87 protein-coding genes and 2 pseudogenes are annotated in these 90,443 nt (G+C 60.3%); 33 read left to right on the top strand and 56 right to left on the bottom strand.

Going from position 1 to position 90,443, the window contains the following annotated elements; all coding sequences use genetic code 11:
• Nucleotides 1–224: pseudogene (locus GSM73_RS27400) on the bottom strand (copper resistance protein CopB); the annotation flags it as partial.
• Between the two features lie 10 nt (nt 225–234).
• Nucleotides 235–1,968: a copper resistance system multicopper oxidase gene (locus GSM73_RS16395; protein WP_160893242.1), complete on the bottom strand. Its 1,734-nt coding sequence runs from the start codon at nt 1,966–1,968 to the stop codon at nt 235–237.
• Nucleotides 1,969–2,361: 393 nt separating this feature from the next.
• On the opposite strand from GSM73_RS16395, the gene nadA reads away from it, so the two are divergent.
• Complete coding sequence (gene nadA / locus GSM73_RS16390; protein WP_047227049.1) at nt 2,362–3,420, top strand: quinolinate synthase NadA; 1,059 nt, start codon at nt 2,362–2,364, stop codon at nt 3,418–3,420.
• Between the two features lie 49 nt (nt 3,421–3,469).
• Here nadA and GSM73_RS16385 read toward each other — a convergent pair whose 3' ends face one another.
• From GSM73_RS16385 to GSM73_RS16350, 8 genes are all read right to left on the bottom strand, one after another.
• On the bottom strand, nt 3,470–3,958 hold the full coding sequence (locus GSM73_RS16385; RefSeq protein WP_160893240.1) for an RDD family protein: 489 nt from the start codon (nt 3,956–3,958) through the stop codon (nt 3,470–3,472).
• 93 nt (nt 3,959–4,051) lie between these two features.
• Complete coding sequence (locus tag GSM73_RS16380; RefSeq protein ID WP_047227048.1) at nt 4,052–4,264, bottom strand: cold-shock protein; 213 nt, start codon at nt 4,262–4,264, stop codon at nt 4,052–4,054.
• Nucleotides 4,265–4,658: 394 nt separating this feature from the next.
• Entirely contained in the window at nt 4,659–5,783 is a 1,125-nt protein-coding gene (gene gcvT / locus GSM73_RS16375; protein ID WP_160893238.1) for a glycine cleavage system aminomethyltransferase GcvT, read from the bottom strand.
• 39 nt (nt 5,784–5,822) lie between these two features.
• Nucleotides 5,823–7,199: an L-serine ammonia-lyase gene (locus GSM73_RS16370; protein ID WP_047227046.1), complete on the bottom strand. Its 1,377-nt coding sequence runs from the start codon at nt 7,197–7,199 to the stop codon at nt 5,823–5,825.
• Between the two features lie 186 nt (nt 7,200–7,385).
• Nucleotides 7,386–10,235: an aminomethyl-transferring glycine dehydrogenase gene (gene gcvP / locus GSM73_RS16365; protein ID WP_160893236.1), complete on the bottom strand. Its 2,850-nt coding sequence runs from the start codon at nt 10,233–10,235 to the stop codon at nt 7,386–7,388.
• Between the two features lie 10 nt (nt 10,236–10,245).
• Complete coding sequence (gene gcvH, locus GSM73_RS16360; RefSeq protein ID WP_047227044.1) at nt 10,246–10,629, bottom strand: glycine cleavage system protein GcvH; 384 nt, start codon at nt 10,627–10,629, stop codon at nt 10,246–10,248.
• Between the two features lie 338 nt (nt 10,630–10,967).
• Nucleotides 10,968–12,476 (bottom strand): sigma-54-dependent transcriptional regulator, encoded by a 1,509-nt coding sequence (locus GSM73_RS16355; RefSeq protein WP_047227043.1) that lies wholly within the window; start codon nt 12,474–12,476, stop codon nt 10,968–10,970.
• A 220-nt stretch (nt 12,477–12,696) separates the two neighbouring features.
• Nucleotides 12,697–13,602, bottom strand: a complete 906-nt coding sequence (locus GSM73_RS16350; RefSeq protein ID WP_107321983.1) for a LysR family transcriptional regulator — start codon at nt 13,600–13,602, stop codon at nt 12,697–12,699.
• A 112-nt stretch (nt 13,603–13,714) separates the two neighbouring features.
• Here GSM73_RS16350 and GSM73_RS16345 point away from each other — a divergent pair, with 112 nt between their 5' ends.
• A complete protein-coding gene (locus GSM73_RS16345) occupies nt 13,715–14,593 on the top strand; it encodes an MBL fold metallo-hydrolase (protein ID WP_047227041.1) in 879 nt (292 codons plus the stop codon).
• 197 nt (nt 14,594–14,790) lie between these two features.
• A complete protein-coding gene (locus tag GSM73_RS16340; RefSeq protein ID WP_047227040.1) occupies nt 14,791–15,405 on the top strand; it encodes an NAD(P)-dependent oxidoreductase in 615 nt (204 codons plus the stop codon).
• A gap of 31 nt (nt 15,406–15,436) precedes the next feature.
• Here the strand turns inward: GSM73_RS16340 and GSM73_RS16335 are convergent, their stop codons facing one another.
• From GSM73_RS16335 to GSM73_RS16285, 11 genes are all read right to left on the bottom strand, one after another.
• On the bottom strand, nt 15,437–15,766 hold the full coding sequence (locus GSM73_RS16335; protein ID WP_173407518.1) for a GlpM family protein: 330 nt from the start codon (nt 15,764–15,766) through the stop codon (nt 15,437–15,439).
• A gap of 26 nt (nt 15,767–15,792) precedes the next feature.
• Entirely contained in the window at nt 15,793–17,121 is a 1,329-nt protein-coding gene (locus tag GSM73_RS16330; protein WP_047227038.1) for a sigma-54 dependent transcriptional regulator, read from the bottom strand.
• On the bottom strand, nt 17,118–19,019 hold the full coding sequence (locus GSM73_RS16325; RefSeq protein ID WP_047227037.1) for a sensor histidine kinase: 1,902 nt from the start codon (nt 19,017–19,019) through the stop codon (nt 17,118–17,120). The genes GSM73_RS16330 and GSM73_RS16325 overlap by 4 nt, the downstream gene beginning before the upstream one ends.
• Before the next feature lie 160 nt (nt 19,020–19,179).
• Nucleotides 19,180–19,914 carry an amino acid ABC transporter ATP-binding protein gene (locus tag GSM73_RS16320; protein ID WP_047227036.1) on the bottom strand — a complete coding sequence of 245 codons (735 nt, stop codon included), beginning with the start codon at nt 19,912–19,914 and terminating at the stop codon, nt 19,180–19,182.
• Complete coding sequence (locus GSM73_RS16315) at nt 19,911–20,582, bottom strand: amino acid ABC transporter permease (RefSeq protein WP_047227035.1); 672 nt, start codon at nt 20,580–20,582, stop codon at nt 19,911–19,913. The genes GSM73_RS16320 and GSM73_RS16315 overlap by 4 nt, the downstream gene beginning before the upstream one ends.
• Nucleotides 20,582–21,328: an amino acid ABC transporter permease gene (locus tag GSM73_RS16310; RefSeq protein ID WP_047227034.1), complete on the bottom strand. Its 747-nt coding sequence runs from the start codon at nt 21,326–21,328 to the stop codon at nt 20,582–20,584. The genes GSM73_RS16315 and GSM73_RS16310 overlap by 1 nt, the downstream gene beginning before the upstream one ends.
• Nucleotides 21,329–21,521: 193 nt before the next feature.
• A complete protein-coding gene (locus GSM73_RS16305; RefSeq protein ID WP_047227033.1) occupies nt 21,522–22,436 on the bottom strand; it encodes a glutamate/aspartate ABC transporter substrate-binding protein in 915 nt (304 codons plus the stop codon).
• 446 nt (nt 22,437–22,882) lie between these two features.
• Complete coding sequence (gene glpD / locus GSM73_RS16300; RefSeq protein WP_047227031.1) at nt 22,883–24,421, bottom strand: glycerol-3-phosphate dehydrogenase; 1,539 nt, start codon at nt 24,419–24,421, stop codon at nt 22,883–22,885.
• Nucleotides 24,422–24,750: 329 nt separating this feature from the next.
• The gene (locus GSM73_RS16295) at nt 24,751–25,506 is read right to left on the bottom strand and encodes a DeoR/GlpR family transcriptional regulator (RefSeq protein ID WP_047227030.1); all 756 of its coding nucleotides are present in this window, start codon (nt 25,504–25,506) and stop codon (nt 24,751–24,753) included.
• Nucleotides 25,507–25,602: 96 nt separating this feature from the next.
• Complete coding sequence (glpK, locus tag GSM73_RS16290; RefSeq protein ID WP_047227029.1) at nt 25,603–27,108, bottom strand: glycerol kinase GlpK; 1,506 nt, start codon at nt 27,106–27,108, stop codon at nt 25,603–25,605.
• A 75-nt stretch (nt 27,109–27,183) separates the two neighbouring features.
• Nucleotides 27,184–28,035 (bottom strand): MIP/aquaporin family protein, encoded by an 852-nt coding sequence (locus tag GSM73_RS16285; RefSeq protein ID WP_047227028.1) that lies wholly within the window; start codon nt 28,033–28,035, stop codon nt 27,184–27,186.
• 320 nt (nt 28,036–28,355) lie between these two features.
• Here GSM73_RS16285 and ybaK point away from each other — a divergent pair, with 320 nt between their 5' ends.
• Complete coding sequence (ybaK, locus tag GSM73_RS16280; protein WP_076383708.1) at nt 28,356–28,826, top strand: Cys-tRNA(Pro) deacylase; 471 nt, start codon at nt 28,356–28,358, stop codon at nt 28,824–28,826.
• Nucleotides 28,827–28,997: 171 nt separating this feature from the next.
• Nucleotides 28,998–29,807: a PhzF family phenazine biosynthesis protein gene (locus GSM73_RS16275; protein WP_047227026.1), complete on the top strand. Its 810-nt coding sequence runs from the start codon at nt 28,998–29,000 to the stop codon at nt 29,805–29,807.
• Between the two features lie 105 nt (nt 29,808–29,912).
• Here the strand turns inward: GSM73_RS16275 and GSM73_RS16270 are convergent, their stop codons facing one another.
• Together GSM73_RS16270 and argF are read right to left on the bottom strand one after the other, a co-directional pair.
• On the bottom strand, nt 29,913–31,022 hold the full coding sequence (locus GSM73_RS16270) for an ABC transporter ATP-binding protein (RefSeq protein ID WP_160893234.1): 1,110 nt from the start codon (nt 31,020–31,022) through the stop codon (nt 29,913–29,915).
• Nucleotides 31,019–31,939, bottom strand: coding sequence for an ornithine carbamoyltransferase (argF, locus tag GSM73_RS16265; RefSeq protein WP_047227024.1), 921 nt, complete (start codon nt 31,937–31,939; stop codon nt 31,019–31,021). The genes GSM73_RS16270 and argF overlap by 4 nt, the downstream gene beginning before the upstream one ends.
• A gap of 366 nt (nt 31,940–32,305) precedes the next feature.
• On the opposite strand from argF, the gene GSM73_RS16260 reads away from it, so the two are divergent.
• The 3 genes from GSM73_RS16260 (at nt 32,306) to grxD (ending at nt 35,274) form a co-directional block, all read left to right on the top strand.
• Nucleotides 32,306–32,593: a hypothetical protein gene (locus GSM73_RS16260; RefSeq protein WP_047227023.1), complete on the top strand. Its 288-nt coding sequence runs from the start codon at nt 32,306–32,308 to the stop codon at nt 32,591–32,593.
• 131 nt (nt 32,594–32,724) lie between these two features.
• Nucleotides 32,725–34,833 (top strand): molybdopterin oxidoreductase family protein, encoded by a 2,109-nt coding sequence (locus GSM73_RS16255; protein WP_076383710.1) that lies wholly within the window; start codon nt 32,725–32,727, stop codon nt 34,831–34,833.
• 99 nt (nt 34,834–34,932) lie between these two features.
• Nucleotides 34,933–35,274: a Grx4 family monothiol glutaredoxin gene (grxD, locus tag GSM73_RS16250; protein WP_047227021.1), complete on the top strand. Its 342-nt coding sequence runs from the start codon at nt 34,933–34,935 to the stop codon at nt 35,272–35,274.
• Nucleotides 35,275–35,470: 196 nt separating this feature from the next.
• Here the strand turns inward: grxD and bfr are convergent, their stop codons facing one another.
• Nucleotides 35,471–35,944, bottom strand: coding sequence for a bacterioferritin (gene bfr, locus GSM73_RS16245; protein WP_047227020.1), 474 nt, complete (start codon nt 35,942–35,944; stop codon nt 35,471–35,473).
• 199 nt (nt 35,945–36,143) lie between these two features.
• On the bottom strand, nt 36,144–36,362 hold the full coding sequence (locus GSM73_RS16240; RefSeq protein ID WP_047227019.1) for a bacterioferritin-associated ferredoxin: 219 nt from the start codon (nt 36,360–36,362) through the stop codon (nt 36,144–36,146).
• A 303-nt stretch (nt 36,363–36,665) separates the two neighbouring features.
• Here GSM73_RS16240 and GSM73_RS16235 point away from each other — a divergent pair, with 303 nt between their 5' ends.
• The gene (locus tag GSM73_RS16235; protein WP_003204949.1) at nt 36,666–37,268 is read left to right on the top strand and encodes a peroxiredoxin; all 603 of its coding nucleotides are present in this window, start codon (nt 36,666–36,668) and stop codon (nt 37,266–37,268) included.
• A gap of 202 nt (nt 37,269–37,470) precedes the next feature.
• On the opposite strand, the gene rnt is transcribed toward GSM73_RS16235, so the two are convergent.
• A complete protein-coding gene (gene rnt, locus GSM73_RS16230; RefSeq protein ID WP_047227017.1) occupies nt 37,471–38,148 on the bottom strand; it encodes a ribonuclease T in 678 nt (225 codons plus the stop codon).
• Nucleotides 38,145–39,191 carry a dihydroorotase gene (gene pyrC / locus GSM73_RS16225; RefSeq protein WP_047227016.1) on the bottom strand — a complete coding sequence of 349 codons (1,047 nt, stop codon included), beginning with the start codon at nt 39,189–39,191 and terminating at the stop codon, nt 38,145–38,147. The genes rnt and pyrC overlap by 4 nt, the downstream gene beginning before the upstream one ends.
• A gap of 191 nt (nt 39,192–39,382) precedes the next feature.
• On the opposite strand from pyrC, the gene GSM73_RS16220 reads away from it, so the two are divergent.
• Both GSM73_RS16220 and GSM73_RS16215 read left to right on the top strand, forming a co-directional pair.
• Nucleotides 39,383–40,345 carry an OmpA family protein gene (locus GSM73_RS16220; protein WP_160893232.1) on the top strand — a complete coding sequence of 321 codons (963 nt, stop codon included), beginning with the start codon at nt 39,383–39,385 and terminating at the stop codon, nt 40,343–40,345.
• 127 nt (nt 40,346–40,472) lie between these two features.
• Nucleotides 40,473–41,690, top strand: a complete 1,218-nt coding sequence (locus GSM73_RS16215) for an argininosuccinate synthase (protein ID WP_024779511.1) — start codon at nt 40,473–40,475, stop codon at nt 41,688–41,690.
• A gap of 244 nt (nt 41,691–41,934) precedes the next feature.
• Here the strand turns inward: GSM73_RS16215 and GSM73_RS16210 are convergent.
• Nucleotides 41,935–42,192: pseudogene (locus GSM73_RS16210) on the bottom strand (hypothetical protein); the annotation flags it as partial.
• A 469-nt stretch (nt 42,193–42,661) separates the two neighbouring features.
• Here GSM73_RS16210 and GSM73_RS16205 point away from each other — a divergent pair.
• Nucleotides 42,662–43,288 carry a response regulator transcription factor gene (locus GSM73_RS16205; protein WP_047227014.1) on the top strand — a complete coding sequence of 209 codons (627 nt, stop codon included), beginning with the start codon at nt 42,662–42,664 and terminating at the stop codon, nt 43,286–43,288.
• A 56-nt stretch (nt 43,289–43,344) separates the two neighbouring features.
• Here the strand turns inward: GSM73_RS16205 and GSM73_RS16200 are convergent, their stop codons facing one another.
• The 8 genes from GSM73_RS16200 to metG all read right to left on the bottom strand — a co-directional run bounded on the left by GSM73_RS16200 (nt 43,345) and on the right by metG (nt 50,129).
• Complete coding sequence (locus GSM73_RS16200) at nt 43,345–43,527, bottom strand: PA3496 family putative envelope integrity protein (protein ID WP_047227013.1); 183 nt, start codon at nt 43,525–43,527, stop codon at nt 43,345–43,347.
• Nucleotides 43,528–43,634: 107 nt separating this feature from the next.
• Complete coding sequence (nth, locus tag GSM73_RS16195; protein ID WP_047227012.1) at nt 43,635–44,273, bottom strand: endonuclease III; 639 nt, start codon at nt 44,271–44,273, stop codon at nt 43,635–43,637.
• Nucleotides 44,270–44,803, bottom strand: coding sequence for an Rnf-Nqr domain containing protein (locus tag GSM73_RS16190; protein WP_047227011.1), 534 nt, complete (start codon nt 44,801–44,803; stop codon nt 44,270–44,272). Before GSM73_RS16190 ends, nth begins: the two co-directional genes overlap by 4 nt.
• Entirely contained in the window at nt 44,796–45,407 is a 612-nt protein-coding gene (locus GSM73_RS16185; RefSeq protein WP_160893230.1) for an RnfABCDGE type electron transport complex subunit G, read from the bottom strand. Before GSM73_RS16185 ends, GSM73_RS16190 begins: the two co-directional genes overlap by 8 nt.
• On the bottom strand, nt 45,404–46,390 hold the full coding sequence (locus GSM73_RS16180; protein ID WP_160893228.1) for an RnfABCDGE type electron transport complex subunit D: 987 nt from the start codon (nt 46,388–46,390) through the stop codon (nt 45,404–45,406). The genes GSM73_RS16185 and GSM73_RS16180 overlap by 4 nt, the downstream gene beginning before the upstream one ends.
• Complete coding sequence (gene rsxB, locus GSM73_RS16175; RefSeq protein ID WP_160893226.1) at nt 46,377–47,384, bottom strand: electron transport complex subunit RsxB; 1,008 nt, start codon at nt 47,382–47,384, stop codon at nt 46,377–46,379. Before rsxB ends, GSM73_RS16180 begins: the two co-directional genes overlap by 14 nt.
• Nucleotides 47,381–47,953 carry an Rnf-Nqr domain containing protein gene (locus GSM73_RS16170; protein WP_160893224.1) on the bottom strand — a complete coding sequence of 191 codons (573 nt, stop codon included), beginning with the start codon at nt 47,951–47,953 and terminating at the stop codon, nt 47,381–47,383. The genes rsxB and GSM73_RS16170 overlap by 4 nt, the downstream gene beginning before the upstream one ends.
• A gap of 130 nt (nt 47,954–48,083) precedes the next feature.
• The gene (metG, locus tag GSM73_RS16165; protein WP_047227006.1) at nt 48,084–50,129 is read right to left on the bottom strand and encodes a methionine--tRNA ligase; all 2,046 of its coding nucleotides are present in this window, start codon (nt 50,127–50,129) and stop codon (nt 48,084–48,086) included.
• Between the two features lie 329 nt (nt 50,130–50,458).
• Between metG and apbC the strand changes: the two genes are divergently transcribed.
• Complete coding sequence (gene apbC, locus GSM73_RS16160) at nt 50,459–51,553, top strand: iron-sulfur cluster carrier protein ApbC (RefSeq protein WP_107321989.1); 1,095 nt, start codon at nt 50,459–50,461, stop codon at nt 51,551–51,553.
• A 128-nt stretch (nt 51,554–51,681) separates the two neighbouring features.
• Here apbC and GSM73_RS16155 read toward each other — a convergent pair whose 3' ends face one another.
• Nucleotides 51,682–52,440, bottom strand: a complete 759-nt coding sequence (locus GSM73_RS16155; RefSeq protein ID WP_047227004.1) for an SDR family oxidoreductase — start codon at nt 52,438–52,440, stop codon at nt 51,682–51,684.
• A 163-nt stretch (nt 52,441–52,603) separates the two neighbouring features.
• On the opposite strand from GSM73_RS16155, the gene GSM73_RS16150 reads away from it, so the two are divergent.
• From GSM73_RS16150 to groL, 4 genes are all read left to right on the top strand, one after another.
• Nucleotides 52,604–53,335 carry a HugZ family protein gene (locus GSM73_RS16150; protein ID WP_076383714.1) on the top strand — a complete coding sequence of 244 codons (732 nt, stop codon included), beginning with the start codon at nt 52,604–52,606 and terminating at the stop codon, nt 53,333–53,335.
• Nucleotides 53,336–53,401: 66 nt separating this feature from the next.
• Nucleotides 53,402–53,878, top strand: a complete 477-nt coding sequence (locus GSM73_RS16145) for an FxsA family protein (RefSeq protein ID WP_047227002.1) — start codon at nt 53,402–53,404, stop codon at nt 53,876–53,878.
• Between the two features lie 244 nt (nt 53,879–54,122).
• Entirely contained in the window at nt 54,123–54,416 is a 294-nt protein-coding gene (locus GSM73_RS16140) for a co-chaperone GroES (RefSeq protein ID WP_047227001.1), read from the top strand.
• A gap of 50 nt (nt 54,417–54,466) precedes the next feature.
• On the top strand, nt 54,467–56,110 hold the full coding sequence (gene groL, locus GSM73_RS16135; protein WP_047227000.1) for a chaperonin GroEL: 1,644 nt from the start codon (nt 54,467–54,469) through the stop codon (nt 56,108–56,110).
• A 201-nt stretch (nt 56,111–56,311) separates the two neighbouring features.
• On the opposite strand, the gene GSM73_RS16130 is transcribed toward groL, so the two are convergent.
• Nucleotides 56,312–57,052: a phosphatase PAP2 family protein gene (locus GSM73_RS16130; RefSeq protein ID WP_160893222.1), complete on the bottom strand. Its 741-nt coding sequence runs from the start codon at nt 57,050–57,052 to the stop codon at nt 56,312–56,314.
• A 239-nt stretch (nt 57,053–57,291) separates the two neighbouring features.
• Between GSM73_RS16130 and colR the strand changes: the two genes are divergently transcribed.
• From colR to GSM73_RS16105, 5 genes are all read left to right on the top strand, one after another.
• Entirely contained in the window at nt 57,292–57,975 is a 684-nt protein-coding gene (colR, locus tag GSM73_RS16125) for a two-component system response regulator ColR (protein WP_047226998.1), read from the top strand.
• Nucleotides 57,965–59,242 (top strand): HAMP domain-containing sensor histidine kinase, encoded by a 1,278-nt coding sequence (locus GSM73_RS16120; RefSeq protein WP_047226997.1) that lies wholly within the window; start codon nt 57,965–57,967, stop codon nt 59,240–59,242. Before colR ends, GSM73_RS16120 begins: the two co-directional genes overlap by 11 nt.
• 141 nt (nt 59,243–59,383) lie before the next feature.
• Nucleotides 59,384–60,052, top strand: a complete 669-nt coding sequence (locus GSM73_RS16115; protein WP_076383716.1) for a class I SAM-dependent methyltransferase — start codon at nt 59,384–59,386, stop codon at nt 60,050–60,052.
• Between the two features lie 4 nt (nt 60,053–60,056).
• Nucleotides 60,057–60,761, top strand: a complete 705-nt coding sequence (locus GSM73_RS16110) for a lipopolysaccharide kinase InaA family protein (protein WP_047226995.1) — start codon at nt 60,057–60,059, stop codon at nt 60,759–60,761.
• 2 nt (nt 60,762–60,763) lie between these two features.
• A complete protein-coding gene (locus GSM73_RS16105; RefSeq protein ID WP_076383717.1) occupies nt 60,764–60,991 on the top strand; it encodes a hypothetical protein in 228 nt (75 codons plus the stop codon).
• A 95-nt stretch (nt 60,992–61,086) separates the two neighbouring features.
• Here GSM73_RS16105 and GSM73_RS16100 read toward each other — a convergent pair whose 3' ends face one another.
• From GSM73_RS16100 to GSM73_RS16080, 5 genes are all read right to left on the bottom strand, one after another.
• On the bottom strand, nt 61,087–64,113 hold the full coding sequence (locus GSM73_RS16100; RefSeq protein ID WP_160893220.1) for a multidrug efflux RND transporter permease subunit: 3,027 nt from the start codon (nt 64,111–64,113) through the stop codon (nt 61,087–61,089).
• Between the two features lie 13 nt (nt 64,114–64,126).
• Entirely contained in the window at nt 64,127–65,275 is a 1,149-nt protein-coding gene (locus tag GSM73_RS16095; RefSeq protein ID WP_160893219.1) for an efflux RND transporter periplasmic adaptor subunit, read from the bottom strand.
• A gap of 133 nt (nt 65,276–65,408) precedes the next feature.
• Complete coding sequence (locus GSM73_RS16090) at nt 65,409–66,506, bottom strand: DUF1513 domain-containing protein (RefSeq protein WP_160893217.1); 1,098 nt, start codon at nt 66,504–66,506, stop codon at nt 65,409–65,411.
• A gap of 2 nt (nt 66,507–66,508) precedes the next feature.
• Complete coding sequence (locus GSM73_RS16085) at nt 66,509–67,573, bottom strand: imelysin family protein (RefSeq protein WP_047226990.1); 1,065 nt, start codon at nt 67,571–67,573, stop codon at nt 66,509–66,511.
• A gap of 29 nt (nt 67,574–67,602) precedes the next feature.
• Nucleotides 67,603–69,030 (bottom strand): di-heme oxidoredictase family protein, encoded by a 1,428-nt coding sequence (locus GSM73_RS16080; RefSeq protein WP_047226989.1) that lies wholly within the window; start codon nt 69,028–69,030, stop codon nt 67,603–67,605.
• Nucleotides 69,031–69,307: 277 nt separating this feature from the next.
• On the opposite strand from GSM73_RS16080, the gene GSM73_RS16075 reads away from it, so the two are divergent.
• A complete protein-coding gene (locus tag GSM73_RS16075; protein ID WP_160893215.1) occupies nt 69,308–70,912 on the top strand; it encodes a hypothetical protein in 1,605 nt (534 codons plus the stop codon).
• A 267-nt stretch (nt 70,913–71,179) separates the two neighbouring features.
• Here the strand turns inward: GSM73_RS16075 and GSM73_RS16070 are convergent, their stop codons facing one another.
• The 6 genes from GSM73_RS16070 to GSM73_RS16045 form a co-directional block, all read right to left on the bottom strand.
• Complete coding sequence (locus tag GSM73_RS16070) at nt 71,180–72,520, bottom strand: HAMP domain-containing sensor histidine kinase (RefSeq protein ID WP_047226987.1); 1,341 nt, start codon at nt 72,518–72,520, stop codon at nt 71,180–71,182.
• Between the two features lie 66 nt (nt 72,521–72,586).
• The gene (locus GSM73_RS16065) at nt 72,587–73,033 is read right to left on the bottom strand and encodes a Spy/CpxP family protein refolding chaperone (protein ID WP_047226986.1); all 447 of its coding nucleotides are present in this window, start codon (nt 73,031–73,033) and stop codon (nt 72,587–72,589) included.
• A 252-nt stretch (nt 73,034–73,285) separates the two neighbouring features.
• Complete coding sequence (locus GSM73_RS16060; RefSeq protein ID WP_047226985.1) at nt 73,286–73,963, bottom strand: response regulator transcription factor; 678 nt, start codon at nt 73,961–73,963, stop codon at nt 73,286–73,288.
• Between the two features lie 7 nt (nt 73,964–73,970).
• Nucleotides 73,971–74,381, bottom strand: coding sequence for a translation initiation factor 2 (locus GSM73_RS16055; RefSeq protein WP_047226984.1), 411 nt, complete (start codon nt 74,379–74,381; stop codon nt 73,971–73,973).
• 107 nt (nt 74,382–74,488) lie between these two features.
• The gene (locus tag GSM73_RS16050; protein ID WP_107321994.1) at nt 74,489–74,788 is read right to left on the bottom strand and encodes a YciI family protein; all 300 of its coding nucleotides are present in this window, start codon (nt 74,786–74,788) and stop codon (nt 74,489–74,491) included.
• Between the two features lies 1 nt (nt 74,789).
• Nucleotides 74,790–75,386, bottom strand: coding sequence for a septation protein A (locus GSM73_RS16045; protein WP_047227122.1), 597 nt, complete (start codon nt 75,384–75,386; stop codon nt 74,790–74,792).
• An 87-nt stretch (nt 75,387–75,473) separates the two neighbouring features.
• Between GSM73_RS16045 and GSM73_RS16040 the strand changes: the two genes are divergently transcribed.
• From GSM73_RS16040 to rluB, 6 genes are all read left to right on the top strand, one after another.
• Complete coding sequence (locus GSM73_RS16040) at nt 75,474–76,337, top strand: PHP domain-containing protein (protein WP_047226982.1); 864 nt, start codon at nt 75,474–75,476, stop codon at nt 76,335–76,337.
• Nucleotides 76,338–76,350: 13 nt separating this feature from the next.
• Nucleotides 76,351–76,980: an L-threonylcarbamoyladenylate synthase gene (locus GSM73_RS16035; protein WP_160893213.1), complete on the top strand. Its 630-nt coding sequence runs from the start codon at nt 76,351–76,353 to the stop codon at nt 76,978–76,980.
• 132 nt (nt 76,981–77,112) lie between these two features.
• Nucleotides 77,113–77,811 carry a ScpA family protein gene (locus GSM73_RS16030; RefSeq protein WP_160893268.1) on the top strand — a complete coding sequence of 233 codons (699 nt, stop codon included), beginning with the start codon at nt 77,113–77,115 and terminating at the stop codon, nt 77,809–77,811.
• Nucleotides 77,812–77,822: 11 nt separating this feature from the next.
• On the top strand, nt 77,823–78,782 hold the full coding sequence (gene scpB / locus GSM73_RS16025) for an SMC-Scp complex subunit ScpB (RefSeq protein ID WP_076383724.1): 960 nt from the start codon (nt 77,823–77,825) through the stop codon (nt 78,780–78,782).
• A gap of 135 nt (nt 78,783–78,917) precedes the next feature.
• The gene (locus GSM73_RS16020; protein WP_047226978.1) at nt 78,918–79,109 is read left to right on the top strand and encodes a DUF1289 domain-containing protein; all 192 of its coding nucleotides are present in this window, start codon (nt 78,918–78,920) and stop codon (nt 79,107–79,109) included.
• A gap of 142 nt (nt 79,110–79,251) precedes the next feature.
• Nucleotides 79,252–80,487, top strand: coding sequence for a 23S rRNA pseudouridine(2605) synthase RluB (gene rluB / locus GSM73_RS16015; RefSeq protein ID WP_160893211.1), 1,236 nt, complete (start codon nt 79,252–79,254; stop codon nt 80,485–80,487).
• A gap of 220 nt (nt 80,488–80,707) precedes the next feature.
• Here rluB and GSM73_RS16010 read toward each other — a convergent pair whose 3' ends face one another.
• Both GSM73_RS16010 and GSM73_RS26445 read right to left on the bottom strand, forming a co-directional pair.
• Nucleotides 80,708–81,673, bottom strand: a complete 966-nt coding sequence (locus GSM73_RS16010; RefSeq protein WP_076383726.1) for a leucyl aminopeptidase — start codon at nt 81,671–81,673, stop codon at nt 80,708–80,710.
• 90 nt (nt 81,674–81,763) lie between these two features.
• A complete protein-coding gene (locus tag GSM73_RS26445) occupies nt 81,764–81,901 on the bottom strand; it encodes a hypothetical protein (protein ID WP_003178782.1) in 138 nt (45 codons plus the stop codon).
• 648 nt (nt 81,902–82,549) lie between these two features.
• On the opposite strand from GSM73_RS26445, the gene GSM73_RS16005 reads away from it, so the two are divergent.
• Together GSM73_RS16005 and arfB are read left to right on the top strand one after the other, a co-directional pair.
• Entirely contained in the window at nt 82,550–83,971 is a 1,422-nt protein-coding gene (locus GSM73_RS16005; protein WP_047226975.1) for an amino acid permease, read from the top strand.
• A gap of 222 nt (nt 83,972–84,193) precedes the next feature.
• Nucleotides 84,194–84,607 carry an alternative ribosome rescue aminoacyl-tRNA hydrolase ArfB gene (gene arfB, locus GSM73_RS16000; RefSeq protein ID WP_047226974.1) on the top strand — a complete coding sequence of 138 codons (414 nt, stop codon included), beginning with the start codon at nt 84,194–84,196 and terminating at the stop codon, nt 84,605–84,607.
• Here the strand turns inward: arfB and GSM73_RS15995 are convergent.
• From GSM73_RS15995 to GSM73_RS26440, 3 genes are all read right to left on the bottom strand, one after another.
• Entirely contained in the window at nt 84,604–85,803 is a 1,200-nt protein-coding gene (locus GSM73_RS15995; RefSeq protein WP_139049336.1) for an MFS transporter, read from the bottom strand. The genes arfB and GSM73_RS15995 overlap by 4 nt on opposite strands.
• An 83-nt stretch (nt 85,804–85,886) precedes the next feature.
• Nucleotides 85,887–86,132 (bottom strand): hypothetical protein, encoded by a 246-nt coding sequence (locus GSM73_RS15990; RefSeq protein ID WP_160893209.1) that lies wholly within the window; start codon nt 86,130–86,132, stop codon nt 85,887–85,889.
• Between the two features lie 37 nt (nt 86,133–86,169).
• The gene (locus GSM73_RS26440; protein ID WP_171061326.1) at nt 86,170–86,313 is read right to left on the bottom strand and encodes a hypothetical protein; all 144 of its coding nucleotides are present in this window, start codon (nt 86,311–86,313) and stop codon (nt 86,170–86,172) included.
• Nucleotides 86,314–86,627: 314 nt separating this feature from the next.
• On the opposite strand from GSM73_RS26440, the gene GSM73_RS15985 reads away from it, so the two are divergent.
• The gene (locus GSM73_RS15985) at nt 86,628–88,253 is read left to right on the top strand and encodes a methyl-accepting chemotaxis protein (protein WP_160893207.1); all 1,626 of its coding nucleotides are present in this window, start codon (nt 86,628–86,630) and stop codon (nt 88,251–88,253) included.
• Nucleotides 88,254–88,338: 85 nt separating this feature from the next.
• Here the strand turns inward: GSM73_RS15985 and GSM73_RS15980 are convergent, their stop codons facing one another.
• Together GSM73_RS15980 and GSM73_RS15975 are read right to left on the bottom strand one after the other, a co-directional pair.
• Nucleotides 88,339–88,644, bottom strand: coding sequence for a PepSY domain-containing protein (locus tag GSM73_RS15980; protein WP_047226970.1), 306 nt, complete (start codon nt 88,642–88,644; stop codon nt 88,339–88,341).
• A gap of 81 nt (nt 88,645–88,725) precedes the next feature.
• Entirely contained in the window at nt 88,726–89,853 is a 1,128-nt protein-coding gene (locus GSM73_RS15975) for a glycerophosphodiester phosphodiesterase (RefSeq protein ID WP_047226969.1), read from the bottom strand.
• Nucleotides 89,854–90,097: 244 nt separating this feature from the next.
• Between GSM73_RS15975 and GSM73_RS15970 the strand changes: the two genes are divergently transcribed.
• The gene (locus tag GSM73_RS15970; RefSeq protein WP_160893205.1) at nt 90,098–90,424 is read left to right on the top strand and encodes a DUF2025 family protein; all 327 of its coding nucleotides are present in this window, start codon (nt 90,098–90,100) and stop codon (nt 90,422–90,424) included.
• Nucleotides 90,425–90,443 lie beyond the last annotated feature (19 nt).

Below are 90,443 nucleotides of genomic sequence, written 5' to 3'. Positions count from 1 at the left end.
GCGTCGGTCAGCTCGGGAATCGGCGTGCGGCTGCTGGTGGGGGCCGATTGCATCGGTTCCATACCCTGCATCGAGTCCATGCCTTGCATCTGGCTATGGTCCATCCCCTGCATCTGGCTGTGATCCATGCCTTGCATGGCATCGCTCGCGGCCCAGGCCGAGCCAGTGGCGCCCAGAGTGAGGCTGGCAAAAAGTGCCAGGGGGTAGTGAAAAATAGTGGTCATGGTCGGCTCCTCATTCCTGCACCCGAACTTCACGGAACATCCCCATCTCCATGTGGAACAGCAAGTGGCAGTGATATGCCCAGCGTCCGAGGGCGTCGGCGGTGACCCGGTAACTGCGTTTGGAGCCCGGCGGCACATCGATGGTGTGTTTACGCACCATGAACTGGCCATTCTCGTCCTCCAGATCGCTCCACATACCGTGCAGGTGGATGGGGTGAGTCATCATGGTGTCGTTGATCAGCACGATGCGCAGGCGCTCGCCGTACTTGAGCAGCAGCGGTGCGGCATCGGAGAACTTCACGCCGTTGAACGACCAGCTGAATTTCTCCATGTGGCCGGTCAGGTGCAGTTCGAGGGTGCGGCCCGGTTCACGCCCGTCGGGGTCGGGGAACGTGCTGCGCAGGTCCGAGTAGGTGAGGACCTTGCGACCGTTGTTGCGCAGGCCCATGCCCGGGTCGTCGAGCTTGGGGCTGACGCTCATGGCCTGCATGTCCACCAGCGGATTGTCTTTTTCGGAGTCTGGATGGGACAGCCCGTCGTCCATGCCTTGCATGGAACCGTGGTCCTTCCCCGCCATCTGGCTGTGATCCATGCCCGCCATGCCCTGCATCGATCCGTGATCCATACCACCCATGCCCATGTCGTCCATGGTGACCAGTGGCCGTGGATCCAGCGGCGGCACCGTTGCCGAAAGACCGGAACGGGTCGCCAGGGTGCCGCAGGCGTAGCCGGTGCGATCCATCGATTGGGCAAACAGCGTATAGGCTTCTTCGCTTGGCTCGACGATAACGTCATAAGTTTCGGCCACGGCGATGCGCAGCTCATCGACGCTCACCGGTTTGACGTACTGTCCATCGGACGCCACCACGGTCATTTTCAGGCCGGGGATGCGCACGTCGAAATAGGTCATGGACGAGCCATTGATCAAGCGCAGGCGAAGGCGTTCGCCGGGTTTGAACAGACCGGTCCAGTTCATGTCCGGCGTCTGGCCGTTCATGAGGTAGGTGTAGGTGGCGCCACTGATGTCGGCCAGGTCGGTGGGGTTCATCTTCATTTCGGCCCACATCTTGCGATCGGCCACGGTGGCGGCCCAGCCGTTCTTGCCGACATCGTCAATGAAATCACCGACGGTGCGTTTGTTGTAGTTGTAGTAGTCCGATTGCTTCTTGAGCTTGCGGATGACATCGGCGGGGTCTTCGTCGGTCCAGTCGGTGAGCATCACCACGTAGTCGCGCTCGTACTGGAAGGGCTCGGGCTCCTTGGCGTCGATCACCAGTGGGCCGTAGACCCCGGACTGTTCCTGGAAGCCGGAATGACTGTGGTACCAGTAAGTACCGTTTTGCCGGACCTTGAATTGATAGACGTACATGCCATCGGGCTCGATGCCCTTGAAGCTCAACCCCGGCACGCCGTCCATGTTGGCCGGCAGCAGAATGCCGTGCCAGTGGATGGAGGTTGGATCTTTCAAACGGTTGCGCACCCGCAGGGTCACGGTGTCACCCTCACGCCAGCGCAGCAGCGGGCCGGGGATGCCGCCGTTGATGGTCTGGGCGATGCGCGGATTGCCGGTGAAGTTGACCGGGCTTTCGCCGATGAACAGGTCGAACTCGGTGCCCGTCAGTACATTGGGTTGGCCGGGGCTGGTGACCGCCCAGACGGGCGCGCGCCACAAGCCCAGGCCAGCCAGGATGCCGCCGGCAGTCAGGCCTTTTACGAAGGTTCGCCGGGAAGTATTTGATTGCATGCCGTTTGAAGTCCGTCAGTCGATTTGCAGCGAGCACAGGGGCGTCCGTGTGCAGGGTTGAAAGAAAGATGACACAGGCGGGAACGCGAAGTGATTACATTTCAGTCAGGTTGACGCGGCTGTGAGAGCAAGGCTTGCTCGCGATGAAGGCCATGCGGTTTTTCAGAAGCCGAGGCGCCAGCTTCGCGGGCAAGCCTTGCTCCCACAGATAGAGCGCTGGCCACAGGGCACAGGTCAGAATGATCTTTTGCAACGGCGGGTTATTCTGTAGCCTTGCCGGCTTCACGCTATACCGTGCCTGATTGATACCCACTTTCCCGGCGGTACCCGAGTGGTCCGGAGCCGGGTGTATACTCGACTTTCGCGCAAAACGCGCCTGCAGGTCTTGCGAACATGACGCAAATTTCCGAACGCCTTCTGGTTCAGGCCCATCTCGACGCCAAACAGCCCAAGCCGCTGACCGCCGAGCAAGAGGCCTGGTACCGCGCCGCCATCGCCGCCGAGCTCAAGGCTCAGGATGCGGTGCTGGTCGCGCACTTCTACTGCGACCCGATCATCCAGGCCCTGGCCGAAGAGACCGGGGGCTGTGTGTCCGATTCCCTGGAAATGGCCCGCTTCGGCAACGCCCATCCGGCCAAGACCGTGGTGGTGGCCGGGGTCAAGTTCATGGGCGAGACCGCCAAGATCCTCAACCCCGAAAAACGCGTATTGATGCCGACCCTGGAAGCCACGTGCTCCCTGGACCTGGGTTGCCCGGTGGAGGAGTTCTCGGCGTTCTGCGACCAGCATCCGGAACGCACCGTGGTGGTGTACGCCAACACGTCGGCAGCGGTCAAAGCCCGGGCCGACTGGGTGGTGACATCCAGTTGCGCACTGGAAATCGTCGAGAGCCTGATGGACAACGGCGAGACGATCATCTGGGGCCCCGACAAGCACCTGGGCACTTATATCCAGCGCAAGACCGGCGCCGACATGCTGCTCTGGGACGGCGCCTGCATCGTTCACGAAGAGTTCAAGTCCAAGCAGTTGGAGGACATGAAGGCGCTGTACCCGGACGCCGCAATCCTGGTGCACCCTGAGTCGCCAACCTCGGTGATTGAACTGGCCGACGCGGTGGGCTCCACCAGCCAGTTGATCGCCGCAGCCCAAAGCCTGCCAAACAAAACACTGATCGTCGCCACTGACCGTGGCATCTTCTACAAGATGCAGCAGTTGTGCCCCGACAAGGTCTTCATCGAAGCCCCCACCGCCGGCAACGGCGCGGCATGCCGCAGTTGCGCGCACTGCCCGTGGATGGCGATGAATACCCTGGAGCGCACGCTCAAGAGCCTGCAGGAAGGCACCAACGAGATATTCGTCGACCCGGCGCTGATCCCCCAGGCCATTCGCCCGCTCAAGCGCATGCTGGACTTCACCCAGGCGGCGCGGATGAAGCTGGCGGGCAATGCCTGAAGGTAGCTCCAAGTTGCAAGCTGCAAGTCCAAAGCTTGCAGCTTGCGACCTATTTCTTTTTCTTGGGAATTCGCACCAGCTGCGTATCCGAGTAGATGTCATGCCAGGTGCGCTTGCGCTTGTCGAACAGCGACCAGATGAAGCCCAGTCCCACCAGCAGCAATGAGGCGATCGACACGACAAATCGCAACAGGGCCTGCCACAGGCTGATCGCCGTGCCATCGGTGTTCTGCACGCGAATGCACCACACCTGCATGCCCAGGGTCTGGCCGTTGTGGGTCCAGAACTTGGCGAAGAAGCCGAACAGCACGAAAAGCAGCACGGTGGACAGTAGCGGGTCGCCGTCCAGTGCGCCGGCGTCGGTGAGGGCGCGCATTTTTTCTTCGCCGATGATCGCCATCTGAATCATCTTGTAGACGCCGCCAGTGACGATCAGCAGGGCTGTGCACAGCAAAAAGTCATAGAACATCGCGGCCAGGCGACGGCCCAGGGTGGCGGGAGGGAACTCGCCTTGGGGGATGAGCAGGTGTTTGGGCATGACGGCCTCGGACGAAAAAGAGGCCATTTTACGGATTTACGCCCATAAAAAAGCCCCTGATATCAATCAGGGGCTTTTTTGTTTCTCGAAAGCTTAGCCTTCGGCTTGAACCTCGTCAGCCTGCATGCCTTTCTGGCCTTGCACAGCAACGAAAGTGACTTTCTGGCCTTCTTTCAGGCTCTTGAAGCCGCTGCCCTGAATGGCGCGGAAATGCACGAACAGATCCGGACCGCTGTCAGGAGTGATAAAACCAAAACCTTTCTCGTCGTTGAACCACTTGACGATACCGTTCTGACGCTCAGCCATTTTCTTATTTCCTTTGATGCTAAATTAATGACAGCCTCTTCCACATGAAAGAGTACTGGGGCTGGGTTGCAGGAAAGTAAGAGACGTCGAGCGGGATGTAGCGAACTTCATAAGCTACTGCCCAGGTCACGGTTCCAAGCGACCCATGCAAACACAGTGATCAAACTCTACGCCAACTATGAACAAAAAAACAACCCCCTCTGAAGGCCCCGTATTTGCTCAGCATTCTCGTATTTACAGGGGCTGCGGGCTGGGGCTTATTCGATAGGCTAGTTCAATTGTTTTCAACGTTATAGGTGCAATTTCAATATCGAGTAGATGCACCTTTTTATGGCGGTTGCGTTACACATTAGTGCACGTATAACGCAACCGCGTTACGTATAGAAACAGTCAATCAACCGCGGTAGTAGCGTTGTGGAACAAATGGCATTTTGCTTACAAGCAAAGGCACTTTTTTCCCACGCACGATGGCCCAGACTGGCGTATCCAGTGCGACATAGGCGCTGTCCAGGTAACCCATCGCCAACGGAGCGCCCAGGGTCGGGCCGAAACCGCCGCTGCACACCGTACCGATAATCTCGCCCGCTTCGTCGACGATCTCTGCACCTTCGCGCACGGGTGTGCGTTCTTGGGGCAGCAGGCCGACGCGTTTGCGCTTCACGCCGCCCTGTTGCTGGGCGAACACGGTTTCAGCGCCCGGGAAACCACCGGCCCTGACGCCATCGGCGCGGCGGACTTTGGAGATCGCCCACAGCAGGCTGGCTTCGATCGGGGTCGTTTCGGTGTTCATGTCGTGGCCATAAAGGCACAGGCCGGCTTCGAGGCGCAGGGAGTCGCGAGCGCCCAGACCGATGGCGGCCACTTCCGGCTCTGCCAGTAGGGCGCGGGCCAGCTTTTCGGCCTCGGCGGCGGGCACCGAGATCTCGAAACCGTCTTCACCGGTGTAACCCGAACGGCTGACAAAGCAGTCCATACCCAGCAGCGTGACGCGCTGGAACTGCATGAAGGTCATCTTCGCCACGTCTGGCGCCAGTCGTGCAAGCACGGTGACGGCGGCCGGGCCTTGCAGGGCGAGCAGGGCGCGAGCTTCGAACAGTGGCTCGATGCTGCACTGGTCGCCGATATGGGCGCGCAGGTGGGCCAGGTCCTGCTCCTTGCAGGCCGCGTTGACCACCAGGAACAGCTCGTCGTTGCCCAGGTTGGCGACCATCAGATCGTCGAGGATGCCGCCGTTTTCGTTGGTGAACATGGCATAGCGCTGCATGCCCACCGGCAGGTCGATGATGTCCACCGGCACCAGGGTTTCCAAGGCTTTGGCGGCGTTTGCGCCGCTCAGGCGGATCTGGCCCATGTGGGACACGTCGAACAGCCCGGCCTGATCGCGGGTGTGCTGATGTTCTTTCATCACGCCCAATGGGTATTGCACCGGCATGTCATAGCCGGCGAATGGCACCATGCGGGCGCCGAGTTCGAGGTGCAGGGCGTGCAACGGGGTCTTCAGCAATGGTTCGGTGGACATATCAGCTCCTGGGAAAAATGTAGAAGTGAGGCAAGCGCATCAGCATTCGATGATGTTGACCGCCAGACCGCCGCGGGCGGTCTCCTTGTATTTGCTTTTCATGTCGGCGCCGGTCTGGCGCATGGTGCGGATGACTTTGTCGAGGGAAACGAAGTGATGCCCGTCGCCGCGCATGGCCATGCGCACCGCATTGATGGCTTTCACCGAGCCCATGGCGTTGCGCTCGATGCACGGCACTTGCACCAGGCCGCCGATGGGGTCGCAGGTCAGGCCGAGGTTGTGTTCCATGCCGATCTCGGCGGCGTTTTCCACTTGCTGCACGCTGCCGCCGAGCACTTCGCACAGGGCGCCGGCGGCCATGGAACAGGCCACGCCGACTTCACCCTGGCAACCGACTTCGGCGCCGGAGATGGAGGCGTTTTCCTTGTACAGGATGCCGATGGCGGCGGCGGTCAGCAGGAACCGCACGACGCCGTCTTCATTGGCCCCAGGGATGAAGCGCATGTAGTAATGCAGCACGGCCGGGATGATTCCCGCCGCACCGTTGGTCGGCGCGGTGACGACGCGGCCGCCGTAGGCGTTTTCTTCGTTGACGGCCAGGGCATACAGGTTGACCCAGTCCAGCACCGACAGCGGGTCGCGCAGGGCAGCTTCCGGGTTCTTGCACAACTGACGGTGCAGCGCCGCCGCCCGGCGCTTGACCTTCAGCCCGCCCGGCAGAATGCCTTCGTTGCGGCAGCCGGCCGCCACGCAATCCTGCATCACCTGCCAGATCTTCAGCAGGCCGGCGCGGGTTTCGGCTTCGGGGCGCCAGGCACTTTCGTTGGTCAGCATCACCTGGCTGATGGACAAGCCATAGGTGGTGCAGTGGCTCAACAAGTCCTTGGCGCTTTTGAACGGGAAGGTCAGGGGGGTGGCATCTTCGACGATACGGTCGGCGCCGGCAGCGCTTTCGTCGACGACAAAACCACCGCCTACCGAGTAATACTCGCGGCTGCGCACCTGCAGGCCCGCCGCATCGAAGGCGCGGAAGATCATGCCGTTGGGATGAAAAGGCAGCGGCTTGCGAATCATCGCCAGGTGCAGTTTTTCGTTGAATTCAATGCAGTGTTCACCCAGCAGGTTCAGGCGCCCGTTGCTGCGAATCTCTCGCAAGCGGGCGTCGACCGTTTCAGTGTCCACGGTATCCGGGTGTTCGCCTTCCAGACCCAGCAGCACGGCCTTGTCACTGCCGTGGCCTTTGCCGGTGGCGCCGAGTGAGCCGTAGAGCTCGACCTTGACGCTGGCGGTGGTGTTGAGCAGGTCATCACGACGCAGCCCTTCGACGAAACGGGCAGCGGCACGCATCGGGCCGACCGTGTGGGAACTGGAGGGGCCGATGCCGATTTTGAACAGGTCGAACACGCTTAACGACATGGTGTTTCTCCGGTTTCTTTTTATGAGGATCGACGGTTTAAGGTCTGGCATAGATCCTTGTGGGAGCGAGCCTGCTCGCGATAGCGGAGTGTCAGGCAACATCTCTATTGGCTGTTACGCCGCTATCGCGAGCAGGCTCGCTCCCACAGAGGATGCGGAGGGCTGGTAGATCGCCCTCCGCTCAGGTCAAGCGTAGCTTTCGATCGACGGGCAGGCGCAGACCAGGTTGCGGTCGCCGAACACGTTGTCGACCCGGCCCACCGGCGGCCAGTATTTGCCGTCGATCAACGACGCCACCGGGTACACCGCTTGTTCGCGGCTATAGGGGTGGGTCCACTCGCCGACGATTTCCGCGGCGGTGTGGGGGGCGTTTTTCAGTGGGTTGTCGTCTTTGTCCAGGCTGCCGTTTTCCACCGCGCGGATTTCTTCGCGGATGCAGATCATGGCGTCGCAGAAGCGGTCCAGTTCTTCCTTGGATTCGCTTTCGGTCGGCTCGATCATCAGCGTACCGGCCACTGGGAACGACATGGTCGGGGCGTGGAAGCCGAAGTCGATCAGGCGCTTGGCTACGTCATCGACGCTGATGCCGCTGCTGTCCTTGAGCGGGCGCAGGTCGAGGATGCATTCGTGGGCCACCAGGCCGTTGCTGCCGGAGTAGAGCACTGGGTAGTGTTCTTCCAGACGGCGGGCAATGTAGTTGGCGTTGAGGATTGCCAACTGCGAGGCACGCTTGAGGCCCGCACCGCCCATCATGCGGATGTACATCCAGGTGATCGGCAGGATGCTTGCGCTGCCAAATGGCGCCGCGCACACCGCGCCTTCCTTGCGCGCCATGTTGGCGTGGCCCGGCAGGAACGGTGCCAGGTGGGACTTGACGCCGATCGGGCCGACACCCGGGCCGCCACCGCCGTGAGGAATGCAAAAGGTCTTGTGCAGGTTCAGGTGCGACACGTCGCCACCGAACTTGCCCGGGGCGCAGAGGCCGACCATGGCGTTCATGTTGGCGCCGTCGATGTACACCTGGCCGCCGTTGTCATGAATGATCCCGCAGATTTCGCGGATGCCTTCCTCGAACACACCGTGGGTGGACGGGTAGGTTATCATCAGCGCCGCGAGGTGTTCGCGGTGCTCGGTGGCCTTGGCCCGCAGGTCTTCGATGTCGACGTTGCCGCGAGCATCGCAGGCGGTCACGACCACACGCATGCCGGCCATGTTGGCGGTGGCCGGGTTGGTGCCGTGGGCCGACGATGGGATCAGGCAGATATCGCGACGGTCTTCGCCACGGCTCTGGTGATAGGCGCGGATCGCCAGCAGACCGGCGTATTCACCCTGGGAACCGGCGTTTGGTTGCAACGACACCGCGTCGTAACCGGTAGCAGCGCAGAGCATGGCTTCCAGTTCGTCGGTCAGTTGCTGGTAGCCGGCGCTCTGTTCGGCGGGGGCGAATGGGTGCAGGGCGCCGAACTCGGCCCAGGTCACCGGGATCATTTCGCTGGCGGCGTTGAGTTTCATGGTGCAGGAACCCAGCGGGATCATGGTGCGATCCAGGGCCAAGTCCTTGTCGGCGAGCTTACGCAGGTAGCGCATCAGCTCGGTTTCGGAGTGATAGCGGTTGAACACCGGGTGGCTGAGGACCGCCGACTGGCGCACCAGCTCGGCCGGGATACGGCTTTGCACGGTGGCGGCCAGGGCGGCGAACTCCGGCAGGGCCTTGCCGTCGGCCAACAGGCTCCACAGCGTTTCGACGTCCGCCTGGCAGGTGGTTTCGTCCAGGGACAAGCCCAGGCGTTCAGCGTCCACCACGCGCAGGTTGATGCGCTGGGCACGCGCCTTGTCGTGCAGGGCAGCGGTTTGCGCGCCGGTGTGCAGGGTCAGGGTGTCGAAAAAGCTGTCCTGCTCGACAGCCAGACCCAAGGCGCCCAAGCCCTTGGCGAGGATCGCGGTGAGGTGATGAATGCGGTTGGCGATCTGAGTCAGGCCTTTAGGGCCGTGATACACGGCGTACATGCTGGCGATGTTGGCCAGCAAGACCTGGGCGGTGCAGATGTTACTCGTGGCTTTCTCGCGACGGATGTGTTGTTCGCGGGTCTGCATCGCCAGGCGCAAGGCCGGCTTGCCGAAACGGTCCACGGAAACACCCACAAGGCGGCCAGGCATATCGCGCTTGAAGGCATCCTTGGTAGAGAAATACGCCGCGTGTGGGCCGCCAAAGCCCAACGGCACGCCGAAGCGCTGGGCGCTGCCGATGGCCACGTCGGCGCCGAACTCACCCGGTGCCGTCAGCAGGGTCAGGGCCAGCAGGTCTGCGGCGACAGCGACCAGGGCGTTGGCGGCATGGAAGCGTTCGGTCAGTTCACGGTAATCGAACAGGTCACCGTTGCTGGCTGGGTATTGCAACAGCGCGCCGAAGAAACTGCCGACATCGGTCAGTTCGCGTTCGTCGCCCACGACCACGTCGATGCCCAAGGGCTCGGCACGGGTGCGCAGCACATCGAGGGTTTGCGGGTGGCAATGGCGGGAAGCGAAGAAGGCATTGCTGCCCTTGTTCTTGCTCAGGCGCTTGCAGAAGGTCATGGCCTCGGCCGCGGCGGTGGCTTCGTCCAGCAAGGATGCGTTGGCGATCGGCAGGCCGGTCAGGTCGCTGATCAAGGTCTGGAAGTTCAGCAGTGCCTCGAGACGGCCCTGGGAAATTTCCGGCTGGTAAGGGGTGTAGGCGGTGTACCAGGCCGGGTTTTCCAGCAGGTTGCGCAGGATCGGCGCTGGCGTGTGGCAGTTGTAGTAGCCCTGGCCGATGTAGGTCTTGAACAGTTGGTTCTTGCCGGCGATGGCCTTGATCGAGGCCAGTGCATCGGCTTCGCTCTGGCCGTCGCCCATGTCCAGCACGCTGGTGCCCTTGATGCTTTCCGGAATGACGCTGGCGCTCAACGCTTCCAGGGAGTCGTAGCCCAGGCGCTCGAGCATGGCTTGCTCGTCGCTGGCTCGCGGGCCGATGTGGCGGGCGATGAATTCGTTGGCGGTGCCGAGATTAACGGTCATGTTGCGCTCCTCAGGCTTCGGCGTTGGCTTTGATCAGGCGGTCATAGGCGTCCTGATTCAGCAGTTGGTCAACTTGGGTGGCGTCGGCGGGCTTGAATCGGAAAAACCAGCCTTCGCCCAGCGGATCTTCGTTGACCAGTTCCGGATTGCTTTCCAGGGCCGGGTTCACTTCCAGCACTTCTCCGTCCAGCGGCATGTACACACCGCTGGCGGCTTTCACCGATTCCACGGTAGAGGCTTCGTCACCCTTGGCGTAGCTTTGCAGTTCCGGTAACTGAACATAGACCACATCGCCCAAGGCGTTCTGGGCAAACGCGGTAATACCGACGGTAACGCTGCCGTCGGCTTCAGTGCGCAGCCATTCGTGATCTTCAGTGAAACGCAACTCGCTCATGGAAACTCCTGGGGCCAGATTCGTCTGGTGGACGCGAAGAAAGGCGCGGGGCTTGGCCCGGCCGAATGGTTATATCCTTAGCAAGAATGCGGCCAATGCTGATAAATACTTATATATCAATGGCTTACTCGGTTCTGTCGAGCGCCGGCTGTATTGAGCTGTAGCGAAAACGCTACAGCTATACGCCTGGAAAAAATCGTTGTGGGATCAAAGCCTTGCGCGGCGCAGCTTAGCGCCAGGTGTATCGATATCGTTCCGCTGTAGCGCTTTCAGTACAGGTGGAGGTCGTTTTTGAGCCAGGTTCCAGGTACGCCGCAGGTCCCAATGTGGGAGCGTGCTTACGGCTTGCCGGAAATCCCGTATTTACGCAACCGATGGGCAATCGCTGTATGGGAGGTTTGCAGGCGGCTGGCGAGCTGGCGGGTCGAGGGGTAGTTGACGTAGAGGCTTTCGAGCAGATGTTTTTCGAAGGCTTCCACCGCTTGCTCAAGGCTTTCGACTTCCACGTCACCCTGGCGCGCCACAGACGTGCCGGCAATGTCCAGGTCGCCAATGTCCACCAGGCTGCTTTCACAGATGGCCGCGGCGCGGAAGATCACGTTCTGCAATTGCCGCACATTGCCCGGCCAGCGGTTGCCCAGCAGCGCCGGGTAGGTGCCGGGGGCCAAGCGGCAGACCGGGCGCTGGATTTGCGCACAGGCCTGCTGCATGAAGTAGCGCGCCAGCAGCAAGATGTCCTGGCCGCGTTCACGCAGCGGCGGCACTTCGACGTTGAGCACGTTCAGGCGATAGAACAGGTCTTCGCGGAACGAACCTTCGCTGACCATTTTTTCCAGGTTGCGGTGGGTCGCGCTGAGGATTCGCACGTTGACCTTGATTTCCCGGTCGCCGCCGACCCGACGGAAGCTGCCATCGTTCAAGAACCGCAGCAGCTTGGCTTGCAGGTAGGGCGACATCTCGCCGATTTCATCGAGAAATACCGTGCCCTGGTTCGCCAGTTCCATCAGCCCCGGCTTGCCACCCCGTTGCGCGCCGGTGAAGGCGCCGGGGGCGTAGCCGAACAGTTCACTTTCGGCCAGATTCTCCGGCAGCGCCGCACAGTTCAGGGCCAGGAACGGCGCGCCGTGGCGGGCACTGATGGCATGGCAGGCCCGGGCCACCAGCTCTTTGCCCGTGCCGGTTTCGCCCTGGATCAGCAACGGTGCATCCAACGCCGCTACCCGCTGGGCCCGGGCCTTGAGGGTGCGGATCGCCGGGGATTCGCCCAGCAACGCGTCAAACCCTTCGGCGTGGTCGTGGTGCAGCGCCGATAGGCGTTCGCCGATGCGGTTTGGCTGATAGAGGGTCAGCAACGCACCGGCGTTTGTAATGGGCGTGGCGTCCAGCAGTAAGGTCTGGCCGTTGAGGGTGATTTCCCGAAGCGGCAGGCGGAAACCATTCTCCAGCAGAGCGACCAACAGGGCTTCGTCACCGAACAGCTCGGCAACGCTTTCCCCGGCCGGTTCACGCCCGTACAGGGCGATCAACGCCGGGTTGGCCAGCAATACGTGGCCGGCGCTGTCGAGGGCCAGTACCGGGTCGGTCATGGCCGCGAGCAGGGCGTCGAGCTGCAAATGCCGACGCTGGCCGGGCAGGATGTCCACCACGGTGACCGCCTGCACGCCCCGCACGCTGAACAGCGCCTCGCGTAATTCGTCCAGCACCTGCGGGCTGAGGGTCGGGGCATCGATGTAGACGTTGGGCGGCACCATCTCCACCGCATCCAGATTGAGATTGCGCCCACCGAGCAGCGCCAGGACTTCCTGGGTAATGCCGACGCGGTCGATGAAACTGACGTGGATACGCATGGGGCGGTTCTGGGTTCTGGAATACGGAGGGTGGCAAGTATGCCTTGGGGCGGGCTATTGGTGAAATCCTGGTGCAGGGTCAAGGATATACACCGATCTCTATTGTGGGAGCGAGCCTGCTCGCGATAGCGCAGGGTCAGTCCACATCTCCATTGGCTGTTGCACCGCTATCGCGAGCAGGCTCGCTCCCACAGGAGGTTGGCGGTGGGGCGGCTATCGTTTACAACCCAATATCCCACTCCGGCCTCTCGGGAAACTTCAGCACCAAAAAATCCAGCAGGCTGCGCAGCGCCGACGGCATGTGTTTGCGTGAGGCATACACCGCGTACATGTTCATCCGGCGGGGTTCGGCGTGGGGCAACAGGCGGATCAGTTCGCCGTTCTTGATGTGCGTGCCGGCCTGGTAGCTGGGCAGCATCGCCACGCCCGCACCGGCTATCGTGGCCTGCAGCAATGTGCTGGCCTCGTTGGCGCTGATGTTGCCCTGCACCGGCACCGAGACCTGCTCGCCGTCCTGCTCGAAATGCCACAGGCTCTTGCCGACGTAGGAGTGGGTCAGGCAGTTGTGCCGGCTCAAATCCTCGACCCGTTGGGGCGTTGGGTGTTCACGCAGGTAGCCGGGCGAGGCGCAGATCACCGAGCGACAGACTGTGAGGCGCCGGGCAATCAGGTTCGGGTCCAGGTCGTTGCTCATGCGGATCGCCAGGTCGATGCGCTCGTCCACCAGGTTCACGGTGCGGTCGAGCATTTGCAGGTCGACGCTGACCCCTGGGTAGCGCACGACGAACTCGGTCATGGCTGCCGCCAATTGGGCCTGGCCGAACGAGGTGCTGGCGCTGATGCGCAGCATACCCCGTGGCGCATCGTCCGACGTACTGACGGCGGCCTGCATGTCGCCGGACAGATCCAGCATCTGCCGACAGCGCGGCAGGATCTCCAAACCCGCGGCCGTCAGGCTCAATTTGCGAGTGGTGCGGTGCATCAGTCGGGCACCAACCCAGTCTTCCAGTTCCGCCAGATACCGTGACACCACCGGTCGTGACAGGTCCAGATGTTCGGCTGCTGCCGACTGACTGCCCAGTTCCACCACGGCGACGAACACTTGCATTGCTTGTAGACGATCCATGATTTGCCCGATTTCAGAAACAAACTATGTCCAAGCATCGCATTTTTTGAAACGAGTCAGGTCCCTAAGCTGCGCTCATTCCCAATCGGGCTTATGCACAACGGAGCACAACATGACCGGATCCACCTTATTCAAGCGTCTGCTGCTGACCAGCGCTTCGATGATTTTTGCGGCCAACACCTGGGCAGCCGACCTTGCCCTGGAGGTCTACAACCCTGGCGCGACGGCCGTTTTCCCGGTGACCTCGGTATTGGTCAGTGGGGAAAAAGAAGTGGTGTTGGTGGACGCCCAGTTCGGCAAGTCCCAGGCCGAACAGGTGGTGCAGAAAATCCGCGCCAGCGGCAAGCAATTGACCACGATCTACATCAGCCACGGCGATCCCGACTACTATTTTGGTCTGGAGACCCTGACCGCCGCGTTCCCGGATGCCAAGGTGCTGGCCTCTGCGCCGACCGTCGAACACATCAAGCACACCATGGACGGCAAGTTGAAATATTGGGGGCCGATCCTCAAGGCGGATGCGCCGAGCAAAGCGATCGTACCCCAGGTACTCAAGGGCGACAGCCTGACCCTGGAGGGCAAGCGCTTGCAGATCATCGGTCTTGATGGCCCGCAACCGGACCGCAGCTTCGTGTGGATCCCGTCGATCAAGGCGGTGGTCGGCGGCGTCGTGGTGGCCGAGAACATTCACGTCTGGATGGCCGACACGCAGACGCCGCAGTCCCACAAGGATTGGCTGGCGACGCTGGAGGGCATTGAAAAACTGCAACCGAACACTGTGATTCCCGGCCATTACCTGGGTGATAGTGCCCGGTCCCTGGCTCCGGTGAAATTTACCGCCGAGTACATCAAGGCCTTCGACGAAGAAACCGCCAAAGCCAAGGACTCCGCCGCCCTGATCGCCGCCATGAAGCAGCGCTACCCCGATCTGGGGGAAGACAGCTCCCTGGAGCTCAGTGCCAAGGTGGCCAAGGGTGAGATGAAGTGGTGAATACCGATCTTTGATCAGAGCACCGTTGTGGCGAGGGGATTTATCCCCGCTGGGTTGCGCAGCAACCCCAAAACAGGCGAAGCGCTCCGTCTGATAAACCTCAATGTCAGCTATAGGGCTGCTACGCAGCCCAGCGGGGATAAATCCCCTCGCCACAAGAGCCTGTATTTCAACATCGCTAACCAATGGAGAACATCATGAGCAAAATCGCAATCATCGGCGCCACCGGTCGGGCCGGCAGCCAGTTGTTGGAAGAAGCCCTGCGTCGTGGCCACAGCGTGACGGCCATTGCCCGTAACACGGCCAAGATCGGTAAGAGGGCCGGTGTGGTCAGCCAGCAGTTGGATGTATTGGACAGCGAGGCCTTAATCGCAGCGGTAGCCGGTCATGATGTGGTGATCTGCGCCGCCCATTTCGCCACCGTGCCGGCCGACAAGGTCATCGCCCCAATCAAGGCTGCCGGGGTCAAGCGCTTGCTGGTGGTGGGCGGGGCCGGTTCGTTGCTGCTGCCGGACAATAGCCGTGTGATCGACAGCGAAGGCTTCCCTGAGGAATACCTCGCCGAAGCCAGCGCCGGAGCATTATTCCTGGACGTGCTGCTCAAGGAACAGGACCTGGACTGGACCTTCCTCTCGCCCTCGGCGGAGTTCGTCGAGACCGAGCGCACCGGTCAGTTCCGTATCGGCAAGGATCACCTGCTGTTCGACGCCGCCGGGCGCAGTTGGATCAGCTTTGCCGATTACGCCATTGCAATGATCGATGAAGTGGAGACGCCGCAGTTTTCGCGGCAGCGCTTTACCGTCGGTTATTGAACCACTGGTTTGGACAGGCGCTCCTGCGGGGTCAGCTGTGGAGTCTCATCCACACGCTGACCAGCACCGTCGCCGCCATCAGCCAAGCCACCGCCGCCACGGCCAGAGAAGCCTCCAGACGCATCCGGTCGACCATCACATACAGCGTCGCCAGGTAGACGAAGTAGGGGATGATCGACCACATGCCAAACACGATGGTGGTTTTCAGATCGTCCACCGAGCGGCCCTTGCCAACAATGTAGTGGGCGATCAGGGCGAAGGTGGGAAACAGTGGCACCAGTCCGGCGATGTAATAGTTCTTGGTCTTGGCGAGCATCGCCAGGATGACCACCACGGCGGCACCGAGCGCTGCTTTGAAAATCAGGTCCACAGGTTTACTGCCCCAGGTTAATGGCTCAGGCCATATTTTTTGACTTTGTCGAACAGCGTGGTCTTGGCCATGCCCAGTTCGAGACTGGCCTGGGTCAGATTGCCACCGCTGCGTTGCAGGGCGTCCACCAGCAGGTTGCGTTCGAAGGCTTCCACCGCTTCGGCGAAGGCCAGGCCCTGGCTGGCGCCGCTGGCCCCCGACTTCTTGAAGGCCGGCAGGCCGAGTGCATAGCGCTCGGCGACGTTACGCAGTTCCCGCACGTTGCCCGGCCAGTCATGGCTCATCAGGTTGGACAGCGTCTGGTTGTCCAGCTCCGGCACCGTGCGGTCGAAGCGCAGGGACGACTGCTGCAGAAAATGCTCGAACAGTTGCAGAATGTCTTCGCGGCGCTCGCGCAGGGGCGGCAGTTCCAGGGTCACCACGTTGAGACGGTAATACAGGTCGCTGCGAAACTGTCCGGCCCGGCCCAGTTCGTCCAGGTCGGACTTGGTGGCGGCGATGACCCGGCAATCCACGGCCACACTCTGGTTCGAACCCAGCCGCTCGAGGGTGCGTTCCTGCAACACCCGCAGCAACTTGATCTGCAAGGGCAGGGGCATGCTTTCCACTTCATCGAGAAACAGCGTGCCGCCGTCGGCGTGCTCGATCTTGCCGATCCGTCGTTTGCCGGCGCCGGTAAAAGCGTTGGCTTCGTGGCCGAAAATCTCGCTTTCGAACAGGTTCTCCGGCAGGCCGCCGCAGTTGAGCGCGACGAATTGTTTGCTGTGACGTCGGCTGAAGTCGTGCAGGCAGCGCGCGACCAGTTCCTTGCCGGTGCCGGTTTCACCTTCGATCAGCACGTTGGCCGAGGTGTCGGCTACGTTGGCGATCAGTTCTCGCAGGTGCTGCATGGCCGGTGAACGGCCGATGATCCGGCCTTCCAGGGAGTCGCGTTCGGCCAGTTGCCGGCGCAGCGATGAAACCTCCCGGGCCAGGCTGCGTTGCTCCAGGGCGCGACGGGCGACGTCCACCAGGCGTTCGGGGGAGAAGGGTTTCTCCATGAAGTCATAGGCGCCTTTTTGCATGGCGCCAACGGCCATGGAGATGTCGCCGTGGCCGGTGATCAGCACCACCGGCAGGCTGCGGTCCCGGGCCTTGAGGCGGGTCAGCAGCTCCAGGCCATCGATGCCCGGCAGGCGAATGTCGCTGATGACGATGCCGGCAAAGTCATCGCCGACCCGCTCCAGAGCCTCTTCGGCGCTGCCCACGCCGATGCAGGGAATGTCTTCCAGGGACAGGGCCTGCTGGCAACCCAGCAGGACATGGGGGTCGTCTTCGACGATCAGTACGCTCAGGTCGTTATTCATGGCTGCTCGGCAGGTAAAGGGCTTACCAACGGTAAACTGAGGGCAAACGTGGTTCCACCTTCGGCCGGGTGTTCGACCTCCAGATGCCCGCCCGCGGCGGCGGCCAGGCTCGCCGAAAGGGTCAGGCCCAGGCCCAGGCCCTGTTCGCCGGGTTTGGTGGTGAAGAAGGGTTCGAACAAATGCTTGCGCGCCTCGGGATCGATGCCATGGCCGTTGTCCCGCACCCGCAGGCGATATTTGCCATCCGAGGCAGTGCCTTCAAGCCACAGCCGCGGCTCGGGTTGGCTCTGCATGGCGTCCAGGGCGTTGCCGATCAGGTTCACCAGGATTTGTTCAAGACGCGTCTGGTCGATCTGTACCTGCACGTCGTCGTAACCGGCATGCACCTGGATCTTCAGGCTTTCGAGGCGGCCGCCCAGCAGTTGCAGCGCGGCTTCGACCGCCTTGCCGAGGCTGGCCCGGCCCTGATCGTCCCCGCGCCGGGCGAAGGAGCGCAGGCTGGCGGTGATCCGGCCCATGCGGTCGATCAGGTCGTTGATGGTCTTGAGGTTGGCGCTGGCGATATCCAACTGGCCCCGCTCAAGAAAGCGTACGGTGTTGCCGGACAGGGTACGCAGCGCGGCCAGCGGCTGGTTGAGTTCATGGGCGATGCTGGTGGACATCTGGCCAATGGCGGCGAGTTTGCCAGCCTGCACCAGTTCGTCCTGGGCCCGGCGCAACGTCTCTTCGGCCTGCCGCCGTTCGCGGATCTGGCCCTTGAGCCGTTCATTGCTGGCCCGCAGGTCGGTGGTGCGTTCGGTAATCCGACGTTCGAGCTGGTTGTTGGCTTCCTGCAAGGCCTCCCGGGCAGCGAGGCGAGTGGCGATGACCTTGCGCCGCTCGTTCCAGGCGATCAGCAGGAAAGCCACCAGGGCGAAGGCCACGGCCACCAGGATGCCCTGGTTGATTGCCTGGCGACGCAGGTCTTCAAGTGGCGTCAGCAGGGTGAAATTCCAGGGTGTGTCGCTCAGGGGGCGGGTCTGTGACAGATAGCTGATGGGCCGCTCGTCGGACACCAGTTCGGCGTTGGCCGGGAAGGTCAGTTTTTCCATGCCTTCGGCCAGGCGTTCCCGAGCCAGGGGAACCAGCTCGTTCAGTGGGAACCAGTAATACTGCAGGCTGCGGGCCAGGCGCTCTTTGGTTTCGTCGCTCAGCGGTCGCACGGACTTGAGCCGCCGCGCCGGATCGCTGGACAAAATGATGATGCCATTCTCGTCGCTGACGAAGGCTTCCAAGCGCGCGCGCTGCCAGCGCTCTTCCATGGCTTCCAGGCGCACTTTGACCACCGCCACGCCGATGATCTTGCCCTGCTGTTCCAGACCATGGGCCAGGTAATAACCAGGCTCGCCGCTGGTGCTACCGATGCCATAGAAGCGCCCGGGCTGACCGCGTACGGCGTTCTGGAAATAGGCGCGAAAGGACAGGTCTTCACCCAGGTAACTGTCGACGTCGCGCCAGTTGCTGGTCGCCATGACCCGGCCTGTGGTGTCCATCACATAAATGGCCCGACTGCGGCTGCGCCGGTTCAGGCCTTCGAGGTATTCGTTGACGGTCTTGCGATGCTCGGGCGTGGGGTCGTCGAGCAGTTGCGATACGCTGGATTCAAGCTCCAGCAGGCTGGGCAGGTAAGTGTATTTGCTGATCTCGCTCTCGACCGCACGGGCGTGCAGCTCCAACTGGCGCTCGCCGTTCTCGCCCAGGCTGCGAATGCCGTAGTGCTCACTGATCCAGAAGCCGAGGTAACCCAGGCCGATCATCAGGGCAATGATCAGCGGCGGCAGGAACAGATGGCGAATCAGACGAGGCTTCACGGCGAGTGATGGCGGCGCGGCGCGATAGAGAGTGGGGTCGCATTTCATCACAGAAGCCTTGGGTCAACCACAACACAAATCGACAAACCAACACTGCTCCCTTGTGGGAGCGAGCTTGCTCGCGATGACTGCTGATCAGTCGAGAATAAGGTGACTGGCAGTCCGCTATCGCGAGCAAGCTCGCTCCCACAGTGGGGAGCGGTGTTGTTTAGTGCTGCAGGATTTTCTCAAGGAAATGCTGCGCACGTTCGGAGCGGGCGCTGATGTCGCCGAAGAACTCTTCCTTCTCGCAGTCTTCGATGATCTGGCCCTGGTCCATGAAGATCACCCGGTTCGCCACTTTGCGGGCGAAGCCCATTTCGTGGGTCACGCACATCATGGTCATGCCTTCGTGGGCCAGTTGCACCATCACGTCGAGCACTTCGTTGACCATTTCCGGGTCAAGGGCCGAGGTCGGTTCGTCGAACAGCATCACGATCGGGTCCATCGCCAGGGCACGGGCAATCGCCACGCGCTGCTGTTGGCCGCCGGAGAGCTGGCCCGGGTGCTTGTGGGCATGGGCCGACAGACCGACCCGCTCAAGCAGTTGCAGGCCTTTCTGGGTGGCTTCTTCCTTGCTGCGGCCCAGCACCTTGATCTGGGCGATGGTCAGGTTTTCGGTGATGGTCAGGTGCGGGAACAGCTCGAAGTGCTGGAACACCATGCCAACGCGCGAGCGCAGTTTCGGCAGGTTGGTCTTCGGGTCGGCGATGGACGTACCGTCGACCACGATGTCGCCTTTCTGGAACGGCTCCAGGGCGTTCACGCATTTGATCAGCGTGGACTTGCCCGAACCCGAGGGCCCGCACACCACCACAACTTCACCCTTGCTGACCTCGGTGCTGCAATTGGTCAGTACCTGGAAGTCCCCATACCACTTGTTGATGTTCTTGATAGAGATCATACGGCGAACCTTTTTTGCAGACGCTTGACCAGCAGCGAGGCGGCAAAGCTGATTGTGAAGTACACGAGACCTGCGATGATCAGGAACTCATGGGAGCGGCCGATGATGTCGCCATTGGCCCGCGAAGCATTGAGGAAATCCACCAGACCGACGGTGTAGACCAGCGAGGTGTCCTGAAACAGGATGATGCTTTGTTGCAACAACAGCGGGGTCATCTTGCGAAACGCCTGGGGCAGGATGATCAGGCGCATGGTCTGGCCATAATTCATGCCCAGCGCCTGGGCGGCGCCCATCTGACCCTTGGGGATCGACTGCACGCCGGCCCGCACGATTTCGCAGAAGTAGGCCGCCTCGAACATCATGAACGCCACGACGCAGGAGCCAAACGCACCGATAGGGGTGTCTTCGCCGGTGATCCAGCGCAGTACGAACGGCACCGCCAGGTAGAACCAGGTGATGACCAGCAGCAGCGGGATCGAGCGGAAATAGTTGACGTAGGCCCCGGCAATGCTGGAGATCAGCTTGTTGTGGGACAGGCGCATCAGCGCCAGGATGGTTCCCAGGATGATCCCGCCGACGACGCCCAGGGCCATCAGCTTGAGCGTCATCACCATGCCGTTCCACAAACCGGGAATGGCCGGGATGATGCCAGTGAAGTCGAGTTCCATTATTTACCCCCCACGGAAATCAGGCCGGGCACCGCGACTTTCTTCTCGACCATGCGCATGAGCAGCATCAGGCTCATGTTCAGGGTGAAGTAGATCAGTGTCGCCAGGGTGAAGGCTTCGAACAGGTTGGCGGAGAACTCGGCGGTCTGTTTGGTCTGTGCAAGCAATTCCATCAGACCGATCAGCGAGGCCACGGAGGAGTTCTTGAAGACGTTCAAGAATTCCGAGGTAAGCGGCGGAATGATGATCCGGTAGGCCTGGGGCAGCAGGACGTTCCAGTAGATTTGCGGCAGCTTGAAGCCCATGGCCCGTGCGGCGGATTCCTGGCCGCGCGGCAGCGCCTGAATACCAGTACGAACTTGTTCGCAGACCCGCGCGGCGGTAAACAGGCCCAGGCACACCACGACGCTCAGGTAGGCCGAGGTCGTGGGGTTCAGGTCCTGCTTGTACCACTCCTGCAGGTCCGCAGGCAGCAAGTCGGGCACCAGGAAGTACCAGATGAACAGCTGAACCAGCAGCGGTACGTTACGAAAGAGCTCCACGTAGCCGGTGGCGATACCCGACACCAGCCGGTTCGGCACGGTGCGCATCACGCCCAGAACCGAACCCAGCAGTAGGGCGATGATCCAGGCCGCGACGGCGATGGCGATGGTCCAGCCCAGGCCGGCCACGTACCAGTCGAGATAAATCTCGCTGCCGATGCCGGTGGACTTGAAGAACACGCCCCAGTCCCAGTTGTAATTCATTAGGGTCTCCCCTCAGATCGATCGATATGCAAATACCCGCCTGGGGAAGCTCCATTCCCACCTGACCCTTGAAGGGCAGGCACACACGATCGGCTCGACAGCCACCGGTTCGAGTGTTTCCAGATATGCCAGCAGGGAGTGACCATCCCCTGAAAGCGCAAAAGCACTTCCAGGGGACAAGGTTAGTCAGGAATCAGGATTTCTTTTCGTCGGCCGCTTTGTCGGTCGGTTCGGCGATCAGTTTCTTGAGCTCTTCGCTCATCGGGAAGTTCAGGTTCAGGCCTTTTGGCGGAATTGGCTGCATGAACCATTTTTCGTAGATCTTGTTGATTTCGCCAGAGGCGTAGGTGGCCTTGATGGCGTCATCGACGGCTTTTTTGAACGGCTCGTCGCCCTTGCGCATCATGCAACCGTAGATTTCGAAGGACTGCGGGGTACCGGTCACGGCCCAGTCGCCTGGTTTCTTGGCCTTGGCCATTTCACCGGCCAGCAAGGCGTCGTCCATCATGAAGGCAACGGCACGGCCGCCTTCGAGCATGTTGAACGATTCGCCGTGGTCCTTGGCCGAGATCACGTTCATGCCCATTTGCTTGTCGGCGTTCATGGACTTGAGGATGCGCTCGGACGTGGTGCCGGCGGTGGTTACGACGTTTTTGCCCTTGAGGTCGTCGAAGTCCTTGTACTTGGAGTCCTTCTTGGACAGCAGCTTGGTGCCGATCTCGAAGATGCCAACGGAGAAATCAACCTGCTGCTGACGTTCGACGTTGTTGGTGGTGGAACCGCATTCCAGGTCGACGGTGCCGTTTTGCACCAGTGGGATACGGGTTTGCGAGGTCACCAGGTTGTACTTGACCTGCAGGTTCGGCACGTCCAGTTCTTTTTTCAGGGCTTCGACGACTTTCAGCTGAATGTCGTGGGAATAGCCGACCGGTTTGCCGGAGGCGTCCGCGATATAGGAAAACGGAATGGAAGCGTCGCGATGCCCGAGCGTGATGACGCCGGACTCTTTGATCTTTTTCAGCGTACCGGTCAGTTCGGCAGCGAAAACCGGGGTGCTGATCAGAGCGGCAGCAATGGCTGCGCCCAGGAGATGGGGAACGATGCGCATCGATATTTCCTCGACATTGTTTTTCTTATTCAGCCGGTTCGTCGGCCCTGAGTGCTTCGAAGTACCTGGCAGCTCCTGTTGTGTTGGCATGCAGGCATTCGTCTCGAAGGAGTGTAGAGCATGAGTCGTGCCAGACCAGTTGACTCACATTAACTGTTTGTTTTTAAACGTAATTAATCTTTTTTCTGATTTTTTCCACAGGCTGTTTATCCGGTTGGCCGAATTGACTGGTGAGTCTTGTTCGGAAAACCGAATGCATTCCGGCCTCTCCATGTCTTGTGAGAGCGAGCCTGCTCGCGATAGCGGTCTGCCTGGCGAGACTTATGTTGAAGTTGATGGCCTCATCGCGAGCAGGCTCGCTCCCACAGAGGGCGGCGGTGTATGCCAGATAGCAAAAAGCCCCTGAATCGCCAGATTCAGGGGCTTTCGTATAAGCGGCTAACCGATCAGGCCGCTTCGATCTTGCGACGGTTGTGCTCCACCTTGTCCAGGTATTGCTGCAGCTTCTGCTGTTCGGCCGCGGTGGTGAACAAGCCAAGTTTGCTGCGGCGCCACAGGATATCGTGGGCATCGATGGCCCATTCATCGCTGCACAGGTAGTCGACTTCCCGGGTGTAGAGGCCCGCGCCGATGTATTCGCCCATGTCACCGAGGTTGTGCACGCCTTCAAGCATGCGCCAGGTGCGGCTGCCATAGGTGGTGGCCCAGCGACGGGCAAGCTCGGTCGGCACCCAGTCGAATTTGTCACGAATCGCCGAGCACAGCGCTTGCGGGGTGGTCATGTTTTCGCCGCCGGGGAGGGTAGCCACGGCAGTCCAGCTGGGGCGCATCTGGGTAAAATACGGGGCCAACTGCGCCATGGCCGATTCGGCCAGTTTGCGGTAGGTGGTCAGCTTGCCGCCGAACACCGACAGCAGCGGGGCTTCGTCCGCACTGCCCGACAGCGCCAGTGTGTAGTCCCGGGTGACGGCCGATGGGTTGTCGGATTCATCGTTGCACAACGGCCGAACACCGGAATAGCTGTGCAGGATATCGTCGCGGCTGATCTGCTTCTTGAAGTGCGCGTTGACCACTTTGAGCAAATAATCGGTTTCGCCCTCGGTGATCGCCACTTTGGCCGGGTCGCCGGTGTATTCGCGGTCGGTCGTGCCGATCAAGGTGAACTGGTTCAGATACGGAATGGTGAAGACGATGCGCTGGTCTTCGTTCTGAAGAATGTGCGCGTGCTCGCCTTCGTAGAGTTTCGGCACGATCAGGTGGCTGCCCTGGATCAGACGAATGCCGTAAGGCGACTCCAGCTTCAGGTCGTCGCGAATGAACTTGGCAACCCAAGGACCGGCCGCGTTGACCAGCGCCTTGGCGCGGATCGAAAACAGGCTGCCGTCGGCGCGTTCCAGATGCAAATGCCACAAACCTTTACTGCGACGGGCGTTCACGCAACGTGTGCGAGTGTGGACATGGGCGCCTTTTTCCCGGGCGGCCATGGCGTTGAGCACCACCAGGCGCGCATCGTCGACCCAGCAGTCGGAGTATTCAAAGCCTTTGGTGATCTCGCTTTTCAGCGCGCTGTCGGCGCCGAATCTCAGGCTTTTGGAACCGGCAAGTTGTTCGCGCTTGCCCAGGTGATCGTAGAGGAACAGGCCGGCGCGAATCATCCAGGCGGGGCGCAAGTGCGGGCGGTGGGGCAAGACGAAGCGCATCTGCTTGACGATGTGCGGAGCCTTGGTCAACAGCACTTCGCGCTCGGCCAGCGCTTCGCGCACCAGACGGAATTCGTAATGTTCGAGGTAGCGCAGGCCGCCATGGATCAGTTTGCTGCTGGCCGAGGAGGTGTGGCTGGCCAGGTCGTCCTTTTCGCAAAGGAACACCGAGAGGCCGCGACCCGCTGCGTCTGCGGCAATCCCCACGCCGTTGATCCCGCCGCCAATGACGGCGACATCGTAAACCTCAGCGAGAGGGGGCGTAGGCAAGGTAGAAGTGGGCATCGGCTGGCCTCGGGCTTTTTTTCGAAATATTTGAATTCGAACATTAATGTTCATTTGCGAAAATACTAGCCCATAAACTCGGCAACAGCCAGCAGACTTCGATTGAAAATACTGATCAAAGGAAGCTGAAAGGAAAATTTTCGAACATGAAGAGGGTCGCTGATGTGGTCGGAGATGCTTTTGTGGCGAGGGGATTTATCCCCGCTGGGCTCACAGCAGCCCTAAAACCAGGCGACTCGGTATATGAGGCAAATTGAGTTGACTGTATTGGGGCTGCTGCGCAGCCCAAGCGGGGATAAATCCCCTCGCCACAGGGTTTCGGGGGGAGCTCAGACCACTTCCAACCGAATCTTGTGCTGGCTCAGCAATTGCGCCAGGGCCGGCACGGGTTGCTGATCGGTCACCAGGCAATCGATCAGGCTGATCGGTCCCAGCCTGACCATGGCGTTGCGCCCGAATTTGCTGGAGTCCGCCGCCAGCAGCACCTGCCGGGCGTTGGCGATGATCGCCTGGGAGACCCGCACTTCCTGGTAGTCAAAATCCAGCAGGCTGCCGTCTTCATCGATCCCGCTGATGCCCACCAGGGCGAAGTCGACCTTGAACTGGTTGATGAAGTCGACGCTGGCCTGGCCTACCACGCCTCCGTCGCGTCTGACATTTCCACCTGCGATCAGGACTTCGAAGTCGTCCTTGGCGCTGAGGATCGAAGCTACGTGCAGATTGTTGGTGATGACCTTCAGGTGGTTGTGATTGAGCAGCGCCCGGGCGATGGATTCGGTGGTGGTGCCGATGTTGATGAACAGCGAGGCATGGTCAGGGATCTGGGCGGCAATGGCTTCGGCGATGCGTTGCTTCTCGTCGCGCATCTGATCGGCGCGCATGGCGTAGGCGGTGTTTTCAACGCTCGAATCATAGGCCGCGCCGCCGTGGTAGCGACGCAGCAGGTTCAGTTCCGCCAATTGATTGATGTCGCGGCGGATGGTCTGCGGGGTGACAACGAATAGCTGCGCCATTTCCTCGATGCTGACGTAGCCGCGTTCGCGGACCAGTTCGAGGATTTGCTGCTGACGGGGAGGCAGATTCATGGGGCTTCCTTTGGGCTGCCATACAAAATTTGCCCATGATGCCGCAGGAATCCCCTCCCGACCAGTTTCACGACCCTCGTCGTACCCAGCTTCGGCTTATTCAGCGTCTTCGTGAGGTTCCCAGTCGCGGGTGCGGCTGACCGCTTTCTGCCAGCCGGCGTAGAGTTTTTCCTTGGCCTGCTCGTCCAGTTGCGGTTCGAATTCGCGCTCGATCACGGCCTTGCCGCGCAGTTCTTCCAGGCTGCCCCAGAAACCACACGCCAGGCCGGCCAGATACGCGGCGCCCAAAGCCGTGGTTTCCCGCATTTTAGGGCGTTCGACCCGGGTGCCGAGAATGTCCGCCTGGAACTGCATCAGGAAGTTGTTCGCTACCGCGCCGCCGTCCACGCGCAGGGCCTTGAGGCGTTCGCCCGAATCCTGCTGCATGGCGTCGAGTACGTCGCGGGTCTGGTAGGCAATCGACTCCAGCGCTGCACGAATGATGTGGTCGACCCGCACGCCGCGGGTCAGGCCGAACAGCGCGCCACGGGCATAGGGGTCCCAGTAGGGGGCGCCCAGGCCGGTGAAGGCCGGCACCAGGTACACGCCGTTGCTGTCCTTGACCTTGTTGGCGAAGTATTCGGTGTCGAGAGCGTCATTGATGATTTTCAACTCATCGCGCAGCCACTGCACGGTGGAGCCGCCGTTGAATACCGCGCCTTCCAGAGCATAGGCCACTTCGCCGCGGGGACCGCAGGCGATGGTGGTGAGCATGCCATGATTGGATTTGACGGCTTTGTCGCCGGTGTTCATCAACAGGAAGCAGCCGGTGCCATAGGTGTTTTTCGCCTGGCCTGGCTCCACGCACATCTGGCCGAACAGGGCGGCCTGCTGGTCGCCGGCGATGCCACCGATGGCGATGCCGCTCTTGGTGCGGCCATAGACTTCCGAGGACGACTTCACTTGCGGCAACATTTCGCGAGGGATGTCGAGAATTTCGAGCATCTTCGCGTCCCACTCCAGCGAGTGAATATTGAAGAGCATGGTGCGCGAGGCGTTGGTGTAGTCGGTGACGTGGACTTTGCCGCCGGTAAATTTCCAGATCAGCCAGCTGTCCACGGTGCCAAACAGCAGTTCGCCGTTACGTGCGCGTTCGCGGCTGCCTTCGACGTTGTCCAGGATCCACTTCAGCTTGGTGCCGGAGAAATACGGGTCGGTGACCAGACCGGTGGTTTCGCTGATGTACGGTTCGTGGCCGTCACGCTTGAGTTGCTGGCAGATCTCGGTGCTACGTCGGCACTGCCAGACAATGGCGTTATAGATCGGCCGGCCGGTGGTCTTGTCCCAGACCACGGTGGTTTCGCGCTGGTTGGTGATGCCGATCGCGGCGACCTGGTCATGATGCAGGCCAGCCTGGGCCAGGGCTTCGACCATCACCGCGCTCTGGGTGGCGAAGATTTCCATCGGGTCGTGTTCGACCCAGCCGGCCTGGGGGTAATGCTGGGCGAATTCGCGCTGGGCGGTGCAGACCACATTGGCGTCGCGGTCGAAAATGATCGCCCGCGAGCTGGTCGTACCCTGGTCGAGGGCAATGATGTAGTTCTTGTTCTGAATGTCGGTCATGTCGATTGCCTTGGGACGTGAATAAGGGGTGAGGCCTGGCGCACGCTTGAGCGGGCAGAGTGTGCGCCGATTGTTTCAGGATGTTCTGGGTTTGCCGTCAATGGCCGGTTTTGCATCCTTTGTAACAGCCACGGCGCTGGGCAGATGGCGGGCAATCAACCCGCGATAGGCCGCAGCGCCCAGGCATGCACCCACGATCGGTGCAAAAATCGGAACCAGGAAGTACGGGATGTCGCGTCCACCCGTGAGGGAAATTTCACCCCACCCGGTGAAGAAAGTCATCAGTTTAGGGCCGAAGTCTCGCGCCGGATTCATCGCGAAGCCCGTCAGCGGCCCCATCGAACTGCCAATCACCGCGATCAGCAGGCCGATCAGCAGTGGCGCCAGCGGGCCGCGGGGCAGGCCATTGTTGTCATCGGTCAGGGACATGATCACGCCCATCAGAATGGCGGTGATGATCACCTCCACCAGAAAGGCCTGGCCAGTGGACAGCGCCGGGTGTGGATAAGTGGAAAACACCGAGGCCAGTTCAAGGCTGGCTTCTGAGCCACGAATCATTTGCCGGGACTGTTCGAAATCGAAGAATAGATTGCTGTACAGCGTGTAGACCAGCAGCGCGCCACAAAAGGCGCCGGCCACCTGGCAAATAATGTAGAAGGGTAACTTACGCTTTTCAAAGTCGGTGAAAATACACAGCGCGATGCTGACGGCGGGGTTCAGGTGTGCGCCGGAAACGCCGGCGCTGAGGTAGATCGCCATGCTGACACCGACACCCCAGATGATACTGATTTCCCACAGACCGAAACTCGCACCCGCGACCTTGAGCGCTGCAACGCAGCCAGTGCCGAAGAAAATCAGCAGGGCAGTCCCCAGGAATTCGGCCAGGCATTGGCTGGAAAGGGGTGGCTGTTGTAAAGCAATTGTCATTCAAACCTCGGTTTTTGTTGTTGTCTGGCGCGTCCGGTAAAGCCCGATCGCGCGTTCAGCGCCGAGGTAGGATCCTCATCCTGAACTCGGGGTGTTGGTTGAGACCTGAATTTCTGTTTTCAGTTTCGAAAAAATATAGACAAGAAACGCTGGTGTCAAAGGTCGAAAGTGAACCATTGGTCACATTTAAACTATTCGTGGTGTGAATGACTGTTTCGCTCACGCTAAGTCACTGGGGTTGGCAGCCCAGTTCCAGCGCCTTTTGGCCGACGATGACTTAGAATCCGGCCACGCTTATTCGAATTTCCTCAGGAGCGATCATGACCCCGGCATTGGATCTGCTTAAAAAGGTGCGCGCCGAGCATCGCATTCACAGTTATGAACACGATCCCAAGGCAGCCTCCTATGGTTTGGAAGCGGCAGAAAAGCTTGGACTGGATCCGGCGCAGGTCTTCAAGACGTTGTTGGCAGCCAGCGAAAAACACGAGTTGTTGGTGGCGGTGGTGCCCGTGGTCGGCAGCCTGGATTTGAAAGCCCTGGCCCATGCCGCCGGCGTAAAGAAAGTCGAGATGGCCGACCCCGCGGCCGCCCAGCGTTCGACCGGTTATCTGCTCGGTGGTATCAGTCCATTGGGGCAGAAAAAACGTCTTCGCACTTTTATCGACAGTTCTGCCCAGCCGTTCGCCAGCATCTTTGTCAGTGCCGGAAGGCGCGGGCTGGAGGTAGAGCTGGCGCCTGCGGTACTGGCCGAGCATACCGGGGCGGCGTTTGCGGATATCGGGCGTGCTTGAAACCGGCGCAGGGCGTGAGCAAGTACCGTTGTCATAATGGTGTCGGGCTTAGGCTTGGGTGGCTGCCGGGGCCTTCGTCCTGGGCTGTAGGGTGAAAATTCGTCGGATCTGTCACTGGAAAAGCAGTAGCTGGGCACTCATGCTCATGCATCAATAACAAGGAGAAGTGCCATGCAGCTTGCGTTTCATCAAGTCGATGCGTTCAGTGATCGGCCGTTTGGCGGCAATCCGGCGATGGTCTATCGGCTCGACGCCTGGCTGGCCGATGACTTGATGCAAAGGATCGCCGCCGAACATAACCTGGCTGAAACGGCCTTTCTGGTGCGTGAAGGCCAGCATTGGCATATCCGCTGGTTCACGCCCACCACTGAGGTACCGTTGTGCGGGCATGCCACCTTGGCCAGCGCCCATGTGCTGTTCGAGGTCTATCACGAAACCGTCGAGCGACTGGACTTCATCTGTCGATCCGGGGCGTTGAGCGTCACTCGCGAAGGTGATCGGCTATGGCTGGATTTTCCAGCCATCGTCCCCAGCGAGTTGGGTGCATCCCTGGTGGTCCAGGCTGCCCTGGGCGTGGAAGCGGTGGACGTGTTGAGCTCCAACGAACTGTTCGTCGTGCTGGAGTCGGAGCAGGCGGTGCTCGATTGCAAGCCGGACATGGCGGCCCTGGCGAAGCTGCCGTGGCCGGGCGCAATCGTGACTGCGCCGGGAAGCCGGCATGATTTTGTCTCGCGTTATTTCGCCCCGGCGATTGGCATCAATGAAGATCCGGTCACGGGCTCGACCCATTGCAGCCTGATTCCTTACTGGTCTCGGCGCTTGGGCAAGCTGGGGCTGACGGCTTATCAGTGCTCGGCCAGGGGCGGCGAACTGTTCTGCCGACTTGAGGGAGAGCGGGTGAAGATTGGCGGGAATGCGACGTTGGTGGCCAGTGGGACGTTGATGTTGGGGGGAGCCGGTAACCTCATCTCAAATCTCTGAGGTCAAAATGTGGGAGCGAGCCTGCTCGCGATAGCGTTGGTTCAGCTTGCATCGATGCTGAATATGCCTACGCCATCGCGAGCAGGCTCGCTCCCACAATTGCTTCTAGCTGGCAGTACTGTAGCGCCGCACACCGCTTTCCACGGGGGGTATATGGGCCGCCGTGCTCCCTGACGCCTGGAACAGCACCAAGTGTTCAGCCGCTACGCGGATGCCGACGTTGTCCCCCACCAGATGGTCGGCATGGCTCGGGAAAATGGATTCCAGCTGCGCTCCGGTCGGCAATTGCAGGCGATACAGGGTTGAAGCCCCCAGGAACGCCTTGCCGACAATCCTGCCTGTGAGCGGACTGTCCGGTGCGTAGACGATATCGTCCGGGCGCAGCAGCACATCCACCGCACCACCGATGGGCCAGGTGTAGGCCCGATTGCCGCGCAGGATACCCAGCTCGGTTTGCACCGATTCCGGGCTGTCGAGCTGGCCGCGAATGAAGTAACCCTGGCCAATGAAGCTGGCGACAAATGGCGTCAGCGGTTCATGGTACAGATTGTAGGGCGTATCCCACTGTTCCAGCCGACCCTCCTTGAATACCCCGACATGGTCGCTCACCGCGAAGGCTTCTTCCTGATCGTGGGTTACCAGAATCGCGCTGGTGCCGCGGACCTTGAGAATGTCCCGCACTTCATGGCTGAGCTTGCGTCTGAGCTCACCATCGAGATTGGAGAACGGTTCGTCGAGCAGCAGCAATTGCGGTTCCGGCGCCAGGGCGCGAGCCAGGGCCACACGTTGTTGCTGACCCCCGGACAGTTCATGGGGAAAGCGCTTGCCCAAGCTCTTCAGGTTGACCAGCTCCAGCAGTTCCTCGACCACGCGGTCCTTGTCCGGATGCTTGCGAATGCCAAACGCAATGTTCTCCGCCACGCTCAGGTGAGGGAACAGCGCATAGTCCTGAAATACCATGCCGATGCGGCGTTTTTCCGGGGCGAGGGTGAAACCGGCGCGGGAGATGGTTTCCCCCGCCAGCTGGATCTCACCTTCCTGTACCGGTTCGAAACCGGCGATGGCTCGCAGCGTCGTGGTCTTGCCACACCCGGACGAGCCGAGCAGGCAACCGATATCCCCGGCATTGAGGTGCAGGTTGAGGTTCTGGACGACGCGCTGGTTTTGATAACCGCAAGTCAGGTTCTGCAGGTTCAGTAGCAGGGTATGGCTCATGCGTGGTGGTACGCCGGCTCGACCAGAAACTCGAGCAAGGCCTTTTGTGCGTGAAGGCGATTTTCTGCCTGATCCCATGCCACGGAGCGTGGATCGTCCAGCAGGTCGACGCTGATCTCCTCGCCGCGATGGGCCGGCAGGCAGTGCATGAACAGCACGTCAGCGTCCGCCAGGTCGAGCAGGGCGCGGTTGACCTGAAGTGGCGCGAACAGTTTCAGACGCTTGGCGGTTTCTTCTTCCTGGCCCATGGAGGTCCAGACATCAGTGCTCACCAGATGCGCGCCGGCCACGGCCTGTTTCGGATCACGGACGATGGTCACCCGGCTCCCGGCCTTGGCCACCAGTTCGGCACTGGGGTCGTAGCCTTCCGGGCAGGCGATGCGCAGCTGGAAGTCGAACTGGATCGCGGCTTCTATATAGCTGTTGCACATGTTGTTGCCATCGCCGACCCAGGCCACGGTCTTGCCCTGGATCGAGCCGCGGTGTTCGAGGAACGTCTGCATGTCGGCCAGCAACTGGCAGGGGTGCAAGTCATCGGACAGACCATTGATCACCGGTACGCGCGAGTGCGCCGCAAACTCAGTCAGCGTGCTGTGGGCGAAGGTACGGATCATCACCGCATCAAGCATGCTCGACATGACGATGGCGCAGTCGCCGATCGGTTCGCCACGGCCCAGCTGGGTGTCGCGGGGCGACAGGAAGATTGCCTGGCCGCCGAGCTGGATCATGCCGGCTTCGAAAGAAATACGGGTGCGGGTCGATGACTTCTCGAAGATCATCCCCAGCACACGGTTTTTCAGGGGCTCGAACAGTACGCCGCGATTACGCAGGTCCTTGAGCTCCACGCCTCGACGGATCACGCCGAGCAACTCGTCGGGCGTGAAATCCATCAGGGAGAGAAAGTGCCTTGCGCTCATGATTGACTACCTTTTGTCACTGATCGCAGATGCTCAAAGCCTTGTTTCATGAAAAAACGGGCGAGACCTGCGGCAAAAGCCGCACGGGGCGACGAAATAGGGGAAGGCGCGATCTTATAAGGAAATGTCGCGTCTTACCAATAGGGCTACAGTTTTAGGGGATTTCAGCGAGGTCATAGCAGGTTGGCGAAGACATGTATGAAGCCGGTTCCTGACAGCAGCCACCCATTTGTACACCGGCCTTGCGCAGCTTGGCAATCAAACCGGGGCGTTATTGAATGATTTGGCCGGCCTGTTCCTGGGCGTGAATATTTCCTAATGCCAGGGCCTGGGTTATAAATGAACCTCAGACGCAGGAGCCCCGAAATGGATTCGAAAGAGCAACAACTGATGGAACTACTGGGGCTGACAGCGCGCTCCCTGACTCACCTGACCGCCTCGGTGACGTCCATGTCATTCGAGTTGCTGCGCAGCGATGACGAGGTGACCAAGGCAGCAGGCCGACGCATGATCGATCGCATGGCCACCATCAGCAGCGGGCTCGACGAGCATTGGCGATTGATCGGAGAGTTGACGGGCGTGCCCATTGCTCACGAGCAAGTGGAAACCATCGAGGAAATCCAGTTGCTGGCGCCGCCTTCCGAGCAGCCTTGAGCTCACTGCATCGACGGGCCTGATGCACGGCAATTCACAGGACGAACGTCGCTGGCGCAGGGGGGGATCACGCGCCATAGTTTTGTTCCCGCGGCCGAAAGCGCCCGTTACGAATAAAATAGAGGCTGGCCATGACCAAGACTCTCCACCACCGTGCGTGCCATCTGTGCGAAGCCATCTGTGGCTTGACCCTTGAAACCACCGAGACCGAAGGCCAGGGCCTGGCGATCACCTCGATCAAGGGCGATCCACTGGACAGCTTCAGTCGCGGCCACATCTGCCCCAAGGCGGTAGCGCTGCAGGATATTCAGAACGATCCGGATCGCCTGCGCCAGCCCATGCGGCGGGTCGGTAGCGAGTGGCAGCCTATTGCCTGGGACGATGCCTTCGCGCTGGTGGCCGAACGTCTGGCGGGCATCCAGGAACGCCACGGTCAGAACGCGGTAGCGGTCTACCAGGGCAATCCCAGTGTGCATAACTATGGGCTGATGACCCACAGCAACTATTTTTTGGGCCTGCTGAAGACGCGCAGCCGATTTTCGGCGACTTCGGTGGACCAACTGCCTCACCACCTGACCAGTCACCTGATGTACGGTCACGGCCTGTTGTTGCCGATACCGGACATCGATCACACCGACTTCATGTTGATCCTGGGCGGCAACCCGCTGGCCTCCAATGGCAGCATCATGACCGTGCCGGACGTGGAAAAACGCCTCAAGGCGATCCAGGCCCGTGGCGGTAAAGTGGTGGTGGTCGATCCGCGTCGCAGCGAAACGGCGGCTATTGCCGACCAGCATGTGTTCGTGCGCCCGGGTGGCGATGCCGCTTTGCTGTCTGGTGTGCTCAATACCCTGTTCAGCGAGGGCTTGACCCGTGACAGTCACCTGCCGGTGGATGGCCTGGAAGACGTGCGCCAGGCCGTCGCGACCTTCACGGCTGAAGCGATGAGCCCGCTCTGTGCTGTGCCGGCTACGCAGATTCGGCAGTTGGCCCGGGACTTCGCTGCCGCGCCTTCAGCGGTCTGTTATGGGCGGATGGGCGTCTCGACCCAGGCGTTCGGCACGCTGTGCCACTGGCTGATTCAGCTGATCAACCTGGTGACCGGCAATCTTGACCGGGTCGGTGGGGCCCTGTGTACCGAGCCTGCGGTGGACCTGGTTGCGACCACCTCGGGAGGGCATTTCAATCGCTGGCAAAGCCGGGTGTCCGGGCGTCCCGAGTACGCGGGCGAGTTGCCGGTTTCGGCTCTGGCCGAGGAAATGCTCACCGAGGGCGAAGGCCAGATTCGTGCGCTGGTCACCGTGGCGGGCAACCCGGTGCTGTCCACTCCCAACGGACGGCAACTGGAGCAGGCGCTGGACGGGTTGGAGTTCATGGTCAGCGTCGATCTGTACATCAACGAAACCACGCGCTACGCCGACCTGATCCTGCCATCCACCTCGGCCCTGGAAAACGACCATTACGACACCACGTTCAACCTGTTCGCGGTGCGCAACGTGACCCGTTTCAACCGAGCGATCCTGCCCAAGCCCGAAGGGGCGCTGCACGACTGGGAAATTTTCGTCGGTCTGGCCAAGGCTTTCGCTGCCCGAACCGGCAAGGAACTCAAACCGACCATGCCGCCGGCGCAAATGATCGATTTCGGCCTTCGTGCCGGCGCCTATGGCGACGCCTCGCCGCATAAGCTGTCCCTGGCGACCTTGTTCGACCATCCCCATGGCATCGACCTGGGCGCCCTCAAGCCCAACCTGGCGCCACGCTTGAAAACCGAAAACCAGCGAGTGCAGGCTGCACCGGCGGTCATTCTTGCCGACCTCACGCGCTTTGCCGGGTTGCAGGCACCACAGGCGGATGAGTTGCTGATGATTGGCCGACGTCATGTGCGCAGCAATAACTCCTGGATGCACAATTTCCACCGCCTGGTGAAGGGCAAGCCGCGTCATCAATTGCTGATGCACCCGGAGGATCTGAGCAGTCGCGGGTTGAGCGACGGGCAGCGGGTGAAAGTCAGTTCGCGGGTGGGTATGCTTGAAGTCGAGGTGCAGGGTAGCCTGGACATGATGAAAGGCGTGGTCAGCCTGCCCCACGGTTGGGGCCATGCCCGGCCGGGCGTGCAGATGACCATTGCCAGCGCCCAGCCCGGTTCGAGCGCCAATGACCTGACCGATGACTGTCAGCTGGATGAGTTGTCTGGCAATGCAGCGCTCAATGGGGTTCCGGTGAAGGTGGTGGCTGCGTGAATTTGTCTCTCGGGGAGACCGAGCAGCGTGCTCGGCTTTCCGTTACAATGCGCCACCGTGTCGACAACTGAAGTCGCAAAGTTTAAGCCGAGGTGCTCCGTGGATATCATCGAAACGATTAAAGACCAGATTGCCAACAACACCATCCTGCTTTACATGAAAGGCTCGCCGAATGCGCCACAGTGCGGCTTCTCGGCCAAGGCTGCTCAGGCTGTGATGGCGTGTGGCGAGAAGTTTGCCTACGTGGACATCCTGCAGAACCCGGAAATCCGCGCCAACCTGCCCAAGTACGCCAACTGGCCAACTTTCCCGCAACTGTGGGTGGCCGGTGAGCTGATCGGCGGTAGCGATATCATGACCGAGATGGCGGCCGACGGCTCTTTGCAGGCCACGATCAAGGCTGCTGCCGAAAAAGCGGCTGCGAACAAGACAGAAGCCTGATTCACGGACAAACAATGTGGGAGCGAGCCTGCTCGCGATGAGGGCGTGTCAGTCAACGTGTTGTGACTGATAGACCGCTATCGCGAGCAGGCTCGCTCCCACAAAGGTTTTGCGCTGTGGCCTGGAAATCCAGGCAATAAAAAGCCCCGCCTCTGGAAAGAGGGCGGGGCTTTTTATTGGCTTGCTTTTGGGGAAGTTACTCTTCGCCCATCTGCGATTGCAGGTAGTTCTCAAGACCCACTTTGTCGATCAGGCCCAGTTGGGTTTCCAGCCAGTCGATGTGTTCTTCCTCGGACTCGAGGATGTCTTCAAGCAGTTCGCGGCTGCCGAAGTCGCCAACGCTCTCGCAATGGGCGATGGCGACTTTCAGGTCGGCGTGGCCGGCACGCTCGATCGTCAGATCGCACTTGAGCATTTCCTGAGTGTGTTCGCCGATGTGCAGCTTGCCCAGGTCCTGGACGTTCGGTAGACCTTCGAGGAACAGGATGCGCTTGATCAGCTTGTCCGCGTGTTTCATCTCGTCGATGGACTCGTGGTACTCGTGCTTGCCCAGCTTGTTCAGGCCCCAATCCTCATACATGCGCGCATGCAGGAAGTATTGGTTGATCGCGACCAGCTCATTGGCGAGGATCTTGTTGAGATGCTGGATGACTGTAACGTCGCCTTTCATGGTGAGGGCCTGCCCTGTAATAGCTGTGTATAGGGCTGAGTTTGAGCCGCACACTGACGAGTGTCAAACCTAAGTTATTGAATAATAAATGAAAATTAATCGGAATAAGAATGTTTGTGTTCCGCGTCTAGAGGCTAAGCGCTTGATTTAAAGGCATAAAAAAACCGGACATTGAGCCCGGTTCTTCAAGAAGCTGGATTTAAGCGGCAGTAAATTCTACCGGATAGGGAATCGAGGCCTGGGCCGTTTGCATTTTGGCAAGGGTTTCGCGAACCACTTCCTTGGCCAGGCACGCACATTTGCCGCATTGGCTGGCTACGCCGGTGGCCTGGCGGACTTCGCGGTAGCTGCAGCAGCCTTCATAGATCGCTTCGCGGATTTGTCCGTCGGTGACGCCAGTGCAGAGGCAAACATACATAAGTAAGAACCGTCGCTGGTTGTGACTCAATTGAGACGGATCTTAATGTTAACGAGAATGATTGTCAAAGTGGTTTCTGAAACCCTTGGGCCAGAGCTGACGAACGGTTTTTTATCCAGGGCCAATGAGGGGGCATGCCAAGGGAAAGGATTTTTGGACTCGCCGAAAAACCGTTGAAGACAGTCCAAATTCGCGGTGTATGATGATCGGCCCTTGCAAGCGGGTTCGTGTCACAGGGCTGTCGCCTGAGGGTGGCAGGCTGGCCCGGACCTTGTTTTCACGTTATTCACCAGGAGATATCCAATGAGCGTACTCGTAGGCAAACAAGCCCCTGACTTCACCGTCCCGGCCGTGCTCGGCAACGGCGAAATCGTCGACAGCTTCACCCTGTCCTCGGCCATCAAAGGCAAATACGGCCTGGTGTTCTTCTACCCGCTGGACTTCACCTTCGTCTGCCCATCCGAGCTGATCGCGCTGGATCACCGCATGGACGACTTCAAGGCCCGCAACGTTGAAGTGGTTGCCGTTTCGATCGACTCGCACTTCACCCACAACGCCTGGCGCAACACCCCGATCAACAATGGCGGCATCGGCCAGGTGAAATACACCATGGCTGCCGACATGAAGCACGAAATCGCCAAGGCCTATGACGTTGAGTCCGAAGGCGGCGTGGCCTTCCGTGGCGCGTTCCTGATCGACGACAAGGGCGTTGTCCGTTCGCAGATCATCAACGACCTGCCACTGGGCCGTAACATGGAAGAGCTGATCCGTCTGGTCGACGCGCTGCAATTCCACGAAGAGCACGGCGAAGTGTGCCCAGCCAACTGGAAAAAAGGCGACAAGGGCATGACCGCATCCCCTGAAGGCGTTGCCGCCTACCTGGGCGAGCACAGCGACAAGCTGTAAGCGCAACAGGCACAAAAAAACCGGCCCTCGATGGGCCGGTTTTTTTATGGGGAAGGATTTATCCCAATTGTTGAAAAACACCAGAAACAGCTGTGGGAGCAAAGCTTGCTCGCGATACAGGCGCCTCGGTATCTCTGGGACACCGTGTCGTTTTCATCGCGGGCAAGCCTTGCTCCCACCGTCCTGATGCTTACTCAGCACATCAGTCGTCGAAATCCTGCCAGCCACCCATTTCTTTCCAGCGATTGACGATGCCACAGAACAGCTCGGCGGTCTTCTCGGTGTCGTAGCGGGCCGAGTGGGCTTCACGGCCATCAAAGTCGATGTCGGCCGCCTGGCAGGCCTTGGCCAACACGGTCTGGCCGTACGCCAGGCCGGCAAGCGTCGCGGTGTCGAAGCTGGAAAACGGATGGAACGGGTTGCGCTTCATATCCAGGCGCGCCACCGCCGCATTGAGAAAGCCCAGGTCGAAGCTGCTGTTGTGGCCGACCAGGATCGCCCGTTTGCAGCCGTTGGCCTTCAAAGCCTTGCGCACGCCTCGGAAAATGTCCGTCAGGGCCGTCTCTTCACTCACCGCCATGCGCAATGGGTGATCAAGCTTGATCCCGGTGAACTCCAGGGCTGCCGCCTCGATGTTGGCGCCTTCGAACGGTTCGACGCGGAAGAAATAGGTGTGATCAGGGAACACAAAACCTTTTTCGTCCATGCCAATGGTGGTCGCAGCGATTTCCAGCAGCGCATCGGTGGCGGAGTTGAAACCGCCGGTTTCTACGTCGACCACGACCGGCAGGTAGCCCCGGAAGCGGGCTGCCATGGGGTGACGGGCAGCGCCCGAACCACCGTTGCCGTCCAGCTCGTCGTCGAAATGATCTTCACTCACACACTTTCCTCCAGCAGGCGCCAGCGCAGTTTTTCACCGGCGCGCAGCGGGATAACAGTCAGCTCGCCAAAAGGCAGGCTGGCGGGGGCGGTCCACTCGTCGCGAACCAGGGTAATACGATCGGTGTTCACCGGCAGGCCATAGAAGCGCGGGCCGTGGAGGCTGGCGAAGCCTTCGAGTTTGTCCAGCGCATTGCGCTGCTCGAACGCCTCGGCATACATCTCGATGGCGGCATAGGCGGTGTAGCAGCCAGCGCAACCGCAGGCCGCTTCCTTGGCGTGCCGGGCATGGGGCGCCGAGTCCGTGCCGAGGAAGAACTTGGCGCTGCCGCTGGTGGCAGCGTCGAGCAAGGCTTCTTGATGGGTGTTGCGCTTGAGGATCGGCAGGCAATAGAAGTGCGGCCGGATCCCGCCCACCAGCATATGGTTGCGGTTGTACAGCAGGTGATGCGCGGTAATGGTCGCGCCAACGTTCGCCGGGGCTTCGTTGACGAACTGCACGGCATCACCGGTGGTGATGTGTTCGAACACCACCTTGAGCGTCGGGAAGCGCTCCACGACACGACGCATGTGCTCATCGATGAAGATTTTTTCGCGGTCGAACACGTCGACGTCGCCACGAGTGACTTCACCGTGGATCAGCAACGGCATCCCGACTTCGGCCATGGCCTCCAGCGCCGGGAAAATCTTGTCGATGCTGGTGACGCCGGAGTCCGAGTTGGTGGTGGCGCCGGCGGGGTACAGCTTGGCGGCATGGACGAAGCCGCTGGCCTTGGCCTCGCGTATTTCTTCGGGCTGCGTACGGTCGGTGAGGTAAAGCACCATCAGCGGTTCGAAACGGCTGCCGGCCGGGCGTGCGGCCAGGATTCGCTGGCGATAGCCGTCGGCCTCGATGGCGTTGCGCACTGGCGGAACCAGGTTCGGCATGATGATTGCGCGCCCGAAGGTGCGCGCGACATCGGCGACGGTATGGGTCAACACAGCACCATCGCGAAGATGAATATGCCAGTCGTCGGGACGCAGCAGGGTCAGGCGGTCGGACATTGGGGGGCTTCCAGGCGGGTCAAACTCTGGGGAATGCTACCGGAAAAGACCGATTCAGGCACCCGCTATCAAGTTCTGGCGCAAGTTACCGATAGCTCCTACAGGTGTGCCACGAATCCGTAAGGCGCCCCGGACAGGCGTCATACTCTCAACGTGTGTCGATCTTTGTATAAAAGCCATTGGAGCCGCCCGTGCGCCAGCGTTATTTAGCCTTGCTCAGTGTGTTTGCCAGCCTTCCCGCCATGGCGCTCACTTTCCAGACCCGTCTGGAGAGCATTGAGTGGACGGTCGAAGGCGACAAGTTCGAGTGCCGGCTGAGTCAGCCGGTCACCGATTTCGGCAGCGGCGAATTCGTGCGCCGGGCCGGCGAGCAGGCGATCTTCCGGCTCAAGTCCCATAACCCGATGCTCGGTGGTGGTTCGGCCATCCTGCTGGCGGCCGCCGCGCCTTGGCAGCCGGGACGGGGCGACATCAACCTGGGCTCGGTCAGGCTCGGCAGCGGCGATGTGCTGTTCAACAGCTCTCAGGTCCAGGCGGGCCGCTTGATCAGCGGGCTGATGGAAGGGCGCAGCCCGGTGGTACGGCGTAACACTGGGGACGGGCGGGTTTCGGAAGTCCGGCTGCTGCCCGTGCGCTTCAACAAGGCCTTCAGTGATTACCAGGGCTGCGTGGCAAAACTGTTGCCGAAGAATTTCGAGCAGGTGAAGCAATCCCAGATCGGCTTTCCCGGCGAAGACGTTGAGCTCGATGCCCGGGCCAAGGCTCAGTTGCAGGTGATGATCGACTTCATCAAAGCCGACCCGACCGTCAACCATGTCGAACTCGACGGTCACTCCGACAATAGCGGCAATCGATTGACCAATCGTGAGCTGTCTCGTCGCCGTGCCCTGGCGGTCCAGGACTTCTTCAAGGCCAACGGCTTTCAAGAGTCGCAGATCACCGTGCGGTTCCACGGCGAACGTTACCCCCTGGTGCCCAACACCAGTGCCGCCAATCGCGCCAAGAACCGTCGTGTGGCCGTGCGCCTGGAGCGTGTGGCGGTGCCTGAAGCGCCGGCACCGCGGGCTACACCCGCCGCGCCCCCTGCCAAGGCTCCGACGCCGACCGCGACACCGGCCCAGCCCACTGCAGCCACCGCCGCGCGGACATCCTGACCCGTGAGGATCGTCGCGCGTTCGACATAATCTGTCGCTTCGTCGTCATAAGCTGTCGCGCCCCTGTAAATTATCCGCGCTGGACGTTAAACTTCCCGGCTTTCCGTACAACCCGTGGAGTGATGGCATGGCGGACGTAAACAAGGTCGTTCTGGCGTATTCCGGCGGCCTGGACACTTCGGTGATCCTCAAGTGGCTGCAGGACACTTATAACTGTGAAGTGGTGACCTTCACCGCTGACCTGGGGCAGGGCGAAGAAGTCGAGCCTGCACGCGCCAAGGCTCAGGCCATGGGCGTCAAAGAGATCTACATCGATGACCTGCGCGAAGAGTTCGTCCGTGACTTCGTGTTCCCGATGTTCCGCGCCAACACTGTTTACGAAGGCGAGTACCTGCTGGGTACCTCCATCGCCCGTCCGTTGATCGCCAAGCGCCTGATCGAAATCGCCAACGAAACCGGTGCCGACGCCATTTCCCACGGTGCCACCGGCAAGGGCAACGATCAGGTGCGTTTCGAACTCGGTGCCTATGCCCTCAAGCCCGGCGTGAAAGTCATCGCGCCGTGGCGCGAGTGGGACTTGCTGTCCCGTGAAAAGCTGATGGACTACGCCGAGAAGCACGCCATCCCGATCGAACGCCACGGCAAGAAGAAATCCCCGTACTCGATGGATGCCAACCTGCTGCACATCTCCTATGAAGGCGGCGTGCTGGAAGACACCTGGACCGAGCACGAAGAAGACATGTGGCGCTGGACCGTCTCCCCGGAGAAGGCTCCTGACACCCCGCAATACCTGGAGCTGACCTATCGCAACGGCGATATCGTCGCGCTGGACGGCGTGGAAATGAGCCCGGCCACCGTGCTGGCGACCCTGAACCGTATCGGTGGCGAACACGGCATCGGTCGTCTGGACATCGTCGAGAACCGTTATGTCGGCATGAAGTCCCGCGGCTGCTACGAGACCCCGGGCGGCACCATCATGCTGCGTGCTCACCGCGCGATCGAGTCGATCACCCTGGACCGCGAAGTGGCTCACCTCAAAGACGAGTTGATGCCCAAGTACGCCAGCCTGATCTACACCGGTTACTGGTGGAGTCCGGAGCGTCTGATGCTGCAACAGATGATCGATGCCTCCCAGGTCAACGTGAATGGCGTCGTGCGCCTGAAACTGTACAAGGGCAATGTCATCGTCACTGGGCGCAAGTCTGACGACTCCCTGTTCGATGCCAACATCGCGACTTTCGAAGAGGACGGCGGCGCTTACAACCAGGCCGACGCTGCTGGCTTCATCAAGCTCAACGCCCTGCGCATGCGCATCGCGGCGAACAAGGGTCGCAAGCTGTTCTGATCCTGGCTCCATGAAAACGGCCTGCCATGTGCAGGCCGTTTTTTTTGGGGGACCCTTTCCCCTGTGCTGCTCATTCGTTGTGGCGCTGTTTTGCGCGTTTGGATCGATTTGCCTCGGCCAGGCCTTCCGGTGCCCGGGGGATAACCAAAATGAACAGTCGTCGCTGTTTTTTCTGTGGATGAACAGTGATCAGCCATCCTTTGCCCTTGGGCGCCCGGCGGGAAAACCGTGCGCGCCGACAGCTTGAATCATCCATGATTTTCATGAAGTGTTTGCTCTTGCGAAAATCCGAGGGCGAATATAACGAGCGATAGTTAAAGTTCAGGGTGATAAAAAAAAGAAATAATAGATAGAACGGAAAGCTGATCAGAAACCAAAGGTAGTATTCACGGTCCTGATCGTCGAGGAAAGGCAGGGAGATGGCTGCCGAAGTCTCGGATAAAGTTGCGAATATAGCGATTAGCGTCATGGGGTTGGTGATGATTTTCGAAGGTTTGTTCATGGTGGATGCTCATAACATATTCAGGCTCGGTGATTGCATTAGGAAGGTGTGAGTAATTGATGAGTTCGCGGTGAAGGTATTGATCGTGGTGTCTCCTCATAAATGGGATTGAATAAATTTCGCTTATTCCTTATGTGAATTCAATTTTATTTAAATAAAACCATTGTGGTTGTGTTGGTAAATAATTCAGTTACTTTTTATGAGTCGAGTGTTTTTTCGCTATTTGGGGACGGGGGGGATGCAGAAAAAAGCGCTTGTTTAGAGGGGCGCGGATCCCCTGATGCATCCATTTGCCTCTGTAAACAAATTTATGGCGCATTATTTCCAAGGGGATTTGTAGGATTTTTCTGTATCGCTTGTAGGTTGCGTCTCTCGGTGCGAGCGGTCAGGGGGGGCGGCATGCCAAGGTAGAATTGACTAGGCTATTGTGCGTGCTCTAAAAATTCGAACAGCGAAGTTGGATTTGCCCATGAATAAAGTGCTGATCGTGGATGATCATCCCGTCATTCGTCTTGCTGTACGTTTGCTAATGGAGCGTCATGGATATGAAGTTATTGCCGAAACCGATAATGGCGTCGATGCGTTGCAACTTTCCCGTGAACTTATGCCTGATATCGTTATTCTGGATATCGGCATTCCGAAACTGGATGGACTGGAGGTCATCGCACGCCTGACCGCCAACCCTTCACCTTTGAAAGTTCTGGTGCTGACTTCCCAGGCACCTGGGCATTTTTCGATGCGCTGCATGCAGACGGGGGCAGCCGGTTATGTGTGCAAGCAGCAGGACCTCACCGAGTTACTCAGTGCAATCAAGGCGGTGCTGTCGGGGTACAGTTATTTCCCCAATCAGGCCCTGCATACGGTGCGTTCGAGTCTGGGTAACGCAAGCGAGTCCGATATGGTCGATCGACTGTCCGGGCGAGAGATGATGGTCTTGCAGCAACTGGCTCGCGGAAAGACCAACAAGGAAATTGCCGATGGGATGTTCTTGAGCAACAAGACCGTCAGTACATACAAGACACGCTTGTTGTTGAAGCTCAATGCCCGCTCGCTGGTTGATCTGATCGAACTGGCGCAGCGTAACGGGTTAGTGTGAGTTTTTCCGGCCGCGCGTACTCAGTAAAAAGCCTCCATTCGGGAGGCTTTTACGTGTCAGAGGTCAAAGTCGTAATCGGCCAGTTGTTTCTGCAAGCGGCGCTCTTCCAGCAGATTATCAATCGTGCGACGTTTGCTCAGATTGGTTTTCGCTGTTTCGACGACCACAGGTTCCACATCGTCGGCCTCAACGGCGATGAAATCGTCTTCTACATCCAGTTGTTCTTTGTCAGCACTCATGGGATCGACTCCAGGCTTAAACTGCCATTGGCGCTCCTTATATCGATAAACCACGGGCGGGTAAAAAAGATTTTTTCAATCGACAAATCAATAAAAGCAATAGCGCCTCAATCGTCGGAGGTCTTGTGCTTGTATTCGCATAAGTCCTCGATCCGGCAGCTGCCACAGCGGGGCTTGCGCGCCAGGCAGACGTAACGTCCGTGAAGGATGAGCCAGTGATGGGAATCGAGTAGAAATTCCTTGGGTACGAATTTCATCAGCTTTTTCTCCACCTCCACCACGTTTTTGCCCGGCGCCAGCCCGGTGCGGTTGCTGACGCGGAAAATGTGAGTGTCGACGGCCATGGTCAGTTGGCGAAATGCGGTGTTGAGCACCACATTGGCGGTTTTGCGACCGACCCCTGGAAGCGCTTCCAGCGCTTCGCGAGTCTGTGGGACTTCGCCGTTGTGGCGCTCGATCAGCAGGCGGCATGTCTCGATCACGTTTTTTGCCTTGCTGTTGAACAGGCCGATGGTCTTGATGTACTCGGACAGCCCTTCGACGCCCAACGCGTGGATCGCCTGCGGCGTGTTGGCCACCGGGAACAGCTTGGCCGTGGCCTTGTTGACGCCGACGTCGGTGGATTGGGCCGACAGAATCACCGCGATCAACAGTTCGAACGGCGAGCTGTAGGCCAGTTCGGTCTTCGGTTCCGGGTTGTCTTCGTGCAAGCGACGGAATATTTCCAGGCGTTTTGCTGCGTTCATGGGCGCGGCGTTTCCTCGATCGTTGAAGGGGGGCTGGCGCCCGTCCAGGCCTGGTGCGCTGCCAGCAACAGACCGAGCAGAATAAACCCGCCAGGGGCGAGCAAGGCCAGTGATATTGCGTTGCCAATCAGCTCGCGCAGGGCGCCCAAGCCGATCATCAGCAGGCCGAACACGCCTGCCAGCCTGAGATGTTCGGGCAGGCGTGAGCCGACGAAGATGTCGTCATGCTCCAGCGCCACACAGCTCAAAGCGATCCAGCCAATGTAAAGGCTCAGCGGCTGATACATTTCCAGCATCCAGGCCTGCGCCACCAGGCCTGCGCAAGCCGTCAGGGTGGCGGCCAGCACAATGGAGGCGAGCAGTCGCTGAGGCGCTGTCAGGTGGGACCGTACCAGCCCCATGGCCAAGCCATGGCCGGCACTGATCAGTACCCAGGCCAGCCATAAGCCCAGCGCGTTTGCCAGCGAATCGCTGGCGCCGACCAAGGGCACGAGCAGCAGGCCGCGGGTCAGGAGCAATGGCTTATTCATCAATGATCACTCCGGTCAGTTGAGCCTGATGCTCGTCGAAGTAACGCAGTGCATCGTGAACAGCCTGCAGGACTGATCGGGACGTGACGGTCGCGCCGGCCAGTTGATCGAACTGCCCCTGATCCTTTTTCAACGCCCAGCCGCTGTCGGTGGGAGCCTGGAGCGACTTACCGTTGAAGGATTGCAGCCAGGGATTTGGCCAGTCAGCGATGGCCGCGCCCAGGCCGGGCGTTTCCGACTGGCGCAGGGTTTTCACGCCCAGCAACCGCCCTTGCGGGTCGATAGCGACCAGCAATTGGATGCTGCCTTCATAGCCCAGTACCTGACTGCGTAACAACACTGCGCTGGGCAGGCCGGCGCGAGTCGCCAGGTATCCGCCCAGCAGCGTGCTATGGGCCAAGGTCACGGGGGCCGTTACGACAGGTTGTGCCAATGGCTGATTGTCGTATCGGTCGGTCGGCAGCACGTCGAGCAAGGTTCGGTTCGCAAGGTCTTGTTGCTGACCCTTGATGCGCCCTGCGGTGCTGAGCTGAGTCAGGTAAGTGGCCCCAATGCCGAGACCGATCAGCAAAGCCAGGATGGCAACGCCACGGTAGTTTTTCATAGGGGCTGCGACCTGTGTCGCGCCTCGGCGAAGCGCTCCAGTGCGGGCACGCCGAGGTTCATCAGCAGCACCGCAAACGCCACGCCGTCCGGGTAACCACCCCAAGTCCGGATCAGGTAAGTCAGCAGTCCCACGCCTGCGCCAAACAGCAGGCGAGCGAGGGGCGCTTTGGCGCCCGAGACCGGTTCGGTCACGATAAAAAACGCACCGAGCAGCGTCGCGCCCGTGAGCAGATGAAACAACGGCGAGCCATTGGAGTCGGAGCCCGATCCGTTCCAGCACAACAAGCTGATGATGAACAGGCCGGCGAGCATGCCCACCGGCGCGTGCCAGCTGAACACTCGTTGGTGCAGCAGGAACAGTCCTCCGGCCAGAAACGCCAGGTTGACCCACTCGACGCCGCGCCCACCCCAGCGTCCGAACGCCGGGTTGGCGGCGAACAGCTCATCGATGGTCAGGCTTTTGTTGATTCGCAGGCTGTCCAGGGCCGTTGCTGCTGCCCACCCATCAGGCCCAGGGTGAACCGCGAACACCTGTTGCAGGCCGTCGGACAGGCTCATGCCGTGGAGCGCCGGCCATTGATTGAGTTGCTGGGGAAACGCGATCAACACCAGGGCGTAGCCGAGCATTGCCGGGTTGAACGGGTTATTGCCGACACCGCCCCACAGGTGCTTGCCGAACAGCAAGGCGCAAGCCGTGGCTGTGACGGTCAGCCACCAGGGGCAATACGCTGGCAAGGCCAGCGCCAACAGCGTGGCGCTCACCAGCGCGCTGCCATCGTTGAGTGCCGGTTTGAGCGGCCGGCGCCGTAAGCGCAGCGCCAGTGCTTCGACGGCCAGTGCGCTAAGGCCCGCCAGCAACAGGTTGAACACCACGCCCCAGCCATAAAACCACGTCAACGCCAGAATGCCGGGCAGTGTCGCCAGTAGCACCCGCAGCATCGCCTGCTGCAGCCGTTCGTCCATCGGCTCAGGGAGCAACATGAGCATCCACCTGGCGTTCGGCGTCTTTCACCGCTTGCTCCAGGGGCTCTATTTGTTCATCCGACGCCCCTGCGGCCCTGGCCTTGCTGAGTTCGGCGCGACGCATCGCCAATTGGATCTTGGCCCGCTTAAGCTCGGCACTTTGAGTGGGGGCGGGAGTTGAGACAGCGGGCTGTAGCGTCCCTTCCAATTGCGTCAAGGCTTGTTGCGCCGCTTCGAACTGGCGCTGTAGCACGATCAATTGCGACTGTTGTTCGAAGGTCGGCGGGTGGCCGAATGCTTTCAAGGATTTGTTCAACTGCGCCCGGCTCATGGTCAGGTCGACCTTGGCTTTTTTCAAGGCCGCATCGGCGTTGGCGGCTTTTTGCGCCCGTACCCGCTCCAGTGCCGCTTGCACGGGGTCGACGGACTGGGTTTGGGGCTGTGAGGCGCGCTGTGTACGGGCCAGACGCTCGGCGAGACGCTGCTCCTCTTCGCGGCGCAGACGTGCGTTGCGCTGTTCGAAGCGCCGCCGGGCATGGTCGCGCTTGGCGGTGCGCGCTTGCTGCTCTTCGACGCTGAAGGCCAAGCCACCGACCACCGGCACCACGGTTGCCGTGGGCAATGGGTGCATTTCGATGCAGTCGACCGGGCAGGGCGCCACGCATAGATCGCAGCCTGTGCATTCGTCGACCAGGACGGTGTGCATCAACTTCGCCGCACCGACAATCGCGTCTACCGGGCAGGCCTGGATGCACTTGGTACAGCCGATGCATTCGGCTTCGCGAATAAAGGCGATCTGCGCCGGGGCTGAACCACGGCTGGTATCGAGCTCAAGCACGGGCACTTTCATCAGCTCGGCCAGGGCGGCGATGGTTTCACGGCCACCGGGCGGACATTTGTTGATCGGTTCGCCCTGGGCGATGCCTTCGGCGTAGGGCTTGCACCCGGGGTGGCCGCACTTGCCGCATTGGGTCTGCGGCAGCAGGGCGTCGATACGTTGAATCAGACTCATGCTTTGACCAGCCCGCGCAATCCAAGAAATGCCACCGCCATGAGCCCTGCGCCGATCAACAGGATCGGCAGGCCACGAAAGGGCCTGGGGATATCGTTATCGAAGGTGCGCTGACGCAAATCATCGAACAGGCTCAACACCAGCCAGAAACCCAGGCCGGCGCCCAGGCTCGCGGCGACGGTGAGGCCCAGGCCGTGGTCATTCCGGCTGTTGAGCAGCGTGATGCCCAGTATGCCGGCATTGCCCAGCAGCAGTGGCCACAAACCATCGAACGGCAGCGTCGGCAGCCAGCGCCCCAGCCAGTGGAGCAACGGTGCAATCAGCAACACACTCAAGGACAGCCATGCCAACAGGCGCAGCGAGGTCAGATTGGCCGGAACCAGCAGCCAGCGATCGATCAGATAACCCAAGGTGCCGACCATCAGCATCAGGCATGTCGTCGCCAGGCCCAGGGCGTGGACTTGCCTTCTTCCATTGGCCGCCAGCAGCGGATTGACGCCCAGCGGCCAATGCAACACAAGGTTGTTGATCAGGGCGGCGCTGAACAGTGTAAGAACGATTTCGGTCATGGGCGTGCTGGAACGAGAACCTGTCGTTAGAGGTTAGGCATTATCCGGCACACCGTCAGGGTGGGCCAGATATGAAAATCCCACAGTCGCCTGCCGGGCGACTGTGGGATCGGTACCGCGCGTGGTCGCGTTATTTGATCCGCTGACCCGGCTTGGCGCCGCTATCGGGGCTCAGCAGGTAGATTTCTTCACCGCCGGGACCTGCCGCCATCACCATGCCTTCGGAGATGCCGAAACGCATTTTGCGCGGCTTGAGGTTGGCGATCATCATCGTCAGCCGGCCTTCGAGCTTGGCCGGGTCTGGATAGGCGCTCTTGATGCCGGAGAATACGTTGCGCTGCTCATCACCGATGTCCAGCGTCAGGCGCAGTAGCTTGTCGGCGCCTTCCACGGCTTCAGCCTTGACGATCAGGGCTACGCGCAGATCGATGGCGGCAAAGGCGTCGAAATCGATCTCCGGCGACAACGGGTCCTTGGTCAGCTCGCCATTGCCGGCCGGGGCACCGGTGTCGGTCTGGCTGGCGGCCAGGTCTTCTTTCGAGGCGTCGGTCATGGCTTGCACCTTGGTGGCGTCGATGCGAGTCATCAGCGGCTTGAACTCGTTCAGTTGATGGTTGCTCAGCAGCGTCTGGTGATCGTCCCAGGTCAGCGGTGCGACGTTCAGGAAAGCTTCGGCATCGGCGGCCAGCAACGGCAGCACCGGCTTGAGGAAGATCACCAGTTGGCGGAACAGATTGATACCCAGGGCGCAGATCGCCTGGACTTCGTCCTGCTTGCCTTCCTGTTTGTTCAGTGACCACGGCGCCTTGTCGGCGATCCAGGCATTGGCGCGGTCGGCCAGGGCCATGATCTCGCGCATCGCCCGGGCAAAGTCACGGGCCTCGTAGGCTTCGGCGATGCTCGGGGCCGCCGCCAGAAAGGCCTCGGTCAGCTCCGGCGCGGCGTTACCGGCTACCAGTACACCGGCGTTGCCTTTGTGGATGAAGCCGGCGCAACGGCTGGCGATGTTGACTACCTTGCCCACCAGGTCGGAGTTGACCTTCTGCACGAAGTCTTCAAGGTTCAGGTCCAGGTCGTCCACGCCACGGCCGAGCTTGGCCGCGTAGTAGTAGCGCAGGTATTCCGGCGACAGATGGTCCAGGTAGGTCCGGGCCTTGATGAAGGTACCGCGGGACTTGGACATTTTCTGGCCGTTGACGGTCAGGTAGCCGTGGACGTTGATACCGGTCGGTTTACGGAAACCGGCCCCTTCGAGCATGGCGGGCCAGAACAGCGCGTGGAAGTTCACGATGTCCTTGCCGATGAAGTGATACACCTCGGCCGTGGAGTCCTTGCCCCAGAACGCGTCGAAGTCCAGCTCCGGCGTGCGGTCGCAAAGGTTCTTGAAGCTCGCCATGTAGCCGATGGGCGCGTCCAGCCATACGTAGAAATACTTGCCGGGCTCGCCGGGGATTTCGAAGCCGAAGTACGGCGCATCGCGGGAAATGTCCCACTCTTGCAGGCCGGAGTCGAGCCATTCGGCGAGCTTATTGGCCACCGCGTCGTGCAACGTGCCGCTGCGGGTCCAGGTTTGCAGCATCTCTTGGAAGTCCGGCAGCTTGAAGAAGAAGTGCTGGGAGTCCTTGAGCACTGGCGTCGCCCCGGAAATCGCCGATTTCGGGTCCTTCAGGTCGGTCGGTGCGTAGGTGGCGCCGCATTTTTCGCAGTTATCGCCGTACTGGTCCTCGGTGCCACATTTCGGGCAAGTGCCTTTGATGAAGCGGTCGGCCAGGAACATTTTCTTTTCCGGGTCGAAATACTGGGTGATCGAACGGGTCGCGATGTGCCCGGCGTCACGCAGCTTCAGGTAGATCTGGCTCGACAGCTCACGGTTTTCTTCGGCGTGAGTGGAGTGGAAGTTGTCGAAGTCCACCAGGAAATCGGCAAAGTCGGCGCTGTGTTCGGCCTGGACGTTGGCGATCAGTTGCTCCGGGGTGATGCCTTCCTTTTCCGCGCGCAGCATGATGGCCGAACCGTGGGCGTCGTCGGCGCAGACATAGATGCACTGGTTGCCGCGATGTTTCTGGAAGCGCGTCCACATATCGGTCTGGATGTATTCCAGCATATGGCCGAGGTGAATCGAACCATTGGCATAGGGCAGGGCGCTGGTGACGAGGATCTTGCGTGGCTCGGACATGGGGCTCGGCTACTTGATGAAACGGAGGTCGGCCACTATAAAGCGCTGGGAAATATATTTCACCCCACTGGCCTGTTTCCGGATGCATTGCTGGGGGCGGTATGGACACAACCTGTGGCGAGGGGATTTATCCCCGCTGGACTGCGCAGCAGTCCAAAATAGAGCACTCTGACACACTGTAGCCGCAGGTTTTAGGGCCGCTGCGCGCCCCAACGGGGATAAATCCCCTCGCCACAAAGGTGTTCGCGCGACAGTAATCAAGTCGCCACGCGGCAGCGTGGGGCGTAGGATAGCGGCCTGTTTTTCAAGTCTTGCTATCGGAGTTGCCCATGAGCGCCGTCAATCGCGCAGCGGTGGAAGCCGTTCTTCGCCAGTACACCGACCCTTACCTGAATCAGGACCCGGTCAGCGCCGGATGCGTGCGCACCATCGACATCCAGGGCGATCGCGTCAGCGTCCAGCTGGAAATCGGCTACGCCGCCGATCTGTTCAAGAGCGGGTGGGCGCAAATGCTGCAAATGGCGATCGAGTCCATGGACGGTGTAGCCAGCGCCAAAGTCGACGTCACCAGCGTGATCGCTGCTCACAAGGCCCAGGCGCAGGTGCCGGGGCTGGCGAACGTCAAGAACGTGATCGCCGTGGCCTCGGGCAAGGGCGGCGTGGGTAAGTCCACCACCGCCGCCAACCTGGCCCTGGCCCTGGCCCGTGAAGGCGCGAAGGTCGGGATTCTCGACGCGGACATATACGGCCCGAGTCAGGGCATCATGTTCGGCGTTGCCGAGGGCACCCGGCCGCAGGTCAAGGACCAGAAATGGTTCGTTCCGATCCAGTCCCATGGCGTGGAAGTCATGTCCATGGCCTTCCTGACCGATGACAACACGCCGATGGTCTGGCGCGGGCCGATGGTTTCCGGCGCCTTGCTGCAACTGGTGACGCAGACCGCCTGGGGCGATCTGGATTACCTGGTGATCGACATGCCGCCAGGCACCGGGGATATCCAACTGACCCTGGCGCAGAAAGTCCCGGTGGCCGGTGCGGTGATCGTCACCACGCCGCAGGATCTGGCCCTGCTGGACGCCCGCAAGGGTGTGGAGATGTTCCGCAAAGTGAACATCCCGGTACTGGGTGTGGTGGAAAACATGGCCGTGCACATCTGCTCGAACTGCGGACATGCCGAGCATCTGTTCGGTGAAGGCGGCGGAGAAAAACTGGCGAGCCAGTACGGCGTCGAACTGCTGGCCTCGCTGCCGCTGTCGATGCTGATTCGCGAGCAGGCTGACGGCGGCAAACCCACGGTCATTGCCGAGCCGGACAGCCAGATCGCCATGGTCTATCAGGAACTGGCTCGCCACGTCGGCGCGCGGATCGTGCTGCAAGAGGCTGCGTCACCGGCGATGCCGAACATCACCATGAGCGACGATTGAATAAGCCGTAACACAATCCATTGTGGGAGCGAGCCTGCTCGCGATAGCGGTGTATCAGTCACATCAAAGTTGACTGACCCGGCGCCATCGCGAGCAGGCTCGCTCCCACAGTGGTTGTGTGTCGGTTTTTAGATCCGCAACCCGCCATCCATCTCCAGGATCCGGCCGGTGTAATAGTCGTTCTCGAAGATGTACGCCGCCGAATGGGCGATCTCCTCGGGTTTGCCCATGCGCTTGAGCGGGATGCCAGAGGTCATTTTTTCCAGGGCTTCGGGTTTCATGCCCAGGGTCATTTCGGTTTCGATGAAGCCCGGCGCGATGCCGGCGACACGGATGCCGTAGCGTGCCAGCTCTTTGGCCCAGGTCACGGTGGCGGCCGCCACGCCGGCCTTGGCCGCCGAATAGTTGGTCTGGCCGACGTTGCCGGCGCGCGAGATCGACGAAATGTTGATGATCGCGCCGCTGTTCTTCAGCTCGACCATTTTCGCTGCCACTTCGCGGGTACACAGGAAGACACCCGTGAGGTTGACGTCAATCACCGCCTGCCACTGGGCCAGGCTCATTTTGCTCATTTCGCCGTCCTTGACCTTGAGCAGCAAGCCGTCGCGCAGGATCCCGGCGTTGTTGATCAAACCGTGAATCGCGCCGAAGTCCTCGGCGACCCGGGCGACCATGTCGCTCACTTGCTCCTCATTGGCGACGTTGCACAGATAAGCCCGGGCCTCGACACCCTTGGCCACGCAGGCGGCAACCGCCTGGTCGAGTTTTTCCTGATTGAGGTCCACCAGGGCGAGCTTGGCGCCTTTGCCGGCGAAATACTCGGCCATGGAGCGGCCCAGACCCTGGCAACCGCCGGTGATAATGATTACTTTGTCGGTGAGTTGCATTGGCATGTCCAGATTGCAGAGCGGTTGGAGGATGTCCTTTTACTGGCCTCTCGATCTGCGACGGCGTAGCCCGGTTGCACACGAGAACTGCCTAAAGGCGCGCTGGTACTTTGCTCCAGTCGCCTGACCGTTTCCAGACGGATTTGATCAAAGGAGTCATAAATTGAGCGTTGAAGCTGCCAAGCATGCACGAGAATTGCTGCTCAAGGAATACCGTGGAGTGCTCTCCACCCATTCCAAATCCATGCCCGGTTTCCCGTTCGGCTCCGTGGTGCCCTATTGCCTGGACGACCAAGGCCGTCCACTGATCCTGATCAGCCGTATCGCCCAACACACCCACAACCTGCAAAAAGACCCCAAGTGTTCAATGCTCGTAGGTGAGCGGGGGGCCGAGGATGTGCAGGCCGTAGGGCGCCTGACTTATCTGGCCGAGGCGCGCAAGCTGGAAGACAACCTCGCCATCGACGCCGCCGCTGAGCGTTACTACCGTTATTTCCCGGAGTCGCAGAACTACCACAAGGCCCATGACTTCGATTTCTGGGTGCTCAACCCGGTGCGTCATCGTTACATCGGTGGCTTTGGGGCCATTCACTGGATCGACCAGATCACCCTGGCCAACCCCTTCGCCGGCAAGGCCGAAGCCAGCATGATCGACCACATGAATGCCGACCATGCCAAGGCCATCGCGCATTACGTCGAGCTGGCCGGTCTGCCCGCCACCGAACCTGCGCAACTGGCCGGTATCGACAGCGAAGGCATGCACTTGCGGATCGGTCAGGCCCTTTACTGGCTGGCATTTCCAGCGCCTTGCAATACGCCGACACAAGTGCGCGAAGCCTTGGTTTATCTGGCTCACGCCGAGCAATGGCCAAAAAATGCTGAGGCTGACGCTTGAATTCACGAAAGGGCGACGTCATTTAGGGTTTGATAGCAAGGCATTCTTGCGTTGAGGAACCTTTTGATGCGCCCTTTTTTGTTGCTCTTTCTGCTGTTCCCGGTGTTGGAGCTGTTCGTATTCGTCAAGGTCAGCGGGGCGATCGGGTTTTTCCCGGCGCTGCTGCTGGTCATTCTCGGCTCGATGCTCGGCGTGTTCGTGCTGCGCATCGCCGGCCTCGCCACGGCTCTGCGTGCCCGTGAAAGCCTGAACCGTGGCGAGCTGCCTGCCCAGACCATGCTCGAAGGCCTGATGCTGGCCTTGGGTGGCGGTCTGTTGATCCTGCCTGGCTTCATCAGCGATGTGCTGGGCCTGGTCATGCTGCTGCCGTTCACCCGTCGGTTGCTGGCCAATAAAATGCGCCAGCGTGCCGAAGAACAGGCGATTCGCCAGCGAGCCTTCGCCGACGACCTTCAGCCCCGTGGCGGGCCGCCTCCACGAGAACCTGTGGGCCGCGAACCGGATGTGATCGAAGGCGAGTTCGAGCACCGCGATACCAAGTAAAACCAGCGACACGGCACCTTCGGGTGCCGTGTTCGTTTTCGGCTTCGTGAAGTAAAAAATTTTCTACCCGACCCTTGAAATCGGCTTGTACGCCCTTATGTATGGGTCACCGCAAGGTTTCCGGTGGCGACACTGGACAGACTTCCGCGGTTCGCTTGACGAACCGCATCCGGCTCCGCCGGCTTTTGTTAAACCCGCCGGGACTACACCGGCCGATGAAAACCAAAATTAGGAGAGATCGACAATGAAGCTTCGTCCTCTGCATGACCGCGTCGTCATCCGTCGCAGCGAAGAAGAGAAGAAAACCGCTGGCGGTATCGTCCTGCCAGGTTCGGCTGCTGAAAAAGCCAACCACGGTGAAGTTCTCGCTGTAGGCCCAGGCAAGGCTCTGGAAAACGGTGAAGTACGTGCGCTGGCCGTGAAAGTGGGTGACAAGGTTGTGTTCGGCCCTTACTCCGGCAGCAACACAGTGAAAGTCGACGGCGAAGACCTGCTGGTGATGAGCGAGAACGAAATCCTCGCTGTCCTGGAAGACTGATTCCCCCGCTCATTTTCCCGTTACTACAAAGTATTTAAGGAATATCGATCATGGCTGCTAAAGAAGTTAAATTCGGCGATTCCGCCCGCAAGAAGATGCTCGCCGGTGTCAACGTCCTGGCTGACGCAGTAAAAGCGACCCTGGGCCCTAAAGGCCGTAACGTGATCATCGAGAAGAGCTTCGGCGCTCCGACCATCACCAAGGACGGCGTTTCCGTAGCCAAGGAAATCGAGCTCAAAGACCGCTTTGAAAACATGGGCGCGCAACTGGTCAAAGACGTTGCCTCCCGTGCCAACGATGATGCTGGTGACGGCACCACCACCGCGACCGTACTGGCTCAATCGATCGTCAACGAAGGCCTCAAGGCTGTCGCTGCCGGCATGAACCCGATGGACCTCAAGCGCGGCATCGACAAGGCGACCATCGCCATCGTCAAAGAGCTTAAAGCCCTGTCCAAGCCATGCGCTGACACCAAGGCTATCGCTCAGGTCGGCACCATCTCGGCCAACTCCGACAACTCCATCGGCGACATCATTGCCGAAGCCATGGAAAAAGTCGGTAAAGAAGGCGTGATCACCGTTGAAGAAGGCTCGGGCCTGGAAAACGAACTGTCGGTTGTTGAAGGCATGCAGTTCGACCGTGGCTACCTGTCGCCGTACTTCGTCAACAAGCCGGACACCATGGTTGCCGAGCTTGAGAGCCCGCTGATCCTGCTGGTCGACAAGAAAATCTCCAACATCCGCGAAATGCTGCCAGTGCTGGAAGCCGTTGCCAAAGCCGGCCGCCCACTGCTGATCGTGGCTGAAGACGTTGAAGGCGAAGCCCTGGCGACTCTGGTTGTGAACAACATGCGCGGTATCGTTAAAGTCGCTGCCGTCAAGGCACCTGGCTTCGGCGACCGTCGCAAGGCCATGCTGCAGGACATCGCCGTACTGACCGGCGGTACCGTTATCTCCGAAGAGATCGGCCTGAGCCTGGAAAGCACCACCCTGGAGCACCTGGGTAACGCCAAGCGCGTGATCCTGTCCAAGGAAAACACCACCGTGATCGACGGTGCTGGCGTCGAGGCTGATATCCAGGCTCGCGTTACTCAGATCCGCGCACAAGTGGCCGACACTTCGTCCGACTACGACCGTGAAAAACTGCAAGAGCGTCTGGCCAAGCTGTCGGGCGGCGTTGCAGTGATCAAGGTTGGCGCCGGTTCCGAAGTTGAAATGAAAGAGAAGAAAGCCCGCGTTGAAGACGCCCTGCACGCAACCCGCGCAGCCGTCGAAGAAGGCGTGGTACCTGGCGGCGGCGTGGCACTGGTTCGTGCCCTGCAAGCCATCAGCGAGCTCAAAGGCGATAACGATGACCAGAACGTGGGCATCCAGTTGCTGCGTCGCGCTGTTGAAGCACCGCTGCGCCAGATCGTTGCCAACTCCGGTGACGAGCCAAGCGTTGTGGTCGACAAGGTCAAGCAGGGTTCGGGTAACTACGGTTACAACGCTGCGACCGGCGAATACGGCGACATGATCGAAATGGGTATCCTGGACCCAGCCAAAGTGACTCGTTCGGCTCTGCAAGCGGCTTCGTCGATTGCCAGCCTGATGATCACCACCGAGGCGATGATCGCTGAAATCAAGGAAGACGCTCCAGCTGGCGGCGGTATGCCAGACATGGGCGGCATGGGTGGCATGGGCGGCATGATGTAAGCCAGCCTTACCCCTGTACTGAAAAACCCCGTCTGCGAAAGCAGGCGGGGTTTTTTAATGCCTCGGGTTTACCCCGCTCATTGAATTTGCACCAATCCCTGTGGGAGCGAGCCTGCTCGCGATAGCGGTGTAACAGTCACCCTCAATGTTGCTGATCCGACGCTATCGCGAGCAGGCTCGCTCCCACATTCAGATTGGTGTTCAAGCATTGACGGGTTGGGTTGTCGCCGCTCGCTTCGCTGTAGAGGCCGGCCGGTACAGCACGTAGTAATAACACCCCAGGCAAATCAGCCAACAGAACACCGCTGTCCACGCATTGTGGGAAAAGAAATGCGCCCCTTGCATCATGCGGCTCACGGAGAACAGCGTTCCCAGGGAGGCAGCGAATATGAAGACCAGGCGGGCCAGGCGAGGGCGGCGGTCGCGCAGTACGAAGAACAACGCGAACAGCGTAAACCCGGTGGCAGCGTGACCACCGGGCCAGCATCGGCCGGGTTTGTCAGTTGCCGGGCGCGGGCTCAGCAGTTCGCTGTAGGTTTGCTTGCCTCCGAACTCCTTCAGGCTCCAGGGGCATTGCACTGCCGTTACGGCTTTCATCGGCGTGACGAATGAAGTAGCCAGCGCCAGGGAGAGCACCAGGCAGCCCAGTTCGCGTTTGAACGGTTTGAGTCGGGTGAGGAAGAACGTGCAGATGAACCCGAGAATCGACAGCACAGAAAACGCGATGACCACCTGTTTGGCCCGGTCATGCAGAATGTCTTCCAGAAAAAAACTATGCCGACCGATGAACCCGTCGACTGGGTCGTAGAACAGCCTGGCCAGATCCATGTCCAGCGTGGTCAGTTCCAACAGCACCAGGATCACCGCGATTGCAGCGGGCAGGCCCAGGGCGACCCGGAAATTCAGCGGCCTGGAAACGGGACGGGTGGTGGTGGAAACCATGGCAGTACCTTTGGTGGAGTGTTCTTGAGCAGCGCGTTGCGCGCAGTCTGGTCCGGGCACCGTGGGCGAGGCGTGAATGCCGGGTGAAAAACTCGTCAATGTCCAGGCAATCCACGCGCGACCCTTGCGGGGAGTGGGCTTGCTCGCTACGACCGCCGATACAACCCTAGCCGTGATTCACACTTGGCCTTAAGCTGCGCGGGCCACGATGACCGTCCACGTGCGCAGAGGAGATGCCCATGCGAATTCTGTTGGTTGAAGACAACCGTGACATCCTGGCCAATCTGGCCGATTACCTGGGGCTCAAAGGCTATACCGTCGATTGTGCCCAGGATGGTTTGTCGGGGTTACACCTGGCCGCGACCGAGCACTATGACCTGATCGTGCTCGACATCATGCTGCCGGGCATCGACGGCTACACCTTGTGCAAGCGCCTGCGCGAGGACGCCCGACGTGATACACCGGTGATCATGCTCACCGCCCGGGATCAACTGGACGATCGCCTGCAAGGGTTCAAGTCCGGCGCCGATGATTACCTGGTCAAACCTTTTGCCTTGTCGGAGCTGGCGGCGCGGATCGAAGCGGTCATGCGTCGGGCCCAGGGCGGCGGGCGGCGCGCTTTGCAGGTCGGTGACCTGAGTTACGACCTCGATACCCTGGAAGTCACCCGCGAAGGCAAACTGCTGAAGCTCAACCCTGTAGGCCTGAAGCTGCTGGCGGTCTTGATGCAGAAAAGCCCCCACGTGCTGCGCCGGGAAATCCTCGAAGAAGCCTTGTGGGGCGATGATTGCCCGGACAGCGACAGTCTGCGCAGCCATGTTCACCAATTACGTCAGGTGATCGACAAACCGTTCGACAAACCGCTGTTGCACACCGTGCATGGCGTGGGTTATCGCCTGGCCGAGGGCCGAGATGGAGTTTAAGCAGAGCCTTGCCCAACGGATCATCATCGCCTTTGCGCTGATGAGCGCGTTGGTCGCCGGTGCATTCGCCATGGGCATCGTGGCGACGGTTCACTTGGTGGAAGAAAGGCTGATTTCCGCCGGGCTTGGGGGGGACCTGCAACGCCTGCTGCTGATGGACAGCGTTTCGGACTGGAGTCATCGTCCGGAACCCGACCAGTTGTTCTATTTCAGTGGCGGCCCGGGTGACTTCGATTTGCCCAAGGATCTGCGTCACCTGGATCGCGGTTTCCACGAGGTCTTTCGCGCGCAATTGTCGTATCACGCCATGGTCGAGATTGTTGACGGTCGACACTACGTGCTACTGCAGGACCAGAGCGATTTCGAAGAGCGCGAACGGGTGCTGTTCGCCGTGGTGCTGGTGGGCTTCGTGCTCAGCCTGGCGCTGGCGGTGTTCCTGGGTTGGGTCCTGGCTCGCCGGGTGATGGCGCCGGTCGTGCGTCTGGCCCGGCAAGTGCGCCATCGCGACCAGCTCCTCGGGCTGGCCCCGCCGCTGGCCCCTGACTATGCCGCCGATGAAGTGGGTGAGCTGGCCGTGGCGTTCGACGCTACGCTGGGGCGACTGCGCCAGGCCCTGACGCGTGAGCGGTTGTTCACCAGCGACGTAAGCCATGAGTTACGCACGCCGTTGATGGTCCTGGCCAGCTCCTGTGAGCTGTTGCTGGAGAACCCGGCCCTGGATCAGCGCGGTCGCAAACAGGTCGAGCGGATCAGTCGGGCCAGTGAAGAAATGCGCGAGCTGGTGCAAACCTTCCTGATGCTCGCCAGGACCCAGCGCGAAGACAGCGGCATGTCGCCCCGGTTGACGCTAGGGCAGGTGGCCGAGGACCTCGTTGGGCTGTGGCGTGCGCCGATCGAAGCCAAGGGCCTGACCCTGATCTTCGAGCCGGGGCAAACCGCCGACACCCCGTATAACGCCACGTTCCTGACCGCCGTCATGGGTAACTTGCTGCGCAACGCCTTGCACTACACCGATCAGGGCTTCATTCGCCTCACGCTGTCCGCGACCGGCTTCGTGGTCGAGGACAGTGGCGTGGGCATTCCCGAAGAAAAACGCGAGGCGATGTTCGAACCGTTCGTGCGAGGTAACGAAAAGCGCGGCGAAGGGCTTGGGTTGGGGCTTTCATTGGTCCAGCGGATTTGCGAGAACCAGGGCTGGACCGTGAGCCTCAGCACCATGGAGCCCAATGGCTGTCATTTTGAGGTTGAATTGCATCCTCGTAGCTGAGCGCTCTGCTCAAGATTGCCTGTTGGAAATATCCTGAAAACCCTCGAGTGCCTGCATGATGAAGTTTTCACAAAGGGATGACTTGGCGTGCACATGTCCATCCCTAACGTGGGAGCCATTACCTCATGGAGGCTCTCGCCAATGTCCAACCCTATCAAGCTCGACTTTTCCGAAAAATATGACGAACAGCACGCTCATCAATACCTGAATAAACATCAGGCTGGCCTGAGTCGGCGTCTTTCCCACCGCCGTGATGAACAACTGGCACGCATGGCTTTGGCGTTGGCAGGTGATCCTGGCCTGGTGCTGGACTTGCCGTGTGGTGCCGGGCGTTTATGGTCTGTTCTGGCCGAAAAACCGAACCGGGTGATCATCGGTGCGGACAATTCCGAAGCCATGCTCAAGACTGCGTTGAACGCTCAACCCGCCGATGTCGTAAAACGGGTACAACCCTTGCACGCTTCTGCGTTCGACATTGCCTTGCCTGATAACGCCGTCGACAGCATTTTTTGCATGCGCCTGCTCCACCACATCGGTGAACCTGCGCATCGACTGGCGATTCTGCGGGAATTCGAACGTGTCACTCGTGATAGCGTGATCGTTTCATTGTGGGTCGATGGAAATTTCAAGGCCTGGAGACGTAAGCGTCTGGAGCACACGCGTGGGCAGAAAGGCTACCAGAATCGATTTGTGTTACCGGCCGCTACAGTCGAGGGTGAATTTCGGCAGGCTGGTTTCCGCATTCAGGAACGACTGGACTTCCTGCCGCTCTATGCCATGTGGCGAGTTTATGTATTACGCAAGAGGTAACAGCATGGTTGTGGCAGTAGAGACAACAGCGGTCCCCCGCTGCGGCTTCGAACACTTCTGGAATCAGCAGGGTGAATGGGTGGAACAACCCAATGTGCGTCGTGGTGGTGAAAGCGGAGTGCAGCGGATCAACAACGGCGGCGATCTGCTCTATGCCAAGCGTCAGACAGGGCATATTTACCGTAGCTTGTTGCATCCGTTCGGCCGCCCAACCGTGTTACGTGAGCAAGATGCCCTGCTGGCATTGAGCCGACTCGACGTCAGCGTTCCAAAAGTCATCTTCTGTGGCGCACAGCGGGACCCGATTCACAAGTGGCGTGCGCTGCTGGTGACTCATGCGCTGGACGGTTTCGTGGAGTTGGATCACTGGTATGCCACAGGCGGGCGCGAGCGTCATGGCGAAGCGGGACATGACCGAATTCTCCAGGCATTGGCAGAGAACCTGGCTCGCATGCATAAGGGGCGTTGGCAGCATGGCTGCCTCTATACCAAGCATGTATTTGTGCGCGTGACCGGAGAGGGCGAGTCCGCTCGAGCCGAAGTGGCCCTGCTGGATTTGGAAAAGTCCCGTCAACGCCTGACTTCCCGGACCGCAGCGTCCCATGACATGAAGCAACTGCGACGCCATTCGTCGTTCAGCGATTCAGAATGGGAAAAACTCGTCTACTTTTACAAGGCGGCGTTTGGCAGCGCTATCAAAGGTTTATAGCGATGAAATTAGAAATTGCTAGAGGTTTGTTTCTCGTAGGAGCCCTGGCAGTTACCTCTATGGCGGTGGCGGTATGGGAGCAGCCCCGTTCGCAGATCCTCAGTGCTTCCCACCCGGACGCGCACTGCCCTTTGCCACGTGTGGCCAAGGCCAGCGAGGCGATCCGGCCGGACGACGATCTGTTGCTGTTCATGTTCAGTCTTTCCCAAGGCATGAGGCCCCAGAGTTGATGGACAGGAAGCCAAAATAAAGGCCTCGCGTATGCGAGGCCTTTATTTTTTGGATCGCAGCCTTCGACAGCACCTACAGGGCCAGTGGTCGCACGTTAGGGTTTGTCCGGCTTGGCCAGCAACGTATACACGCAGGGCAATACGAACAGTGTGAACAGCGTGCCAATCGACATCCCGGTGGCGATCACCAAGCCGATGTCGAAGCGGCTCACCGCCCCGGCCCCGGTAGCGAGGATCAATGGCACCATGCCAAATACCGTCGCCGCGGTGGTCATCAGTACGGGACGCAAGCGAATCGATGCGGCTTGCTCCACGGCCTCCCGTGGGGTTAGCCCCTGTTCCCTGCGCAGCTGGTTGGTGAACTCAACGATCAGGATCCCGTGCTTGCTGATCAGGCCGATCAGCGTCACCAGTCCTACCTGGGTGTAAATGTTCATGCTCGACCAGCCGAGGAACAGCGGAATCAAGGCGCCGCAAATCGACAGCGGTACCGTCACCAGAATCACCAGCGGGTCCCGGAAGCTTTCGAACTGGGCGGCCAACACCAGGAAGATGATCGCCAGCGCCAGGGCAAAGGTGACCCACAGCGCGCTACCTTCCTGGACGAACTGTCGCGACGCCCCTGCGTAGTCGAAAGCGAACCCTACCGGAGCCTCTTCTTGGGCAATCTGGCGGACCGTCTCGATGGCCTCGCCCATACTCACGATGGGAAAACCCGAAATCGTCACCGCGTTGAGTTGCTGGAACTGATTCAACTGCCGTGGTCGCGCCCGATCGCTGACTTTGATCAGCGTCGACAGCGGCAGCAATTCACCCTGGGTATTTTTTACGTAGTAGTTGTTCAACCAGTCCGGATTGTCCCGGAACGGTCGTTCGACCTGGGCGATGACCTTGTAGCTGCGCCCTTCGATGGTAAAACGGTTGATCTCGGCTTCACCCAGCAGGGTGGCGAGTGTGCCGCCCAGGTCTTGCATCGAGACGCCCATCTGGGCGGCCTTGGCACGATCGATGTCCACGACGACTTCGGGTTTGTCGAAAGCCAGGTCAACGTCCATGAAAGCGAACTTGCCGGATTCCAGTGCGCGCTTTTTGACCCGCTCGGCGATCTGCAACAGCGTTGCGTAGTCCTTGGGCGAGTTGATGACGAACGCAAATGGCAAGCCTTCGCCGGTGCCAGGCAGGGAGGGCAGGTTGAAACCGAATATTTGCAGGCCGGGGATGTTCTCCAGCTTGGCCTGGACTTCAGGCAGGATTTCCATCTGGGTGCGGCTGCGTTCGTTCCAGGGTTTGAGCAGGAAGCCGCCGATGCCCGATTGCACGCCGTTGTATCCGTTGATCTGGAACGAGGAGTAGTACTCCGGGAACTCCTTGAAGATGGTGATGAAATGATCGGTGTAGGTGTTCAGGTAGTCGAGGTTGGTCGGCTGCGGGGCACTAGCCATCATGAAGATGATGCCCTGGTCTTCATCGGGGGCCAGCTCGGACTTGGTGAACATGATCAGCACCGGAATCAGCAGCAGCACGATCACCGCGAACACCAGCACCACAGGCCGGGTATTGAGCATGCCATGAAGCATGCGCTGGTAGCGGTTTTTAAGACGTTCGAAAACCACGTCCAGTCTATGCGCCAGTCCCGAGGGGTTCTCTTCGTGACGCAACAGCAAGGCGCACATCATGGGCGAGAGGGTCAGTGCGACGATCCCGGAAATGACCACCGCGCCGGCGAGCGTCAGCGCGAACTCCTTGAACAGCGCCCCCGTGAGCCCCTCCAACAGACCGATCGGCGCGTACACCGCCGCCAGCGTGATGGTCATCGAGATCACCGGCATAGCGATCTCCCGGGCACCTTCAATTGCAGCGTCGAATGGGCTTTTGCCTTCCTCGATGTGCCGGTGGATGTTTTCCACCACCACGATCGCGTCGTCCACCACCAGACCAATTGCCAGCACCATGGCGAGCAGGGTCAGCAGATTCATCGAGTAGCCCATCAACTGCATGAAGAACATCACGCCAATCATCGACAGCGGGATGGTCACCACCGGGATGGCCACCGAACGCAGGGCGCCCAAGAACAGGAACACCACGACGATGACAATCAGCACCGCCTCGAAGAGGGTTTTGACCACCTCGTCGATGGAAGCCTGGATGAACAGGGTGGCGTCGTAGGCGATCTCGGCCTTGAGGTTGGCCGGCAGTTGGGCCTCCAGATCCGGCATGATCCTGCGCACTTCCTTGATCACGTCCAGCGGGTTCGCGCCGGGGGTGGCCTTGATGCCGATGTACACCGAGGGCGTGCCACCGAAAGAGCTGATGGTGTCGTAGTTCTCGGCGCCCATCTCCACCCGGGCCACATCGCGCAACAGCACGCGGCTGTCGCCATCGGTCTTGAGCGGAATCGCCGCGAAGGCCTCGGCGGACTTGAGTTCGGTGTTGGCGTTGATACTGGTGACCACGTATTCGCCTTTCACCTCACCGGCGGCCGAGAGGAAGTTGTACTGGCGCACGGCATCGGTCACGTCGGCGGCGGTGAGGCCGAAACCGGCAAGCTTGACCGGATCCAGCCACAGGCGCATGGCGAAGACCTGGTTGCCGAGGATCTCCGCTTCGGCCATGCCCGGCAATGTCGCCAGCTTGGGCTGGACCACCCGTGACAGGTAGTCGGTGATCTGCGGGTTGTTCAGTTCCTTACTGAAAAAACTGATGTACATCAGTGCCGAGGCATCGGCGGCCTCGCGGCTGAGCACCGGGTCTTCAGCATCTTGGGGTAGCTGGTTTTTGACTTCGTTGGCCTTGGCCAGCAGCTCGGTAAAAAGTCGGTCGCTGTTGGAGCCGATGCGGGCGTAGACCGATATCACCGAGAAATTCTGACGGCTGACCGAGGTCATGTAGTCGATGCCCTCGGCGCTGGCCAGACTCTGTTGCATCGGCTGGGTGATATAGCCCTGGATGGTCTCGGCGTTGGCCCCGGGGTAGGCGGTGGTCACCGTGATCAGGGCGTTCTCCATCTGCGGGTACTGGCGCAGGGGCAGCTTGCTCCAGGCCTGGAAACCCAGCAGCACGATCAACAGGCTGACCACGGTGGCGAGCACCGGACGGCGGATGAACGGATCAGTAAAAGCCATGAGGGTTCCTTGATCAGTCCGCAGGGGGCGGGCTGTTCTGTTCGGTCAGGGTCTTGTCGTCGCTGATGGCGATGGGCGTGCCGTTATCCAGTTTGATCTGGCCGGCGATCACGACCTGTTCGCCGCTCTGCACACCTTTGGAAACCAGCACGAGCCCGTCGCGTCGCTCACCGGTTTCGACGAATCGCCGTTCGGCGATGAGGATCGGCTGGCCCTTGTCATCTTTCTCGACGGTGCCGTCGTCGGCTTTCTTCTGCGTCACGACGTACATGGAGTTGCCGTAGAGGGTGTAGGTCACGGCGCTTTCCGGCACGACGATGGCGTTGGCCTTGTCCGGCAAGATCACCTGCAGGCTGGCGAACATGCCGGGCAACAGCTTGCCGTCGGGGTTGCCCAGGGTAGCGCGTACCAGCACGTTGCGAGTGCTGTCTTCGATCTTGGGGTTGATCGCGCTGATGGCGCCGACGAAGGTCTGGCCGGGATAGGCCGAGACACTGACGTTGACTGCCTGGCCGACCGTGAGCTTGGGTACCGCTTGCTCGGGGAGGTAGAAATCCACATACAGGCTGCTCAGGTCCTGCAGGGTGGCGATCACCGTGCCGCTGGCCAGATAGTCGCCGACGTCCACCTGGCGAATGCCGATGGTGCCGCTGAACGGCGCAACGATGTGTTTCTTGGCCAGCGAAGCCTTGAGCTGGTTGACTGTGGCCTGGTTCTTTTTCAACTGCGCCGCGAGCCGGTCGAATTCGCCCTTGGAGATCGCCTGGCTGCCCACCAGTTGCCGACCCCGGCCAAAATCCAGTTGCGACAGGTTAAGGTCGGCCACGGCGGTTTCCAGCAGCGCGCTTTCGACGTCACTGTCCAGTTGCACCAGTGGCTGGCCGGCCTTGACCTTTTGCCCCGACTGGAACTGCACCTTCTGCACCGTCCCGGCAATTTCCAGGCTCAGGTCTACGCCTTGCAGTGCGGTGAGGCTGCCGACGGTGGGCAGGCGGGTTTGCCAAGGCTGCTCGACAGCCGTGGCCACGGCGACGCTGACCGGCGGTTTGGGGGCAGAAAACATCTGGATCTGCTGGTAAACGGAGAAACCCTTGTAGCCGGCCAGTAGCAATACCACCAGCAGGACAACACCCAACATGATCAGCATGCGGCGTCGCAGCATGTTCCACTTCCTTGGAAATAAGCCGAGAGAAAATACAGACAGGCGGGCACATTACTCCGAGTACGCGACCGATTCAAAACGATGTTCATCGGTAATGTGTAAGGATTTTTCCTGAAGGCCCGCCGCCCGCTTGTCAGATCAAATGCAAATGGTTGTCCCAGAGCCCTGCGGGCAGATCCAGTGGTTTTGCAACCAGTTGTGCCTGCCGGCAATCGTAAAAGCGGCAACGGCCCTGACCCGATGTCACGACGAAACCGTCGGCCACCGCACCCACTCCGGCGCAGTCTGGCAGAGGCGCGTCCAGGCGTACTTCGCCGCTGTCCAGGTCCCAGATAAAAAAGCGGTTGCCACGGGGCGCTGTCAGGGCCACCAGGCGCAGGTCGCTGTGTACGGCAACGCTGGCGGTGTAATGACCCATGGCCTGCAATTGATGCTCGGCCACCGGGAATGCCTGGAACGGCTGGCCCGGACGCTTGATTGCCAGCAGCTCGGAGGATACGTGGGCATCGCCCATGAATTGCTGGCCGCAAACGATGGTGCCGTCGCTGGCGATACCCATGTGGCGCACGCTGTTCATCGATTGGGCGAGGGTTTCCTTGCTCAGCAGTGTGCCATCGCGCTGCATCAGTACCAGGCTCGGCTCCATGGCATTGAGGTTCATCTCGACGCGGCTTTCGGCCTCGGTGCGGATGCCGCCGTTGGCGACCACCAGCGTTTCGCCGTCGGGCATCCACGACACTTGATGAGGGCCGATGCCGTGAGTCGACAGTTCGCCGCTGTGCACCAACCGTTCGCCTTCAAAACGGTACACGCCTAGCAGGCCGCGGCCTGGATCGGTCGTGTCGTTCTCGGTGGCGTACAGCCATTCGCCGCTTTTATGAATCACCGCGTGCCCATAGAAATGCCGGTTCGGCAACGAGGTGAGGGTCTGCAGCAGCGAACCGTCGCGCAGGTCGATCAGGTAGCTTTCGGTGCCTGGGCGACGAGCGACGAACAGCGCAATCGGTTTTGTCGGATGGTCAATGATGTCGTGGCAGCGCTGCTTGACCTGGGTGGCGAACACCCGGCTGCCGTCCAGTCGATAGCCCACGGCGTAGTGCTTGCCGTCGCTATCGTCCCGTGCCGAAAGCAGGAGCGGATGCTTGTCCTGTTGCTTGAACAGCGTCCAGCCGCCCAGGGTAACGGCGCCGAGCAGCAGGCTGCCCAGTGCCAGAGCCTGACGTCGAAACATGATCAGTCACCGTCGTTGGCATTGAAGCCCAATTGAATGCCCAGCGCCTTGGCCAATTCGCCTTCGTGCAGGCGATGGACAACGTTGAGGCTGTCGTACAGTTCGTTGAGTTGCTGGCGTCCGGCGTCGTCAGCGAGCATTTCGACCAGCGAGCGCTGGCTGTCGGCGAACAGTTTCAACGAGGTGTCGTAGGCCGCGTCGATCTTGTCGGCCAAGGGTTTCTGCTCGCTTGGCAACAGGCTGCGCAGGCCCTTGTTGTCCACGCCGACCCAGACGGTCCTGGCCGCGCTCAGACTGGCTTGCAGGCCTTGCAGCGACGACTGGCTGCGCCAGGCATCGGCCTGGAACGGTTGTGGTACGCCCTTGCTCTGGCGGCCCATCGGCGTGCCAAGTTTCTTCTTCAAGGTGTCCAGGGCAGTGACCTGGACCCGCAGCAAATCGGCGATCGCTTCGTGGGAATCAGCGTAGCGCTCGTTCGGAAACTTGCTCATCTGGGCGAGCATGCCGTCGTTGGTATTCCAGCGCGACAGGATATCTTCGGCCAATTGCTTCTGACGTTCGCCAATGGCGATCAGCAGCGGGCAGTACTTGGCTTTTTGCGCGCTGTCGGCCATGTCGATCCTGGCGTCGAACAGCAGGTACTCATAGGCGGAGAGGCCTTGGACCACAACGCTGGACTTGGCCAGACCGGCAACGTCGATCTGCGGCTGGTTATTGACCAGTTGCTCGACCTGACGGCCCACCAGGTTTTTCTTGTCCGGCCAGAACTGCACCTGCCAGGCGCGATTGCCCTCGGCCAACGGGCCGATCAGCAGTGGTTGCAACTCGGCCCAGGCTTTTTGTGCCTTGAGAAAGTCGGCGCGGGCGGTCTCCAGGTTTTCCTTGCCCTGGCAGAAGGCCAGGGCGCTGGTTGCCAGTTGCCGGTCAGCCTCGACCCAGCGGCTGTAGGTGGGCAGGATCACTTGCTTGGCGATGGCCGCTGAGGTGACCGCTTGCGGATCCTGGGGCGAGCATGCGCCGAGGACGATGGCGGCGAGGCTGGTAAACAACAGCTTGGGACGGAACATGTCGGGCTCCCGTTTTTCGGAGAATGCGATTAAAGGGAATTCAGGAACGCCAGCAACGCAGCGCGTTGCTCGGCATTGAACGCTAGAACTTGTCGCTGCGCCGCTTGCGCTTCGCCGCCATGCCATAGCACGGCTTCGAGCAGGTTGCGCGCGCGACCGTCGTGCAAGAACTGGGTGTGACCACCGACGGCTTCGGTCAGACCGATGCCCCACAGCGGTGGGGTCCGCCAGTCGCGGCCGCTGGCCTTGAATTCGCTGCGGTTGTCGGCCAGGCCTTCGCCCATGTCGTGCAACAGCAGATCGGTGTAGGGGCGAATGACCTGATTCGCCAGTTCCGGTTCGGCAGCGTTGGCGGACGTGGTGTACTTCGGGGTGTGGCACGACTGGCAGCCGGCCTGGAAAAACAGATTCTTGCCGGCCAGCACCTGAGGCGAGTTCACATCGCGACGGGCCGGTACGGCGAGGTTGCGGCTGTAGAACAGCACCAGGCGCAGAATGTTGTCGCTGACTTCCGGCTCGCCATCGGCGCCGTTGCCGTTCGGGGCGCGCTTGCAGTCGACCTGGGCCTGGGTGCAATCGTCGAAGGGGCGCAGGCTTGTCGTCAGGCCCATGTCACCGGAGAAGGCGTGGACGTTCTGCTGATTGAGGTTCGGCTGGCCGGCCTTCCAGCCGAAACGCCCCAATACGGTCTTGTGCTGGACATCGTCCCAGACCTGGTTCGGCCGGCCGACGATACCGTTGTTCTCCCGTGCCTGGGCTTGGGCATTGGCCAGGATAGCTTCATCGGGAATGGCTTCGAGCAGCCCCAGGCCGATCATCGGCGGTGCGACGCGGGCCGAAAAGCGTGTGTCGGGGTGCATCGGGCCATAGCCCAGTTGGGTGATCTGCAGTTGCGGCTTGCGCAGTTCTACGACGGTGCCGTCGTCGAAGCGCACCGGGACTGGCGTGTAATCGACCCGCACCTTGCCTTCGGGGACAACGCCGGGCACGGACATGTCCTGCAATTGCCCGCCATAGGTCGGCTCCGGCACCACCCCCAGTTGTTCAATGACCTTGGCGTAGGCCGGGGCATCGGGAATCGACAGGCGCACCAGCATCGACACCGCGCTGGCCGCGTCCGGTGCCGGCGGATGGCCGCGACCGTCCTTGACGTGACAGTTCTGGCAGGCGTTGGTATTGAACAATGGCCCCAGACCGTCCCGTGCGGTGGTGGTCGAGGGCGCGATCACCCAGGGGCTGCGGAAAAAACTGTTGCCCACGGCGAAGTCCACGCGTCGCGAAGGTGGCAGGTTGGCCGAGGGCAGGGAAAAGGCGTTCTGATCACTCTTGCGTACCGTCGCAGCGCCACCGGACCGGGCTTCGCCGGGTTCGGCCTGGGTAAAACGCGGGGCGTCATCGCAGGCACTCAGGCCCAGGGCCATGAACAGAGCGCATAAGCGAAGAGGCAACGACGGCATCGGACTTCCTGGAAGAGGAGTGAAACGAGGGCGCAAAGTCTAACAGGGCGGGGCGGTTTGAATAAGAGGGATTATCGTTTGGTTTTTGAGCATCACTTTATCCAGATTACCTGGCTGCTTTTCTAAGGCTTGGCTCCAGCGTCCAGTCGTTTTCTCCCGCCGTTCGTCGGCAATCTGCTCTGACCTGTCAATCCTGACAGTAGCCGATCTTCCTTGGCTGGAGTTTGATGGCCCAACGCCGAAAAGCCACGCTACCCTCACTCGCCAGGAAAACATGATGGATACCGAATCGTCTGTCTTGAACCATCCGTTCGAACTATTCCCTGTTTACATCCCGGGATGGAAGACGCCGGTGCTTCCGGAAGGCCTTGCGCACGGCGGCATCCCACAAAGCATTTATGACGGTCGGCCCGAGGGATTGCAATGCGTGATCTATGCATGGACCGAGCTCAAGAGCGGCTCCTGGACAATGGCGGTCCTTGATCGAGTTGACTTGTATGTCAATGGCGAGCTCTCGGGGGCAGGCTTTACCGTCCAGCCGGGAGAGGAAAGTAAGGAGTACTTTCTCTTGGACCTTCCCCAGGGAAAACTGAGAGAAGGGGTCAACAGGCTGCATTACACAATAACCCGTCTCAGCGAAAATCCCGGTATTTCCAATGATTTGAATGTGCTGTACCACTTGCGGGCCCCCGGTGAGCCGGCGCCTCAGGGCCTGGATCTGGTGATCCCGCCGGATGTGCTCGGTGATGGGGTCAGCGCCGAGCGGGCGGCGCAGGGTGTGGCGTTTGGTTTTACCTATTCCTATCCGCGAGATTACGACAGCATCAGATTTTTAGTGGGCAATGTGACCGTTCCTGTTGACGGATTTGATGCCGCCAGACCGGTGACGCATACCCTGTTTACCGACACATTCAGACAGGCAGGGGACAACCCCAATACAGCGCTCCAGTTCACGGTGACTGACCAGTTGGGCAACTCCAACCGGTCGTTGATCAAGTACTTGGATATCCATTTGGACCGCGTGCTGATTGCTCCTACTCTTATCCATGTAAAAAATTCCGCCGGTGAGGAGATTCCCGACAAAGGCGAAACAACCAGCACCACCTTGGTGCTGTCGGGTGAGGCAAGCCATGGCAAGGAGATCGAGGTCTACGATGGCAGCGGTGCTGGTGCCGTCCCCAAGGGCACAGCAACTGCCGATGCGACAACCGGCCTATGGACCAAAGAAATTACCGTCGACGTCGGCGCTCGCCGCCTGTATGCAAAGTCGCTCTACCACCCTACGAACGTCTATTCGAACGTACGTATCCTGACTGTGATACCTGAACCCCTAAGCATCGATACCAGCGACGCGATTCTCGACCAGTTAATGTTTAGAGCCGATAAGTTTCCTGAACGTCCGCCAGTAGGGGCGTTCGTAGAGCGGATACCGTCGGGAGGTGTGCCTCCCTATATCTATACTTCCAGCGACCCAGAGGTGGCAGAGCTTTTTTCATCATCGCAACCACGGGTTGTATCGAAGCACTCAGGGACCGCTACGATAACCGTCCGAGATCAAATGGGTGCAAGCGTGTCTTACCAAGTCATTACTTCCAAGGTTTGGTTGCTGTTTGACTTAGGTAAAGACAATGAGTGGCAGACGTATTGGAATTGCTGGGGGGCTGCGTGGAACGCCGGGGGGACGATCCCTGACCTGGTGACTTGGGGAGCGCTTCGAACCATCCATGACGGCGACCCAGGTTTGGGGGACTTGCGTGCATGGTCTGCAGACCAGGGGCCCGGTGAAAGGACTGTGTATACAATCAACCCCACAACAGGAGTCCGAGAGCTACTGTCCCAGGATAGCGACTATGCAAGGGGATGGATGATCAAAGAGGTATGACCTTCCCTTGGCATTGATGCGACGAGACTGGCGACGCTGTTCATTTCAGGTCTGGGGCCTGTGGCAAGGGAGCTTGCTCCCGCTGGGCTGCGTAGCAGCCCTAATAAAGCAGTGAGCTCAATCCTCCTGGCCGAGTTGGCTGGTTTTGGGGGCCGCTTCGCAGCCCAACGGGGATAAATCCCCTCGCCACAGAGCCAAGTTCACTGCGCGACAGCGCAGCGTCGAAGACGCGGCGGGCACTCTCTTGCCACAAGTTACTGTTTGATTTTAGGGTTGCACCACGGCCCCCGGTACCAATGGCAGTTCCAGCGTCGCGATAAATCCGCCATCGGAATGGTTGGCCAACACCAGCGCGCCGCCATGACGCTCGGCGGCGCGGCGGGCGATGGCCAGGCCCAGGCCATGACCTGCAGTGGTCTGGCCGGGGGCGCGGTAGAACGGTTCGCCCAACTGGCCCAGGTGTTCGGCCTCCACCCCCGGTCCGTGATCGCGCACGCTGACCATGATCCGCTCTCCTTGGCGCAGCGCGCGGACTTCGATCGGTTGACCGACCGGATTGAAGCGCTGGGCGTTGCGCAGCAGGTTATCCAGGGCCCGTTCAATCATGGTCGGCCAACCTTTGAGGGTCAGGTTCGGTTCAACGTCCAATTGCACGCTTTGTTCTGGAGAGGCCAGCTGTGTGTCTTTTTGCAGGGTAACCAGCAGATCGTTGAGGTCCACCTCTTCAGCGCTGGCGTTGTCGGCATCGACCCGGGCCAACACCAGGATTTCGCTGATCAGCGCTTCCAGACGATCACATTCGCGGGTCAGTCGCGGCCAGAGTTTTTCACGCTCCTCGGGGCTGGCTCGTTCAGCCAATGCCAGGGCAATGCGCAGCCGGGCCAGGGGCGAGCGCAGTTCGTGGGATACATCGCGCAGCAGTTGGCGCTGGCTGGCGATCAGGCTTTGCAGGCGCGCGCCCATGCGGTTGAAGTCGGTGGCCAGCACACCAAATTCATCCCGGCGATTGGCCAGTTTGGCGAGGCTGTTTTGCTGGTAGGTGGTCTGCCCCAAATCATGCACTGCACCGCGCAGGCGGCTCAACGGACGGGTAATGGACAGGGTCACCAACAGGCTGAACAACGTCAGCACCACCAACGCGATCCCCAGCGCACTCAGAGGCCAGAGCAGGCTGCCGCGGTGCCAGGCATCCAGTTCGGGGTGGGGTATGCGGTAGATGAACAGGTAAGTGTCGCCGGTTTTGGCGCTGGTGAACTCGTCGGTCAAGCGCCGCCAGGGCAGGCGTCGGTCGTTGTTGTTCTGTCGCGCCTCGAAGGCCTGCGCCCGACGCGGGAAAGTGCCGCGTACCACCGGGTCACCGCTCTCGTTAAGCACCTGGACGTTGATGTGATACTGATGCTTGCGTTGTTGCAGGATCTGCTCGGCGGCGTCTTCGCCCTGGCTTTCGAAGGTTTGCGTCCACTCTTCGGCCAGGGTGTTGAGGCCCGGATGGCGGCTGAGGATCCAGGCGTCCTGGTTCAGCATGTGGCCCAGCAGAATCGAAAGCCCTGCAACCAGGGCGATGGCCAGCCAGAAACTGGCCAGGATGCGCCAAAACAGTGAACGCACGATCAATCCTCGAAAACAAAGAAAGCCCAACGGCGATTGGCCGTTGGGCTGGGGTGCTTCAGCGCATTATTGCGCCTTTTGCGGTTGCTGCGCTTTCCAGGCCTTGAACTCGGCCCACTCGGCCCGACGCTCGGCCTGTTTCTTCTGAATGGCGTCAAACTCTTTTTGCTGCTCTGGCTTCAACAACCCACGGATCTGGGCGTCGACTTTTTCGTGCCGGGCGGCCATTTCATCTTTCATGGCTTTCTGATCGGCTGGCGACAGTTTGGCCAGGTACTTTTCTACCAGTTCGCGGCGCTCGTGGCGCTGTTCGCCCATGATCTTGCGGATCTGCTGGCGTTGTTCGCGGCTCAGGTCCAATTGGCTGTACGGACCTTTGTCGTGCATCTGGCCGCCATGACGCGGGCCATCCATCGGGCCCATTGGTCCCATCGGGCCGGCGCCTTCAGGCATGGCCATCGCGACGGTAGGCAGGGCAGCAGCGAACATCAGAGCGATGAGGGTCTTGCGCATGGTGTATCTCCTTGTCTCGTTCCCGGTCAGTTCCGGATGAGCTCAGGTTACGCAGATCAAGGTCAGCGGCGGTCAGGGGTGGGTAAAGCTTGGGTAAAGACGTTTTGGCGCAGGCCTGACAAATCTGCAGGACCGAGCACAAAGCCCTGTGGGAGCAAGGCTTGCCCGCCATGAAGATAACGCGGTCTCTAAAGGAACCGAGGCGCCTGCATCGCGAGCGAGCTTTGCGCCCACAGCCCAGCGGCGCAGCGCTTAAAGGCTGTAGTAATAACCCCGGCTACGCAGAGCCACGATGCGTGGGCGACCGTCGGCGTGCGGGCCGATTTTCTTGCGCAGGTTGCTTACGTGCATATCGAGGCTACGGTCGTACAGGGTCAGCTTGCGTCCCAGGGCGATCTGCGCCAGTTCCTGCTTGTCCAGTGGCTCGCCCGGCTGCTTGAGCAGCGCTTCGAGCAGGCGGCTTTCGGAAACAGTGAGGGTCTGCTCCTGCTCATCGATGCTGACCACGCCTCGCACCGGGCTGAAGGTCAGGTCGCCCAGTTCGATCTGGCTGGACACCGCCGTCGGATGACTGCGGCGCAAGACCGCGCGCAGGCGGGCGGTCAGTTCCCGTGGATCGCAGGGTTTTGCCAGGTAATCGTCGGCCCCCAGTTCCAGGCCCAGGATGCGATCCAGCGGTTCGCCACGGGCCGAGAGCATCAGCACCGGCAGCTCCGGATGATCGTTGCGCAACTGCTTGAGCAGTTCCAGGCCGCTGCCGTCGGGCAGCATCACATCCAGCACCACCGCCGCCGGGGCGGTTTCGGCCAAGGCCTTGCGGGCGCTATGGCCATCGTGGCAGGCCCGGACCAGAAAACCTTCCTGACCCAGCCAACTGCCGAGGAGCTCACACAGCTCCTGGTCATCATCAATCAGTAACAGCTCGCTCATGACTCACTCAATTTAGCCATTGCCGACGTTGTCTACGTCCACCGCTGGCAAAGATACCGCAGAGCAGGGCCAATAGCGCTACCCCGGCACCAATGACGAACCACTGCTGCTGATCGGTCAGCAGGCGTGGCAGGGGGCTGGCCTGAGCTTCCTTGAGTTGCAGCTTCAGACGCTGGTTCTCCTGGCGCAATCGACTCACCAGCGCGCTCTCGCGTTCGCTGTTGGCGTTTTGCAGTTGCTGGGTCAGTTCCTCGCGCATGCGTTCGCTGTTTTTCAAGCGTTGCTGCAATTCGGTGATCTGACTGCCTGCGCTCAAGGACAAGGGCGTCGAATGACTGCCGTCGGTGCTTTCTTCCCCATGGGCGGGAGCCCCGATCACCAACATGACCCCTAACAGGCACAGCGGACCTTTGCGCATTGCAACTCCTGAATTCCAATCGAGATTAGACAGGTTGTCGGCAGGTAAACGAGAACAATGAGCGATTGAGCGCAATGAGCCGCGAAGGCTCATCACGCATCGGGTTGTTAAGGCAGGACTTGCTTGAACGGCTTGACCACGACATTGGCGTAGACACCGGCGGCCACGAACGGATCGGCTTCGGCCCAGGCTTGCGCCGCGGCCAGGGAATCGAACTCGGCGACGATCAGGCTGCCGGAGAAACCCGCCGCGCCGGGGTCGTTGCTGTCCACTGCCGGGTGCGGGCCCGCCAGCACGATTCGGCCTTGGGCCTTGAGCTGTTGCAGGCGCTCAAGGTGTTCAGGGCGGGCGGCCAGGCGTTTTTCCAGGGAATTGGCGACGTCGGTGGCAATGATTGCGTAGAGCATGTCAGTCCTCGGTTTTTGGCGTGGTGGTATCGGCATCGTGCAGATGACGGGACAGGTAGATGCCCTGGCCAATCAGGAACAGCAGCGTCATGCCCAGGCTGCCGAAGACCTTGAAGTCGACCCAGTAGCTCTGGAAGGTGAACGCGACGAACAGGTTGGCGGCGCCGCAGAACAGGAAAAAGCCGATCCAGGCGATGTTGAGCCGGGTCCAGATGACGTCCGGCAGGTTCAAGGCGTGGCCCATGATGCGCTTGATCAGCAGGCGATCGCCGACGAAGTGACTGCCGATGAACGCCAGGGCGAACAGCCAGTTGACCACCGGGGCTTTCCACTTAAGGAAAGTTTCGCTGTGGAAGGCCAGGGTCAGGCTGCCGAAGACGAGGCAGGCGATCAGGGTCAGCCACTGGCTTTTCTCCAGCTTGCGTTGGGCCACGAACAGGGCGCCATAGACCACCAGCGAACTGATGATCAGCATCGCGGTGGCGCTGTAGATACCGCCTACAGTCAAGGAGTGACCGGCAATGTCGACGGTCCGTGGGTCAAGTTTGTAGACGATGAAAAACAGCAGAAGCGGGATGAAGTCGATGAATTGTTTCACAGTGGCAGCCAGAAGCAGGATGTGGCGGCATAATAACAAACATCCTTGGCCGCGATAGGGCCAGCTGATTTGAGGTAACAAACTCTCGTGAATGTTGATTTGCACTGCCATAGCACGGCCTCCGATGGCGCCCTGGCGCCTGCGGTTCTGGTGGCGCGGGCGTTCGAGCACGGCGTGCGAGTCCTGGCCCTGACCGATCACGACACCCTCGAAGGCCTCGACGAGGCCCGTAGCGCGGCGACGACGCTGGGCATGCAACTGGTCAACGGGGTCGAGTTGTCCTGCACCTGGGGCGGCGCGACTATTCACGTGCTGGGTTACGGTTTTGATGTAAATGCGCCGTCACTGGTCCAGGCCATTGCGCAACTGCACGACGGCCGCTGGCTACGTTCCGAGGAGATCAGCCGCAAGCTTGCGCTAAAGGGCATGCCTGGTGCGCTTGAGGGCGCCCGGCAGATCCAGCAGGAACTGGGCGACAGTGGCAACGCCCCGGCCCGTCCGCACTTCGCGGACTGGATGGTGCGCGAAGGTTTCGTCAAGGACCGCGCCGAAGCGTTTCGCAAATGGCTGGGGGCCGGCAAGCTCGGGGACGTCAAGCAACACTGGCCGACCCTGGAAGAGACCGTCCAAACCCTGCGATCCGCCGGAGCCTGGGTCAGCCTGGCGCATCCGTGGCACTATGATTTCACCCGCAGCAAGCGCCGCCGCCTGGTGGCCGACTATATTCAAGCAGGGGGCCACGCCATCGAGGTGGTCAATGGCCATCAGCCTGCCGAGCAGGTCGGCAGCCTGGCGATTCTGGCCCGTGAGTTCGGCCTGCTGGTGACCGCCGGCAGTGATTTTCATGGCCCTGGAGGCTGGTCCGAGATAGGCGAATATCGCCCGTTGCCGGAAGATCTGCCACCACTATGGTGTAGATTCAAACATGATCCCGTTACCGCCACCGTCTGAACAGGTAGAACACGTGAGTCAATTTTTCCAGATTCATCCGGAAAACCCGCAAGCGCGCCTGATCAAACAGGCGGTGGAAATCATTCGGAGCGGTGGTGTGGTGGTCTATCCCACCGATTCTTCCTACGCCATCGGCTGTCAGATCGGCGACAAGAACGCTGTAGAGCGGGTAAGACGCCTGCGTCAGCTGGATGACAAGCACAACTTTGCGCTGATCTGCAGCGACCTGTCGCAGTTGGGCCTGTTCGCCAAGATCGACACCGGCACCTTCCGCCTGCTCAAAGCCCACCTCCCTGGGCCTTACACCTTTATTCTCAACGCCACCCGGGAAGTCCCGCGGCTGTTGCTGCACCCGAAAAAACGCACCATCGGCCTGCGGGTGCCCAGCCACCCCATTGCCCTGGCGTTGCTGGCCGAGCTGGGTGAACCGCTGATGAGCGTGACCTTGATCATGCCCGGCGAGACGGAGCCGATGAATGACCCTTACGAGATGCGCCAATTGCTCGAGCATCAGGTCGACCTGATCATCGACGGCGGTTTCGGCGGGATGAAGGCGTCCACGGTGATCAACCTGGCCGATGGCGAGCCGCAAGTGGTGCGTATCGGTTGCGGCGATCCAGCCCCGTTCCTGGTCGAGGCCTGAGTGTCCGCAGTGGAAACCGCCGTTGAGAGCGCCGACAGCCAGGCCGGCGCTCAGCAAGAGCTGCCGTTCGCCATGGTCTATGGCCAGGCGGTCATGGAAATGCCCCTGGACCTGTACATTCCGCCGGATGCGCTGGAGGTATTCCTTGAAGCCTTCGAAGGCCCGCTGGACCTGCTGCTGTACCTGATCCGCAAACAGAACATCAACATCCTCGACATCCCCGTGGCGGAAATCACCCGCCAGTACATGGGCTACGTCGAGCTGATGCAGTCGGTGCGCCTGGAACTGGCGGCCGAATACCTGGTAATGGCGGCCATGCTCGCCGAGATCAAGTCGCGAATGCTGCTGCCGCGCTCGGCAGAGATCGAGGAGGAGGAAGACGATCCGCGCGCCGAACTGATCCGCCGCCTGCAGGAATACGAACGCTTCAAGGTGGCGGCCGAAGGCATCGATGGCTTGAGCCGGGTCGGGCGCGATGTGGTGGTGCCCAAGCTCGATGCGCCCGAGGCGCGAGCGCGCAAATTGCTCCCGGATGTCAGCCTCGAAGAGTTGCTGATGTCCATGGCCGAGGTGCTGCGCCGGGGCGACATGTTTGAAAGTCACCAGGTCAGCCGCGAAGCACTGTCCACCCGCGAGCGCATGAGCGATGTGCTGGAGCGGCTCAAGGGCGGCGGCTTTGTGCCCTTCGTCGAGCTGTTCACCGCCGAGGAAGGGCGGCTAGGCGTGGTGGTGACGTTTATGGCGGTCCTGGAATTGGTCAAGGAATCCTTGGTCGAGCTGGTGCAGAATGAGCCGTTCGCAGCGATCCACGTGCGGGCACGAGCCGAATAACGAGCAAATCAATGAATCTGACTGAACCCCGCGAGCTGGCGCCGTTGCTTGAAGCTTTCCTGTTGGCCTCGGGAAAACCGCAATCGATGGAGCGCTTGTTCGAACTCTTCGAAGAAGGCGAGCGGCCCGAGCCGGCCGTGTTCAAGAAAGCCCTGGCGCTCCTGGGTAAGTCCTGCGAGGGGCGGGCGTTCGAACTCAAGGAAGTGGCTTCCGGCTACCGCCTGCAGATCCGCGAGAAATTTTCGCCCTGGGTCGGGCGTTTGTGGGAAGAGCGGCCTCAGCGCTATTCCCGTGCCATGCTCGAAACCATGGCATTGATCGCTTATCGCCAACCGATCACCCGAGGTGAAATCGAAGATGTGCGGGGCGTGGCGGTCAACAGCCACATCGTCAAGACGCTGCTTGAGCGCGAGTGGATCCGGGTCGTCGGCTATCGCGACGTGCCGGGTAAACCGGCGATGTTTGCCACCACCAAGGCCTTTCTCGATCACTTCAACCTCAAGAACCTCGACGACCTGCCGCCGCTGGCCGAACTGCGGGAGCTGGAACCCGAGCCGATGCTGGAATTCGACGACGCCCCGGTGCCCCAAAGCTTGCAAGAGCTGGCCGACGCCAGCGCCGAGCCGGAGGAACCCAAGGAAGAAACCAGTTTCCATTCGTTGTTGCTGGAACTGGACACCATGGAGGAGGGGCTCAAGACCGATTTCGACGATCTGCTGCGTGAGGGGCCGGGGTCTGAAGGCGAAATGGATGAACCCGCGCAACCGGGCAGCGAAGTTGAACTTCAGGTCGAACCTGACCCCGAACCAGAAGAAGACATTCTTGGCGTAGCCGCGGCCCGGGAAAAACTGCTGGCCGCCGTGGCCGCGCTCGAACCACGCGAACCCGAGCCTGAGCTCAGCGATGAAGAAGCCGAAGCCCGCGCCCTGGCCGAAGCGATTGAAAACGAACGACGCCAGTTCGACGATTGATCACGGCTGACACAGCGCCGCCCCATTGTGGGAGCGAGCCTGCTCGCGATGGCGGTCTGTCAGCCAACATCATTTTTGAAGGTGAAATCGCTATCGCGAGCAGGCTCGCTCCCACATTAAGTCATGCGGTGCACCATGAGTTCCACCAAAGACCCCTGCATCAGCCTCTGCAAGTTCGACGACGACATCTGCATCGGCTGTGGCCGCAGCAAGCGCGAGATCAAGGCCTGGAAGAAACTCGACAAGGATGACAAGCGCACGGTGTTGGCCGAAGCGGCCTTGCGCCTGATCAAACTGGGCGCCACCGGTCGGCGGAAAAAGCGCTGAAGGTTCGTCGATCAGCTAGTCTCTGATGCGCAAATGCCTTAACGAGCGTATGATTCGCGACCCTTTGGCGATCCCTTCGTCATAGACCCGTTTTCAAAGTGTCAGGCCACGCCTGACCCGACCACACCGGGAGGTGCCCAGAATGAAAGACCAAGACCAGAACGACAGCCAGGAAATCGGCCCAGCAGGCGAGAAACTGCAAAAAGTCCTCGCCCGTATCGGCGTCGGCTCGCGCCGCGACGTGGAAACCTGGATCACCCAGGGCCGGATCAAGGTCAACGGCAAAGATGCCACCTTGGGCCTGCGTGTCGACATGCATGACGCCATCACCATCGATGGCAAGGTGATCAAGCGCGAAGAGGCCGCCGAAACGGTGCGCCGCGTGATCATGTACAACAAACCCGACGGCGAGATCTGCACCCGTGACGACCCGGAAGGCCGTCCGACCGTGTTCGACAAAATGCCGCGTCCGAAAGAAGGCCGCTGGATCAACATCGGTCGCCTGGACATCAACACCACCGGTTTGCTGATGTTCACCACCGACGGTGAGCTGGCCAACCGCTTGATGCACCCGTCCTACGAGATGGACCGCGAATACGCCGTGCGTGTACGTGGTGAAGTCGACGACGAAATGATCGAGCGCCTGAAGGCCGGCGTTGTGCTGGAAGATGGCCCGGCGCGTTTCACCGACATCAAGCAGGCTCCGGGCGGCGAAGGCTTCAACCATTGGTACCACTGCGTGGTGATGGAAGGCCGCAACCGTGAAGTACGGCGCCTGTGGGAATCCCAGGGGCTGGTGGTCAGCCGCCTCAAGCGCGTGCGTTTCGGTCCGGTGTTCCTCAACTCCGACCTGCCGATGGGCCGCTGGCGCGAAATGAGCCAGTACGAGGTCGACATCCTGGCCGCCGAAGTCGGCCTCAAGCCGGTAGCGATGCCGCAGATGACCGCCAAGAGCAAGGACAAGCTGGAGCGCATGCAGCGTAAATCCTCGCGTCCGATGGGCAAGACCGAGCGCGTGCGTACGCTGCGTCCTGCCGCTGATGGCCCGGCGGCAGGTCCGCGTACGTCCCGCGAGCCGCAGATCGAAGGCGAACGCCCGGCCCGCAAGCCTGCGCCACGTCAGGACGGCGAACGCGGCCCGCGCACGCCACGTCCGGCCAACGGTCGTACCGAGCGCAACGAAGGTCGCGGTGCTCCGGCCGGTCGTGGTACGCCGGTGGCGGATCGCCCGGCCGACACCAAGCGTCCGGCCAAACCCGCAGCGAAAAAGCGCCCGGGCATCGTCCTGGTCGACCGCGACACGCCATCGGGCAAACGTCGCGGTGCCCCAGCGGCTTCGGGGCAGCGTCCGGGGTTTGGGCGTCGTAAGCCGGAGTGAGGCAGTTGTGAGTTTCTAGCTGCAAGAAAAAACGCCAACCCCTTGTGGTTGGCGTTTTTTTTGGCTTGGTTTTAGTGATGCGGTACAGATAGTCCGCCATCGCGAGCAAGCTCGCTCCCACACTGGGACGGTGTCGGTCGCAGATCTTCCATTCGCTGAAGCTCAACCGTGGGAGCGAGCTTGCTCGCGATGGCGGCATCAGCCTTACAGAAATCCCAACCTAAAGCACAAACCGCCCATCAAACATCGGCTCGTTATCCAACGCCAACACACCGCTCTCGAAAATCAGATCCAGATGATGGCTGCCCTTGGCCCCGCCACCCAGCCCCAGGTGCAGGCCGCAATGGCGCTCCTCGAAACCGGCATTGCGGGCATAGAGGCTCTTGACCCCTTCGTTGGTGCCGATGCCCAGTTCCTCGATACGCCGGTTGGACGGGTTGGCGTCCAGGTATTTATTGAAGTCGTGTTCCAGGCCCGGCACATCGCTGGCGATTTTCTGAATGGTGGAGTCTTCGATCCACAACTCCAGCGGCGATTGCAGTACGCCGTATTTGCGGGCGAACGGGATGGTGCTCAGGAAAGTGCCGACGAACTTCACCTGACCGTTAATGGTGTCGCTGTGGGTAGCGATTTCGCCGGGTGCCAGGTCGTAGTTGCCAACACCGTTGATGTCGGTCCATTTCTTGACGCTGTTGAGGGCCGTATCGAAATACGAACCGTGGTCATCCTGAAAACTCAACGTCGTTGCTTGGGACATGCGCCGGATCAGGTGACTGTTGAGCCCGGCGATGCGCTGAGGAATCACGCTGAAGGTGTCGTAGAAATAATCGCCGTAGTCCTTGAACAGCAGCGATTTCTTCCAGTTGTCCGCCATCACGCCTTGCAACGCGCGAACAAAGTCCGGGCCGTCGGGGCGTGGGTTGGGCAGGGTGGAAGAGTCGTAGAAGAAAATGTACAGATCGCTGTCGGCAATCGCCTTGGACAGTCGCTCCGTGGGTTCAAGGTCCAGGCGCATGGTGCTGAACCGGAAGGGTGAACCGCTGCCAGCCTGTTCGGCAATAGCCCCGGTCAGTGCTTCGTAGTCGGCGGTATGGCCGAGCAACACCTTGGCTGGCTGGATGCCGGCCAGGGCGGGATGATGTTCAAGGTAGTAAAGGAAATGTGAGATGGCTCGTTGTGTGTCCATGCTTATTCTTCCCTGACAGTGGTGTTTGGCTTCCCTGAAATCTGCAAAGTGGCGGAGCCGACCGGCCGGATCGCCTCCGCCGGGCGATGCTTACAGAGGCCACATCGCCGTGCCGAACGGAACAACGGCGTCGGCTTGCATCATTTCAACTGCGGCTTCGTGGGTCGGTGCTTCAAACCATTCGTCCAGTTGCAGTTCGGTTTCCAAGTCTTTGTCCAGTGCTTGCATAGTGAATCTCCTAGATGACTTTTACGGAAAATTGCGAAGTCGATTCCGCGATGGAGAACTGACCGGAAGCGGCTGCGCAAAACCTGCCGGCACGACGCCTTGGCAAGTCGCTGAAAACCTAGTCGAGGGTTTTTTGGAATGCAAAAAAATAATTTATTTTTTTTCGTTTGAACTTTTTATTCCATTTTTACCGAAGAAATTAGTTATTCAAAAACAGTTGGCTGTGTAGTTTTTTGCTTAGGTAGCTAGCTACCGTCAATTTGCAGTCAGCTTACAGAAAATTCCCACGCGGAAAGTTTGCGTTACGGTTTGTAAAGAAATGCTGACGATTTTTGCCTGTCAAGCCGGTCTGTACCGGCGTTTGGCTGCGCTGTAAGAAAAAACTGCCGAGAAGGTCGGTTTGACGGGGTTTCCGACACTTTGCAGCGCTTGTTTCAAACCGGCGGGACGGGTCAGATGCGCGGCAGACCTGAAGTACGGGGTGCGCGGGTGTCTGGTCGCAGTGGGGCAGCGGTGTACAATGCGCCGCGTTTTACTGTGACCCTTCGCGTACCCACGCATTTTCAAGGTTATCCGCCTTGTTCACTCCGCCACGCCACGAGCGTGTCGGGTTCGATTTCGTCACAGATAAAAACAAATAGGTGACGCATGACCGTTGTAGAAAATACGCATTCAGGCGAGCTGAAACGCGGCCTGAAAAATCGACACATTCAACTGATCGCCCTCGGCGGCGCGATCGGTACAGGCCTGTTCCTCGGCTCGGCGGGGGTGCTGAAGTCAGCCGGCCCGTCGATGATCCTCGGTTACGCCATTTGCGGCTTCATTGCCTTCATGATCATGCGCCAGTTGGGCGAGATGATTGTCGAGGAGCCAGTGGCCGGCTCCTTCAGTCACTTTGCCCACAAGTATTGGGGCGGTTTTGCCGGCTTCCTGTCGGGCTGGAACTGCTGGATTCTCTACATCCTGGTGGGCATGTCGGAACTGACCGCGGTCGGCAAGTACATTCACTACTGGGCGCCGGACATCCCGACCTGGGCTTCGGCGGCAGCGTTTTTCGTCCTGATCAACGTCATCAACCTGGCCAACGTCAAAGTCTTTGGCGAGGCCGAGTTCTGGTTCGCGATCATCAAGGTCGTGGCAATTGTCGGCATGATTGCCCTGGGCAGCTATCTGCTGGTCAGCGGTCACGGTGGCCCACAAGCTTCGGTGACTAACCTGTGGGCCCATGGTGGATTCTTCCCCAACGGCGTGAGCGGTCTGGTGATGGCGATGGCGATCATCATGTTCTCCTTCGGTGGCCTGGAAATGCTCGGCTTCACCGCTGCCGAGGCGGACAAACCGAAAACCGTGATCCCCAAGGCCATCAACCAGGTGATCTACCGCATCCTGATTTTCTACATCGGTGCCCTGGTGGTGCTGTTGTCCCTGACCCCATGGGACAGCCTGCTGAACACTCTCAATGCCTCCGGCGATGCCTACAGCGGCAGCCCGTTCGTGCAGGTGTTCTCGATGCTGGGTAGTAATACGGCGGCGCACATCCTCAACTTCGTAGTGCTGACCGCCGCGCTGTCGGTGTACAACAGCGGCACCTACTGCAACAGCCGCATGCTGCTGGGCATGGCCGAACAGGGCGATGCGCCCAAGGCCCTGGCCAAGATCGACAAGCGTGGCGTGCCGGTGCGTTCGATCCTGGCTTCTGCTGCGGTCACGCTGGTGGCGGTGCTGCTTAACTACCTGATCCCGCAGCATGCGCTGGAGTTGTTGATGTCGCTGGTGGTCGCGACCCTGGTGATCAACTGGGCGATGATCAGCTATTCGCACTTCAAGTTCCGTCAGCACATGAACCAGACCCGCCAGACACCGCTGTTCAAGGCGCTGTGGTATCCGTACGGCAACTATGTCTGCCTGGCGTTCGTGGTGTTCATTCTTGGGGTAATGCTGCTGATTCCCGGCATCCAGATATCGGTCTACGCGATTCCGGTGTGGGTGGTGTTCATGTGGGTGTGCTACCTGATCAAGAACAAGCGCAGTGCCCGGCAGGACATGGCTGTGGCCGCTGCCGCCAAGTAAGCGTCCTTGAAATACAACAAACCCGGCACTTGGCCGGGTTTGTTGTATTCAGACTCATGCTGATCCCTGTGGGAGCGAGCCTGCTCGCGATGGCGCCAGCACATTCAGCATTGATGCAAGCTGACCCACCGCTATCGCGAGCAGGCTCGCTCCCACAAGGGTTGGTCGCTGTCTTGGGGATTCGCGGTATTCTGTGGGTCCTGATACCGGACCTCTTTTTCCATGCTGGCAATTTCCAACACTGTGCACATCCCGGACGCCGAGATCGAGCTGACGGCCATCCGTGCCCAAGGCGCCGGCGGGCAGAACGTCAACAAGGTGTCCAGCGCCGTGCACTTGCGCTTCGACATTGCGGCCTCGTCCTTGCCCGATTTCTACAAGGAGCGGTTGTTGGCGCTGCGCGACAGTCGCATCACCAGCGACGGCGTGTTGATCATCAAGGCCCAGCAATACCGCACCCAGGAACAGAACCGGGCCGATGCCCTGGAACGCCTGACCGAGCTGATCCTCAACGCCACCAAGGTCGAAAAGAAGCGCCGTCCGACCAAACCGACCCTGGGCTCGAAGAAACGTCGCCTGGAATCCAAGACCAAGCGCGGCTCGATCAAAGCCGGGCGCGGCAAGGTGGACTTCTAGTTTTTCTCCCGCTCCTGGCGATGCTTCGGCGCCTGGCGGTACAGATAGAGACTCAGCAACAACCCGCCCAAGGCCGCCAGCGCGGCGAACAAAAAGATCGAAGCAAAACCGAAACCTGCGGCAATCGCACCGGCCAACGGCCCGGTAATCCCCAGGGACAAGTCAATGAACAACGAATAGGCGCCCACCGCCGCGCCACGGCTGGAGGCGGGAACCAGGTTGACCGCTTCCACCCCCAGCGCCGGGAACACCAGGGAAAAACCGAAGCCGCTCAATGCCGCGCCGGCCAAGGCCCAATGCGCATCCGGCGCCAGCCAGAGCAACAACAAACCGAGGGTTTCCACCGACAGGCAGGCAATCGCCACCCGGAAGCCGCCCAGGCGGTTGATCAAATTACCGAACAGCAAGCGCGCGCCGATGAAGCTGGCGCCGAACAGGCTCAGGCACAGCACTGCGTTGTCCCACTGCTGTGTGGCGTAATACAGGGTGATGAACGTGGCGATGGTGCCAAAACCGATGGAGCCCAGGGCCAGGCCGCAGCCATGGGGCAGGACGCGTCCGAGAACATGCATGAAAGGCAGCCGTTCGCCGGTGACAATGGGCGCCGCCGTTTTCGGCCAGGCCAGCGCCAGCCCCAGCAGCGCCAGCAAGATAATGCTGACGCCCATGCTCCACAGCCCCAGGGATTTCACCAGCCACACCCCCAACGGCGCGCCAATCGCCAGCGCGCCGTAGCTGGCGATACCGTTCCAGGAAATCACCTTGGCGGTGTTCGCCGCGCCGACCCGGCCGATGCCCCAGCCAATCGATCCCGAGCCTACCAGGCTTTCGGCGCTGCCCAGCACCAGGCGGCCGATCAGCAGGCTGATCAGGCTCAGCGTCGGTAGGTTTGACGTCCAGGCAGACGCCAACATGAACACACCGCTCAGCCCGCAACCGGCGAGGCCGAACATGACCGCGCGCTTGCTCCCCAGGTTGTCGATGATCCGTCCGGCATAAGGACGACTGAGGAGGGTCGCCAGGTACTGGACGCTGATTACCAACCCGGCGATCACCGCGCCAAAACCCAGTTCGCCGTGGACGAACCCGGGCAACACGGCGAGGGGAATGCCGATATTCAGGTAGCCAATGAAAGTGAACAGAACGATGGAAACGACTTGCAGCGTGACCGCCAAGGGGCGCTGGGTATCTGGCATGGGTAAAGAGTCCACGGAGCAGCAGGATAGATAGGCTGCTTATGATAGCGGTGCCTGCGACCGTGAAGCGTGGAAAAGTAAAACTATTTGTCGGATGGCGCTGGGTTGCCGTCTTGTCCGGCCACCAGGTGCGTGGTGACCAATGCAGCGAGGGCGTTTTCTTCAGTGCCAAAACGTGCCAGCAGGGCGGCTTGTTTCTCTGGGGAAAGGCGCGTCCAGATATCGACCATCTTTTCGGCGGTGCCGATCAGGACGCTGGCTTGGGCTTCGCTGAAGGTAGGGTCATCGGTCATGGGGGGCTCAGGATTCAGGCAGTGTGGAAAGCGCATCTTAGCGCTTTCCACACGGTCTGGTCGTGCGGGTGAATCAGTCTTCGCTGTCGGCCTGGCGGCGTTCAGTGGCTTCTTTGGGCTCGGGTTGCTGGGCGTCTGGTTGCCCTCCGGCTTGTAGCGGGGTCGTCTGCTCAGTTTCGTGCAGGCTAGGGAAGGGGAGATTAGGAATCTCGTGCATATCGCGCTCCTCGCAAAGTCTGTTGGTAGATCTGGTAGATCCGCGCTTTTACAAAGCTTGGGCAGGATACAGCAGAAGAAATGACAAAAAGACTTTTAAGTTCCGTTGCGGCGACAAAAGGGCTTGTCTGGACAGGACATGTCCAATCATCAAACGCCCGCTACCGGTCGTCGCGAAGGCTCAAGAATACGCCCGGCGGGTCGATGGTTTGTACATATCCCGCATTCGGTTGCGACACTGCAAACCACGAACATGGAGGTCGGGACGTGTCGTCCGTGAGCCTGGCCCTTTCTCCTTTTCAAGAGATCCCCTCCATGTTTCTACAAAAATCCCTGAGAGCGCAGATTCTCGCCTTGCTCAGTGGCAGCCTGCTGGCGATGTTGCTGATTGCCCTGGCGTCTTTCCATTTCCTCTCCAACGGCGTCCAGAACTATCGCAACCTGATCGATGGCCCGTTGCGTGCGTCGCAGTTGATCGATGAGGCCAACCTGCAATTCAAGGTGCAGGTCCAGGAATGGAAAAACGTTCTGCTGCGCGGCAAGCAGCCGGCAGACCTGGCTAAATACTGGAAGCAGTTCGAAGATCGCCAGCATGATGTCCAGGGTATTCTTGGCCAGTTGATCGCCCTTGAAGGGGTTGCGACACCCATCAAGACTCGGATCGAGGGTCTGCGAGACGAACACCGTCAATTGGGTGCGGCCTACCAGAAGGGCCGTGATGCGTTTGTGACGGCGGGCGGCGATGCGGCGGCGGGTGATGCGGCGGTCAAAGGTGTGGACCGCGCGGCCAGCGAGCAAATGAGTGCGCTGGTGGTGGAGTTGCGCAAACTTGCCAGCGAACAATCGGCGCAGATCAGTGCCGGTGCCGATCGCACGATTATGCTGGGCACCGTGATCATGCTGGTTTCCGGCCTGCTGATCGGGCTGTTCAGCCTGTGGCTGATCAATCGCAACCTGGTGCAGCCGATCCGCAACCTGATCGAATACGTGACCCAACTGAGTCGCGGCCGTTTCGCCGAGCGGGTAGTCAGCAACCGGCAGGACGAATTGGGTGACCTGGCGCTGGCCGCCAATACCCTGCGCGACTTTCTCGCCGAAACCTTCTCGCGTCTGCAGCGCAGTGCCACGGAACTGGACAGTGCCAGCGGCGAGCTTAATGCCATCGCCAGCCTAATGAGCCAAGGCACCAGCGAGCAATTCGAACGCACCGACCAGGTGGCGACGGCGATGAACGAAATGTCCGCGACCGCCCAGGAAGTCGCCCGCCATGCCGCCGACGCGGCACAGGCCGCCGATGACGCCGATCACTCGGCGCAGCAGGGCGAGAAGGTCATGCAAGGGACCATTCATACCATCACCCGCATGCGCGGTGAAATCGCCAACACGGCCACGGTTATCCGCCAGTTGGAAACCGATAGCGGGCGCATTGGCAAGGTGCTGGAAGTGATCCGCGGTATCGCCGAGCAGACCAATCTGTTGGCCCTCAACGCTGCCATCGAAGCGGCCCGGGCTGGCGAGGCTGGACGCGGTTTCGCGGTGGTTGCCGATGAGGTGCGCAGTCTGGCCCAGCGCACCGCCTCGTCCATCATCGAGATCAACCAGATTATCCAGACCGTGCAAACCGGTGCGGTGGACGCAGCCCAGGCCATCGAGAGCGGTCAGTCGCGCAGTGAAGAAAGTGTGGAGCAGGTGACTCAGGCCGGTGTGATGCTCGAACGCATTACCCAGGCCGTGGAAGCGATTCGCGACATGAATCGTCAGATCGCCACTGCCGCAGAAGAGCAGACCTCGGTGGCTGAAGACATCTCGCGCAACCTGACCGAAATCACCTGCATCGCCAGCACTAACCTGGACAATGTACAGCGCACCGAAGCCGCGAGTCGGAACCTGCACGGTTTGTCAGGGCAGTTGAATGAAGTGACGGCGCGGTTGAGTGCCTGACGGTCGACGGTCGTTAGCGGTAGTTGTCGATAGATGCAAAAAAGCCGCGCAACCCTGAGGTTGCGCGGCTCATTTTAGTGACCAATTAACGGTCTTGCTTGTCGCTCAGGACTTTGCCGGTAGTTGCGTCAAAGTCTACATCCCACTCTGTGCCATCGGCCATTCTCAGTTCAACTTCATATTCATAACCGTTGAAGTGGTTATCCAGGTCGGTGTCGGTGATGGTTGCGCCTGGGTGCAACTTCAGGGCTGCTTGGTTCATCTCTTCCAGCGGCTTGATTTTTCCGCTCTTGACCAACTCAGGAATCTGGTCGACTCGAACATCAGCCTGGGCCAGGCCGGCGGTGAGGGTCAGGGCTGCGGCGGTGAACAGGGCAGTCAAAGTTTTCATGTGTTCTTTCCTTGCTGTGATTAAGGGGTGTGTCGTTTAAGTGGGTTCAGATTAACTGTGGCAACTTAATTCACCCTTAATTCAGTAACCGTTGTTCTCCAGCACCTGCGCCACGCTGCCTGTTTCGGGACGCTTCAAGTATTTGAGCAGTTCGCTGGCGCGGTTGGTAAAGATGCCATCCACTCCGGCCTCCAGCACTTTTCTGAAGTCCACCGCTTCATCCACCGTATAAACGTGCACCAACAAACCCTGGTCATGGGTGTATTGGTTCATCCACGGCTGCACCAGATCCGAATAACTCTGGCTGCCGCCTTGAGTCAACGCGGCGGACGGCCCGGTGCCGATAGCGCCTTGTGCCTTGGCGAATTGAACCCATTGTTCAAACTCGGCGTTGTCCTTGGGCTGCTGTTTGGCGTAATAGGCCGCCTTGTCCGTTTCGCCGGACTCGGCAAACGTCACCTTCGACTTGGCCTCGATGTAGCCATCGCCCACCCACAACAGCAGGACCTTTGGCACGTTCGGCATTTCTTTTTGCAGCAGTTCGAGGCTGCTCTTTTCGAAGGTTTGCAACACCACCTTGCCTTTGCCCTGACCTACACCGGTGGCGCGTTTGGCGAGCTTGGAGCCCGACGGGCTCAACCAGCCGCGGTCATGCAATTTATCCTTCAAGTCGCGCTCGATGCCGGGGAACAGCTTCGGCTCCTTGGTTTCGATGTACAGCCCCGGTTTGTGCAGCGGGTTGCCTTCGGCGATGTTGATGACTTCGTCGAGGGTGAGGATTTTCAGGCCCACGAACGACGGGCGGGCGCGGTCCGGGTAGGCGGTGTTGAACCAACTGCCGGCATCGAGGGTTTTGAGTTCCGCCATGGTGAATTCGTTGGCGGTGCTGTCCTTGCGCTCGGGGAATTTGGTCGCGACATCGGTGGTGCGCAGCAGGCTGTCGTCGTGCAGCACGAACAGTACGCCGTCCTTGCTGCGTTGCAGGTCCAGTTCCAAGTAGTCGGCGCCCAGGTCGCGGGCCAGTTTGTAGGCCGCGGCGGTGGTTTCCGGCGCGTCAAACGAGGCGCCGCGGTGGGCGATCACCGCTGGGTGAGGAATGCCCTGAAGGGCCGCGAGGGACTTGGGGGGCGCGGCTTCGCCGGCCTGTGTCTGGCCGAAGCCAAGCAGCAGGCTCAGCATCAGGGCACTACGGGTGAAGGTGACAGGCATGCTCGAGATCCTTTCGTGGGTTTCGCAAAGACCTATCTTTTAACAACTGAACGTTCCTGGCGCTATCGCTATACCGACATAAAAATGCGCAAAGCAGATTTTTCCCACGCTTTTTCAGGTCGCTTTGCAGTACGCTTGGCCGCACCAGTTTCCCCGGCAGAGGGAAACCCGAAGACAGCATCCACTTGCCCTGCGTGTAAACCATCGATCAGACGTCCTGCGGGACGCATCCATGAGGTTTACTATGCGCACCACTTCGACATTCATCTGCCAGGCCGCCGACCAGCTCAAGGGTTTTGTCGGCCTGAACCGCAAAACCCGCCAGTACATCGTGCGCTTCAGCGAAGATGCCTTTGGCATGGACGTGGCCGACGACGGCATCATCCCCACCTGCGAATTTGTCTGGACTCCGGTGGCAGACGGCACCATGGCCCTGAGTCGCCAGCGCATCCAGCTGCTGCTGGACCAGAACATCGACGACCGGATCAACCTCACCGAACCGTTGCGGGTTTACATGGCCCGTAGCGACCTGCCGGAGATTGTTGCAGTGCGTCAGTTGGTGGAAGGCTAAAGCCACGCCGACTATGAAT

The sequence above is a fragment of the Pseudomonas sp. PICF6 genome (genome assembly GCF_009831705.1).
Lineage (GTDB): Bacteria > Pseudomonadota > Gammaproteobacteria > Pseudomonadales > Pseudomonadaceae > Aquipseudomonas > Aquipseudomonas rhizophila.
Note: the sequence above shows the minus strand (reverse complement) of the source record. Positions and strands in the feature narration are given on the sequence as shown.

Coding starts and splice junctions, on each gene's coding strand:
- GSM73_RS15970 (WP_160893205.1), top strand. CDS start 90,098: ATGCGCACCACTTCGACATTCATCTGCCAGGCCGCCGACCAGCTCAAG.
- GSM73_RS16270 (WP_160893234.1), bottom strand. CDS start 31,022: ATGAGCCATACCCTGCTACTGAACCTGCAGAACCTGACTTGCGGTTAT.
- GSM73_RS16200 (WP_047227013.1), bottom strand. CDS start 43,527: ATGAGTGCTGACAAAGAACAACTGGATGTAGAAGACGATTTCATCGCC.
- GSM73_RS16350 (WP_107321983.1), bottom strand. CDS start 13,602: ATGGATCGTCTACAAGCAATGCAAGTGTTCGTCGCCGTGGTGGAACTG.
- GSM73_RS16100 (WP_160893220.1), bottom strand. CDS start 64,113: ATGGCTTTTACTGATCCGTTCATCCGCCGTCCGGTGCTCGCCACCGTG.
- GSM73_RS16355 (WP_047227043.1), bottom strand. CDS start 12,476: ATGCGTATCCACGTCAGTTTCATCGACCGCGTCGGCATTACCCAGGAA.
- GSM73_RS16330 (WP_047227038.1), bottom strand. CDS start 17,121: ATGAATAACGACCTGAGCGTACTGATCGTCGAAGACGACCCCCATGTC.
- gcvP (WP_160893236.1), bottom strand. CDS start 10,235: ATGACCGTTAATCTCGGCACCGCCAACGAATTCATCGCCCGCCACATC.
- GSM73_RS16325 (WP_047227037.1), bottom strand. CDS start 19,019: ATGAAATGCGACCCCACTCTCTATCGCGCCGCGCCGCCATCACTCGCC.
- GSM73_RS16190 (WP_047227011.1), bottom strand. CDS start 44,803: ATGAATAAGCCATTGCTCCTGACCCGCGGCCTGCTGCTCGTGCCCTTG.
- GSM73_RS16005 (WP_047226975.1), top strand. CDS start 82,550: ATGACCGTTGTAGAAAATACGCATTCAGGCGAGCTGAAACGCGGCCTG.
- glpK (WP_047227029.1), bottom strand. CDS start 27,108: ATGACCGACATTCAGAACAAGAACTACATCATTGCCCTCGACCAGGGT.
- GSM73_RS15980 (WP_047226970.1), bottom strand. CDS start 88,644: ATGAAAACTTTGACTGCCCTGTTCACCGCCGCAGCCCTGACCCTCACC.
- GSM73_RS16140 (WP_047227001.1), top strand. CDS start 54,123: ATGAAGCTTCGTCCTCTGCATGACCGCGTCGTCATCCGTCGCAGCGAA.
- GSM73_RS16130 (WP_160893222.1), bottom strand. CDS start 57,052: ATGGTTTCCACCACCACCCGTCCCGTTTCCAGGCCGCTGAATTTCCGG.
- GSM73_RS15995 (WP_139049336.1), bottom strand. CDS start 85,803: ATGCCAGATACCCAGCGCCCCTTGGCGGTCACGCTGCAAGTCGTTTCC.
- gcvT (WP_160893238.1), bottom strand. CDS start 5,783: ATGTCCACCGAACCATTGCTGAAGACCCCGTTGCACGCCCTGCACCTC.
- GSM73_RS16305 (WP_047227033.1), bottom strand. CDS start 22,436: ATGCGCATCGTTCCCCATCTCCTGGGCGCAGCCATTGCTGCCGCTCTG.
- apbC (WP_107321989.1), top strand. CDS start 50,459: ATGAGCGCCGTCAATCGCGCAGCGGTGGAAGCCGTTCTTCGCCAGTAC.
- GSM73_RS16055 (WP_047226984.1), bottom strand. CDS start 74,381: ATGCGCAAAGGTCCGCTGTGCCTGTTAGGGGTCATGTTGGTGATCGGG.
- GSM73_RS16145 (WP_047227002.1), top strand. CDS start 53,402: ATGCGCCCTTTTTTGTTGCTCTTTCTGCTGTTCCCGGTGTTGGAGCTG.
- GSM73_RS26445 (WP_003178782.1), bottom strand. CDS start 81,901: ATGCAAGCACTGGACAAAGACTTGGAAACCGAACTGCAACTGGACGAA.
- GSM73_RS16295 (WP_047227030.1), bottom strand. CDS start 25,506: ATGAATCTGCCTCCCCGTCAGCAGCAAATCCTCGAACTGGTCCGCGAA.
- GSM73_RS16075 (WP_160893215.1), top strand. CDS start 69,308: ATGGATACCGAATCGTCTGTCTTGAACCATCCGTTCGAACTATTCCCT.
- GSM73_RS16105 (WP_076383717.1), top strand. CDS start 60,764: ATGAAATTAGAAATTGCTAGAGGTTTGTTTCTCGTAGGAGCCCTGGCA.
- GSM73_RS16110 (WP_047226995.1), top strand. CDS start 60,057: ATGGTTGTGGCAGTAGAGACAACAGCGGTCCCCCGCTGCGGCTTCGAA.
- pyrC (WP_047227016.1), bottom strand. CDS start 39,191: ATGTCCGACCGCCTGACCCTGCTGCGTCCCGACGACTGGCATATTCAT.
- GSM73_RS16020 (WP_047226978.1), top strand. CDS start 78,918: ATGAGTTCCACCAAAGACCCCTGCATCAGCCTCTGCAAGTTCGACGAC.
- scpB (WP_076383724.1), top strand. CDS start 77,823: ATGAATCTGACTGAACCCCGCGAGCTGGCGCCGTTGCTTGAAGCTTTC.
- gcvH (WP_047227044.1), bottom strand. CDS start 10,629: ATGAGCGAGTTGCGTTTCACTGAAGATCACGAATGGCTGCGCACTGAA.
- colR (WP_047226998.1), top strand. CDS start 57,292: ATGCGAATTCTGTTGGTTGAAGACAACCGTGACATCCTGGCCAATCTG.
- GSM73_RS16155 (WP_047227004.1), bottom strand. CDS start 52,440: ATGCAACTCACCGACAAAGTAATCATTATCACCGGCGGTTGCCAGGGT.
- GSM73_RS16320 (WP_047227036.1), bottom strand. CDS start 19,914: ATGATCTCTATCAAGAACATCAACAAGTGGTATGGGGACTTCCAGGTA.
- metG (WP_047227006.1), bottom strand. CDS start 50,129: ATGTCCGAGCCACGCAAGATCCTCGTCACCAGCGCCCTGCCCTATGCC.
- GSM73_RS16095 (WP_160893219.1), bottom strand. CDS start 65,275: ATGCTGCGACGCCGCATGCTGATCATGTTGGGTGTTGTCCTGCTGGTG.
- GSM73_RS16010 (WP_076383726.1), bottom strand. CDS start 81,673: ATGGACACACAACGAGCCATCTCACATTTCCTTTACTACCTTGAACAT.
- GSM73_RS16260 (WP_047227023.1), top strand. CDS start 32,306: ATGGATTCGAAAGAGCAACAACTGATGGAACTACTGGGGCTGACAGCG.
- GSM73_RS16215 (WP_024779511.1), top strand. CDS start 40,473: ATGGCGGACGTAAACAAGGTCGTTCTGGCGTATTCCGGCGGCCTGGAC.
- arfB (WP_047226974.1), top strand. CDS start 84,194: ATGCTGGCAATTTCCAACACTGTGCACATCCCGGACGCCGAGATCGAG.
- GSM73_RS16395 (WP_160893242.1), bottom strand. CDS start 1,968: ATGCAATCAAATACTTCCCGGCGAACCTTCGTAAAAGGCCTGACTGCC.
- bfr (WP_047227020.1), bottom strand. CDS start 35,944: ATGAAAGGCGACGTTACAGTCATCCAGCATCTCAACAAGATCCTCGCC.
- GSM73_RS16060 (WP_047226985.1), bottom strand. CDS start 73,963: ATGAGCGAGCTGTTACTGATTGATGATGACCAGGAGCTGTGTGAGCTC.
- GSM73_RS16120 (WP_047226997.1), top strand. CDS start 57,965: ATGGAGTTTAAGCAGAGCCTTGCCCAACGGATCATCATCGCCTTTGCG.
- GSM73_RS16180 (WP_160893228.1), bottom strand. CDS start 46,390: ATGTTGCTCCCTGAGCCGATGGACGAACGGCTGCAGCAGGCGATGCTG.
- GSM73_RS16370 (WP_047227046.1), bottom strand. CDS start 7,199: ATGTCGTTAAGCGTGTTCGACCTGTTCAAAATCGGCATCGGCCCCTCC.
- GSM73_RS16285 (WP_047227028.1), bottom strand. CDS start 28,035: ATGACAATTGCTTTACAACAGCCACCCCTTTCCAGCCAATGCCTGGCC.
- GSM73_RS16115 (WP_076383716.1), top strand. CDS start 59,384: ATGTCCAACCCTATCAAGCTCGACTTTTCCGAAAAATATGACGAACAG.
- argF (WP_047227024.1), bottom strand. CDS start 31,939: ATGAGCGCAAGGCACTTTCTCTCCCTGATGGATTTCACGCCCGACGAG.
- GSM73_RS26440 (WP_171061326.1), bottom strand. CDS start 86,313: ATGCACGAGATTCCTAATCTCCCCTTCCCTAGCCTGCACGAAACTGAG.
- GSM73_RS16385 (WP_160893240.1), bottom strand. CDS start 3,958: ATGCCCAAACACCTGCTCATCCCCCAAGGCGAGTTCCCTCCCGCCACC.
- GSM73_RS16205 (WP_047227014.1), top strand. CDS start 42,662: ATGAATAAAGTGCTGATCGTGGATGATCATCCCGTCATTCGTCTTGCT.
- GSM73_RS16065 (WP_047226986.1), bottom strand. CDS start 73,033: ATGCGCAAGACCCTCATCGCTCTGATGTTCGCTGCTGCCCTGCCTACC.
- GSM73_RS16380 (WP_047227048.1), bottom strand. CDS start 4,264: ATGGCTGAGCGTCAGAACGGTATCGTCAAGTGGTTCAACGACGAGAAA.
- GSM73_RS15985 (WP_160893207.1), top strand. CDS start 86,628: ATGTTTCTACAAAAATCCCTGAGAGCGCAGATTCTCGCCTTGCTCAGT.
- ybaK (WP_076383708.1), top strand. CDS start 28,356: ATGACCCCGGCATTGGATCTGCTTAAAAAGGTGCGCGCCGAGCATCGC.
- glpD (WP_047227031.1), bottom strand. CDS start 24,421: ATGCCCACTTCTACCTTGCCTACGCCCCCTCTCGCTGAGGTTTACGAT.
- nadA (WP_047227049.1), top strand. CDS start 2,362: ATGACGCAAATTTCCGAACGCCTTCTGGTTCAGGCCCATCTCGACGCC.
- GSM73_RS16255 (WP_076383710.1), top strand. CDS start 32,725: ATGACCAAGACTCTCCACCACCGTGCGTGCCATCTGTGCGAAGCCATC.
- rluB (WP_160893211.1), top strand. CDS start 79,252: ATGAAAGACCAAGACCAGAACGACAGCCAGGAAATCGGCCCAGCAGGC.
- nth (WP_047227012.1), bottom strand. CDS start 44,273: ATGAACGCAGCAAAACGCCTGGAAATATTCCGTCGCTTGCACGAAGAC.
- GSM73_RS16345 (WP_047227041.1), top strand. CDS start 13,715: ATGACCGGATCCACCTTATTCAAGCGTCTGCTGCTGACCAGCGCTTCG.
- GSM73_RS15990 (WP_160893209.1), bottom strand. CDS start 86,132: ATGCGCTTTCCACACTGCCTGAATCCTGAGCCCCCCATGACCGATGAC.
- GSM73_RS16235 (WP_003204949.1), top strand. CDS start 36,666: ATGAGCGTACTCGTAGGCAAACAAGCCCCTGACTTCACCGTCCCGGCC.
- GSM73_RS15975 (WP_047226969.1), bottom strand. CDS start 89,853: ATGCCTGTCACCTTCACCCGTAGTGCCCTGATGCTGAGCCTGCTGCTT.
- GSM73_RS16340 (WP_047227040.1), top strand. CDS start 14,791: ATGAGCAAAATCGCAATCATCGGCGCCACCGGTCGGGCCGGCAGCCAG.
- GSM73_RS16240 (WP_047227019.1), bottom strand. CDS start 36,362: ATGTATGTTTGCCTCTGCACTGGCGTCACCGACGGACAAATCCGCGAA.
- GSM73_RS16315 (WP_047227035.1), bottom strand. CDS start 20,582: ATGGAACTCGACTTCACTGGCATCATCCCGGCCATTCCCGGTTTGTGG.
- groL (WP_047227000.1), top strand. CDS start 54,467: ATGGCTGCTAAAGAAGTTAAATTCGGCGATTCCGCCCGCAAGAAGATG.
- GSM73_RS16090 (WP_160893217.1), bottom strand. CDS start 66,506: ATGTTTCGACGTCAGGCTCTGGCACTGGGCAGCCTGCTGCTCGGCGCC.
- GSM73_RS16085 (WP_047226990.1), bottom strand. CDS start 67,573: ATGTTCCGTCCCAAGCTGTTGTTTACCAGCCTCGCCGCCATCGTCCTC.
- GSM73_RS16310 (WP_047227034.1), bottom strand. CDS start 21,328: ATGAATTACAACTGGGACTGGGGCGTGTTCTTCAAGTCCACCGGCATC.
- GSM73_RS16050 (WP_107321994.1), bottom strand. CDS start 74,788: ATGCTCTACGCAATCATTGCCACCGACGTCGCCAATTCCCTGGAAAAA.
- rsxB (WP_160893226.1), bottom strand. CDS start 47,384: ATGAGTCTGATTCAACGTATCGACGCCCTGCTGCCGCAGACCCAATGC.
- GSM73_RS16185 (WP_160893230.1), bottom strand. CDS start 45,407: ATGAAAAACTACCGTGGCGTTGCCATCCTGGCTTTGCTGATCGGTCTC.
- GSM73_RS16275 (WP_047227026.1), top strand. CDS start 28,998: ATGCAGCTTGCGTTTCATCAAGTCGATGCGTTCAGTGATCGGCCGTTT.
- GSM73_RS16170 (WP_160893224.1), bottom strand. CDS start 47,953: ATGACCGAAATCGTTCTTACACTGTTCAGCGCCGCCCTGATCAACAAC.
- GSM73_RS16080 (WP_047226989.1), bottom strand. CDS start 69,030: ATGCCGTCGTTGCCTCTTCGCTTATGCGCTCTGTTCATGGCCCTGGGC.